The 114,518-nt window shown below is 75.3% G+C and carries 108 protein-coding genes, 1 tRNA gene and 3 pseudogenes (2 of these 112 running past the window's edge); 64 read left to right on the top strand and 48 right to left on the bottom strand.

Annotated features, from left to right (window positions below; all coding sequences use genetic code 11):
- From ACU616_RS04085 to hpf, 9 genes are all read left to right on the top strand, one after another.
- Positions 1-917, top strand: partial view of a cation diffusion facilitator family transporter gene (locus ACU616_RS04085; RefSeq protein WP_446757215.1) — the 3' portion only. 145 nt of this gene lie to the left of the window's left edge; only the last 917 of its 1,062 coding nucleotides appear in the window; the start codon falls outside the window, past its left edge; the stop codon is at positions 915-917.
- Between the two features lie 97 nt (positions 918-1,014).
- Entirely contained in the window at positions 1,015-2,190 is a 1,176-nt protein-coding gene (gene manA, locus ACU616_RS04080) for a mannose-6-phosphate isomerase, class I (RefSeq protein WP_446757214.1), read from the top strand.
- 86 nt (positions 2,191-2,276) lie between these two features.
- Complete coding sequence (locus ACU616_RS04075; RefSeq protein ID WP_446757213.1) at positions 2,277-3,152, top strand: GmrSD restriction endonuclease domain-containing protein; 876 nt, start codon at positions 2,277-2,279, stop codon at positions 3,150-3,152.
- A gap of 455 nt (positions 3,153-3,607) precedes the next feature.
- Positions 3,608-5,104 carry an adenosylhomocysteinase gene (gene ahcY / locus ACU616_RS04070; RefSeq protein WP_446757212.1) on the top strand — a complete coding sequence of 499 codons (1,497 nt, stop codon included), beginning with the start codon at positions 3,608-3,610 and terminating at the stop codon, positions 5,102-5,104.
- A gap of 184 nt (positions 5,105-5,288) precedes the next feature.
- Complete coding sequence (gene mtrA / locus ACU616_RS04065; protein WP_446757211.1) at positions 5,289-5,996, top strand: MtrAB system response regulator MtrA; 708 nt, start codon at positions 5,289-5,291, stop codon at positions 5,994-5,996.
- A gap of 7 nt (positions 5,997-6,003) precedes the next feature.
- A complete protein-coding gene (gene mtrB, locus ACU616_RS04060) occupies positions 6,004-7,752 on the top strand; it encodes an MtrAB system histidine kinase MtrB (RefSeq protein WP_446757210.1) in 1,749 nt (582 codons plus the stop codon).
- Positions 7,749-9,461 carry an LpqB family beta-propeller domain-containing protein gene (locus ACU616_RS04055; protein ID WP_446757209.1) on the top strand — a complete coding sequence of 571 codons (1,713 nt, stop codon included), beginning with the start codon at positions 7,749-7,751 and terminating at the stop codon, positions 9,459-9,461. The genes mtrB and ACU616_RS04055 overlap by 4 nt, the downstream gene beginning before the upstream one ends.
- A gap of 135 nt (positions 9,462-9,596) precedes the next feature.
- Positions 9,597-10,388: a ComF family protein gene (locus ACU616_RS04050; RefSeq protein WP_446757208.1), complete on the top strand. Its 792-nt coding sequence runs from the start codon at positions 9,597-9,599 to the stop codon at positions 10,386-10,388.
- Positions 10,389-10,467: 79 nt separating this feature from the next.
- A complete protein-coding gene (gene hpf / locus ACU616_RS04045) occupies positions 10,468-11,154 on the top strand; it encodes a ribosome hibernation-promoting factor, HPF/YfiA family (RefSeq protein WP_446757207.1) in 687 nt (228 codons plus the stop codon).
- A 44-nt stretch (positions 11,155-11,198) separates the two neighbouring features.
- Here the strand turns inward: hpf and ACU616_RS04040 are convergent, their stop codons facing one another.
- Together ACU616_RS04040 and ACU616_RS04035 are read right to left on the bottom strand one after the other, a co-directional pair.
- Positions 11,199-11,756, bottom strand: a complete 558-nt coding sequence (locus ACU616_RS04040) for a GNAT family N-acetyltransferase (RefSeq protein ID WP_446757206.1) — start codon at positions 11,754-11,756, stop codon at positions 11,199-11,201.
- A 10-nt stretch (positions 11,757-11,766) separates the two neighbouring features.
- A complete protein-coding gene (locus tag ACU616_RS04035) occupies positions 11,767-12,162 on the bottom strand; it encodes a pyridoxamine 5'-phosphate oxidase family protein (protein ID WP_446757205.1) in 396 nt (131 codons plus the stop codon).
- Positions 12,163-12,205: 43 nt separating this feature from the next.
- Between ACU616_RS04035 and ACU616_RS04030 the strand changes: the two genes are divergently transcribed.
- Both ACU616_RS04030 and secA read left to right on the top strand, forming a co-directional pair.
- Positions 12,206-12,907 (top strand): SDR family NAD(P)-dependent oxidoreductase, encoded by a 702-nt coding sequence (locus tag ACU616_RS04030; protein WP_446757204.1) that lies wholly within the window; start codon positions 12,206-12,208, stop codon positions 12,905-12,907.
- Between the two features lie 78 nt (positions 12,908-12,985).
- Positions 12,986-16,156, top strand: coding sequence for a preprotein translocase subunit SecA (gene secA, locus ACU616_RS04025; protein WP_446757203.1), 3,171 nt, complete (start codon positions 12,986-12,988; stop codon positions 16,154-16,156).
- A gap of 89 nt (positions 16,157-16,245) precedes the next feature.
- Here the strand turns inward: secA and ACU616_RS04020 are convergent, their stop codons facing one another.
- A complete protein-coding gene (locus ACU616_RS04020) occupies positions 16,246-16,830 on the bottom strand; it encodes an Rv3235 family protein (RefSeq protein WP_446757202.1) in 585 nt (194 codons plus the stop codon).
- A 133-nt stretch (positions 16,831-16,963) separates the two neighbouring features.
- The gene (locus ACU616_RS04015) at positions 16,964-17,659 is read right to left on the bottom strand and encodes a hypothetical protein (RefSeq protein ID WP_446757201.1); all 696 of its coding nucleotides are present in this window, start codon (positions 17,657-17,659) and stop codon (positions 16,964-16,966) included.
- A gap of 86 nt (positions 17,660-17,745) precedes the next feature.
- Between ACU616_RS04015 and ACU616_RS04010 the strand changes: the two genes are divergently transcribed.
- Positions 17,746-18,315, top strand: coding sequence for a hypothetical protein (locus tag ACU616_RS04010; RefSeq protein ID WP_446757200.1), 570 nt, complete (start codon positions 17,746-17,748; stop codon positions 18,313-18,315).
- A 2-nt stretch (positions 18,316-18,317) separates the two neighbouring features.
- Here the strand turns inward: ACU616_RS04010 and ACU616_RS04005 are convergent, their stop codons facing one another.
- On the bottom strand, positions 18,318-18,644 hold the full coding sequence (locus ACU616_RS04005) for a helix-turn-helix domain-containing protein (protein WP_446757199.1): 327 nt from the start codon (positions 18,642-18,644) through the stop codon (positions 18,318-18,320).
- 207 nt (positions 18,645-18,851) lie between these two features.
- Here ACU616_RS04005 and ACU616_RS04000 point away from each other — a divergent pair, with 207 nt between their 5' ends.
- From ACU616_RS04000 to ACU616_RS03985, 4 genes are all read left to right on the top strand, one after another.
- Positions 18,852-19,748, top strand: a complete 897-nt coding sequence (locus ACU616_RS04000; RefSeq protein WP_446757198.1) for an SAF domain-containing protein — start codon at positions 18,852-18,854, stop codon at positions 19,746-19,748.
- Positions 19,748-21,040, top strand: a complete 1,293-nt coding sequence (locus ACU616_RS03995; RefSeq protein ID WP_446757197.1) for an AAA family ATPase — start codon at positions 19,748-19,750, stop codon at positions 21,038-21,040. Before ACU616_RS04000 ends, ACU616_RS03995 begins: the two co-directional genes overlap by 1 nt.
- A gap of 75 nt (positions 21,041-21,115) precedes the next feature.
- Complete coding sequence (locus tag ACU616_RS03990) at positions 21,116-22,534, top strand: WS/DGAT/MGAT family O-acyltransferase (protein WP_446757196.1); 1,419 nt, start codon at positions 21,116-21,118, stop codon at positions 22,532-22,534.
- A gap of 95 nt (positions 22,535-22,629) precedes the next feature.
- Complete coding sequence (locus tag ACU616_RS03985) at positions 22,630-23,142, top strand: DUF6912 family protein (RefSeq protein WP_446757195.1); 513 nt, start codon at positions 22,630-22,632, stop codon at positions 23,140-23,142.
- 8 nt (positions 23,143-23,150) lie between these two features.
- On the opposite strand, the gene ACU616_RS03980 is transcribed toward ACU616_RS03985, so the two are convergent.
- Entirely contained in the window at positions 23,151-27,413 is a 4,263-nt protein-coding gene (locus tag ACU616_RS03980; protein WP_446757194.1) for an FtsK/SpoIIIE domain-containing protein, read from the bottom strand.
- A 153-nt stretch (positions 27,414-27,566) separates the two neighbouring features.
- Here ACU616_RS03980 and ACU616_RS03975 point away from each other — a divergent pair, with 153 nt between their 5' ends.
- Entirely contained in the window at positions 27,567-27,860 is a 294-nt protein-coding gene (locus ACU616_RS03975) for a WXG100 family type VII secretion target (RefSeq protein WP_446757193.1), read from the top strand.
- A gap of 13 nt (positions 27,861-27,873) precedes the next feature.
- On the opposite strand, the gene ACU616_RS03970 is transcribed toward ACU616_RS03975, so the two are convergent.
- From ACU616_RS03970 to ACU616_RS03905, 14 genes and pseudogenes are all read right to left on the bottom strand, one after another.
- On the bottom strand, positions 27,874-28,827 hold the full coding sequence (locus tag ACU616_RS03970) for an MFS transporter permease (RefSeq protein WP_446757192.1): 954 nt from the start codon (positions 28,825-28,827) through the stop codon (positions 27,874-27,876).
- Positions 28,824-29,312 (bottom strand): hypothetical protein, encoded by a 489-nt coding sequence (locus ACU616_RS03965; protein ID WP_446757191.1) that lies wholly within the window; start codon positions 29,310-29,312, stop codon positions 28,824-28,826. Before ACU616_RS03965 ends, ACU616_RS03970 begins: the two co-directional genes overlap by 4 nt.
- Before the next feature lie 571 nt (positions 29,313-29,883).
- Positions 29,884-30,708, bottom strand: coding sequence for a hypothetical protein (locus ACU616_RS03960; protein ID WP_446757190.1), 825 nt, complete (start codon positions 30,706-30,708; stop codon positions 29,884-29,886).
- Between the two features lie 498 nt (positions 30,709-31,206).
- Positions 31,207-33,309: a hypothetical protein gene (locus ACU616_RS03955; RefSeq protein ID WP_446757189.1), complete on the bottom strand. Its 2,103-nt coding sequence runs from the start codon at positions 33,307-33,309 to the stop codon at positions 31,207-31,209.
- A 310-nt stretch (positions 33,310-33,619) separates the two neighbouring features.
- On the bottom strand, positions 33,620-34,249 hold the full coding sequence (locus ACU616_RS03950) for a hypothetical protein (protein ID WP_446757188.1): 630 nt from the start codon (positions 34,247-34,249) through the stop codon (positions 33,620-33,622).
- Between the two features lie 105 nt (positions 34,250-34,354).
- Positions 34,355-35,226 (bottom strand): annotated as a pseudogene (locus ACU616_RS03945) (IS5 family transposase).
- Between the two features lie 855 nt (positions 35,227-36,081).
- Positions 36,082-36,225: pseudogene (locus ACU616_RS03940) on the bottom strand (DapH/DapD/GlmU-related protein); the annotation flags it as partial.
- A 438-nt stretch (positions 36,226-36,663) separates the two neighbouring features.
- Positions 36,664-37,794, bottom strand: coding sequence for a hypothetical protein (locus ACU616_RS03935; RefSeq protein WP_446757187.1), 1,131 nt, complete (start codon positions 37,792-37,794; stop codon positions 36,664-36,666).
- 231 nt (positions 37,795-38,025) lie between these two features.
- Positions 38,026-38,352, bottom strand: coding sequence for a hypothetical protein (locus ACU616_RS03930; protein ID WP_446757186.1), 327 nt, complete (start codon positions 38,350-38,352; stop codon positions 38,026-38,028).
- Positions 38,353-40,033: 1,681 nt separating this feature from the next.
- Complete coding sequence (locus ACU616_RS03925; protein WP_446757185.1) at positions 40,034-40,603, bottom strand: hypothetical protein; 570 nt, start codon at positions 40,601-40,603, stop codon at positions 40,034-40,036.
- Entirely contained in the window at positions 40,600-40,866 is a 267-nt protein-coding gene (locus tag ACU616_RS03920) for a hypothetical protein (protein ID WP_446757184.1), read from the bottom strand. Before ACU616_RS03920 ends, ACU616_RS03925 begins: the two co-directional genes overlap by 4 nt.
- On the bottom strand, positions 40,863-41,684 hold the full coding sequence (locus ACU616_RS03915) for a bifunctional DNA primase/polymerase (RefSeq protein WP_446757183.1): 822 nt from the start codon (positions 41,682-41,684) through the stop codon (positions 40,863-40,865). Before ACU616_RS03915 ends, ACU616_RS03920 begins: the two co-directional genes overlap by 4 nt.
- Positions 41,681-42,019 carry a hypothetical protein gene (locus ACU616_RS03910; RefSeq protein WP_446757182.1) on the bottom strand — a complete coding sequence of 113 codons (339 nt, stop codon included), beginning with the start codon at positions 42,017-42,019 and terminating at the stop codon, positions 41,681-41,683. The genes ACU616_RS03915 and ACU616_RS03910 overlap by 4 nt, the downstream gene beginning before the upstream one ends.
- Positions 42,016-42,228 carry a helix-turn-helix transcriptional regulator gene (locus ACU616_RS03905; protein ID WP_446757181.1) on the bottom strand — a complete coding sequence of 71 codons (213 nt, stop codon included), beginning with the start codon at positions 42,226-42,228 and terminating at the stop codon, positions 42,016-42,018. Before ACU616_RS03905 ends, ACU616_RS03910 begins: the two co-directional genes overlap by 4 nt.
- A 99-nt stretch (positions 42,229-42,327) precedes the next feature.
- On the opposite strand from ACU616_RS03905, the gene ACU616_RS03900 reads away from it, so the two are divergent.
- The 3 genes from ACU616_RS03900 to ACU616_RS03890 all read left to right on the top strand — a co-directional run bounded on the left by ACU616_RS03900 (position 42,328) and on the right by ACU616_RS03890 (position 44,654).
- On the top strand, positions 42,328-42,951 hold the full coding sequence (locus tag ACU616_RS03900; protein ID WP_446757180.1) for a helix-turn-helix domain-containing protein: 624 nt from the start codon (positions 42,328-42,330) through the stop codon (positions 42,949-42,951).
- A 2-nt stretch (positions 42,952-42,953) separates the two neighbouring features.
- Entirely contained in the window at positions 42,954-44,084 is a 1,131-nt protein-coding gene (locus ACU616_RS03895; protein WP_446757179.1) for a tyrosine-type recombinase/integrase, read from the top strand.
- Positions 44,085-44,147: 63 nt separating this feature from the next.
- On the top strand, positions 44,148-44,654 hold the full coding sequence (locus ACU616_RS03890) for a MaoC family dehydratase (protein ID WP_446757178.1): 507 nt from the start codon (positions 44,148-44,150) through the stop codon (positions 44,652-44,654).
- Between the two features lie 37 nt (positions 44,655-44,691).
- Here ACU616_RS03890 and ACU616_RS03885 read toward each other — a convergent pair whose 3' ends face one another.
- Positions 44,692-45,144, bottom strand: a complete 453-nt coding sequence (locus tag ACU616_RS03885) for an NUDIX hydrolase (RefSeq protein ID WP_446757177.1) — start codon at positions 45,142-45,144, stop codon at positions 44,692-44,694.
- 80 nt (positions 45,145-45,224) lie between these two features.
- Here ACU616_RS03885 and ACU616_RS03880 point away from each other — a divergent pair, with 80 nt between their 5' ends.
- From ACU616_RS03880 to ACU616_RS03855, 6 genes and pseudogenes are all read left to right on the top strand, one after another.
- Complete coding sequence (locus ACU616_RS03880; protein WP_446757176.1) at positions 45,225-45,848, top strand: DUF6758 family protein; 624 nt, start codon at positions 45,225-45,227, stop codon at positions 45,846-45,848.
- A 128-nt stretch (positions 45,849-45,976) separates the two neighbouring features.
- A complete protein-coding gene (locus ACU616_RS03875; protein ID WP_446757175.1) occupies positions 45,977-46,132 on the top strand; it encodes a hypothetical protein in 156 nt (51 codons plus the stop codon).
- 6 nt (positions 46,133-46,138) lie between these two features.
- Entirely contained in the window at positions 46,139-46,801 is a 663-nt protein-coding gene (locus ACU616_RS03870) for a PH domain-containing protein (RefSeq protein ID WP_446757174.1), read from the top strand.
- Between the two features lie 63 nt (positions 46,802-46,864).
- Positions 46,865-47,722, top strand: a complete 858-nt coding sequence (locus ACU616_RS03865; RefSeq protein ID WP_446757173.1) for a PHP domain-containing protein — start codon at positions 46,865-46,867, stop codon at positions 47,720-47,722.
- A 35-nt stretch (positions 47,723-47,757) separates the two neighbouring features.
- Positions 47,758-48,621: a RecB family exonuclease gene (locus ACU616_RS03860; protein WP_446757172.1), complete on the top strand. Its 864-nt coding sequence runs from the start codon at positions 47,758-47,760 to the stop codon at positions 48,619-48,621.
- 45 nt (positions 48,622-48,666) lie between these two features.
- Positions 48,667-49,538 (top strand): annotated as a pseudogene (locus ACU616_RS03855) (IS5 family transposase).
- Between the two features lie 24 nt (positions 49,539-49,562).
- Here the strand turns inward: ACU616_RS03855 and ACU616_RS03850 are convergent.
- From ACU616_RS03850 to ACU616_RS03835, 4 genes are read right to left on the bottom strand one after another with little or no spacing between them, the layout of a single operon-like run.
- On the bottom strand, positions 49,563-50,420 hold the full coding sequence (locus tag ACU616_RS03850) for an oxygenase MpaB family protein (RefSeq protein WP_446757171.1): 858 nt from the start codon (positions 50,418-50,420) through the stop codon (positions 49,563-49,565).
- Entirely contained in the window at positions 50,417-51,331 is a 915-nt protein-coding gene (locus tag ACU616_RS03845; RefSeq protein WP_446757170.1) for an alpha/beta fold hydrolase, read from the bottom strand. The genes ACU616_RS03850 and ACU616_RS03845 overlap by 4 nt, the downstream gene beginning before the upstream one ends.
- Positions 51,332-51,374: 43 nt before the next feature.
- Positions 51,375-52,550, bottom strand: coding sequence for an outer membrane protein assembly factor BamB family protein (locus ACU616_RS03840; RefSeq protein WP_446757169.1), 1,176 nt, complete (start codon positions 52,548-52,550; stop codon positions 51,375-51,377).
- A gap of 15 nt (positions 52,551-52,565) precedes the next feature.
- Positions 52,566-54,116 (bottom strand): DEAD/DEAH box helicase, encoded by a 1,551-nt coding sequence (locus ACU616_RS03835; protein WP_446757168.1) that lies wholly within the window; start codon positions 54,114-54,116, stop codon positions 52,566-52,568.
- Between ACU616_RS03835 and ACU616_RS03830 the strand changes: the two genes are divergently transcribed.
- Positions 54,088-54,294 (top strand): hypothetical protein, encoded by a 207-nt coding sequence (locus tag ACU616_RS03830; protein WP_446757167.1) that lies wholly within the window; start codon positions 54,088-54,090, stop codon positions 54,292-54,294. The two genes, ACU616_RS03835 and ACU616_RS03830, sit on opposite strands and share 29 nt — an antisense overlap.
- A gap of 374 nt (positions 54,295-54,668) precedes the next feature.
- A complete protein-coding gene (locus ACU616_RS03825; RefSeq protein WP_446757166.1) occupies positions 54,669-55,319 on the top strand; it encodes a ferritin-like fold-containing protein in 651 nt (216 codons plus the stop codon).
- An 84-nt stretch (positions 55,320-55,403) separates the two neighbouring features.
- Here ACU616_RS03825 and ACU616_RS03820 read toward each other — a convergent pair whose 3' ends face one another.
- Positions 55,404-55,640, bottom strand: a complete 237-nt coding sequence (locus ACU616_RS03820; protein ID WP_446757165.1) for a DUF3107 domain-containing protein — start codon at positions 55,638-55,640, stop codon at positions 55,404-55,406.
- A 116-nt stretch (positions 55,641-55,756) separates the two neighbouring features.
- Entirely contained in the window at positions 55,757-56,398 is a 642-nt protein-coding gene (locus ACU616_RS03815) for a TetR/AcrR family transcriptional regulator (protein ID WP_446757164.1), read from the bottom strand.
- 68 nt (positions 56,399-56,466) lie between these two features.
- Between ACU616_RS03815 and ACU616_RS03810 the strand changes: the two genes are divergently transcribed.
- The 10 genes from ACU616_RS03810 (at position 56,467) to ACU616_RS03765 (ending at position 71,079) form a co-directional block, all read left to right on the top strand.
- Positions 56,467-57,552 carry an alpha/beta fold hydrolase gene (locus tag ACU616_RS03810; protein ID WP_446757163.1) on the top strand — a complete coding sequence of 362 codons (1,086 nt, stop codon included), beginning with the start codon at positions 56,467-56,469 and terminating at the stop codon, positions 57,550-57,552.
- 359 nt (positions 57,553-57,911) lie between these two features.
- Positions 57,912-58,799, top strand: coding sequence for a DUF3152 domain-containing protein (locus ACU616_RS03805; RefSeq protein WP_446757162.1), 888 nt, complete (start codon positions 57,912-57,914; stop codon positions 58,797-58,799).
- 142 nt (positions 58,800-58,941) lie between these two features.
- Positions 58,942-59,856, top strand: coding sequence for an ABC transporter ATP-binding protein (locus tag ACU616_RS03800; protein ID WP_446757161.1), 915 nt, complete (start codon positions 58,942-58,944; stop codon positions 59,854-59,856).
- Complete coding sequence (locus ACU616_RS03795) at positions 59,853-61,493, top strand: hypothetical protein (RefSeq protein WP_446757160.1); 1,641 nt, start codon at positions 59,853-59,855, stop codon at positions 61,491-61,493. Before ACU616_RS03800 ends, ACU616_RS03795 begins: the two co-directional genes overlap by 4 nt.
- Before the next feature lie 83 nt (positions 61,494-61,576).
- Positions 61,577-62,737, top strand: a complete 1,161-nt coding sequence (gene moeZ / locus ACU616_RS03790; RefSeq protein WP_446757159.1) for an adenylyltransferase/sulfurtransferase MoeZ — start codon at positions 61,577-61,579, stop codon at positions 62,735-62,737.
- Between the two features lie 134 nt (positions 62,738-62,871).
- The gene (locus tag ACU616_RS03785; protein WP_446757158.1) at positions 62,872-63,459 is read left to right on the top strand and encodes a TIGR03086 family metal-binding protein; all 588 of its coding nucleotides are present in this window, start codon (positions 62,872-62,874) and stop codon (positions 63,457-63,459) included.
- Between the two features lie 28 nt (positions 63,460-63,487).
- Positions 63,488-63,757, top strand: a complete 270-nt coding sequence (locus ACU616_RS03780) for an MGMT family protein (RefSeq protein WP_446757157.1) — start codon at positions 63,488-63,490, stop codon at positions 63,755-63,757.
- A 60-nt stretch (positions 63,758-63,817) separates the two neighbouring features.
- A complete protein-coding gene (locus tag ACU616_RS03775; RefSeq protein ID WP_446757156.1) occupies positions 63,818-64,345 on the top strand; it encodes a dihydrofolate reductase family protein in 528 nt (175 codons plus the stop codon).
- Positions 64,346-64,484: 139 nt separating this feature from the next.
- Positions 64,485-67,673 carry an ATP-dependent helicase gene (locus ACU616_RS03770; RefSeq protein WP_446757155.1) on the top strand — a complete coding sequence of 1,063 codons (3,189 nt, stop codon included), beginning with the start codon at positions 64,485-64,487 and terminating at the stop codon, positions 67,671-67,673.
- A gap of 16 nt (positions 67,674-67,689) precedes the next feature.
- The gene (locus ACU616_RS03765; RefSeq protein ID WP_446757154.1) at positions 67,690-71,079 is read left to right on the top strand and encodes a UvrD-helicase domain-containing protein; all 3,390 of its coding nucleotides are present in this window, start codon (positions 67,690-67,692) and stop codon (positions 71,077-71,079) included.
- A 39-nt stretch (positions 71,080-71,118) separates the two neighbouring features.
- On the opposite strand, the gene ACU616_RS03760 is transcribed toward ACU616_RS03765, so the two are convergent.
- Both ACU616_RS03760 and ACU616_RS03755 read right to left on the bottom strand, forming a co-directional pair.
- Positions 71,119-71,619, bottom strand: a complete 501-nt coding sequence (locus tag ACU616_RS03760; RefSeq protein ID WP_446757153.1) for a GNAT family N-acetyltransferase — start codon at positions 71,617-71,619, stop codon at positions 71,119-71,121.
- Positions 71,616-72,452: an alpha/beta fold hydrolase gene (locus tag ACU616_RS03755; protein ID WP_446757152.1), complete on the bottom strand. Its 837-nt coding sequence runs from the start codon at positions 72,450-72,452 to the stop codon at positions 71,616-71,618. The genes ACU616_RS03760 and ACU616_RS03755 overlap by 4 nt, the downstream gene beginning before the upstream one ends.
- Positions 72,453-72,498: 46 nt before the next feature.
- Between ACU616_RS03755 and ACU616_RS03750 the strand changes: the two genes are divergently transcribed.
- From ACU616_RS03750 to nudC, 5 genes are all read left to right on the top strand, one after another.
- Positions 72,499-73,902, top strand: a complete 1,404-nt coding sequence (locus ACU616_RS03750; protein ID WP_446757151.1) for a M20/M25/M40 family metallo-hydrolase — start codon at positions 72,499-72,501, stop codon at positions 73,900-73,902.
- A gap of 68 nt (positions 73,903-73,970) precedes the next feature.
- Positions 73,971-74,870: a DUF2510 domain-containing protein gene (locus ACU616_RS03745; RefSeq protein WP_446757150.1), complete on the top strand. Its 900-nt coding sequence runs from the start codon at positions 73,971-73,973 to the stop codon at positions 74,868-74,870.
- A gap of 290 nt (positions 74,871-75,160) precedes the next feature.
- Complete coding sequence (locus tag ACU616_RS03740) at positions 75,161-76,471, top strand: M16 family metallopeptidase (RefSeq protein ID WP_446757149.1); 1,311 nt, start codon at positions 75,161-75,163, stop codon at positions 76,469-76,471.
- Positions 76,468-77,850: a M16 family metallopeptidase gene (locus ACU616_RS03735; protein ID WP_446757148.1), complete on the top strand. Its 1,383-nt coding sequence runs from the start codon at positions 76,468-76,470 to the stop codon at positions 77,848-77,850. Before ACU616_RS03740 ends, ACU616_RS03735 begins: the two co-directional genes overlap by 4 nt.
- Positions 77,847-78,806 carry an NAD(+) diphosphatase gene (nudC, locus tag ACU616_RS03730; RefSeq protein ID WP_446757147.1) on the top strand — a complete coding sequence of 320 codons (960 nt, stop codon included), beginning with the start codon at positions 77,847-77,849 and terminating at the stop codon, positions 78,804-78,806. Before ACU616_RS03735 ends, nudC begins: the two co-directional genes overlap by 4 nt.
- Positions 78,807-78,889: 83 nt before the next feature.
- Here the strand turns inward: nudC and ACU616_RS03725 are convergent, their stop codons facing one another.
- The 3 genes from ACU616_RS03725 to ACU616_RS03715 all read right to left on the bottom strand — a co-directional run bounded on the left by ACU616_RS03725 (position 78,890) and on the right by ACU616_RS03715 (position 80,617).
- Complete coding sequence (locus tag ACU616_RS03725; protein ID WP_446757146.1) at positions 78,890-79,237, bottom strand: hypothetical protein; 348 nt, start codon at positions 79,235-79,237, stop codon at positions 78,890-78,892.
- A 311-nt stretch (positions 79,238-79,548) separates the two neighbouring features.
- A complete protein-coding gene (locus ACU616_RS03720) occupies positions 79,549-80,232 on the bottom strand; it encodes an ANTAR domain-containing protein (RefSeq protein WP_446757145.1) in 684 nt (227 codons plus the stop codon).
- Positions 80,233-80,353: 121 nt separating this feature from the next.
- Positions 80,354-80,617, bottom strand: coding sequence for a mycoredoxin (locus ACU616_RS03715; protein ID WP_446757144.1), 264 nt, complete (start codon positions 80,615-80,617; stop codon positions 80,354-80,356).
- Positions 80,618-80,821: 204 nt separating this feature from the next.
- On the opposite strand from ACU616_RS03715, the gene ACU616_RS03710 reads away from it, so the two are divergent.
- The 4 genes from ACU616_RS03710 to ACU616_RS03695 all read left to right on the top strand — a co-directional run bounded on the left by ACU616_RS03710 (position 80,822) and on the right by ACU616_RS03695 (position 84,183).
- Positions 80,822-82,864 carry an ATP-dependent helicase gene (locus tag ACU616_RS03710; RefSeq protein WP_446757143.1) on the top strand — a complete coding sequence of 681 codons (2,043 nt, stop codon included), beginning with the start codon at positions 80,822-80,824 and terminating at the stop codon, positions 82,862-82,864.
- A 192-nt stretch (positions 82,865-83,056) separates the two neighbouring features.
- Positions 83,057-83,455, top strand: a complete 399-nt coding sequence (locus ACU616_RS03705; protein ID WP_446757142.1) for a hypothetical protein — start codon at positions 83,057-83,059, stop codon at positions 83,453-83,455.
- Positions 83,456-83,597: 142 nt separating this feature from the next.
- Positions 83,598-83,945, top strand: a complete 348-nt coding sequence (locus ACU616_RS03700) for a WhiB family transcriptional regulator (RefSeq protein ID WP_446757141.1) — start codon at positions 83,598-83,600, stop codon at positions 83,943-83,945.
- Positions 83,946-84,018: 73 nt separating this feature from the next.
- On the top strand, positions 84,019-84,183 hold the full coding sequence (locus ACU616_RS03695; protein WP_446757140.1) for a hypothetical protein: 165 nt from the start codon (positions 84,019-84,021) through the stop codon (positions 84,181-84,183).
- 165 nt (positions 84,184-84,348) lie between these two features.
- Here the strand turns inward: ACU616_RS03695 and ACU616_RS03690 are convergent, their stop codons facing one another.
- The 3 genes from ACU616_RS03690 to ACU616_RS03680 form a co-directional block, all read right to left on the bottom strand.
- Positions 84,349-85,671 (bottom strand): ABC1 kinase family protein, encoded by a 1,323-nt coding sequence (locus tag ACU616_RS03690; protein WP_446757139.1) that lies wholly within the window; start codon positions 85,669-85,671, stop codon positions 84,349-84,351.
- Positions 85,668-86,786 (bottom strand): ThiF family adenylyltransferase, encoded by a 1,119-nt coding sequence (locus ACU616_RS03685; protein WP_446757138.1) that lies wholly within the window; start codon positions 86,784-86,786, stop codon positions 85,668-85,670. The genes ACU616_RS03690 and ACU616_RS03685 overlap by 4 nt, the downstream gene beginning before the upstream one ends.
- Positions 86,787-86,942: 156 nt before the next feature.
- Positions 86,943-87,095 (bottom strand): DUF5679 domain-containing protein, encoded by a 153-nt coding sequence (locus tag ACU616_RS03680; RefSeq protein ID WP_012950213.1) that lies wholly within the window; start codon positions 87,093-87,095, stop codon positions 86,943-86,945.
- A gap of 374 nt (positions 87,096-87,469) precedes the next feature.
- On the opposite strand from ACU616_RS03680, the gene ACU616_RS03675 reads away from it, so the two are divergent.
- The gene (locus ACU616_RS03675; protein ID WP_446757137.1) at positions 87,470-88,063 is read left to right on the top strand and encodes a M48 metallopeptidase family protein; all 594 of its coding nucleotides are present in this window, start codon (positions 87,470-87,472) and stop codon (positions 88,061-88,063) included.
- A gap of 65 nt (positions 88,064-88,128) precedes the next feature.
- Here the strand turns inward: ACU616_RS03675 and ACU616_RS03670 are convergent, their stop codons facing one another.
- Positions 88,129-89,523, bottom strand: coding sequence for a zinc-dependent metalloprotease (locus ACU616_RS03670; RefSeq protein WP_446757136.1), 1,395 nt, complete (start codon positions 89,521-89,523; stop codon positions 88,129-88,131).
- A gap of 240 nt (positions 89,524-89,763) precedes the next feature.
- On the opposite strand from ACU616_RS03670, the gene ACU616_RS03665 reads away from it, so the two are divergent.
- From ACU616_RS03665 to ACU616_RS03615, 11 genes are all read left to right on the top strand, one after another.
- The gene (locus tag ACU616_RS03665; RefSeq protein ID WP_446757135.1) at positions 89,764-90,789 is read left to right on the top strand and encodes a YlbL family protein; all 1,026 of its coding nucleotides are present in this window, start codon (positions 89,764-89,766) and stop codon (positions 90,787-90,789) included.
- Between the two features lie 347 nt (positions 90,790-91,136).
- Entirely contained in the window at positions 91,137-94,076 is a 2,940-nt protein-coding gene (locus ACU616_RS03660; RefSeq protein WP_446757134.1) for a UPF0182 family membrane protein, read from the top strand.
- A gap of 84 nt (positions 94,077-94,160) precedes the next feature.
- Positions 94,161-94,234 (top strand) — tRNA-Met (locus ACU616_RS03655).
- Positions 94,235-94,594: 360 nt separating this feature from the next.
- Positions 94,595-95,458 carry a CPBP family intramembrane glutamic endopeptidase gene (locus tag ACU616_RS03650; RefSeq protein WP_446757133.1) on the top strand — a complete coding sequence of 288 codons (864 nt, stop codon included), beginning with the start codon at positions 94,595-94,597 and terminating at the stop codon, positions 95,456-95,458.
- Between the two features lie 84 nt (positions 95,459-95,542).
- Positions 95,543-96,295, top strand: a complete 753-nt coding sequence (locus ACU616_RS03645; RefSeq protein WP_446757132.1) for a response regulator — start codon at positions 95,543-95,545, stop codon at positions 96,293-96,295.
- Positions 96,292-96,591 (top strand): PAS domain-containing protein, encoded by a 300-nt coding sequence (locus ACU616_RS03640; RefSeq protein ID WP_446757131.1) that lies wholly within the window; start codon positions 96,292-96,294, stop codon positions 96,589-96,591. Before ACU616_RS03645 ends, ACU616_RS03640 begins: the two co-directional genes overlap by 4 nt.
- A 48-nt stretch (positions 96,592-96,639) precedes the next feature.
- A complete protein-coding gene (locus tag ACU616_RS03635) occupies positions 96,640-97,887 on the top strand; it encodes a sensor histidine kinase (RefSeq protein ID WP_446757130.1) in 1,248 nt (415 codons plus the stop codon).
- A gap of 153 nt (positions 97,888-98,040) precedes the next feature.
- On the top strand, positions 98,041-98,574 hold the full coding sequence (locus tag ACU616_RS03630) for a hypothetical protein (RefSeq protein WP_446757129.1): 534 nt from the start codon (positions 98,041-98,043) through the stop codon (positions 98,572-98,574).
- Positions 98,571-98,945 (top strand): response regulator, encoded by a 375-nt coding sequence (locus tag ACU616_RS03625; RefSeq protein WP_446757128.1) that lies wholly within the window; start codon positions 98,571-98,573, stop codon positions 98,943-98,945. The genes ACU616_RS03630 and ACU616_RS03625 overlap by 4 nt, the downstream gene beginning before the upstream one ends.
- On the top strand, positions 98,942-99,550 hold the full coding sequence (locus tag ACU616_RS03620) for a sensor domain-containing protein (protein WP_446757127.1): 609 nt from the start codon (positions 98,942-98,944) through the stop codon (positions 99,548-99,550). The genes ACU616_RS03625 and ACU616_RS03620 overlap by 4 nt, the downstream gene beginning before the upstream one ends.
- Positions 99,551-99,635: 85 nt before the next feature.
- The gene (locus ACU616_RS03615; protein ID WP_446757126.1) at positions 99,636-100,625 is read left to right on the top strand and encodes an alpha/beta hydrolase; all 990 of its coding nucleotides are present in this window, start codon (positions 99,636-99,638) and stop codon (positions 100,623-100,625) included.
- A 330-nt stretch (positions 100,626-100,955) separates the two neighbouring features.
- Here ACU616_RS03615 and ACU616_RS03610 read toward each other — a convergent pair whose 3' ends face one another.
- The 6 genes from ACU616_RS03610 to ACU616_RS03585 form a co-directional block, all read right to left on the bottom strand.
- Positions 100,956-101,084 (bottom strand): hypothetical protein, encoded by a 129-nt coding sequence (locus ACU616_RS03610; protein WP_446757125.1) that lies wholly within the window; start codon positions 101,082-101,084, stop codon positions 100,956-100,958.
- A gap of 452 nt (positions 101,085-101,536) precedes the next feature.
- A complete protein-coding gene (locus tag ACU616_RS03605; RefSeq protein ID WP_446757124.1) occupies positions 101,537-103,282 on the bottom strand; it encodes an FAD-dependent oxidoreductase in 1,746 nt (581 codons plus the stop codon).
- The gene (locus ACU616_RS03600) at positions 103,279-104,619 is read right to left on the bottom strand and encodes an MFS transporter (RefSeq protein WP_446757123.1); all 1,341 of its coding nucleotides are present in this window, start codon (positions 104,617-104,619) and stop codon (positions 103,279-103,281) included. The genes ACU616_RS03605 and ACU616_RS03600 overlap by 4 nt, the downstream gene beginning before the upstream one ends.
- A gap of 293 nt (positions 104,620-104,912) precedes the next feature.
- Complete coding sequence (locus tag ACU616_RS03595; RefSeq protein WP_446757122.1) at positions 104,913-105,236, bottom strand: antibiotic biosynthesis monooxygenase family protein; 324 nt, start codon at positions 105,234-105,236, stop codon at positions 104,913-104,915.
- 30 nt (positions 105,237-105,266) lie between these two features.
- Positions 105,267-105,950, bottom strand: a complete 684-nt coding sequence (locus ACU616_RS03590) for a hypothetical protein (RefSeq protein WP_446757121.1) — start codon at positions 105,948-105,950, stop codon at positions 105,267-105,269.
- Between the two features lie 27 nt (positions 105,951-105,977).
- Positions 105,978-106,313, bottom strand: a complete 336-nt coding sequence (locus ACU616_RS03585; RefSeq protein ID WP_446757120.1) for a hypothetical protein — start codon at positions 106,311-106,313, stop codon at positions 105,978-105,980.
- Positions 106,314-106,399: 86 nt separating this feature from the next.
- Between ACU616_RS03585 and ACU616_RS03580 the strand changes: the two genes are divergently transcribed.
- The 3 genes from ACU616_RS03580 to ACU616_RS03570 all read left to right on the top strand — a co-directional run bounded on the left by ACU616_RS03580 (position 106,400) and on the right by ACU616_RS03570 (position 108,754).
- The gene (locus tag ACU616_RS03580) at positions 106,400-107,527 is read left to right on the top strand and encodes a sensor histidine kinase (RefSeq protein WP_446757119.1); all 1,128 of its coding nucleotides are present in this window, start codon (positions 106,400-106,402) and stop codon (positions 107,525-107,527) included.
- Positions 107,524-108,150 carry a response regulator gene (locus ACU616_RS03575; protein ID WP_446757118.1) on the top strand — a complete coding sequence of 209 codons (627 nt, stop codon included), beginning with the start codon at positions 107,524-107,526 and terminating at the stop codon, positions 108,148-108,150. The genes ACU616_RS03580 and ACU616_RS03575 overlap by 4 nt, the downstream gene beginning before the upstream one ends.
- Positions 108,151-108,346: 196 nt before the next feature.
- The gene (locus ACU616_RS03570) at positions 108,347-108,754 is read left to right on the top strand and encodes a response regulator (protein WP_446757117.1); all 408 of its coding nucleotides are present in this window, start codon (positions 108,347-108,349) and stop codon (positions 108,752-108,754) included.
- Between the two features lie 106 nt (positions 108,755-108,860).
- Here ACU616_RS03570 and ACU616_RS03565 read toward each other — a convergent pair whose 3' ends face one another.
- Positions 108,861-109,583 carry a DUF4389 domain-containing protein gene (locus ACU616_RS03565; protein ID WP_446757116.1) on the bottom strand — a complete coding sequence of 241 codons (723 nt, stop codon included), beginning with the start codon at positions 109,581-109,583 and terminating at the stop codon, positions 108,861-108,863.
- Positions 109,584-110,053: 470 nt separating this feature from the next.
- Here ACU616_RS03565 and ACU616_RS03560 point away from each other — a divergent pair, with 470 nt between their 5' ends.
- On the top strand, positions 110,054-110,665 hold the full coding sequence (locus tag ACU616_RS03560) for a TetR/AcrR family transcriptional regulator (RefSeq protein ID WP_446757115.1): 612 nt from the start codon (positions 110,054-110,056) through the stop codon (positions 110,663-110,665).
- A 95-nt stretch (positions 110,666-110,760) separates the two neighbouring features.
- Here ACU616_RS03560 and ACU616_RS03555 read toward each other — a convergent pair whose 3' ends face one another.
- From ACU616_RS03555 to ACU616_RS03545, 3 genes are all read right to left on the bottom strand, one after another.
- A complete protein-coding gene (locus ACU616_RS03555) occupies positions 110,761-111,021 on the bottom strand; it encodes a hypothetical protein (protein ID WP_446757114.1) in 261 nt (86 codons plus the stop codon).
- 136 nt (positions 111,022-111,157) lie between these two features.
- On the bottom strand, positions 111,158-111,889 hold the full coding sequence (locus tag ACU616_RS03550) for a DUF6544 family protein (protein ID WP_446761447.1): 732 nt from the start codon (positions 111,887-111,889) through the stop codon (positions 111,158-111,160).
- Between the two features lie 32 nt (positions 111,890-111,921).
- Positions 111,922-112,362 carry a hypothetical protein gene (locus tag ACU616_RS03545; RefSeq protein WP_446757113.1) on the bottom strand — a complete coding sequence of 147 codons (441 nt, stop codon included), beginning with the start codon at positions 112,360-112,362 and terminating at the stop codon, positions 111,922-111,924.
- A gap of 294 nt (positions 112,363-112,656) precedes the next feature.
- Here ACU616_RS03545 and ACU616_RS03540 point away from each other — a divergent pair, with 294 nt between their 5' ends.
- Positions 112,657-113,088: a hypothetical protein gene (locus ACU616_RS03540; RefSeq protein WP_446757112.1), complete on the top strand. Its 432-nt coding sequence runs from the start codon at positions 112,657-112,659 to the stop codon at positions 113,086-113,088.
- Between the two features lie 136 nt (positions 113,089-113,224).
- Here the strand turns inward: ACU616_RS03540 and ACU616_RS03535 are convergent, their stop codons facing one another.
- Together ACU616_RS03535 and ACU616_RS03530 are read right to left on the bottom strand one after the other, a co-directional pair.
- Complete coding sequence (locus tag ACU616_RS03535) at positions 113,225-114,097, bottom strand: CPBP family intramembrane glutamic endopeptidase (protein ID WP_446757111.1); 873 nt, start codon at positions 114,095-114,097, stop codon at positions 113,225-113,227.
- 168 nt (positions 114,098-114,265) lie between these two features.
- A protein-coding gene (locus tag ACU616_RS03530; RefSeq protein ID WP_446757110.1) for a hypothetical protein crosses the window boundary here: on the bottom strand, positions 114,266-114,518 show its 3' portion. Its footprint extends 179 nt past the window's final position; only the last 253 of its 432 coding nucleotides appear in the window; its start codon lies off the right edge, out of view — the gene reads right to left on this strand; the stop codon is at positions 114,266-114,268.

The following is a 114,518-nucleotide window of genomic DNA, read 5'->3' as shown; positions in this document are numbered from 1 at the left end:
CGCTCGGCGCCAACCTCGGCATCGCGGCGGCGAAGTTCGTCGCCTTCCTGGTGACCGGCGCCTCGTCGATGCTGGCCGAGGCCATCCACTCGGTGGCCGACTCCGGCAACCAGGTGCTGCTGCTGATCGGCGGCCGGACGGCGCGGCGCGAGGCCACGCCGCAGCACCCGTTCGGCTTCGGCCGCGACCGCTACGTCTACGGCTTCCTCGTCGCGGTCGTGCTGTTCAGCGTCGGCGGCCTGTTCGCCGTCTACGAGGGCGTGCACAAGCTGCAGCACCCGGAGGAGCTCGAGTCGCCGGTCTGGGCCATCGGCGTGCTGCTCGTCGCGATCGCGCTGGAGAGCTTCTCGCTGCGGACGGCGGTCAAGGAGACCGGCGCGGTCAAGGCGCCGGGCGTCAGCTACTGGACGTTCATCCGCCGCGCCCGCGCCCCCGAGCTGCCCGTCGTCCTGCTCGAGGACACCGCCGCGCTGCTCGGCCTGCTGTTCGCGCTGCTCGGCGTCGGGCTCACCGCGCTCACCGGCGAGCCGGTCTTCGACGGGCTGGGCACGATCGCCATCGGCCTGTTGCTAGTCGTGGTCGCGGCGATCCTGGCGGTCGAGACCAAGAGCCTGCTGATCGGGGAGTCGGCGACCCCGGAGCACCAGCGGCAGATCGTCGCGGCGCTCGAGGCCGACGGCGCCGCGTCGGTGATCCACATGCGCACCCTGCACCTGGGCCCGGAAGAGCTGCTGGTCGCGGCCAAGTTCGCCGTCCGGCACGACGAGTCCGCCGGCGCGGTGGCCCGCGCCATCGACGCCGCGGAGGCGCGCATCCGGGAGGCCGTGCCGATCGCCCGGGTCATCTACCTCGAGCCGGACCTGCGGCGCCCGCCGGACCCCGCGCGCTCGGGGGCCACGACCGCCGTCCTGGAGTAGCGCGGATCACGCGAGGTGGACCCACTCGGGGGATCGTCTGGGCCGGTGAGGAGGACGACAGTTCTCCTGTGCCCACCTCGCCAGTAGCCTCGCCGTGATGTGGCAGCTCACCAGCTCGGTCCGCTTCTACCCGTGGGGCAGCAGGACCGTGATCCCCGAGCTGCTCGGCCAGCCCAGTCCCGCCGAGCGGCCGCACGCCGAGCTCTGGATGGGGGCACACCCCGACGAGCCCAGCGTGCTGTCCGACGGGCGGCCGCTGGACAAGGCGATCGCCGAGGAGCCCGAGCGGCTGCTCGGCCGGGCCGTCGTCGAGCGGTTCGGCGACCGGCTGCCCTTCCTCATGAAGGTGCTCGCCGCCGACTCGCCCCTGTCGCTGCAGGCGCACCCGACGATGGAGCAGGCCCAGGCCGGCTTCGCCGCCGAGGAGGCCGCCGGCGTGCGGCACGACGACCCGGCCCGCACCTTCAAGGACCCGTGGCACAAGCCCGAGCTGCTCCTGGCCCTGAGCACCTTCGAGGCCCTCTGCGGCTTCCGGCCGGTGGAGGAGTCGCTGCACTGCCTGGCCAAGCTGCAGCTGCCCGAGCTCAAGCCGACGATCGCCGCGCTGGCCCGCGGCGGGCTGCAGGCCGCCATCCCGCAGCTGCTGGCGCTGTCGGGCCAGCGGCGCACGCACCTAGTCGACGTCGTCGCGCGGAGGGCCGCCGGCTTCGTCGCCGCGCACGACCCCGAGTTCATCAACACCTACCGGTGGGCCGCGACGCTGGCCGACACCTACCCGGGCGACCCGGGCGTGGTCATCTCGCTGATGTGCAACCACCTCAAGCTCGCGCCCGGTGAGGCGGTCTTCCTCCCCGCGGGCAACCTGCACGCCTACCTCTCGGGGGCGGGCGTGGAGGTCATGGCCAGCTCGGACAACGTGCTCCGCGGTGGGCTGACCACCAAGCACGTCGACCTCGCCGCGCTCATCGAGGTGCTCGACTTCTCCGACGGCCGGATCCCGGTCATCCACCCCGTGCTCGGCCCGGGCGGGCTGCGCTACCCGGTCCCGGTGGAGGACTTCGACCTCACCCGCGCCCAGCTCGACGAGCAGGCCGGCCCGTTCACCACCCGGGGCCCGCAGGTGGTGCTGTGCGCCGAGGGGCGCGCGGTCCTGGCCGGCGCCGACGACGAGGTGGTCCTGGAGCGGGGACAGTCGGCGTTCGTCCCGGCCGGGGTCCCGGTCGCCGCCCGCGGCCCCGCCGTCCTGTACCGGGCCACCACCAACATCCGCTGACGACGGCGACCGGCCGCCGCTGATCCCCGGCGGCCGGCGCGCGTGTCGCGGCCCGGTCGCCCGCGGCGCCGGACGTAGCGTCGACCGTGTCCCTCCGCACGGCGCTGACGAGCACGCTGGCCCTCGGCCTGGTCGCCGTGCTGAGCGCCGGCTGCACGGACCTCGACGGCTCCTCGGCCGGCGCGGCGGGGGACGCCGTCCCTCAGGTCGCGGTCAGCGGCAGCGCGCTGGAGGCGCTGGGCTCGGTCGAGGTCCACGGCCGGGCGCCGCGCACCGGCTACGCGCGTGACCGGTTCGGCGACGGCTGGGTCGACACCGACCGCAACGGCTGCGACACCCGCAACGACGTCCTGGCCCGCGACCTCACCGGCGAGACGTTCGAGCCCGGCACCCGCGACTGCGTCGTCCGCACCGGCACCCTCGCCGACCCCTACTCCGGCCGCACCATCGCCTTCCGTCGCGGCGAGGGCACCAGCGAGGCGGTGCAGATCGACCACGTGGTGGCGCTGTCCGACGCCTGGCAGAAGGGCGCCCAGCGGTGGGACGCGGACCGCCGCGTCGCCTTCGCCAACGACCCGCTGAACCTGCTCGCCGTCGACGGCCCGCTCAACCAGGGCAAGGGGGACGGCGACGCGGCGACCTGGCTGCCGCCGAACCGCTCCTACCGCTGTGCCTACGTCGCCCGGCAGGTCGCCGTCAAGCTCACCTACGGCCTGTGGATGACCGCCGGCGAGCGCGACGCGGCGTCCGCGGTGCTCACCACCTGCCCGGGTGAGCCGCTCCCCGCCCGCGACCCGTCGCCGGCCCAGCAGGAGCCGCCGGGCGTCCCGCCGGCCGCGCCGGCCGATCCGTACGCCGACTGCGCGGCGGTGCGCGCCGCCGGTGCCGCCCCGATCCGGGAGGGCGACCCCGGCTGGAACGCGGCCCTCGACCGCGACGGGGACGGCGTCGGCTGCGAGTAGCCGGGGCCGCGCCACGCGGGCGGCCGGCCCGGTCGACCCCGTCCACGTCGACTCGGACCCGTACTCCTCGGCCGCGACGGTGCTCCGCCACGCCGGGCCCCGGCCGGCCGCCGGCCCGGTCCTGCTCCTCGACGAGTTCGTCGACCACGCCGGCTGGGAGGAGCACGAGTACCGCGCCTGGCAGGAGTGGCTGGCCCGGACCGGCACGACCGTGGAGCACCTGGCCCACACCTCGACGCACGAGCAGGTGGGCGTGCGGGTGGTCGCCCCGGGCCCCGGTGCCGGGTCCCGACCGCGGGTCGACCACCGCCGGGGAGGGTCCGGGCCGGATCCCGCGTATCCTGGAGGACGGCACGAGCCCCGCCGAAGCCTCGGCATGCTCGCTCACCTCAGTGACCCGTACGCCCGCCGGCCTCCGGCGGGGCACCGAGCACGGGCATCGACCCTGGAGCGACATGACCGCCTCTACCGGCACCCGCGTCCTGACCGACGGCGACTTCCGCGTCGCCGACCTCTCCCTCGCCGGCTTCGGCCGCAAGGAGATCCGCCTCGCCGAGCACGAGATGCCCGGCCTCATGGCGCTGCGCGCCGAGTACGGCGACGCGCAGCCGCTCGCCGGCGCCCGCATCGCCGGCTCGCTGCACATGACCGTGCAGACCGCCGTGCTCATCGAGACCCTCGTCGCGCTGGGCGCCGACGTCCGCTGGGTGAGCTGCAACATCTTCTCCACCCAGGACCACGCGGCCGCCGCGATCGTCGTCGGCCCCGAGTCGAGTGGTGGCACCGCCGAGGCGCCCGCCGGTGTCCCGGTCTACGCCTGGAAGGGCGAGTCGCTCGAGGACTACTGGTGGTGCACGCAGCGGCTGTTCGAGTTCCGCGACGGGTCCGGCGACGTCGTGGGCCCGAACATGCTGCTCGACGACGGCGGTGACGCCACCCTGCTGGTGCACCTGGGCACCCGCTTCGAGGCCGACGGCGCCGTCCCCGACACCACCGGGGCGGACTCCGAGGAGTACGGCGTCATCCTCGACGTCCTGCGCGGCTCGCTGGCCGCCGACGCCGGCTACTGGACCCGGATCGGGCAGAGCATCGCCGGCGTCACCGAGGAGACCACCACCGGCGTCATGCGCCTCTACGAGCTGGCCCGCGACGGCCGGCTGCTGTTCCCGGCGATCAACGTCAACGACTCGGTCACCAAGAGCAAGTTCGACAACCTCTACGGCTGCCGGCACTCCCTCATCGACGGCATCAACCGCGCCACCGACGTGATGATCGGCGGCAAGGTCGCCGTCGTCTGCGGCTACGGCGACGTCGGCAAGGGCTGCGCGGAGTCGCTGCGCGGCCAGGGCGCCCGCGTGATCGTCACCGAGATCGACCCGATCAACGCCCTGCAGGCGGCGATGCACGGGTACGAGGTGACCACCCTCGACGAGGTGATCGGCAAGGCCGACATCATCATCACGGCCACCGGCAACCGCGACATCATCTCCGCCGAGCAGCTCGGGCAGACCAAGCACCAGGCGATCGTCGGCAACATCGGCCACTTCGACAACGAGATCGACGTGGCCGGCCTCGCCCGCACCCCGGGCATCGAGCGCACGCAGATCAAGCCGCAGGTCGACGAGTGGCGCTTCGCCGACGGCCACACGATCATCCTGCTGTCGGAGGGCCGGCTGCTGAACCTCGGCAACGCCACCGGGCACCCGAGCTTCGTCATGAGCGCCTCGTTCTCCAACCAGGTGCTGGCCCAGATCGAGCTGTGGACCAACCGGGCCGCCTACGAGGGCCGGACGCCCGGCGTGACCGTCCTGCCGAAGAAGCTCGACGAGCACGTGGCCCGGCTGCACCTCGACGCCCTCGGCGTGAAGCTCACCGAGCTGACCAAGGTGCAGGCCGACTACCTCGGCGTGCCCGTCGAGGGGCCCTTCAAGAGCGAGCACTACCGCTACTGAGAGGACCCCCTTTCCTCCCCACCGCTCGCAGGCTCGCGGCGGGACCCTGCACGGGGGTCGTCCGAGCGCGTCACCGGGCTCGCGGCGGACCCTGCAGGGGGCCTGGACCCGCGTTCCGCCCCGCCCGGGGCATTCCTCGGGCGGGGCGGAGCGTTTCCGGGCGCGGGTCGCGCAGAATGGGCCCGTGCCACCGACCGCACCGCACAACGGGCCCAGCCGCGGCCGTGTCCTGGTCGTCGACGACGACGCCGCCCTCGCCGAGATGCTCGGCATCGTGCTGCGGCGGGAGGGGTACGACCCGGCCTTCGTGTCCGACGGGAACCGGGCGCTCGGGGTCTTCCAGCAGACCCGTCCGGACATCGTCCTGCTCGACCTGATGCTGCCCGGCCGCAACGGCCTGCAGATCTGCCAGGACATCCGCACCCAGTCCAGCGTCCCCATCGTCATGCTCACCGCCAAGGGCGACACGATCGACGTCGTCCAGGGGCTGGAGGCCGGCGCCGACGACTACGTCACCAAGCCGTTCAAGCCGGTGGAGCTGGTCGCCCGGGTGCGCGCCCAGCTGCGCCGCGGGGAGACCGGGCAGGCCGAGACGCTGTCCATCGGCGACGTCCAGATCGACGTCCCGGCCCACCAGGTCACCCGTGACGGGACGCCGATCGCGCTGACCCCGCTGGAGTTCGACCTGCTGGTGGCCCTCGCCCGCAAGCCGCGCCAGGTGTTCACCCGCGAGCTGCTGCTCGAGCAGGTGTGGGGTTACCGGCACGCCGCCGACACGCGGCTGGTCAACGTCCACGTGCAGCGGCTGCGCGCCAAGATCGAGCGCGACCCGGAGAAACCGGAGATCGTGCTGACGGTGCGCGGCGTGGGGTACAAGGCGGGACCGCCGTGAGCCGCCCGTGAGTGCCACCGACCAGGCGCGGCCGACCGGTGGTGTCGACGGCGCCGGCGGCTCCACGGTCGCCGCGCCCGCGGGGGGCCCGACGACGGTCCCGCCGCGCTCCGGCCGGCCGCAGGACCCGCGCCCGCTGCGGCGCGGCCTGTACCGCGGCGTGGCCCACGTCCGCCGCGGCGCCCGCCAGGCGGTGGCCGGCGCCGTCTCGGCCTGGCGGTCGTCGCTGCACGTGCGCATCGGTGCGATCACGATGGTCGTCGCCGGCACGGTCGTGGTGATCGTCAGCCTGGTGCTGTTCAGCCAGATCCGCACCCAGCTGCTGTCGGTCAAGGAGCAGGCAGCGGTCGACCAGGCCCAGGCCGGGGTGGTCTACGCCCAGACCGAGGTGGTGGGCATCGCCGCGGGGGACGCCGCCAGCGTGCGCGCCACCCTCGACCGCACGGTGCAGCAGCTGCTCACCCGCGGCGGGTCGGCGGGCGACTTCGACGTCGTCATGGTCTACCGCACGGGGGACACCGAGCGGCCGCCCGCGGTCAGCCGTCCGGGCATCTACCCGGCGCTGCCCGAGGGGCTGCGCGCCGGGGTCGCCGGCGGCGCCCAGTACAGCCAGTACGCGATGGTGCCCAACGACGCCGGGCAGCCCCATCCGACCCTGCTGGTCGGGTCCCCGGTGCCCGGCGGGGCCTCCTCGGTCGGCCGGCTCGAGCTGTACTACGCGTTCCCGCTGGACCAGGAGCAGGAGACGCTCTCCCTCATCCGCAGCACCGTGGCGATCAGCGGCATCGCCCTGACCCTCTTCGTCGCGGGGATCGGCGTGCTGGTCACCCGGCTGGTCGTCGACCCGGTGCGGCGCGCCGCCGGCACGGCGCAGCGGCTGGCCGAGGGGCAGCTCGAGGAGCGCATGACCGTGCGCGGCGAGGACGACCTGGCCCGCCTGGCCACCAGCTTCAACGCGATGGCCGACAGCCTGCAGCGCCAGATCACCCAGCTCGAGGGGCTCTCCCAGCTGCAGCAGCGGTTCACCTCCGACGTCTCGCACGAGCTGCGCACCCCGCTGACCACGGTGCAGATGGCCGCCGACGTCCTGCACGAGTCCCGCGGCGACTTCCCCCCGCACGTCGCCCGCTCGGCCGAGCTGCTGCACGAGGAGCTCGACCGCTTCGAGCGGCTGCTGTCGGACCTGCTGGAGATCAGCCGGTACGACGCCGGTGCCGCCGTCCTCGACTGGGAGCCCGCCGACCTCGGGGCGATCGTGGGCCGCGTGGTCGAGGGCATGACCTCGCTGGCCACGCGGCACGGCTGCGAGCTCACGGTGACCTGCCCGCCGGGCCCCGTCGTCGCCGAGGTCGACGCCCGCCGGGTGGAGCGGATCCTGCGCAACCTGGTCGGCAACGCCGTCGAGCACGGTGCGGGCGAACCCATCGAGGTGACCCTGGTGGCCAACCGGTCGGCGGCGGCGGTGACGGTGCGCGACCACGGGGTCGGCCTGTCCCCGGCCGAGGCCGAGCACGTCTTCGACCGGTTCTGGCGGGCCGACCCCTCCCGGGTCCGCACGGTCGGCGGCAGCGGCCTGGGCCTGTCCATCAGCCTGGAGGACGCCCGGCTGCACGGCGGCTGGCTGCAGGTCTGGGGCCAGCCGGGGCTGGGTGCGCAGTTCCGGCTCACCCTGCCGCTCACCGCCGGAGCCGACCTCACCGGCTCGCCGCTGCCGCTGCGGCCGACGATCGTGCGCCGGCCGAGGGTCCGCCCGTGAGCCGCAGGACGCCCGTGCTGGCCGCGCTGCTGCTCGTCCTGCTCAGCGGCTGCTCGACGGTGCCCACTGGGTCGGCCCCGGTGCAGATCACCGAGGCGCCGACCCGGCCCGCCGGCCAGGTGGGCATCGAGCCGCAGGAGCCGCTCAGCGGCGCCCTGCCCGAGGAGGTCGTGCGCGGCTTCGTCGACGCCGCGGCCAGCACGGTGGGCGGGCACCCGGTGGCCCGCGAGTACCTGACCCCCGAGGCCGCCGACACCTGGTCCGACGAGGCCGGCATCACCCTCATCGGTCCCGACTACGCCACGGTGAACGCGGACGCCGGCACCATCGTGGTGACCGGCGACCTGGTCGGCAGCGTCGACACCCGCGGCGTCTTCACCGGCTCGGCGGGGGACCTCTACACCCGCGACTTCACCCTGGTCGAGGTCGACGGCGAGTGGCGGATCACCAACCCGCCCGACGGCCTGCTCATGCTCGTACCCGACTTCGAGCGGCTCTACGACGAGCGCGCCGCCTACTTCGTCGACCCGACGGGGCAGCGGGTGGTGCCCGACCCGCACTACCTGCTCACCGGGGAGGCCCAGCCGACCGCGCTGGTGCAGCGGCTGCTGGAGGGCCCGTCCCCGGCGCTCGCGGCCGGCGTCCGCAACGCCCTCGACGGCGTCACCCTCACCCGTGCCGTCACGATCGCCGGCGCCATGGTCACCGTCGACCTCGCCGGGCTCCGCGACGTGCCGGCGGCGCAGCTGCCGCTGCTGTGCGCCCAGCTGGTGTGGACGCTCGACCAGCTCGAGGGCGTCAGCTCCGTGGAGATCCGGGCCAACGGCGAGCCGCTGGCGGCCGACGGGGTCCCCGCCGTGCAGCGCACCGACGACTGGGCGGGGTTCGACCCCGACGCGGCGCCCGCCGACGCCGAGGTGCACTACCTCGACGCCGGCCGGCTCATGACCGTCGACAGGTCACCGGCGCCCGGCCCGGCCGGAGCCGGCGCCTACGGGCTGAGCGCGGCGGCGGTGTCGGCCGATCCGCGCACCAGCGCGCTGACCTCGATGGTCGGCACGGCGGTCACCGGCCCGACGACGACGCTGCTGTCGGGCCCGTACGGCGGGGAGCTCACGCCGATCCTCGCCGGGGCCCGGCTCTCCGCGCCGACGGTCGCGGCCACCCGGCCGGAGTTCTGGGTCGTGCGCGACGAGAGCGCGGTGGTCCGCGTCCCGGCGAGCGGCTCCCCGCAGCCGGTGAACGTCCCGACCCTGCAGGGCCAGGGTCGGGCGACGGCGCTGGAGCTCTCGCCCGACGGGGTGCGCGCCGCCGTGCTCGTGAGCCGGGCGGACCGCTCGGCGCTGCTCGTCGGCACCGTCGTCCGCTCCGACGAGGGGCCGGTGGCCCTGCGCGACCTGCGCGAGGTGGCGCCGTCGCTGGGCTCCGTCGTCGACGTCGCCTGGCCGACGGCGGGCAGCCTGATGGTGCTGGCCGGGGACGCCGAGGAGGGCGTGGCGCCCTACGTCGTCGGCGTCGACGGGTGGGGGCTGTCGGAGGTGCCCACCTCCGGGCTGCCCAGCCCGCCGACGGCACTGGCCGCCGCACCCAGCCAGCTGCCGCTGGTCAGCGCCGGCGGCACGGTGTGGCAGCTGTCGGGCGGCACCTGGGCGACGCTCATCCGCGGCCAGCAGCCGGTGCCCGGCGACCAGCCGTTCTACCCGGTCTGATCCACGGACCCCTCCGTCCCACCTCCGCAGGGGCAGGGTGGGACCCGGGACGGCCGCGGTCGATCGGCGTGGTCCGGTGTCCACAGATCCGCGGTGGGCCGCCGCCCGGGCCGGCACGGACCGCAGGCTGGGCGAGTGGGAGCCGGGCAGCCGCAGGTGCGCGCCCACGGCGCCGCCCTGGCCGCACTGGCCACCGCCCTGGCCGACCTCGTGTTGCCGCGCACCTGCGCCGGTTGCGGGGTGCCGGGATCGGTGCTGTGCCGGCGGTGCGCCCGCCTGCTGGGCTCCCCGCGGGTGGCCACGCCCCGCCGGGTACCCCGCGGCCTGCCACCGACCGTGGCCGCCGGCGACTACGCCGGACCGGTCCGCGCCGCGGTCATCGCGTTCAAGGAGCGGGGGCGGTCCGAGCTGGCCGGTCCGCTCGGCGCCGCTCTCGCGCTGGCCGCCGCGGCCGGCGCCGCGGTCGTGCCCGCGCGGCCGGTGCTGCTGGTCCCGGTGCCGCCGAGCCGGGCGTCGCTGCGGGCCCGCGGCCGCGACCACGTCCGCGAGCTGGCCACGGTCGCCGTCGGCGAGCTGCACGCCGTCGGGGTCCCCGCCCGGCTGGCCCCGCTGCTGGCCCGCACCGGCCGCGTCCGCGACTCGGCCGGACTCTCGGTGGTCGAGCGCCGGGCCAACCTGGCCGGCACGTTCCTGCGCCGGCCAGGGCCGGAGCCGCCGCCGGGGGCGCTGCTGGTCCTGGTCGACGACGTCCTCACCAGTGGCGCGACGCTCACCGAGGCGGCCGCCGCGCTGGCCCCCGGACCCTCGGCCGGCGGTGCGCCGGTGCTGGCCGCGGTGGTCGCCGCCACTCCCCGGGAGGGTCGGGGAAAGCCTCCGGCCGGAACCCTCCGGACGGACGCGGAGACGCGTGCCGATCACGCTCCGTGAGCGTCCTGATCGACTGTCGCAGTCATGAGGCAGCGACTAGCGTGGTGTTGGTCACACCCGCCGACGACCGGGAGGTCTGATGGAGATCGTGGTCCGTGGCCGCAACGTGGAGGTCCCTGAGCACTTCCGCCAGCACGTCGAGGACAAGGTCGGCCAGCTCGAGCGGTTCGACGGCAAGCTGTCGCGCATCGACGTGGAGCTGTTCCACGAGAAGAACCCCCGGCAGGCGGCCAACTGCCAGCGCGTCGAGATCACCCTGCGGGGCAAGGGGCCCGTGGTCCGGGCCGAGGCCTGTGCGCCGGACTTCTACGCCGCCCTCGACCTGAGCGCCGGCAAGCTCGACAACCGGCTGCGCCGCGCCAACGACCGCCGGCGGGTGCACCACGGCCGGCGCACCCCACCCAGCGTCCGGGTGGCCGGTCCCTCCGCCGAGCCCGAGCCCGTGGCCGCCGCGCCGGATCCCGCGCTCGAGCAGCAGGTCGACGGCAAGCCGTTGGCCAGCGACCTCGACGAGCACCTGCCCGGCCGGGTGGTGCGCGAGAAGCACCACCCCGCCGTCCCCATGACCGTCGACCAGGCACTCCTCGAGATGGAGCTCGTGGGCCACGACTTCTTCCTCTTCCAGTGCGCCGACACCGGCCGGCCGACCGTCGTCTACCGCCGGCACGCCTTCGACTACGGGCTCATCCGTCTGGTCGAGCCCCCGCTGGGGGAGCAGCACAACACCTCTGCCGAACCGGCCGAGCCCGCGGCCGTCCCGCGTTGACACCGCGGCAGGGGCCCGGCCCGACCGGGCCGGGCCCCTGCCCGTCAGTCGCCGGGCAGCCGGCCGAACAGGACGGCGTCGGCCCGGGTGCCGTCGCGGTAGGCCAGGCAGGAGCGGACGACGCCTTCGCGGACGAAGCCGGCCCGCTCGGCGACCGACTGGGAGGTGCCGTTGCGGACGTCAGCCAGCAGGTGGACCCGTGGGGCGCCCCGCTCGAGCGCCCAGTCGGCCAGGGCCCGGGCCGCCTCGGTGGCGTAGCCCCGCCGGCGGCCCCACGGCGCCACCCAGTAGCCGATCTCCGGGCCGAGCCGGCGCCCGTCGTCCAGGTGGTGCAGGCCGCAGGAGCCGACCAGCTCGCCGTCGGCCTCGATCGCACACGACAGGTCGCGGCCCTCCGCGCGCCCGCGGGGCGCGGTCCCCGTGACGAAGTCCTCGGCCGCCTCGCGGGTGTAGGGCTCGGGCAGGGCCAGCAGCCACCGCCGGGTCTCCGCGTCCCGGCAGGCGCGGAACACGGCGTCGGCGTCGTCGGGTCGGTGGGGTCGCAGCACGAGCCGGTCGGTGCGCACCACCTCGGTGGTCAGGTCGATACCGGTGAGCTCCACCGGCTCATGGTCACGCGTTGCCCAGCACCCGGTCGACCGAGATCTCGATGACCACCCGCGCCGGGTTCTCCCGGGGGGTGCGGTAGCGCTGCGCGTAGCGGGCCTCGGCGTCGGCCACGGCGGCCCGGTCGTCGCGCACCACCGCCGTCCCCTCGAGGGTCAGCCAGCGGCGGCCGTCGACCTGGCAGACCGCCACCCGCGCCTGCCCGGCCCGCACGTGCCGTGCCTTGGCCGAGCTCCCGGAGGTGATCACCCGGGCGGTGCGCGTGTCGGGGTCGTAGGTGACGCCGACCGGCACCACGTGCGGGCTGCCGTCGGCGCGCAGCGTGGTCAGCGTGGCCAGGTGCCGCTCGGCGAGGAGGAAGGCGAGCAGTTCCGGACCGAGATCGTGCAGGTCGTGGGCCACGCCGACGAGGTTAGGTCGACGACGTCGCGGGCACCGGCGCGGCGTGGAGCTGGCGGGTGCGCGGGTGCTGGTGGCCGGGGCGACGGGCGTGCTGGGCGGTGCGCTCGCGCGGGCGCTGGCCGGGGTCGGCGCCCGGCCGGCGCTGACCGGTCGGGACGACGGCCGGCTGCAGGCGCTGGCCGGCGAGCTCGGCGGCGCTCCGGCACTCCCCGCCGACGCGGTCGACGTCGACTCCGTCCGCCGCGCGGTGGACGCCGCCGCGGAGGCCCTCGGCGGTCTGGACGCCGTCGTCGTCGCGTGGGGCGTGGTGGCCTTCGGCCCGGCCGCCGACGCCGACGACGCCGTCACCGAGGAGCTCTTCGCCGTCAACACGCTGGCCCCGATGAGCCTCGTCCGGGCCGCGCTGCCGCACCTGGCCGACGGCGGGGCGGTCGTCCTGCTGTCGGCGATCGTGGCCGACGCGCCGACGCTGGGGATGGCGGAGTACTCGGCGAGCAAGGCGGCCCTCTCGGCGTGGGCCTCGGTGCTGCGCCGGGAGCTGCGTGGCCGCTCGATCACCGTGCTCGACGTCCGGCCGCCGCACGTCGACACCGGGCTGGTCGACCGCGCGCTCGCCGGCACCCCGCCCCGGCTGCCCGCCGGGCACGACCAGGGGGAGGTGGTGGCGGCGGTGCTCGACGGCCTGCGCGAGGGAGCCCGCGAGGTCGTCCTCGACCCCCGGGAGCGGCGACTCGTGCGCCGCTGAGGCCCCGGCCCGCAGCCCGCACCGCCGTCCGGCGGCGCGGGACCGCTGAGGTGTGCGTGCCCCGCCTACGCTGGTGGCGTGGTGTTCTCGAGAATCCTCCGAGCCGGTGAGGGCAAGATCCTCCGACGACTGGACCGGATCGCCGACGCGATCGAGTCCCTGGAGGACGACGTCTCCGACCTCACCGACGCCGAGCTCCGGGCGAGGACCGACGAGTTCAAGGCGCGCATCGACGACGGCGAGACCCTCGACCAGCTGCTGCCCGAGGCCTTCGCCGTCGTCCGGGAGGCCGCCACCCGCACGCTCGGCCAGCGGCACTTCCGCGTGCAGCTCATGGGCGGCGCCGCCCTGCACCTGGGCAACATCGCCGAGATGCGCACGGGTGAGGGCAAGACCCTAACCGGGGTGCTGCCGGCCTACCTCAACGCCCTGAGCGGCGAGGGCGTGCACGTGGTCACGGTCAACGACTACCTGGCCAAGCGCGACGCCGAGTGGATGGGCCGGGTGCACCGCTTCCTCGGCCTGTCGGTGGGCACGATCCTCTCCGGGGAGAAGCCGGCGCACCGCCGCGAGCAGTACGCCGCCGACATCACCTACGGCACGAACAACGAGTTCGGCTTTGACTACCTGCGCGACAACATGGCCTGGAGCAAGGCCGACCTGGTGCAGCGCGGTCACCACTTCGCGATCGTCGACGAGGTCGACTCGATCCTCATCGACGAGGCCCGCACCCCGCTGATCATCAGCGGCCCGGCCGAGACCGCGGGCAAGTGGTACGTGGAGTTCGCGCGGATCGTGCCGCTGATGAAGCGGGACGTGCACTACGAGGTGGAGGAGGCCAAGCGCACGGTCGCCGTCACCGAGGAGGGCGTGGAGTTCGTCGAGGACCAGCTCGGCATCGACAACCTCTACGAGGCGGTCAACACCCCGCTGATCGGCTACCTCAACAACGCGCTGAAGGCCAAGGAGCTCTTCCACCGCGACCAGCAGTACATCGTCAGCAACGGCGAGGTGCTCATCGTCGACGAGTTCACCGGCCGCGTGCTGGCCGGGCGCCGCTACAACGAGGGCATGCACCAGGCCATCGAGGCCAAGGAGGGGGTGAAGATCAAGGACGAGAACCAGACGCTCGCCACGATCACCCTCCAGAACTACTTCCGGCTCTACGAGAAGCTCTCCGGGATGACCGGCACCGCCCAGACCGAGGCGGCCGAGCTCTCCCAGACCTACAAGCTGGGCGTCGTCCCCATCCCGACGAACCGGCCGATGGTCCGCGAGGACCGCTCCGACGTCATCTACAAGACGGAGAAGGCCAAGTTCGACGCCGTCATCGACGACATCGCCGAGCGGCACGAGGCCGGCCAGCCGGTGCTCGTGGGCACCGCCAGCGTCGAGAAGTCCGAGGTCCTGTCGACGTTCCTGGTCCGCAAGGGCATCCCGCACGAGGTGCTCAACGCCAAGAACCACGCGCGCGAGGCGCACATCGTGGCGCAGGCCGGGCGGCTCGGCGCGGTCACCGTGGCCACCAACATGGCCGGCCGCGGCACCGACATCCAGCTCGGTGGCAACCCCGAGTTCATCGCCGACGAGGCGCTGCGGGCCCGGGGGCTCTCCCCGTCGGAGACGCCCGAGGAGTACGAGGCCGCCTGGGACGAGGCGCTGGCGACGGCGAAGGACCAGGTCCGGGCCGAGCACGAGGAGGTCACCGAGGCCGGCGGCCTCTACGTGCTGGGCACCGAGCGGCACGAGAGCCGCCGGATCGACAACCAGCTGCGCGGCCGCTCGGGCCGGCAGGGCGACCCGGGGGAGTCGCGGTTCTACCTCTCCCTCGGCGACGACCTGATGCGACGCTTCAACGGCCCGATGCTCGAGTCGATGATGACCACGCTGCGCGTCCCCGACGACCAGCCGATCGAGTCGAAGATGGTCACCCGCGCCATCCGCTCCGCCCAGACCCAGGTCGAGCAGCAGAACTTCGAGGTCCGCAAGGACGTCCTCAAGTACGACGAGGTCCTCAACCGGCAGCGCACGGTCATCTACGACGAGCGCCGCAAGGTCCTCGACGGCGAAGACCTGCACGAGCAGGTGCAGCACATGCTCGACGACGTCGTCTCCGCCTACGTCGACGGCGCCACCGAGACCGGCTATTCCGAGGACTGGGACCTCGACCAGCTGTGGACCGGCCTCAAGGCGCTCTACCCGGTCGGGTTCGGCGTGCCGGAGCTGCTCGACCGGGTCGCCGACGGCGAGCAGGCCGCGCTGGGCGCCGACGTGCTCAAGCGGGAGCTGCTCGACGACGTCCACCACGCCTACGAGGAGCGCGAGTCGGCCCTGGGCTCGGAGGTGATGCGGGAGCTCGAGCGGCGGGTGCTGTTGAGCGTGCTGGACCGCAAGTGGCGCGAGCACCTCTACGAGATGGACTACCTGCGGGCCGGCATCCACCTGCGCGCGATGGCCAACCGCGACCCGGTCGTGGAGTACCAGCGCGAGGGCTACGACATGTTCAACGCGATGCTCGACGGCATCAAGGAGGAGTCGGTCGGCTTCCTGTTCAACCTGGAGGTCAAGACCAAGGAGCAGCAGGACGCCGAGGCGCAGGCCCGGGAGGCCGAGGCCGAGGCCAAGGCGCTGGCCGCCGCGCAGGAGGGCACCGCCCGCGTGCTCGCCCGCCAGGCCGCTGAGGCCGAGGCGGCGGCCAAGGCGGCGGCCAAGGCAGCGGCCGCGAGCGCGGTGGCCGAGGCCGCTGCGTCCGCGCCCGAGGCCGCCGCGCCGACCCCCGGGCCCCTCGTCGCCGAGCCTGCTGCTGAGCCGGTTGCTGCCGCGCCTGCTGGTGCTGAGGCCGCTGTCGACGGGGACGGCGCCGCACCGTCCACGGCCGCGGTGTCGGTGACCAAGCCGGCGGCCAAGCCCGCCGCCCGGCGCTCGACCGGTGCTCCGGCGAACCGGCCGGGTGGTCGGCACGCCGCCCGGAGCACCGCCCCGGCTGCGCCCGCCGCTCCGGCCGAGGAGGCGCCGGCGCCGTCCGGCACCGGCCCGCAGCTGGCGGTCAAGGGACTCGACGAGCCGCACCGCACCGAGGGCCTCAGCTACTCGGCGCCGAGCCTCGACGCCTCACCCGGCGAGAGCGGCCGGGCCAAGGCGGCGAAGACGGCGACGGTCACCGGCACCAAGGAGCCGGCCCGCAACGCGCCGTGCCCCTGCGGATCGGGCAAGAAGTACAAGGTGTGCCACGGAGCCGCCGGCCGCTGAGGCCGCGCCCCGGCGACCGCGCCCCGCCGACCCGACCGGGTCGGCGGGGCGCGGCTGTCCGCGGGGCACGGGAGCGACCGGCTGGTCCCTCACCCGATCGACAGGGCGGTGCAGCGCCACCGTCCGTCGACGCCCTCCAGGCGGGCGGCCACCGCGTGCGCCCGCCCGGCCCGCCGTGCCACCGCGCTGACCTCGGCCACGCCGTCGACCGGCTCGCACACGTGCACCGGCCCCAGGACCAGCGGCGCCGTCCCCTCCCGGCACCAGGCCGGCCGCCGGCCCTGCACGAGCGCCGCGTGCACGCCGGGGGAGGTCAGCCGCTGCACCTGGGACAGCGGCCGCCGGCCGGCCAGGGCCTCCAGCGTGGTGGTGAGCAGCAGGCGGCCGGCGGCGCGCGGGTCGGGGAGGTCGGCCCGCACGGACCACGCCGGCCCGAAGGGGTCCACGGGCACCCGGCGCTGCCCCGGCGGTGCCGGGCGGGGGCCGGGTCGGTGCGGCGGGCGCGGTGGCGGCGTGGACGGGTCGACCAGTGCCACGGCCGGACCGTCGAGGGTCGGGTGCAGGGCGGGGACGACCGCCAGCCGCAGCGTCCGCAGCGGAGCCGGGACGGCGGGTGCGGCCGGTGCGGCGGATCGGGCGGAGGAACGGGTGGCGGGCTGTGCCGGTGCGGTCACGGGAGCTCCCGGGGTCGGGTCGGAGGACGGGACGACGCGGGCCGGGGGAGCGGCCGCACGATGGCGGGTCGCGGGCTGTGCGGTGGGCGGGGCTGTGCGGGCGGGGCTGTGCGGCGGGCTGTGCGGCGGGGCGTCAGGACGGTGGGCGCAGCACCTGGCCGGGCAGCAGGAGGTCGGGGTCGGGGCCGATGACGTCGGCGTTGGCCGCCCACCACCGGGCCACGGCCGCGGCTACGTCGCGGTCGCGCGGATCCAGACCGGTCCGGGCCCGCAGGTCGGCCTCGGCGATCGACCACAGGCACTCGCCCCGCAGCACGACGTGGTCACCCGGCTCCGGGGCCGGCCAGTCGGGCGGGACCGGCTCAGCCGTCGTGGACGGATCCGGCTGCGCCGTCGCGGGCGCGGCCGGCCAGTCGGGGACGGCGCTCGGGACCGCGACGGTCTGGACGGCGACCGTCGGCGGGGCCGCCGTCGTACAGGCGGTCAGCACCGGGGCGGTGGCCAGTCCCACGCCGAGGGCCAGGGCGGCGGCGTGACGGGCGGAGGCCGGCAGCACACCGCGCAGGACGGCGCGGGCGACCGTGCCGGCCAGCCCGGGCGACGCGGACAGCGCGGTGAGGACGAGCCCGAGGGCGCCCCAGGCCCAGACCAGCCAGGCGACGGCCGCGACCGCGCTCAGCAGCAGGGTCTCCGGCGCGGCGGCGTCGACGGCCCGCTGCAGGCCACCGCTGCCCGCGGTCATCCACGCCAGGTCGGGGCTGAGCAGGTGCAGGACCACGGCCACCACGGTCATCACCACCGTCGTGCCGACCAGTCGACGTGCCGACACGGGACCTCCTCGTCGAAGCAGACGACACACTGAACCAAGCAAACGCGTGCAAACGCAAGAGACGACGTCCATCTAGGCTCTCGGACATGCGCTGGCAGCAGCTGTTCGCCGACCTGCAGGCGGAGTTCGAGGAGGCCGAAGCGGCCGAGGAGTGGGCCCAACTGCCCTCACGGGCGCGGGCGGAGACCGGCGCGGTCCGGTTGGCCGAGCGGCTCGCCGGCGCGCTGGGAGCGCGGGTGTCGCTGCGCTGCCGGGGTGCGGGAGAGGTGGCGGGGCGGCTGACCGGGTGCGGCCCGGACTGGCTGCTGCTGGAGGACGACGCCGGGCGGGAGGTGCTGGTGTCGCTGCCGGCCCTGCTCGCGGTGACCGGGCTGGTGCGGACGACAGCGGCGCCGGAGCCGGCGTCGCGGGTGCGGGCGGTGGTGGACCTGCGGCGGGCGCTGCGCGGGCTGGTGCGAGACCGCAGTGCGGTGGCGCTGGTGCTCGACGACGGCAGTGCGCTGACCGGGACCCTCGACCGCGTCGGCGCGGACTTCGTCGAACTGGCCGAGCACGCGGCCGACGAGTTCCGCCGGCCGGCCGCCGTCCGCCGGGTGCGGGCGGTGGCGCTGGGGGCGGTGACGGTCGTGCGGACGCTGGCGCCCGGCGCCGCCTGACGTCAGCTGCGGCGGCGTCCCCGCGCGGGGGACCGGCCCGGCGATGCTGCGGCCGGCTCGTCGTCGGGCTGCCCGCCCGGGCCGCCGCCGTCGGGACCGTCGCCTTCGGGTGCCAGCTCGTCGGGCGCGGGCACCGCGCCGGCGCGGGCCTCGGCGTACTTCTGCTGGATGAACCGCTCGAGCTCGTCGACCTCCACCCGCCACTGGCCGCGGCCACCGATCTGGATGGCGATCAGCTCCCGCCGCCGCACGAGCGCGTACGCCTGCGACCACGAGACGTTGAGGACCTCGGCCACGTCGTCGAGGGTCAGGAAGCGCGGTGAGGGCATGGGGTCTCCGTCCGTTGCCGCCAGTCTGTCAGGACGACGCTCACCCGGGCGCATCCTGTCCACACCCGAACGTGTGGACGGTCGGTGCACGCGACCGCGTCCGTACCGCATCATCTGCACCCGACCGCGCACACCTGCCGGTCGGACGCGCGCCCGCCGGGACGGTGGGCGTCCGGGGAGCCCCGGACACGGAGGGAGGAGCGCCGGGTGAGCGCTGCTACACGCACGGCCCCGGCCCCCGCGACGGGCGCGGAGGGAGTCGCCGGCCCGGTGCCGCGGCGGGTGCGTCCGCCGCGCTGGTTGGACCTGCGACTGGTGCTCGGCGTGCTGCTCGTCCTGGGCTCGGTGCTCCTGGGCGCCCGGGTCGTGACGGCGGCCGACGCGACCGTGCCGGTGTGGTCCGTGGCCGGCGACCTGGCGGCGGGCACCCAGCTCGACCCCGGGGACCTCGTCGCCGTCGACGTGCGGCTCGGCGGTGCCGCGGGCGCCTACCTCTCCACCGGCACCGACCCGGCCGGGCGGACGCTGGCGCGAGCGGTGCGCGCGGGGGAGCTGCTGCCTCGCACGGCGCTGGAGGAGCCCGAGGAGCTCGTGCAGGTCGCCCTGCCGGTCCAGGCCGGGTACGTGCCGCCCGGCCTGGTGCGTGGGCAGGTGGTCGACGTCTACGGCATCACCGACCCGGCCGGCACCACGACCGGGGAGGGCGTGGTCCCGGTGGTCGCGGCGGCACCGGTGCAGGCGGTGAGCGGCCGGACGGAGGGTGTGCTGTCGACGGCGACCACCACCGTCCAGGTGGTCGTCGCCGTGCCGACCGCACAGGCGCCGGGGGTGCTGGGCGCGATCGGCGGCCGGCCGCTGGTCGTCGTCGTGCACGGGTCGGTCGACGGCGCGACCGGCGCCGCGGCGAGCGGCGCCGGCCCGTCGGCGCCGGCCTCGCCCCGACCTCCGACAGCGACTCCGTCCGCAGCGACCCCGTCCGCAACCACCCCGTCCGCAACCACGCCGTCCGCAACCACGCCCTCCGCGGCGACCCCGTCCGCGGCGACCCCGTCCGCACGGGCCGCCCCGCCGGTGTCGGGCACGTCGGCCGGACCCACGGTCTGATGGCGCTGCAGGTCGTCACCGCCGTCACCGGCGCCGCGTGGGAGTCCGCGCTCGTCGGCGCCCTCGACCGCGTCGACCACGGCGTGACCGTCGTCCGCCGCTGCGTCGACGCCTCCGACCTCCTGGCCACCGCCGCCACGGGCACCGCGCAGGCCGCCCTGCTGTCGGCCGACCTCCGCCGGCTCGACGCCGACGCGGTCGCCCGGCTCGCCGCCGCCGGGGTGGCGGTGGTCGGGCTGGTCGACCCCGACGACGAGCGTGCCGGCGAGCGGCTGCGGGCACTCGGCGTCCCCACGGTCCTGCCCGCCGACGCCGCTCCCGAGGAGGTCGTCCGCGCGCTGCGCGAGGCCGTGGCGGGCGGCGCGCCGGCCGGGCGGGACGTCGCCGACCCGCGCGCGGCCCTGCCCGCCCCGCACGTGGGTGGGACGAGGCCGGACGACCGGCGTCCCCCGGGCGGCCGGGTGGTCGCCGTGTGGGGTCCGACCGGCGCTCCCGGCCGGACGACGGTCGCGGTCGGCCTGGCCGACGAGGCCGCCCGCCTGGGCGTCCCGACGCTGCTGGTCGACGCCGACGTGTACGGCGGCGTCGTGGCGCAGGTGCTCGGGTTGCTCGACGAGTCGCCGGGGCTTGCCGGAGCGGCACGCCAGGCGGCGGCGGGCACCCTGGACGGGTCCGGACTGGGCCGGCTGGCCTGGTCGGTGCGGCCGCACCTGGGCGTGCTGACCGGCCTGGCGCGGGCCGACCGCTGGCCCGAGCTGCGCCCCCGGGCGGTCGCCGCGGTCCTCGACGAGGCGCGCCGGTCGGCCGAGCTCACGGTGGTCGACTGCGCCTTCAACCTCGAGGAGGACGAGGAGCTGTCCTTCGACACCGCCGCGCCCCGCCGCAACGGCGCGACCGTGTCGGTGCTCGAGTCGGCCGACGTCGTCCTCTGCGTGAGCGGCGCCGACCCGGTGGCGCTGCAGCGGACCATCCGGGCGCTCGGTCAGCTGCGCGACCTCCTGCCGGAGGTGGAGCCGGCCGTGGTGGTCAACCAGGTGCGCCGCGGCCCGGTACCCGGCGACCCGCGGCGGGAGATCGGCGAGGCGCTCGGGCGCTTCGCCGGCCGGGAGGTCCGCGCGTTCCTGCCGGCCGACCGCCGTGCCACCGACGCCGCGCTCGCCTCGGGCCGGACCCTCGCCGAGGTGGCGCCCGCATCGCCGCTGCGGACCGGGCTGCGGTCGCTGGCCGCCGCCCTGGCGCAGGTCCCCGAACCCGCAGCCGGCCGTCGGCGGCCCCGGCGGCGCGCCGGGTGACCCCGGGCGCCGGACCCGACGGCCGCCCCCGGCCCGGCGCCCCACGTAGCGTGGACCCCGAGCCGGAGGAGGACGATGACCGAGCGGTTGAGCACCCTGGATGCGTCGTTCCTGTACCTCGAGGACGCCGGGGCCCCGGTGCACGTCGCCGGTGTCCTGGTCCTCGAGCCGGTCGACGGTGGGCTCGACGCGCTCGCCGAGCTGATCGAGGCCCGGCTGCCCCTGGTGCCGCGCTACCGGCAGCGCGTCGTGCCGGTGCCCGGGCACCTCGCCAACCCGGTCTGGGCCGACGACCCGGACTTCGACGTGGCCTACCACGTGCGGCGCTCGGCGGTGCCGCGTCCGGGCACCGAGGCGCAGTTGCTCGACCTCGTCTCCCGGGTGACCTCGCGCCCGCTGGACCGCACCCGCCCGCTGTGGGAGGTCTACCTGGCCGAGGGGCTTGCCGAGGGGCGGGTCGCAGTGGTCACCAAGACCCATCCGGCGCTCGTCGACGGCCTGGGAGCGGTGGACATCGCCCAGGTGCTGCTCGACTCCACCCGTGACGACCCGGCGGGCGGTGACCTCCGGCGCGCCGCCCGCGTGCCGGCCGGTGACCAGTGGGCGCCTCGCCGCGTGCCCGGTCGCGTCCAGCTGGTCGCGGACGCCGTCGCCGAGTACGTGCAGCGGCCGACGGCGGTGGTCGAGACGGCCTGGTCGGCGGTCGGCGACCTGCGCTCGACCGCGGCCCGGCTGCGCAGCACCACCGGGGGCCTCGTCCGCGCCGCGCGCTCGGCCGTCGTCCCCGCTCCGCACAGCCCGCTCAACCGGAGGGCCGGGACGCAGCGGCGGGTCGCCGTCGCGCGCGCCGACCTCGACGACCTCAAGGCGATCCGCCGCGCGCACGGCGGCACCCTCAACGACGTCCTGCTCACCGTGCTGACCGGGGCGCTGCGCGACTGGCTGCTCTCCCGCGGCGAGCCGGTGCTGGGCTCGACCGCCGTCCGGGCGCTGGTGCCGGTGTCGGTGTCGGTGTCGGGCACGGAGCGGGAGCAACCGGGCAGCAGCGTGGCGGCCCACCTGGTGGACCTGCCGGTGGGCGAGCCCAACCCCTGGGTGCGGCTGGCGCGCCTGGGCTACGCGATGCGCAGCCTCACCGACTCGGGCCGGTCGGTGCGGGCCGACAGCCTCGTCGCGCTCACCGGCTTCGCCCCGCCGACGCTGCACGCCCTCGGTGCCCGCGCGGCCCGCGGCCTGTCGCGGCGGGTGTTCAACCTCGTCGTCACCAACGTCCCCGGACCCCAGGTGCCCCTCTACGCGGCCGGCAGCCGGATGCTCGAGGTCTTCCCGGTCGTGCCCCTGGTGGGCGGCCAGGGGCTGGCGGTCGGGATGACCAGTTACGACGGCCGGGTCCACGTCGGGTTCAACGCCGACCGGGACGGCGTCGGGGACGTCGACGTGCTCGCCGACCTGTTCGAGCAGGAGGTCGGCGCGCTGACCGAGTCCGTGCGCTGACGGCGGGTCCTCGTCCGGGCCGCGTCCGAGGCGCTCCGGGCCGTGGGGCGGCGGCGGACTACCGTCGTCCCCTCATCGAGGAAGGGAGCGGCCGGGTGCGGATCTACCTGCCGGCGACGACGAGCGTCCTGCGGACCCTCGTGGACGAGGGCCGGCTCCCCGGGCCGCACACCGGGTTCGCGGTCACCCCGGGGCTGCGGGAGTACTACGCGCTCAGCGATGCCGGGGCCGACGTCGAGGAGCTGGAGTACGCGGCGCTGCTGGCCGCGGCCCGGGCCAGCCTCCGGCTCATCGACGTCGACCCCACCGCGGCGCGCCGGCGGGTCGTGCTCGCCGTCGACGTGCCCGACGCCGCGGTCGAGCCGATCGACGACGCGGACACCGACCCGGGCGCGGTCCGGGTCACCGGTGACGTCGCGCTCGGCGACGTGGCCAGCGCGCACGTCGACGGCGCCGAGGCCGAGGAGGACGTGCGCGCGGCCGTGGCCGTCGTCCTGGAGGCCGACCTCGGCAGCGACGACGCCCAGTTCGCCGTCGACCAGGCCGAGGGGCACGAGCTGGCCTGGTACGCCAACCAGGAGATCGGACCGGCGCTCGAGCTGCTCTGAGCGGGCGCTCACGCGGCCTCCTCGTCCCGGCCGGCGACGGGGAGGGGCTCGCGGTGGCGGGCGACCTGCACCCGCTGGGCGGCACCCGCGGTGACCAGCCAGCCCGACCCGGGACGGACGGGCACCGGTGTACGGGGCAGCCGGACGCCCAGCAGGTCGGCGTCCCCCGGGCCGGGACACAGCAGCAGCCCGCTGCGGCCCCGGCGCAGGTCGGCCACCGGGCCGCGGAAGACGCCGGACAGCTCCCCGGCGGTACCGGCCGCGAGGACCGCGACGTCCCGGTCGCCCAGGTCGGCCGACGCCATCGACGCGAGCACGGCCGAGTCGGCGAGCGTGCCGACGTCGTCGAGCAGGACGGCACCGGGCCGGCCGTCCAGCTCCTCGAGCCACGCCCGCCAGCCCCCGACGTCGTCGGCGGTGAGCGTCCGCGCGCCGGCCGGACCGCGGACGGCGCGCCGGCCGCGGGTGACGCGCAGGACGGCCGTGCCGGCCGCGGCCGTGCTCGTGGCGAGGGCCTGCAGCGCGGCGGTCCGGCCGCTGCGCGGCGGGCCGACGACGAGCAGCCCGCCGGTGCGGCGCAGGTCGACGGTCAGCACCGTCCCCTCGTCGCCGCCGGGGCCGACCGACAGGGCCTCGGGGAGGCGAGCCGGGGCCCCGGGCGGCGCCGGTGCGGTCGTCGGGAGCTCCGGGTCGGCCGGCAGCTCCGGGATGCGCAGCGGGGGAGGTACGTGCGTCCCGGTCGGCGCGGCTGGCCGCAGCGGCCGGGGGAGGGCCACCTGGCACTCCCGCGCCTCCTCGCCGAGCAGGGCCCGCCCGGGGGGCCGGCTGCCGGGGACGGACCGCACCGGGATGCCGGCGACGGCGTAGTCGGCGCGGTCGGCCAGCGGGAGGACCAGCCGGGTCCCCGCGGCCGCGGCCAGCCGTCCTCCTGGCACCGCGCGGTCGGCGGTCATGACGCAGGTGAGCCCGGCCGCCGCGCCGTCGCGGACCAGCCGGAGGAACTCGGCCGACCCGGTGCCGGGGACCGCCTCGTCGAGCTGCGCCGTCAGCGACTCCACGCCGTCGACCAGCAGGAGGACCGACGGGCCGGGAGCAGCGGGGTCGGCCCGGCGCGCGGCGGTCTGCTCGGCGAGCCGGGCCAGCAGCCGCACGGTGCGGAGGGCGCCGGAGGCGCCGGCCACCGTCCCGGTGTGCGGGAGCTGTGCGGCCGCCGCCCCGAGCGCGCCGCCACCGTGGTCGAGGACGTGCACGTGCAGCCGGTCCGGCGCCAGCTGCCCGACCGCCTCGGCCAGGACCGTCCGCAGCAGCGTGGTGCGGCCGCTGCGGGGGCCGCCCACGGCCAGCCAGCCACCGCCGCGGGCCAGGTCGAGGACGAGCGGCTCCTGCGACTGCCGCTCGGGGTGGTCGACCAGTCCGACGACCAGGTGCGTGGGAGGCCGTGCCGCAGCGCCCGTGCCGCCGGGCGGGAGGCCGCCGGGGGAGAGGCCGCCGGGGAACGCGGCGGCGGGCGCGAGGTCGGCGGCCTCGAGCCGGTGGGGCAGCGCCGGGCGCCACGGCCGGTGCGGGCGGTGCAGGCCGGTGCGGTCGGCGAGCTCGGTGGTGACGGCGGCGATCCGGGCGAGGTCGCCGGGGCCGGCCCCCGTCGCCGACCGCACGGCCGGTGCCGCCGGCGGCGCGGGCCACGTCCAGCGGCGGACGCCCGGGCCGGTTCCCCGCTCGGCCGTGCCGAGCGCCACGCAGGCCGCCTGGAAGGCCACGGGCCGGGCGCCGCCGAGGCGCAGGAAGCCGCGGCCGGGACGGTCCACGGGCAGGATCGCGGCCTCCGGGGTGCCGAGGACGTCGCGGGAGTCGGCCTCGTCGGTGGTGCGCAGGCACAGCCGCAGTGAGCAGTTGGCCCGGATCTCCGGCGAGACGACGCCTCCGGGCCGCTGTGTGGCCAGTACCAGGTGGACCCCGAGCGAGCGGCCGCGCTGGGCGATGCCGACCAGGCCGGAGACGAAGTCGGGGAGCTCCTCGGCCAGGCCGGCGAACTCGTCCACGACGATCACCAGCCGCGCCAGCTCCACCTCCGGGGGCAGCGCCGCGACGTCGGGGACGCCGGCAGCGGCGAGCAGCGCCTCACGGCGGGTGAGCTCGGCGGTCAGGGACCGGAGGGCGCGGGCGGTGGCCGCCGCGTCGAGGTCGGTCACCACGCCGACGGTGTGCGGCAGCGACACCGCCTCGGCGAAGGCGGCGCCCCCTTTGTAGTCGACCAGGAGGAAGGAGCAGCGGTCGGGCGGGTGGGCCAGCGCCAGACCGGCGACCAGCGTCCGCAGGAGCTCGGACTTGCCCGAGCCCGTGGTCCCGGCCACGAGGGCGTGCGGCCCGTCGCGGCACAGGTCGACCTGCGCGACGCCGTCCGCGGTCATCCCCAGCGAGGCGCGCAGCGACGACCGGCTCCGCGACCAGTCCACCCGGACACCCGCGTCGGCGGGCTCCCAGCCGGCGAGGTCGAGCAGCCGGACCGCGGCCGGCAGCGCCGCCGCCGGCCGGACCGGCGCCAGCGCGGCCAGGTCACGCGCCAGGCGTCCGGCGACCCCGGTCGGCAGGCGGTCGACGATCAGCTCCGCCCGGCGGGGTGCACCCAGGTCCAGCAGCCCGGTGTCGCCGGTCTCCCCGCCGACCCGGAGGACGGCGTCGGCGCTCCCGGCGAGCTGCTCCACCGCCCCGGCGAGGCCCACGGTGACCACGCCGGCGTCCCGGGTGCCGCGGAGGGCCGCCCGCAGCACGGGGTCCACGGGCCGGTCGACGACCAGGACGAGCCGGCTCCGGGCGCCGGGGTGCGGCGCCGCCGGGCCCGGCCGGCCGGGCTGTCCGGCCAGTCCGCCGAGCCAGGACAGCAGGGCGGCGTCCGCCGCGGCGGCGGCCGCCTCCGCCGCCGGCCGCACGTGCACCGACCCCGGCGCCACGTGCGGCAGCCAGCGCGTCCAGGACCAGTCGCCGAGCCGGCCGGTCGTCGTCAGCACCGCGACGTCGACGTCCCCGGGCGGGCACAGGGTCACCAGCTGGGCGAGCACCCCGGCCACCACGCCCAGCGCCGGCCCGCGCGGCCCGGTCACCCCCAGGCCGCCGGTGCTCCCCAGGTCGACCGTCACCGGCAGGTCGGCGGCCGGCTCGGCCACGCGACGGCCGTCCTCGACACGGGACACCCGGGAGGGCCCGGGCCCGGTGCCGACGCGGACCACCAGGGCGCCGGGGTCCGCCGTACTGCGGTGCCACAGCAGGCTGGTCCTGCGGCGGGCGGCCGCGGTCAGCGTGGCGAGGTCGGGACAGGCCCGCCGGGCCAGCCGCACGTCGGCGCGCACGGCCTCGGCCAGGGAGGTCCGCGCCGCCTGCAGGTCCTCGGCGTGGACGCGCGCCGCCCGCCGCCCGCTGCGGGATCCGCTCCACCGGTCCGAGGCCCAGGTGCCGACGGCGACGACCGGGCTGAGCAGCGCGACGGCGAGGAACGACGGTGCCGACAGCAGCCACGCCAGCGAGGCGCCGACGACCGCGGGGAGCAGGACGGCGATCCAGGCCAGCCGGCGCCGGGGGACCTCCGCGGGTGCACCGGGCAGCTGCACCTCCACGTCGGGGCGTCCCGCGTCCGGCCGTGCGGCGGGGGAGACCAGCCACCGTCCTCCCGGCCCCGGGCGCAGACCGACCGGGCCGTCCCGCGGACCGGCCACCGCCACGGAGCTGGCGCCCAGCCGGAGCACGGCGCCGGAGGGCCAGTCGTGCGCACCGCCGTCGAGGTCGGTGTCGTCGAGCCTGCTGCCGTTGGTGGAGCCCAGGTCGGTGACGGTGATCCCGCCGGCGCCCACGTCGAGCTGCGCGTGCCGCCGGGAGACGCCGGGGTCGGGGAGGGACAGCGTGGCACCGGCGCCGCGGCCGAGCACGTGCCGCCCGGTGGCGAGCGGGACGGTGGTGCCGGCCGCAGGGCCGCCGACCACGTGCAGCTCCAGGGGACTCGGCGCCGGCCCGCCGGAGCGGGGGACCGGCCGGCCGAGGCCGAGGACGGCGCCGTGGGCCAGCGCGGGATCGGCCAGGGACGACTGCTCGGCCAGCCGGGTGGTGCCCGACCACAGTGCCGCCGGTGGCACGCCGAGCGTCGCGGTCAGCAGGGAGAGGACCGCACCCAGTCGCGTGTCGTCCGCGGTCTCGACCTCGACGTCGACGGCGCCCCCGGGGCCGACGACGGTCCAGCAGCGTGGCTCGGCGGGGGGAGGAGCGGTGGCGGAGGCGTCGGGCACCCGCCGACGGTGGCGGGCGGGAGTGGTCCCGGGTGCGGGCCGGGCGGGTCCTGTGGACCACCGGACCGGCTGTGGACGACTACGCGGCTCCGGGCTCCGCGCGGCCTAACCTGCGTCGCCACCGGGGAGGTCCCGGGACGGACAGGAGGAACCATGAAGGTCGACATCGCCACCCTGCAGTCGATGGCCGGTCAGTGCCAGGCGGAGGCCGCGGAGACGGCGTCCCGGCACGCGACCCTCTCCGGCAGCGTCAACACCTCGGTGCTCGACGGGTGGACCGACAGCCAGGCGGCGGTGCAGTTCAGCTCGCTGTACGAGCAGTGGCGGCTGTCGGCGCAGGGGGTGACCGACGCGCTGACCGGCATGGGCGGCCTGCTCACGCAGGTGGCCGGCTCCTACCAGCAGCACGAGGCTGACATGGCCGCCCGGATCGGCGCCCTGCTCTGAGTGCCCGCGGCGGTCAGCCGGGCGGGGCCGCGGTCCCGACCGTGGCCCCGTCGGCGTCCAGCCGCCGACGCAGGGCCGCGAGCGCCTCCGGTGCCCTCTCCCACGGCAGGATCGACAGGATCGCGACGCAGTGCGGCAGGAAGACGATCGTCACGCCGGCGTAGACCACCACGTGGAAGCCGAGCAGGAACACGACGAGCGCCACCCGGGCCCGGTCGGACCACACGAGCAGCACCAGCGGCGCGGCGAACTCCAGCACGAGCATGGCGAACTGCAGCGCCATGAGCAGGCCGGGGACCTCCAGGGTCCAGTCGGAGAGGAACGTGCCGCGGCGGACGACGGCGCGGGTCAGCGTGGCCCCGGTCGCCCAGTCCCATCCGCCGAAGCGCATCTTGGCCCAGGCGGCGAGGAAGTAGGTGAGCACCACGGTCACCAGCACGGCGGCCATCGCCCACCCGGCGGCCTCGGAGGACCGGCGGTCGCGCCAGCGGGCCACGCCGATCGTGGGCAGCACCGCGAGGGCGACGAGGTAGGCGATGCGGTCGTGGTCGACCTTGCCGTAGCTCATCGCGATGACCATCCACTCGAGGTAGAGGACGAACACCGCGGTGCCGAGCACGCGGGGTGCCCGACCGGTGGCCGCGGCCAGCGCGGCGGCCACCAGCGCCCACTGCACGACGTGGACGACGGTGGAGGTCGGGGTGGGCAGCGGCAGCAGCCGGCCGATGAGCAGCGGCTGGTAGTAGGCGGTCGGGACGGCCGCGTGGGCGCTCACCCAGGCGGTGGTGAGGAAGACGTCGACCGGGACGAAGAGGTAGGCGATGGTGCGGAACACCGCGATCCGCGCCAGCGGGACCGGCCGGGTCCACCACCGGGAGACCGCGCCGGGCAGACCCTGGCCGGCCCCGCGCGCGGGAGCCGGGACGGGGGCAGCGGGCTCGGGCGCCGAGGGCAGAGGGGTGTTCACGGGCCGACCTCCAGGTCCTGGTCGACGAGGACCCGGTCGGTCCACTCGCCGGTGGGTTCGCCGTCGACCAGCTCGAAGTGGCGCTGCACCACCTGCACCGCCACCAGTGGCTCGGCGCCGGGGTGGTGCTCGGCGTAGGCGTCGGCAACCAGCGCCAGCAGCGACGGGTCGTCGACCAGGCGGGGCAGCTGACCCTCGAACTCGGCCCGACGCAGGCCGACCTCGCCGCCGGAGAGGCGCACCTCCTCGCCGTCGCCGGTGAGGCCGACGACGCGCGTCGAGACCACCGGTGCGTCGGTCGAGGCACGGGTCGAGTACATCTTGAACGGGCCGAACGGGAACGAGTCGTCGGTGCCCCACACCGTGCCGGTCAGCAGGAGGGCGAGGACCACCGCCGAGGCGGCCAGGCGGGCGCGGCGGCCGGCCGGGGACAGCGGAACGACCTCCGTCTCCGCGGGGTCTGCGGCGCGGGAGGGCTGGACCACCGGGGCATCGTAGGATCGGCGGCCGTCCGGTTGGGTCACCGGCGCGCGTCGTGGCAACCGGCCTCCCGTGCCGGGGCGGTCCCGTGTGCGCTGCCGTGACCGACCACCCCACGTCGACGTCGGGAGCGAGCACATGCAGTTCGGTCGGAACTGCGGCCCCCGGCCAGCTGACCTGCGAGTTCTTGCCTGATCGGGCCGTGACCTGCGGAACACCTCCGGTCGTCTCCGGTCCTTGACGGTCGTCTCCTGTAGTCCTGTGCCATCAATGTGCCATCGATGTGCCATCGGAGGACCCTGCGTCCAGGGATGAGTAACCGGCTCTCGTCCTGAGCGGCGGGGGTGGCGCCGGGGGGCGCGAACCCCACCCCCCGGCTTCGTTGTGGCCCTTGGCGTCCTCGAACCGACGGCGGACCATTGTGTCGCCCGTTACAGAGACAGGGCGGGACCGGTGGGTCGCCTGGCAGGGAACGGGACGGCCGGCGCACGAGACCGGCGGCCCGTAGCCCAGGAGAGGTGGCGCGGTGCATCCGCCCGTGAGCCTCGTCCGCCCACAGGGCTGCATCATTCGGGGTCAGAAGTCGGTCCACCTGACTTCCCACTCAATGTCCATGCCGAGGTCGTAGGCGATGTCCGCGCTGCGCTGGTAGGAGCAGACCCAGCATGTGCCTGCGGTGATTCCGTAGCCGAAGTCGTCGCTGCCGATGCTGGCAAGCGTCTCGTGCCCGCAAACGGGACACTCCTGGGGCAGCGTGTCGATGTCACCCGGCGTGGGGCCGAGCGCAGCGTCGGCGGCTTCGACCCGGTGAGTTCGCTCCTCCTCGGGCAGGAGGGCGAGGTAGCTCGCTGCGCGTGCATGCTCGTTGAGGTCGGCGACCTGGGCGCGCCGCCACCTCTCGTCGAGGTAGTGGTTATGGAGCACGTGCAGGGCTGGGTGATCGTCGAGCGCCAGCAGCGCCGCTACGTCGTCGCGGGTGACCTGTCGGCCTGGCCCACGGCCATGCCGCGGTTGTTGGGTGCGAGCAACGGCGCCGCGCAGCTGGTCGACGTGGATTAGCACCGTCTCGTTAGTATCCAGGGTGCGCAGCGTCGAGTCCTCGGCGAGTTCGGTCACCGGCCGCTCGGTCGGGAGGTACGCGAACCCGTCGGCGAAGTGCGCACGGTCTTCGAGAACTTGAAGCAACATGTCCGCTGGCAGCGTCCAGACCTTCGACCCCTTGGACTTGGTCGTCGCCTCCGGCCAGTGCGCGGCCACGATCACGAGCAGGCCGTTAGTCAGCGCCTCGTCGAAGGGAGCCTCGGCACCTGCGACATGCTCATCTTGATCGAGGACCGCCGCGCCCTCCGCGTACAAGTGGCGCCGATAATCCTTGCCCCTCGCGATGGCATCTGCAGTCACCCGCGGAGGGTGTCACACTCCATCTAACCCGTGGGCGGGGTATGGCTCACCGCGGGCAGGACCACGATCACACGCATGAGCTGGCCTCCCGGCTAGTTCACCAGCCACAAATGCACGAACCAGCATGTGTGACGCCCCGTAATAGCTTCTGGCTTCTCCACGGTCGGCCTCGCAAGGCTCTACAACCCGGCCGACAGCCACACTTCATCGCGCCCGCCACCCGCCTTGGTAGACGCCCGGCTTGACCGACCGAGTTCGGTCGTCCGCTGGGGGCTGAACTCGTACATCCCTGACGTGCCCAGGACGACGGCGAGCACGACATGCAGGGCTCGGCATCGGCCAAGCAGCACGCGTAACGGTGACTGCATGGTTGCTGACGGAGCCTGGCAAGGGACGTGGTCGGACGAAGAGCCGAGGGCAACGGCGTACTGGGGGGCTCGACCACTCCCCCTACCTGCTCGTCCGGCAGTCACCGCCGAATGCCGGTGTCGTACGGGGTCAGTCGCGTCGGCGGATGAGACCGGTGAAGCCCAGGGCGGCGGCGGTGGCCAGGACCCAGCCCAACGCCCCGGCCAGTGCCCTGTAGACGACGGCGCGGTGCCCGGCTGGTTCGTCGCTGGTGATCGTCCAGTAGTCGCCTTGCCGGGTGCTGACCAGGGGAACCACGGTGTCGAAGGTGTACTGCCAGGGGCTGAAACAGGGGTAGTTGTCCGGGCACTTCTCACCGGCCACGAGCGGGCCGGATCCCGCTGTCGAGCCGGCCGGGGCGCGAGTGGCTATCACCGCCCCGGCGTCTCGCGCTGCCGGCACGAGCAGGAGCGTGCCCAGCAGGTAGAGCGCCAGTAGCAGCGGCACGGTTCGCTGCAGCGGCCGGTACCCGTAGCCCAGCAGCCCGTCGAACAGCCACTCCGGGCCACGCCGCCACCGAGGGAGCTGCCGGCGGCGGCGGCGGAACTTGGCGACCATGACCGCACGCGCATCGAGCTCGTGTCCCTGGGCCCGGAACACCTTGGCCAGCTGCTCGTAGGGCTGCGCCCGGTACTCCGAATCCTTGTTCAACCACGCCAACCGGTCCTGCGTCGTCCAGCCGGCGTGGGAGATCCGGTCGTAGGTGAGGTCGAACAGACGTAGCTCGAACGGTTTCCATCCGGCCGTGGAGTCGTTGAGGAACCCGATATGGGCGGCGGACAGGTCCACCACACCTTCCGACCCTTGACCCATGCCCCGGACGCTCAGTGTGCCGATCGTGGCCCGAGTGGCATCGATAACCGTCCCGCCGGGATTGCGGAACTTTCCGCCCGACAGGATCAGCTGCCCGCCGACGCTCGCGCCGGACAGCCGCACCGCACCCTCGACCTCAAACCCCTCCCCGCAGAACACGGCCCCGGTGACCTGCGCGCCATAGGCGTTGAGGGCGGTCCCGTCCGGGTGGCGGAACTTTCCGCCCGACAGGTTCAGCAGTTCGACGCTCGCGCCGAGCAACCGCACCGCACCGTCGGCCTCGAACCCCTCCCCGCAGAACACGCCCCCGCCGATCTGTGCCTGATCGGCGTCGAGGGCGACCCCGCCGGGATTGCGGAACTTTCCGCCCGACAGGACCAGCTGCCCGCTGACGCTCGCGCCGGACAGCCGCACCGCACCCTCGACCTCAAACCCCTCCCCGCAGAACACGGCCCCGGTGACCTGCGCGCCGTCGGCGCTGAGCGCATACCCGTCGGGGTGGCGGAACTTTCCGCCCGACAGGTGCAGCTGCGAGCCGACGCTCGCGCCGAGCAACCGCACCGCACCGTCGGCCTCGAACCCCTCCTCGCAGAACACGCCCCCGCCGATCTGTACCCGATCGGCTTCGAGGGCGTTCCCGCCGGGGTTGCGGAGCTTTCCGCCCGACAGGTGCAGCTGCCCGCCGACGCTCGCGCCCACCAGCCGCACCGCACCCTCGGCCTCGAACCCCTCCCCGCAGAACACGCCCCCGGTGGCCTGCGCGCCGTCGGCGTTGAGGGCGGTCCCGCCCGGGTGGCGGAACTTTCCGCCCGACAGGTGCAGCACTCCGACGCTCGCGCTCACCAGCTGCACCGCACCGTCGGCCTCGAACCCCTCCCCGCAGAACACGCCCCCGCCGATCTGTGCCTGATCGGCGTCGAGGGCGACCCCGTCGGGGTTGCGGAGCTTTCCGCCCGACAGGTTCAAATGCCCGCCCAGCGTCGCGTTGGTGAGATCAGTGGCGCCGTTGACTCGTGCCTTCGTCATGGTGATGGAGTGGCGGACTTCCACGTCTTGTGCGCTGATGCCCGGCAAGACGCTGCCGGTCAGGTCGAGGTCGGCTAGCAGTGCTGCGTCCAGGACAAGCGCCCGCTCGATGGTGCAGTTGCAAAGAGCCAGTGGGCCGAGGATGTCGCTAAACCGGAGGTTCAATTCGCCGGTAATGTTGGCTCGAACGACACGCACACCAGCCGGACGGGAGGCCTGTACCGCCAAGTCGCGGATGACCTCCGCCCGGATAGACCGCGGCCCCCGGTCGTCGTCGGGGAAGGCCGCGGGCCGCCCGGCTGACACCTCGTCGGTGAGCCAGCGTTCATCTGGGGTCATCGCGTCGGGATCCATCGATTCCCCCATCTCGGGACCGCACCCAGCGAAGCGGTCAACACCGCCCACGGGCCAAGGCAGTAGCCAACCACCCCGGCGGAGCTGAGTTTCTTCCGGCGACGGTCCTCCGGCCAACGCCATCGGCCAACCGGGCCAGCTGTGGGGGTGATGACCGTGCCGGCGTTTGGCCCAGGCCCTGTTAGTCGGCGTCTGCTAGCAGGGTGAGGCCCGGAAGCTGGTAGCTCCACCAAGCCAGACCTATGCGGATGGGCAGCGGTCACTAGCAGTGAGGGCTGTCCCCGGCCACCCAGGACGGCGAACGCGCAGGTCAGGCAGCCTCAGCGTCCAGGCTCGGGGCCTTACGCCTGCCGAGCAGCGAAAGTCGAATGCGTTGCCGCCATCGACGCCGATCCTCCTGCGGGTCATCTACGACCCGCTCGCGCGTCAGCAGCTCCAACTCGTTGAGGGCCGTGTCGTAGGCGTCGGCCTGGCCCCTGGCTCGCGCCACCACTTCCGGCTTGGCCCGTCCGTGAGCCTCTGCGCTGCGCAGGAGGAGCATGAACTGCTCGGGTAGCTTCTCCGCGGTCTTCGACATGCGCGTGACGTGGTCGAGGACCACCGGGTCCCGCACGAGCAGCCGGGCAGTGAGCAGTGCCCGGTGGTGGGCCTGGTTGAGGGGGTCATGCCTGTCCACAGCTGGGGCGTTGGCGGAACCCATGCCGTCCGTGGACACCGAGGCACGCATCATGACCGCCTGCACGCTGAGCGCGAACTCCCGGCCGGTGACCAGCACCTCGACCAGCGCCGTGCGCTGCTCCACGCGGCGCTCGTCGTGCCGATCCTGCCGGCGTTGCTCAGCCGCGTGCCCCTGCGTCCAACGCACGCCCAGCAACGCCGAGCCGCCCGCGATGAGCGCCGCAATGATGCTCAGCCACCACGGCGCTCCCCCGCTCCCCACGGTGGTGACCTTACGGACGGCGCGGTGCGAGTGCGTGCTGCCGGATCAGGTGGTGCGGCGCTGACGGACTGGACCTCGCTGACCGACTAGGGACTGTCCCGCGGATCATGCGCGGAGCCAGAGCATCGCGCTGACCAGCAGCAGGGTGGCTCGGTAGTAGGCGGCGCGCTTGGCGTAGCGGGTGGCCAGGGCGCGGAACTGCTTGAGCCGGTTGAAGCACCGTTCGACGACGTTGCGCTGCTTGTACCGGTCACGGTCGAACTTTGGCGGCCGCCCACCGGCCGACCCCCGGGTGCGCCGGTGCGCCCGCTGGTCGCGCTTCTCCGGAATCGAGTGGGTGATCCCGCGGCGGCGCAGCGCCCGGCGGGTGGAGGGATGGGAGTAGGCCTTGTCAGCGATCAGGTGATCGGGACGCTTGCGCGGCCGCCCTGGGCCCACTCGCGGTACCCGGATGCCGTCGAGCAGCGGCAGCAGCTGCGGGTTGTCCCCGGCCTGCCCGGGCGTGAGCAGCACGGCCATCGGCAGGCCGCGCCCGTCGACGGCCAGATGGATCTTGCTGGTCAGTCCGCCCCGGGAGCGGCCAAGGGCCTCCCCGTCGACCGCGAGGGCTTCGACCGGTGCACTGCAGCCCCCTTTTTCCGGGCGCCGGCGGCGTGCTGGTGGGCCCGGACCGAGGAGGAGTCCACGCTGATCGTCCACTCCACCGCGCCGACCGCGTCATCCTTGACCACCACGTGCTCGAAGATGCGATCCCAGGTGCCGTCGGCGGTCCACCGGCGCAGCCGCTCGTGCGCGGTCTTCCACGGCCCGTACCGATCGGGCAGGTCACGCCATGGCACGCCGGTGTTGGCCTGCCACAGGATCGCGTTGATCACCTGCCGGTGATCGCGCCACCGCCCGCCCCGACCGCCGGTGGCAGGCAGCAGCGGCTCGATCCGAGCCCAGGCGGCGTCGGTGAGTTCATGTCGGCCGACCATCAACCAAGCCTGAATCACACCGATGCAAGATCGCCAGGACAGTCCCTAGTTGACCTTCGTCGTCACCGGCCCCGTCGTCATCTTGGACAGCTCACGCTGGGGCTGCTGCTGGCACGAGTACACGGGCACCGTCAGCATCCGGCAGTGACGACCTGCGCCCTCGACCGCCGACGCGCCCCAGCCGCAGCGTTGATGCCGTGTTGCCGACCGCGGCCGTAATCCCGCCCGGATGCATGCTGCCACCGGCCGAGCCGCGCACGACGCAGCTAGCCCCCGGCCCGCACCCTGAACGGCAGTCGCCAGTGATCTTTCGACTGATCGTTAATCCACAACTGTCACACGTAGCTACAGCCGGGTACCAGCGGAATTGGAGCCAGGTTGAGCGCCATGGGTGCATCGATGTCGACGCCCGGCGGCAGCCCTGGCGGGTGTCCCACTTCAAGGTCGCCCGTGAACTCGATTGGGGCTGACTGCACCTGGCCGTCGTCGCCGACAAACTCTGGGGCTCGATTGTCCTCATCTAAGGTCTGTCCTGCGAATCATGTGCGCCACGACTGCGATGTGTCGACCTCAGCCGTAGTCGTGGAACCAGCGCCAGGTGACCGTAGCCGCCACCCGAACCCATCGTCGTACAGCTGCCACGCCGCCTGCTCACCGGGCCACCAGTGGCCGCCGGCCAAGATCCGGACGTCACAGGGCAGGTTGAACAGCTGTAAGTGGACAAGGCGGAGTGGGGCGGACACTCGGCTGGTCCAGCCGTGCAGGAGGATCGGGACGCGACACGACGGACGCGTGTGAGCCCGTCGTTTACGGGACTGTGGCTGGGCGTGGGGCGCCGTCGGCTCGGCCGATGGGTCGCGCGGGGATGCCCCCGACGATCGCGCCGGGTTCGACGTCTCGGGTGACCACCGCGTTGGCCGCGATGACCGCGTTGTCGCCGATCGTGACGCCGGCCAGCACCGTGGCCTTGGCGCCCACCCACACGTTCCGGCCGATGACGACGGGCTTGGTCTCGAAGCCCCGGTGTGCGATCGCCACGTCGTCGCCGCCCATGACGTGGTTCTCGTCGTGGATCGACACGTACTCACCGAAGATGCAGTTGTCGCCGATGGTCACGGACTCGTGGACGGTCAGCGTGCCGCCTCGGCTGAACCAGATGTGGTTGCCCAGGATCGTCGACGAGCCCTCGTGGAAGTGGCCGGTGAAGTCCGGTCCGAAGGAGACCTTGGTGCCGGTGACCAGCGTGGCCGTGCGCGCGATGCGGAAGTCGGCTCGCTGGTCGAGGTTGAAGCGGTGTCCCTGCACGCCGGGGTGGCGCCGTCGGAGCCACTGGTAGCGCACGAGGCGCGCGGCGTTCTGTGCGGTGAAGAGGCGCTGAGCTGCTGGTTGTTCCACCTAGATCTCCTGGTCGGCTGGCCATGGCGGTACGAGGGCTCGTCACTCATTGACCAGGGCGATGGGGTTGGCCAGGGCGGTGAGGACGAGGGGGAGCGTTGCGGCGATGGGGTCGCTGGCCGTGCAGGTTGCCGTGATGTGCAGGGTGCCTGCTAGTTCTCGGAACTGCACGGTCACGCTTCGGGAGCTGGCCGGGGTGGCGGCGCTGAGGAACACGGCGGTGTCGGCGGAGCCGGTCCACGGCCACTCCCGCGTGGCTGCGGAGCCGGCGACGTGGCTGAGGTAGTACGCCCGCTGACACCACACGCCTTCCCCTACCGCGGGCGACGGGGTGGGAGTACCGGCTCGTAAGCCCCCGAGCGTCAAGGCGGCCAGGGGCCACGTGGAGTCGAGCACCGCCCGCACCGCCCGGCCCGCGTCGCCGGCGTCGAGCAGAGACGGCGGGCGGAGGTACACGCTCTGCGCGAAGTTGCCCCATATCTCGGCGAAGGCAGGTGAGCCGTAGCGGCGGGTGTCGACCAGGAACCAGAAGCCGTCGGGGAGGTCGCCCACGTGTTCGGCGACGGCCCGGAACCACAGGCTGGACAGCAACGCCGCCATGCTGACCGAGGTCCCCGTTGCATCCCGCCAGCGGCGCAGCGCGTCGATGGGTCCGCGGTGGACCCGCTGGTACAGGACCCGGAAGTCACAGCTCGTCGGGATTGTCGGTGACGAGGCTCGTTCGGCCTGGATCGCCGCTCGAGCCTGCCGCCGTGCCCGCGCAGCAGTGATGAGTGTCTGCGGCTGCCGGGCCACGTGGCCGCCGAGGAGCCGGAGGACGTCGGAGGTCTGCGTCCGGCCCGCCACGGCGCTCAGGTCCGGGACCGCCTCGGTGAGCAGCTTGCCCAGCAGGAGGGTCATGCTCCGGCCATCGCCGAGCACGTGCGAGGCGCCGACGGCTACGTGTTCGGGCCCGACGACGATCTGCAGCGGTTCGGCTCGATGCGGTAGAAGCTGCGCGCCCAAGGCAGGGGCACTGCGGGCGGTCAGCTGCGGGTCTTCGCTGACGAGGTTGCTGACGTGCGCGGCCAGGTTGGGTCGACTGACGCGTTCCCAAGTGCCGTTGGCTCGCAGTCGCGACAGGAACGGATGATCCGGGTCCCGTTCCGTGAGCCGCAGCAGAGCGGTGCGCACGGCGTCTGCTGTCGGTGGGAGCACCGGCCCGACGACTCGCGCGGTCCGGGTGCTCGTCCAGTGCCGGTCGAACAACGCGGGGCGACCGTTGGTGCCTCGTCGCACGGGCAGGCCCGCTGTCGCCACCACAGAAGATTGTTGCCCACGCACAGGACGCCCACACCCGTCCTCGGTGAGCTTGGCCGCCCTGAGGGACGTAGGTGGTGGCGCACAAGATCCCCAGGACAGGCCTTAGTCCGTGGTGAGCGGACCGGCCGACTGCGCCCACACTGACGGGTCGGGGATCGCTGCCGCAGCAGCCTGCCGCGTGCGGCACTCCTCGTCGGCCAGCGCGGCGGCGATGCTGCGCTGCAGGACGTCGACCAGGGCGGCGACGCGCTCCGGGACGGCGTAGCCCTTCGCCCGCTGCGCCCGGATCGACCCCTCAAGCGCGCGTAGGACGTCCGCGCGGGCCTGCACGGACGTCAGCAGCAGCCCGGCCGGGCCCAGGTCGAGGACGTGAGCGTCGACGTCGGCCCTCGGCAGCACCGGCCGGCGGGGAGGCGATCCGTAGGTCATGGCCGGCGCTCACCTTCTGTTACTGCCCCTGTGGCCAAGATTTTTCGACGAGAAAAGGGGGGGAATGGACACTGAGCGGCATGGGGTGTCCGGGGGGGCCCTCGGATTTTGCCTCACCCCCCTCCTGACCTGCGCGTTTATCACGGCGCGGTCAGCGCGGAGGGATGGTGGGGCGAAAGTGCCCCGTTCCGGCGGTGTAGTCGATGAGCCAGCCCTCGCGGACCCATCCGGCGTCCGGGTCACCGATACGGCCGTCGCGGCTGCTGTCATCTCTGGACCGGTTGCACACCGACAACATGAGGCGATCGGCTGCGCCTCGATTGCCTTGTGCTCGCGACCAACTGTGATCGGCTTCTAGTGCTCGACCGTCGACGTTGCGGCTCGCGTCGCGCCACATCGGAAGGCCGGCGCGATTAGGTCGACACGGACAGGCTGCGCCGCACTTGTCGTCGGTCAAGCACGGACACGGCGAACCGTCGATGTGCTGAGCGAATAGTCGCGCTCGGTTCTCCCGATGGCGTCGACCAAGCTGCTGATCCTTACTGAGGTTTTCTCACCAGGAACTCACACCCAGTTGAAGGCGCGGTTGGCGTCGCTGGTCAGGGCTTTAGCGATTCGTCAGCGACTTCGGGCGCGGGCCCTCGGCGCAGGCTCCCGGCAGGCGGCACTCAATACTCCGCTGACACAGGGGCCTGACCTGCAGCGATGCCCCTCCCAGACGTCCACGGACGGCGAATCCTGGTGAGAAAACCTCACTGAGTCCGTTCGCCTGTCGCCTCGGCTGTCGGTTGTTCATGGCTGCTGTCTCCTAATCCGCGTGTTGCTGTGATCGTGAACGGCTGGGCTGACGTTGCGCTCGAACCTGTGACGTGTTGCTGTCCGTGCTCGTGTGCTGACGTGTGGCTCGTGCTCGTGGTGCTGCGCCTCGGTGACCTCGTGGTCGGTGTCCCCGAGCTGGGCTGGGGTGCGTGGCCGGCCTGGTGCACTCGGTTGGGTGGGGACCCCGCCGGTCGAGGGCGTGCACCGGGCCGGGGGTGGGCTGCTCGGACGGAGGGCGCCCGTGTCGGGGGATGCTTCTGAGTCCAGGACCAGGGCGGGTCTGGGTCACGGCCGATGGCCGGGGCATGGGGCGGGGCTGGCAGGGGCGCTGCGGCGGGCACAGGGCCGGGGATGGGGGTTGTCCGCGGCGCCGACCGGCGGCTCGCTCGGCTCGCTCCCGCGGCAGCAGCGGGCACCTCGGCGCGGGGCCACGCGGCACCTGCGCCGAGCGCCGGCTTCGTTGACCACCGGTGCGCTCGGCTAGCCACCGTGCACCGCCAGGTGCCAGGCCATGACCAGGCAGAACAAGCGCACGGCGAACATCAGCAGCCCGGGCGGCGCGGGGCACCCCCTGCCAGGTGGTGGGTCGTCGAACGGGGGCGGTGTCTCGCGTCCTACGTCTCACGGTGTGCCACGTCCTGTGTGCCAGTGCAGGTTCTTCACCAGCTCGGTCGAGTGGGGTGCAGGCGGGTCCTGCATGTTGCCGCGGGTAATCGCCGTCATGGCGCGCAGGACGGCGCCGTCGATGCCCTGACCGGGCCGCCGCTGCGGCTCGGGGCCGGGCGTCGGCCTCCTCGGTCAGCCCCAACTCAGCGGCGGTCACGACGGGTACACGTCGGCAGCGGCCAGCTGCAGGCAGCGATCAGTCATCGGAACCACCGGCGGCCGACCGCTCCAACTCCAACTCGGCCAACAGCTCCCGCTCGTCCGGGGCGAGGTCGGCGTGTCCGTTCTCGGGCGTCGTCCACCTGTTCCCCCACTCCCTGGCCGCCCGCCTGTCCTGCCTGTCCTGTCCTGTCCTGTGTTTCTGGTTCGGATTCCGGTCGGAAGTCCGGTCGGAAGTCCCTGGGGACACCGGCTCCGCCCGGGCTTCCTCGCGCTTCCGGCGCTTGCGCTCACGATCAGCGGCGCGCTCCGCCTCGCGGGCGGCCTCGGCGGCCTCCAACTGCTCCCGGCTGGTCTGGGTCAAGGCGAAGTCGACGAGGGTCAGCCGGTCGCCGTCCACCTCGACCAGCTCCATGCGCTCCAACGCGGGCACGTCCTCGCGGCGGGTGCAGGGGATGAGGTCCAGGTCGGTGAGGTCGATGACCCCATCGGTCCGGTTCGCCACCGCGAACAGGAGGAGCTGCGTGAACGTCCGGTAGGCGTCGCCGCTGATGCGGAGCAGCCGCCGGTCGAGCAGCCACCGCTCGGGCAGTCGGGCGTCGGTCATCGGTCTACCGCCTTCACGGTCACGGTGCAGTGCTGGAAGTGCTCGGCGGCGGTGACCACGTCGTCGGCCCGGCTGGCCGGCACCATCCACGCGCGGCGCCGGTGGTCCCACGGGCGCTGAGTGATCTGCGCGGCGTCCAGCAGGGCGACCACCCGGTCTCCGTGCAGCCAGGCGGTGCGGCGGCCGACCTCGATGTGCAGGAGGGTCGGGCGGGGGCGGGTCCGTCCGCGGCGCGGGCGGGGGAACAGGGCCGGGGTGCTCACGCCGTTCGCCTTCCGGCTCGAATGCCGTCGCGGACGCCGCGGCTGACCACGGTCTCGACCTCGGCCGGCGGGAGCCCGGTGGACAGCGCGGCCTCGGCGATGACCGACACGGCCGTTTCCTCGTCCACGCGGCCGGCGGCCACGTCCTGACCGGCTCGGTACGCCGCCCACGAGGCGGTGTCGTTCCTGGTGCCCTCGACCGCCTCGCCGACGGTGCGGGCCAACCCGGACAGGCAGCCCACCCCGGTGGGCAGGACCCTCGCTTGCACGGACCGACCGGTGGGCTGGCGGGTCGGTGGGCGCAGCCACTCGGGCAGCTCCGGCGGCGGGGTCCCCAGTGAGGTCAGCCACCGGTAGCGGCCGGCGGGCACCGTCGAGGGCGCGACGACGACGTACGACCTCCCGGCGCGGACGTCGATACCCGGGCCGATGAGCCCGGCCGACGGGCCAATGTCGTCGACCGCCCGGAACAGGATGTGCCGACCACCGGATGGTGTGAGCTGCTGCGGCCCCTCGGGCAGTTCTGCACCGGCGGCGAGGTCGGCGAGCGTGACCTCACCGTCGACCCCGGCGGCGTGCCCGCGGTCGATGTCCACGACGAGGAGACCGCTTGCACCGGTCACCACCCCGAGGTTGCACCGTCCGCCGAGGCGAGCCACGCGGTCGGCCAGCTCGCCCGGATCGGTGATGGGGTCGAGGACCCCGCGCGTCCCCCGCAGGGGCAGCTTCGTCTCCGGCGCCAGCAGCAGCAGTCGCCACCCGAGGTCGAGGTAAACGCGCCCCCAGCGGGTGACCCCGACCGCCTCCCCGGCGGTCACCGGGCACCTCGCAGGGCGGATCGCAGGACGTCCTCGGCTCGACACCCCGGAATCGACACGGACTCGGCGGCCAGCACCAAAGCAGCGACGGTGGTCCGGTCGGCCCCGCGGTTGACTAGCTCGGCGGCGGGGGTGGCCGCGGTCGTGAACCTGGCCTCCGCGGGACGGTCCCGGCCGCCGGTGACGTAGCCGATCAGCCCGGCGAGCAGGCGGCGGCTGGAACTGTAGGTGGTGTTCGTAACCTGGCGGGTGACGTTGGGCGGCGTGGTGGTCGATCCGGCGTCCTGGCCCTCGGCGTTCCCGACGCCGGGGGCCTCGCCGTTCCCCGAGGTCACCGGGACCTGGTAGCGGTGACCCCGCTCCGGGGCGCGGTCTCGGTCTGCGCGGTGACCCACGCGGCGACCTCGGCGGGGGAGTACCGGAGGTGCTTCCCGACGCGGACGGCCCGTGGGCCGTCGTGGGTGGTACGCCAGTTGTAGAGGGTCCGCAGTGGCACGCCGAGGTAGTCGGCGACCTCCGGGGGGGTCAGTAGCCTGTCGCCCATCACGTCCTCTGTTCCCAAGTCGGAACCAGATGTTTCCGGTTATGGTGTCTAGCGTGCACGCCGTTGACCGTCTCCACAAGCGCATGTAGCGTCTCTAATGTGGAGACAGGTGAACAGGTCACCGGGCCGAGCGAGCGGGTGGCGCGGAACGTGCGCGAGTTGCGGGAGCTGCGGCGGCTGACCGTCCGCGACCTAGCCGCGCGGCTGCGGGAGATCGACCACCAGCCGCTCAGCCACCCGTCGGCCGTCAGCAAGGTCGAGAACGGGGACCGGCGGGTCAACGCAGACGACCTCGTGGCGCTGGCCGTCGCTCTGGACGTGAGCCCGAACCGGCTCCTCCTCGACGGCGGAGCCAGCGAGAGCGAGCCCGTGCAGCTCACCCCCGCCGTGGTGGTCCCCCAGGCCGATGCGTGGCGATGGGTCACCGGAGAGCAGCAGCTACCCCAGCGAGAGCCCAAGAGCTTCGAGGACCTCGTCGCCGAGGGAGACTTCATCCGCACCAACCGGCCACACGACCCGCCCAGTGCGCTGACGACGAACCAGCTCAGGGAACACATCGAGGCCGGGCACCTGGCCGCCCTGCGCGAGGGCTACACCGCGGCACGAGACGCGGGCCTGACCCACAGCGATGCGCGCGACTACCTCGACCTGTTGCGAACCTTCGACGACCTCGCCACCTGGGGCGAGCGGCAGCGCACCCGGACCGAGCGAGAGGACGGCTGACCGTGGCGAGCATCGCGCCCCGGAGCAGCACCCGGAACGGGAAGACGATCAAAGTCTATGACGCCCGGTACCGGGACCCCTCGGGGCGGCAGCGCAAGAAGACGTTCACCAAGAAGGGCGACGCCGAGCGGTTCGCTGCCGCCGTCGAGACGGACAAGGCGCGCGGACAGTACGTTGACCTCTCGGACCGGACCACGGTCGCCGCGTACGCGCGGGCGTGGGCCGAAGCCCGACCGCACCGGGCGTCCACGGCCAGCCGGACGGCCTCCCTCATCGACGTGCACATCGCCGGGACCGCGCTGGGCGGCCGGCGGCTGGCCGACGTGCGGCCCTCGGAGGTACAGGCGTGGGCGGCCGACCGATCCCGCGCGCTGGCCCCATCCACGCTTCGCCTGCTGGTGTCGACGCTGCGGTCCATCTACACGAGCGCCGTCCTCGACCGGCTGATCGCCTCCTCCCCGGTGGTGCGGGTGCAGCTTCCCCGCTCCGAGCGGGCCAGGGTCGTCCCGCTGACCGTCGACCAGGTGCGGGCGCTGGCCGAGGCGATGCCCGCCCGGACGCGGGCGATGGTGCTCACTCAGGCCGGGCTCGGCCTGCGGGTCGGGGAGCTGCTGGCACTGCGGGTGAGTGACGTGGACTTCCTGCGCCGCACGGCGCGGGTGGAGTTCCAGGTCGCGCCCCGCAGCAAGGTCCGCACGGACCCAAAGACGCCGCGGTCGAGGCGGACGGTGCCGCTGCCCGCCGTGGTGGCCGATGCGCTGGCGGCGCACCTCGCCGAGTTCGGGGCCGGGGACGACGGGTCGATCTTCACCACGGCGACGGCGGGGACGTTCTACACCCGCGAGCGTTACGGCGAGCTGTTCGCGGCGGCGGTCGGGCGCGCCGGGCTCCGGGCGGGCACCAGCAGCCACGACCTGCGCCACCACTACGCGTCGGTGCTGCTGGCAGCCGGTGAGTCGGTGGTGGCGGTGGCCGAACGGCTGGGCCACGAGAACGCCTCGCTCGTCTTGAGCACCTACGGCCATTTGATGCCTGACAGTGAGGACCGGACCCGGCGTGCGGTCGACGAGGCGTGGTCTGGCACCGTGCTCGGCGGCGGCCGGCGGCCCGGTGATCCCGGCCGGCGGGGCTAGTGTGCCACCGGTGTGCCATCGGGGCAGGCGGTGAGATGCTGACCTGCGGAAACGGGAGGGACCATGCAGTTCGGTCGGTACTACGAGGAGTTCGAGGTCGGGGCGGTCTACAAGCACTGGCCCGGGAAGACCGTCACCGAGTACGACGACCACCTGTTCTGCCTGCTCACGATGAACCACCACCCGCTGCACCTGGACAGCCACTACGCGGCGGAGACCACCGACTTCGGCAAGAACGTCGTCGTCGGCAACTACGTGTACTCGCTGCTGCTCGGCATGAGCGTCCCGGACGTGTCGGGCAAGGCCATCGCCAACCTGGAGGTCGAGTCGCTGCGGCACGTCGCGCCGACCTTCCACGGCGACACGATCTACGGCGAGACGACGGTGCTGGACAAGACCGAGTCGAGGTCGAAGGACGACCGCGGCGTCGTCCACGTCGAGACCATCGGCTACAAGCAGGACGGCACGGTCGTCTGCGTCTTCCGGCGCAAGGTCATGGTGCCCAAGCGCTCCTACGGCGAGGCCCGCGGCGGCGAGCAGCCCGGCCGCCCGGAGCCGGCCGCCCGCTGACCGCACCGATGGGCCCCGACGGGCGGCGGGCGCCGGCTCAGCCGGGCAGGGCGCCCCAGCCGCGCAGCGTCGCCACCAGGCCCGGCGTGCAGGCCAGGCGGTCGAGGTCGGCGGCGTCGGCGAAGGTGACGGCGTCGGCGTCGTCGCCGGGCACCGGCTCGGCGCGGGCCCCGGTCAGCGTGCAGACGAGGTCGACGACGTCGTAGACGACGCCGTCGCCCGGGATCGTGATCCGCCCGACCGGCTCGCCGGCGCGGACGGCCAGTCCGGTCTCCTCCTGCACCTCCCGCTCCACGGCCTCGGCCAGCGACTCGCCCGGCTCCACCCGACCACCGGGCACCGACCACAGCCCGCGGCCAGGGGCGTTGCGCCGGCGCACGAGCAGCAGCCGGCCGGCGTCGTCGAGCACCACGGCCCCCACGCAGGCCTGCACCGGCAGCGCGGGGACGGCGGGCGCGCCGGGGGCGTCGCCGGCGGGGGAGGCGGGCACGCGCGCAGGGTACGGCGGCGCGCCGGAGGGCGCCGTCCTGCGCTTGACGTAGGCCCGCGGTGACAGGACGGTGTGACCCGATGAGCGCCTCCCCGGTCTGCCCCCGCTGCGGCGAGCCGCTGGTGGTGCGTCCCGGGGACTCCGCGCAGGCCTGGTGCCACGTCCACGGCGCCGTCACACCCCTGCACCACACCGCGCTGATCGCGCACGACGCCATCGCCGCGGTCACCGCCGACGCCCGCGTGCCCGCGTGGGTCCCCGACCCGGTGCCCTCGGGCTGGTCGGTCACCGGTCTGGCCTGGGGCGGCGAGCCCGGCGCCCGGGCCATCGTCGTCGGGTGCGCCGGCCCCGCACCGCTGGGCGGGTCGGCCGAGCTGGTGCTCGTCGCCGAGGAGCCGGGGATGGGGGTCGGCTGCGGTTACGCCGGCCTGCCCGGTCTCGACCCCGGCGACGTCATCACCGGGCCCTCCTCGGCGTCGGTCGAGGCCGCCGGCCAGCACGCGCCGCTGTGGGCCGTGCCCACCTCCGACGACCGGGCCGCCTTCGTCGGCGAGGCCTACGGCGTGTGGCTGTGGCTGGTCATGTGGCCGATGTCGGCGGGCTGGCTCCTGGCCGAGGAGATGGAGCTGCTCGACCTGCGCGAGCGGCTCTACCCCGACCTGCCGCTGGGGCCGCCCAGCGAGCACCTGCTGCCGGGGGAGTGAACGGACCGGTCCGCCCCGGCGTGTCCGGTCGGGGGCCGCTGGGGCCTGTGTTACGCATGGGCCGGCCTCCGGGCCGACCCGCGCGGGCGCCCGCGTCCGCGGGTCCGAGCCGATCCCCGGAGGTGGCGGTGCTGAAGAAGGTGCTCGTCTGGCTGGCCGTCGCCTTCGTCGTCTTCTACGTCATCCAGCAGCCGGAGGCGTCGGCCGACGTGGTGCGCAACGCCGGCCAGTTCCTGGGCGATGCCGCCTCCTCGCTGGCCTCGTTCATCGGCTCCCTCGTCTAGGCGACCGTGACCGGGCCGGCGCGCGCGGTCGACGGCCACCCACCGCGGTGGGCCAAGGACGCCGCCAAGTACCTCCTCCCCGGCGAGGAGGCCGTCGTGGCCACCCGCCGGCACTGGGCGGTGCTGCTGGAGCCGGCGGCCAAGCGCCTCCCGGTGCTCCTCGGAGGCCTGTGGCTGCTCACCCTCGACCCGGACCGGGTCGGTGCCACCGTCGGGGTGCTCGTCGTCACCTGGGCACTCGGGTCCTTCGCCCTGCGGGCCAGCGAGTGGTGGATGCGGCACTTCATCGTCACCCGCCGCCGCGTGCTGCTGACCTCGGGGATCGTCGCCCGCACCGTCACCCTGCTGCCGCTGCGCCGGATCACCGACCTGACCTGGAAGGAGACGCTGCTCGGGCAGCTGCTCGGCTACGGCACCTTCCGCTTCGAGTCGGCCGGCCAGCAGCAGGCGCTGTCGCAGATCACCTTCCTGCCGCGGGCCGACCGGCTCTACCACCAGGTCAGTGCACTGCTGTTCGGCAACGACCGGGGGAGCGCGGTGTCCGGCGACGACGAGGGCGACGCCCAGGGCGACGCCGAGCCGCCCGGCGGCAGCCGGAGCGGCCGGCACGACACCCAGCCCATCCCCGGTGCCGGCACCCTCCGCGAGGACGGTCCCGCGCCGGCCTGAGCGCCCCGGCCTGAGCGCCCCGGCCTGAGCGCCCCGGTGGGAGCTGGGGGACGCTGGACGCCGATGCGCATCGACCTGCACACCCACTCGTCGGTGTCCGACGGCACGGAGGGGCCCGCGCAGCTGCTGGCCACCGCCTCCGCCGCCGGCCTCGACGTCGTCGCCCTCACCGACCACGACACCACCGCCGGGTGGGCGCAGGCCCAGGCCGCCCGGCCCGCCGGCCTGACCGTCGTCCCGGGCCTGGAGCTGTCCTGCCGGTGGTTCCCGGCCGACCGGCCGCCGGTCAGCGTGCACCTGCTGGCCTACCTGTTCGACCCCGCGCACCCCGGCCTGGCCGCCGAGCTGACCCGGCTGCGCGCCGAGCGGCTCAGCCGCGGCGAGCGGATCGTCGGCGCGCTCGCCGCCGCCGGCTACCCGGTCGCGTGGGAGCGGGTCGTCGCGGCCAGCGGCGGCGGGGTGGTGGGCCGGCCGCACGTGGCCCGCGCGCTGGTCGAGGCCGGCGTCGTCGGGTCGGTCGACGAGGCCTTCGCCGACCTGCTGCACCACCGTAGCCCCTTCCACGTCGCCAAGGCCGACACCGACGTCCTCGACGGGATCCGGCTGGTCCGCGCCGCCGGGGGCGTGCCGGTGTTCGCCCACGGCCTGGCCACCCGGCGGGGCCGCGTGGTCGATGACGCGGCGGTCGCCGCCATGGCCGGCGCCGGGCTGCTCGGCCTGGAGGTCGACCACCCCGACCACGGCCCCGCCGAGCGCGACCACCTGCGCGGCCTGGCCGGCGAGCTCGGGCTGCTCACCACCGGCTCCAGCGACTACCACGGCACCAACAAGACGACGCCGATCGCCGCCTGCACCACCCACCCGGCGCAGTACGAGGCGCTGCTGGCCGCCGGCACGGGCAGCGCGCCGCTCACCGACTGACGCCGGGGTCGGCACCGCCGGTTAGCGTGGCGGGCGTGGGAGGCGCGCAGCTGGAGATGCCGGGCATGCCGCAGCGGCTCTTCCCCGCGACGCCGAGCAAGCTGGCCACCTTCGCCGACTGCCCGCGCCGCTACCGCTACGCCTACGTCGACCGCCCCATGCCGCCCAAGGGCCCGCCGTGGGCGCACAACACCGTCGGCTCGGCGGTGCACGCGGCGCTGCGGTCGTGGTGGGAGCTGCCCCGCGGGCGTCGCACCGCCGGCGCCGCCCGGCAGCTGCTGTACGGCGTCTGGTCGGCCACCGGCTTCCGCGACGGCGAGCAGGCCGGGCGCTGGCGGGCCCGCGCGGCCGGCTGGCTCACCGACTACGTGGCCGGCCTCGACCCCGACGCCGAGCCGGTCGGCACCGAGCGGCAGGTCGCGGCCACCACGCAGCGGCTGGCGCTGTCGGGGCGGGTCGACCGGATCGACCAGCGCGGCGACGAGCTCGTCGTCGTCGACTACAAGACCGGCCGGGTGCCCAGCACCGACGACGAGGCGCGCGGGTCACCGGCGCTGGCCGTCTACGTCCTCGGTGTCCAGCGCACGCTGCGCCGGCCGTGCCGCCGGGTCGAGCTGCACCACCTGCCCAGCGGCACGGTGGCCGCCTTCGAGCACACCGAGCGATCGCTGGCCAACCACGTCCGGCGGGCCGAGGACGTCGCCGCCGACATCGCCGTCGCCACGACGGCCCTCGAGGACGGCGTCCCCGCGGACGAGGCGTTCCCCGCCGTGCCGGGCCGGCAGTGCGGCTGGTGCGACTTCCGGGCCAGCTGCCCGCCCGGCCGGGCGGCGACGCCGGCCCGCGAGCCGTGGAGCTTCCTGGCGGCCGACGACGACGCGGCGCCGACCCCGTCCTAGGGACTGTCCTGGCGATCTTGCATCGGTGTGATTCAGGCTTGGTTGATGGTCGGCCGACATGAACTCACCGACGCCGCCTGGGCTCGGATCGAGCCGCTGCTGCCTGCCACCGGCGGTCGGGGCGGGCGGTGGCGCGATCACCGGCAGGTGATCAACGCGATCCTGTGGCAGGCCAACACCGGCGTGCCATGGCGTGACCTGCCCGATCGGTACGGGCCGTGGAAGACCGCGCACGAGCGGCTGCGCCGGTGGACCGCCGACGGCACCTGGGATCGCATCTTCGAGCACGTGGTGGTCAAGGATGACGCGGTCGGCGCGGTGGAGTGGACGATCAGCGTGGACTCCTCCTCGGTCCGGGCCCACCAGCACGCCGCCGGCGCCCGGAAAAAGGGGGCTGCAGTGCACCGGTCGAAGCCCTCGCGGTCGACGGGGAGGCCCTTGGCCGCTCCCGGGGCGGACTGACCAGCAAGATCCATCTGGCCGTCGACGGGCGCGGCCTGCCGATGGCCGTGCTGCTCACGCCCGGGCAGGCCGGGGACAACCCGCAGCTGCTGCCGCTGCTCGACGGCATCCGGGTACCGCGAGTGGGCCCAGGGCGGCCGCGCAAGCGTCCCGATCACCTGATCGCTGACAAGGCCTACTCCCATCCCTCCACCCGCCGGGCGCTGCGCCGCCGCGGGATCACCCACTCGATTCCGGAGAAGCGCGACCAGCGGGCGCACCGGCGCACCCGGGGGTCGGCCGGTGGGCGGCCGCCAAAGTTCGACCGTGACCGGTACAAGCAGCGCAACGTCGTCGAACGGTGCTTCAACCGGCTCAAGCAGTTCCGCGCCCTGGCCACCCGCTACGCCAAGCGCGCCGCCTACTACCGAGCCACCCTGCTGCTGGTCAGCGCGATGCTCTGGCTCCGCGCATGATCCGCGGGACAGTCCCTAGGCGCTCTAGGCGCCGGCCGCGGTCCGGTCGAACCCGGCGCGCACGATCGGCGAGAGCCGCGCCCGCGTCGGCAGCGCCAGCAGCCCGGTGCGGAAGGCCCACAGCGCCGCCGTCGCCGCGGTGTCGGTGACCGCGAGCCCCGGCAGTGAGCCGAGCCTGCGCGCCCACGCCGGCAGGGTGGCCACCGCCAGGGAGGCGAGCGTCCCCCAGGCCGGCCGGGCCGGGGTCAGCAGCTGCACCCACCGCGGCATGGGCGGGACGACGACGAACCGCCAGGCGTCCCGCGCCGCTGGCGTCACCGTGAGCTGGGGGCGGACCCGGTCGAAGTAGACGGCCAGCGCGGCGACCGAGTCGGGCACGTCGGCGGCGTCGATGCCGATGAGCTCGGCGGCGACCACCTGCTCGGCGACGTAGCGGTCGGCCTCCGCGTCGGTGACCACGCCGGCGCGGCGGGCGACGTCGAGCAGCGAGTCGACCTCGCAGCAGTGCACCCACAGCAGCAGGTCGGGGTCGTCGACCCGGTAGGCGCGGCCGGTCGTCTCCTCGGTGCCGCCCAGCCGGCGGTGCAGCCCGCGCACCCGCCGGACGGCGCGCATCGCCTCGCGGCGGGTGCCGAAGGTCAGCGTGTCGACGTACTCGGCGGTGCGGGTGAGCCGCTGCCACGGCGACTCGCGGAACACCGAGTTCCGGGCGACGCCGTCCATCGCGACCGGGTGCAGGGCCTGCAGCAGCAGCGCGCGCAGCCCGCCGACGCTGTAGACGGGGTCGGCGTGCACCCGCCAGGTGACGCTGTCGGGGCCGAAGAACCCCAGCCGGTCCTCCTCGTCGGTCCAGTCGCGGGCCGAGGGGCGCACGCCGCTCACCGGGCGCCCACGGAGGACCAGAACGACTCGAGCACCTCGAGCGTGCGCGGCGGGTTCTCGATGGCGGGGGAGTGGACGGCCGCCGGGACCACCTCGTGGCGGGCGCCGAGCCGGGCGGCCATGTCCGCCTGCGCGGCCGGCGTCCAGGCGTCGTCGGCCTCGCCGTGGACGACCAGCACCGGCACCCCGGTCGCGGCCAGCTCGGCGACCTGGTCGGGCTCGGTGGTCATCGCGTCGGCCATGCCGCGCAGCCCGGCGGCGCCGGTGGCGAGGAACCGGCGGGCGTAGAACGCGCGGGTCGGCTCGGGCACCGCCTGCGCGCGCGGGTCGGTCATGGCCAGCTCCTCGAGGGTGGCGTGCACCAGCGGGACACCGCCGGCGTCCAGCAGCGGGCCGAGGTGCGCGAGCAGGTCCGCGCGCGGGCCCGTCAGGCGCGAGGGCCCGGAGCCCAGCAGGGTCAGCGACCGGAAGGCTCCCGGGTCGGCGAGCACGGCGGCGCGGGCCACCAGGCCGCCGAAGCTGTGGCCGAGCAGGTGCACCGGCCCGGTCTCCTCCCGCAGCAGGTGCGCGACGGCGACCACGTCGGCGGCGAGCTCGGCGACGGAGTAGGCGGCCGGGTCGTCGGGACCGGGCGACTCGAACTGCCCGCGCTGGTCGATCGCGACGACGCGGTGGCCCGAGGCGGACAGCGGGGCGAGCAGCGGGGCGAAGTCCTCCTTGCTGCCGGTGTACCCGGGCACCATCAGCACCGTGCCGCGCGGCGCCTCCCCGCCGGTGTCCAGGGCGGCCAGCGGCCCGGCCCGGCCCGGCAGCGTCCGCGGCGTCGCGTCGTGGTCGGCGAGCTGGCGCAGGTCGTCGGGGGCGACGGCGACGGGGAGAGCGGGCGTGTCGGGGCTCCCGGGCAGGACCATGGTCCCCAGTGAACCGCGCGTCGGCCGACCGCGCCGCCTCCGCTCACGAGTACCCGACCACCCGGTCGGGCAGGCGGTACACGAGCACGGGGCCGACCACCGAGGTCCGCCCGCCCGGGGTCAGGCCGCCGTCGACGGCCGAGCGGCCCAGCTCGGCGCCGGTGGCGACGTCGCGGACCACGAAGCCGCCCTCCTCCGGCACCCAGACCCGCGCCCGGTCGGTCGCCGACGGCAGGCCGAGGGCGGGCAGCTGCCACACCGGTGCGCCGGTGGTGGGGTCCAGCGCCCGGACGGTGCCGCGGGCCCACACCAGCGCGAGGTCGCCGGCGCCGGTCTGGTGCAGCACCTCCCCGGCCGGGTCCCCGGTGGCCGGGGGGAGGGGGAGCTCCTGCAGCAGGGCGCCGTCGTCCGGGCGGTGGACGAGCAGGGTGTCGCCGACGACGGCGTCGACCAGCCGGTCGGCGCCGGCCAGCGCGACGGTGCCGCCCTCGGGGACGGCGAGGTCGCGGCTCCACCGGGCCTGGCCGGAGAACCCGTCGAAGAGCCGCAGCTGCACCGCGGCCGAGCCGGCGCAGCGCTGCAGCACGGCCACCCCGGCGCTGCCGACGTCGGAGCCGGTGAGCCGGCAGCCCTCCGGCGCGGCGTAGCGCCAGCGGACGTTGTCGCCCACCGGGTCCAGCACGACGATCCCGGTCGGGCTGGACGCGAGCACCACCTGGTCGGTGCCGGCCAGCGTCGCGTCGCCGCGCAGGCTGAGGTTGCGCGTCCAGGCCCGCACGCCGGTGGCCGCGGTCAGGGCGAGTGCCTCGTCGCAGCGGTCGTGGGTGCGGAAGACGGCGACGACCAGCCCGTCGACCGCGGTGGCGTCGCACAGCCGCGCGTCGGCCCGCCGGTAGTGCCAGGCCTCCTCGCCGGTCGTGGCGTCGAGTGCGCGGAACCCGTGGGCATCGGGCACCAGGACGCGGCCGCCGTCGACCACCCGCCGGGGCAGGGGAGCGCCGGCGTCGGCCGACCAGGCCTGGGTCAGCCGCGCGGCCGGGGCGGCGTCGGGGACGCTCGGCGCGGGCGCCGTCGTGCTGTCGGTGGCGGCCACGCTCGACCCCCGCCACAGCAGCGTGGCGACGACGACCAGCGCGAGCGCGGCCGCGGTCCAGACCCACACCCGCAGCGGCGGGGGACGCAGCGACGGAGGACGCAGCGACGGGGAGCGCGGCGCCACCGGCGGACGACGGCGCTAGGCGGCGGACTCGGAGTCGCCGCCGGAGCCGGTGTCGGAGCCGGTGTCGCCGGTCTCGCCCGTCCCGCCGCTGCGCTTGGCGCCGCCGCGGCGACGGCGCCGGCGCGGCTTGGCCGGGTCCGCGCCGTCCGCCGCGGGGGCGTCGGTGCCGGGCGCGTCGGCCTCGGTCGCGGTGCTGCCGACCTCACCGGCCTCGCTGCCGCCCTCGCCGCCGGCCCCGCCGCGGGTGCGACGGCGGGGGCGGGAGCGGGCGGGGCGGTCGCCGCCCGCGCGCGGCTCCTCGCGGGCGGGGCCGCGGCCGGCACCGGAACCGGCGCCCTTCGTGCGCTTGCCGGTCTCGCCGAGGTCCTCGAGCACCTCGGCGTCGAGGCCCTCGCGGGTGCGCTGGGCCCGGGGCAGCCGGCCGGTCGAGCCCTCGGGCACGTCCAGGTCGGCGTAGACCCACGGCGAGGTCGAGTAGGTCTCCGGCGGGTCGCTGAACTCCAGCTCCAGCGCCTTGTTGATCAGCTGCCAGCGCGGGATGTCGTCCCAGTCGACCAGCGTGACGGCGACGCCCTCGCGGCCGGCGCGGCCGGTGCGGCCGATCCGGTGCACGTAGGTCTTCTCGTCCTCGGGGCACTGGTAGTTGACGACGTGGCTGACGCCGGTGACGTCGATGCCGCGGGCGGCGACGTCGGTGGCGACCAGGACGTCGACCTTGCCGCTGCGGAAGGCGCGCAGCGCCTGCTCGCGGGCGCCCTGCCCGAGGTCGCCGTGCACGGCGGCCGCGGCGAACCCGCGGTCGACCAGCTCGTCGGCGACCTTCTGCGCCGTCCGCTTGGTCCGGCAGAAGACCATCGCCAGGCCCCGGCCGCGGGCCTGCAGCACGCGGGCGAGCAGCTCGGGCTTGTCCAGGTTGTGCGCCCGGTAGACGAACTGCGTCGTCTGCGGGACGGTCGAGCCCTCGTCGTTGCCGTGGGCGCGGATGTGCGTCGGCTGGGTCATGAACGACCGCGACAGGGTCACGATCGGGCCGGGCATGGTGGCCGAGAACAGCATGGTCTGCCGCTGCGCCGGGACCATCGCGAGGATCCGCTCGATGTCGGGCAGGAAGCCCAGGTCGAGCATCTCGTCGGCCTCGTCGAGGACCAGCACGCGGACCTTGCCGAGGATCAGGTGGCCCTGCTGGGCCAGGTCGAGCAGCCGCCCCGGGGTGCCGACGACGACCTCGACGCCGGCCTGCAGCGCGGCGACCTGCGGCTCGAAGGCGCGCCCGCCGTAGATGGCCTGCACGCGGGTGCCGCGCTTCTTGCCGGCGGTGGCCAGGTCGCGGGCGACCTGCACGCACAGCTCGCGGGTGGGGACGACGACCAGCGCCTGCGGGACGCCGTCGCCGCCCTCGGCCGGCGGGACGACGCGCTGCAGCATCGGGACGCCGAAGCCGAGGGTCTTGCCGGTGCCGGTGCGCGCCTGCCCGATGAGGTCGTGGCCGGCCAGCGCTAACGGGAGGGTGAGCTCCTGGATGGCGAAGGTGCGGGTGATGCCGACCTCGGCCAGCGCGGCGATCACGTCGGGGTGGACGTCGAAGTCGCTGAACAGCGGCGCGGTCTCCTCGACGGGCGCGCCGCCGAGCGCCTCGACGGCCTGCTCGAGCTGCTCGGGGGCCGGCGCGCCGGTCTCGGCGTGGTCGAGCTCGGGGGTGGTGGGAGCGCTCTCGGCGGGGGTGCGCTCGGTGGGGGTGTTCTGAGCGGAGGTGCTCTCGGTGGGGGTGCTCTCGGTGGAGGTCAGTGGTCTCGCCTCTGGTCGGCTGGGGGAGCGGCCGGGGCGACGTCGACGTCGCCGGGCGCTCCGCGGTCGGGTGTCGCGGGAGTGCGTTCCAGCGCCGACGCGGCCAGCGGAGCGGGTGGGCCCCCGGGGACGGCCCCTCGCCCGGGATGGCTCCTCGGGGCGTCGCGGGGCGGTCGTCAGCGCACAGATACCAGCGAGCCTGGCGGCCCGCTTGTTCCCATGGTAGCGCGCGCAGCGGTTAGCCTCGGTCGCCGCGCGCGGGGACGCCCCGCGACCCGCCCCGCCCCGCCCGGGGGAGGCGGGCGCGGCCGAGCCGCTCCCCGGAGGTGTCCCGTGACCACGGTCGAGACCCGAGCCGTCGTCGACCTGCTCGGCGTGCTGGCCTACGCCGAGCTGACGGCGTTCGACCGGCTCGCCGAGGACGCCCGGATGGCGCCGACCCCGGCCGGGCACGCCGCGCTGGCCCGCATGGCCGCCGCCGAGATCGGCCACCACGACCGGCTGACCCGGCGGCTGACCGAGCTGGGCGCCGACCCCGCCGGGGCGATGGCGCCGTTCGTGCGGGCCCTCGACGGCTTCCACGAGGGCACCCGCCCGCGGACGTGGCTCGAGGGCCTGGTCAAGGCCTACGTCGGCGACGGGCTGGCCGCCGACTTCCACCGCGAGATCGCCGGGTTCCTGCCCGAGCCGGACCGGTCGCTGATCCTCGAGGTGCTCGCCGACACCGGCCACGCCGACTTCGCCGTCCGGGAGGTGCGCGCCGCGATCGCCGCCCAGCCGGCGCTGGCCGGCCGGCTGGCGCTGTGGGGACGGCGGCTGGTGGGGGAGGCGATCTCCCGGTCGCAGGCGGTCGTCGCCGAGCGCGACGAGCTGGCCCGGCTCATCGTCAGCGGCACCGGTGACCTGTCGGGCCTGGGCCGGCTGGTCGAGCGGATCACCGCCGCGCACACCGAGCGCATGCACACCCTGGGTCTCAACCCCTGAGGGAGGGCCGCGCGAGCGGTCCCCGGACACGCGTCAGGCGCCCTCTCCGCTGGACGGAGGGGGCGCCTGACGTGTACTCGGCGGTCAGGCCCCGGCGACGAAGCCCACCCGGCGCTGGTCGGCCTGGGCGATCTCCACGTAGGCGATGCGGTCGACCGGGACGAGGACGCGGCGCCCGCGCTCGTCCTCCAGGGTCAACAGCCCGTCCTTGGTGGCGCCGCCCATGGCGGCGGCGACGTCGGCGGCGATCTCTTCAGGGGTCTTCGGGCTGTCGACGACCAGCTCCCGGGGGGAGTGCTGGACACCGATCTTGACTTCCACGCGGGATGCCTCCTCGGGTTGCACGGCTGCCGACCACGCTAGTCCAGGGCCGGCCGGGCGGCCCCGCCGCGCAGGTGCGCCGACAGCGAACGGCCCGGCAGGACCGACGGCGGCGCTCACCCGGCGGCGGGCTCGCCCTCGACCCGCGGGAACCGGGAGATGCCGCGCCAGGCCAGCGACGACATGAGCGACACCGCCTCCTCGCGCGGCAGCGTGCCCTTGTGCGCCAGCCACCAGCGGGCGCTCGTCTCGGCCAGCCCGGTCAGCCCGGAGGCGAGCAGGTGCGCCTGCTCCGGCGAGCTGCCGGTGTCCCCGGCGATCACCTCGGCGACCGCCTCGACGCACGCCCGGTTGCCGCGGTCGACCAGGGCGCGGACGTCGTCGTCGTTGCGCAGGTCGGACTCGAAGACCAGCCGGAAGGCCCCGCCCTCGGCGTCGACGAAGTCGAAGTAGGCGCCCACCGCGCCGTGCACCCGCTGCCGGTTGTCCTCGGTGCCGGCCATCGCCTCGCGGACGCGGGCGGTGAGCTCGCTGACCTGCTGCTCGAGCAGCGCCAGGTACAGCTCCCGCTTGCCCGGGAAGTGCTGGTAGAGCACCGGCTTGCTCACCCCGGCGCGGTCGGCGATGTCGTCCATCGCCGCGGCGTGGAAGCCGTGGGCGACGAACACCTCCTGCGCGGCCTGGAGCAGCTGCAGGCGCCGGGCACCCCGGGGCAGCCGTGAGGTGCGGCGGACGGGGACCGGGCGTGAGGGCTGCATGGCGCCGGGCATGTTACCGGCGGGTCACCCCCTGCACGCGCGGTGCGGGCCTGGCATACGGTCGCCGGGTGCCCGACGCCTCCCGCACGCGCAGGCGCCGGGCGCCGGCACCCCCCGCCGTGGCGCCGTCGTCCACCGCGCGCCCGTCGACCGCGCCGCTGCCACCGACCGACCCCCCTCCCCCGGCCCGGCCGGGGGAGGACGTCGCCGTCCAGGGGGGTTCGGTGTACGTGCGCAGCACCCCGTGGGCCGGTCCGCCCGGGGGGCCGCGCGAGCGCGCGCTGTACGTGCACGGCCTGGGCGGGGCGTCCACCAACTGGACCGACCTCGCCGCGCTGCTGGCCGTCCGCTGCGAGGGCTGGGCGATCGACCTGCCCGGCTTCGGGCGCTCCTCGCCGCCGCCGGACGGTTCGTACTCCGTCCGCGGGCACGTGCGGGCCGTGGTGGAGGTCCTCGAGCACGTCCGGGCACAGCCCGGGGAGGCGGCCGGCCGGCCGGTGCACCTGCTGGGCAACAGCCTCGGCGGGCTGGTCACCCTGCTCGTCGCCGCCCGGCGGCCCGACCTCGTCGCCTCGCTGACGCTGGTCTCCCCGGCGATGCCGGTCCACCGCGTGCCGCAGGCCTTCGGGCGGGCGCTGCTGCTGGTCCTGCTGCCCGGCGTCCCGTCGCTGGCCGAGCGGCGGCTGGCCGGGGTGACGCCGGAGCAGTCGGTGCGCGGGATGCTGCAGGTGTGCTTCGGCGACCCCCGGCGGGTCCCGCCCGAGCGGCTCGACGCCGCCGTCGAGGAGATGCGCGAGCGGACGGCGCAGGCGTGGGCGAACCGGGCCCTGGTCCGCAGCATGCGGGGGCTGATCACCTCCTACCTGCGGATCGGCCGGGCCAACGCCTGGCGCCTGGCCCGCGCGCTGCGCGTGCCGACGCTGGTGGTGTGGGGCGACCGCGACCGCCTGGTCGACCCCCGCCTGGCGCCGCGCCTGGCGGCCGCCGTCCCGAACGCGCGGCTGCTCGTCCTCGAGGGGGTCGGGCACGTCGCGATGCTGGAGGCGCCCGAGCAGACGGCGCGGGCGGTGCTCGGCCTGCTCGAGGACACCGCGGGGGACACCGCGGCGGACACCCCGCGGGGTGCGCCGGCCCTCGAGGAGCGGGTCGGCTGACCGACGGCGTGCCTCCGACCCGGGTGCCGGCCCGGCCCGGGGAGCCGTGAGAACCTGACCGGTGGACGCGCGGTGACGGCCCCGGCCGCCTGCGTGACCGGCAGGACGAGACGCGGCCCCGAGCCCCGGCCGCACCGGTGAGGAGGCCGCGCGTGGCAGGACCGCACCCTGGCCGGCCGCTCCGCACGGAGCCCGGTCCCCGGACCCGGCCGGGTCCCGGGCCGTGGCCCGGTCCCGAGCCCGTCGGTGGCCTGCCCCGCGTCCCGCCCCCGCCGGGACGGCGTCCGGTCTCCCGGGACCTGCCCGACCGGCCGTCCGTCCGCCGCCCGCCGGCACGGTCCCGCCCGGCCGGGCCGCTGGTGGCCCGCCGCGACCCGGTCGCCGTCTGCTCGGACGTCGGGTCGCGGTCCACCGGCCCCCACCCGCTGCCGCCGCGCCGGCGCGCCGGGTGGCTGCGCCGGTTCGTCGCCCGGCACGGGTGGCGGGCATACGCCATCCCGCTGCTCACCGTCGCCACGGTCCTGACCCTGGCCGACCTCGTCCTCCCCGCCCGGGGCAGCGAGCCGGCCCCCACGGCCGACGGCGGCCTGGCACGCGCCGGCGAGGAGGCGGCCGACGGCACGACGCCGGCCTCGGCTCCGCCGACCGCACCGGCCGAGGGCGACGCCGGCCCGACCGAGATCCCGTCGGGCCCCGCCGCGGCGACGTACGTGCAGCGGGGCGCCGGCTCGGTGACCGTCGTCCCCGGCACCTCCGCCGTCCAGGGCAGCGGCCCGCTGCAGCGCTTCGTCGTCGAGGTGGAGGACGGCATCGGCGTCGACGGAGCGACGTTCGCCGCCGCGGTCGAGGCCACCCTCGGCGACCCCCGCTCGTGGGGCAGCGGCGGGCGCATGTCCTTCCAGCGGGTGGGCGAGCAGGAGGCCGCGGCCGGCGACTACGAGTTCCGGGTCAGCCTGGTCAGCCCCGGGAGCATGGAGCGGTGGTGCCCCGGCGTGGGGACCGGCGGGTACACCTCCTGCCGCTACGGCGAGCGCGCCGTCATCAACCTGGCCCGCTGGGAGACCGCCGTCCCCGACTACGAGGGCGACGTCGCGACCTACCGGCAGTACGTGGTGAACCACGAGGTGGGCCACGCGCTCGGCAACGGCCACCGGTCCTGCCCGGGCCCGGGGCGGCCCGCGCCGGTCATGCAGCAGCAGACACTCGGTCTCGAGGGCTGCACCCGGAACGCCTGGCCCTTCCCGTAGCGGCCGGCGCCGGGGCGGTTCCGGAGCGGACCGGTTCCGGCGCCGCGGGGACCCCGGCGCCGGCGCACCGGACTACGCTGCGCGCCGGTGCGCCGGGACATCCGCCCGGCAGTGGTGCCCCCGGCGGCCCGATGGGAGCGCCATGGCCACTGCAGCCGCGACCACGCCCGCCGTGCTCCTCGACGGCCTCGGCAAGCGCTTCGGGGATACCGAGGCGGTCGTGGACCTGTCCCTGCAGGTCCCCGCCGGTGAGGTGTTCGGCTTCCTCGGCCCCAACGGCGCGGGCAAGTCCACCACCATCCGCCTGCTGCTGGGCCTCCTGCGGCCGACCGCCGGCCGCGCCGAGGTCTTCGGCGACCCGGCCGGCGACGTGGAGCGCGCCCACCGGCACCTGGCCCACGTCCCGGCCGACGTCGCCCTGTGGCCGGCCCTCAGCGGCCAGGAGTGCCTCGACCTGCTCGCCGGCGTGGGCCCGGGCACCGACCTCGCCTACCGCGAGGAGCTCGTGCGGCGCTTCGCCCTCGACGTCGGGAAGCGGGCGCGGACGTACTCCACGGGCAACCGGCAGAAGGTCGCGCTGGTGGCCGCCTTCGCCACGCGCGCGCCGCTGCTGGTGCTCGACGAGCCCACCAGCGGCCTCGACCCGCTCATGGAGCGGGAGTTCCGCCGGTGCATCGCCGAGGCCGCCGAGCGAAGGCAGACCGTCTTCCTCAGCTCCCACCAGCTGGCCGAGGTCGAGGCCGTGTGCACGCGGGTCGGGATCCTGCGCCACGGGCACCTCGTCGAGGTCGCCGGACTCGAGGAGCTGCGCCGGCTGCGCCGCTCGGAGGTCACCGTCGAGCTGGCCGGCCCGGCGCCCGGGCTGGCCGCCCTGGCCGGGCTGCCGGGGGTGTCCGACGTCCGGTGGACGTCGCCGCTGCAGCTCACCCTGGCGCTGACCGGCCCGCCCGGTCCGGTGCTGCGGGCCCTGGGCGAGGCCGACGTCGTGCGCCTCGACGTGCGGGAGCCGACCCTCGAGGAGATCTTCCTCGACTACTACGGCCAGGCCGCGGCGTGACCACCCGGACCCCGCCGCGCACCGCGCCGGCCCCGTCGCGGCCCGCGCTCCCGCGGGCCGGTGCCGCCGTCACCGCAGGGCTGGTCCGGGAGCTGCGCCGCGGCACGGTCGTCGTCGCCGTGGTCTGCGGCGGGCTGGCCGCCTTCGTCGCCGCGGAGTACGAGAGCACGTTCAGCGGCGCGGTCGGCGCCGACTCCCTCACCGCGCTCGCGGAGAACCCGGCCATCCGCACGCTGTTCGGCCCGCCGGTGGCCCTCGACGACCCCGGCGGCTTCACCGTCTGGCGCACCGGCACGGTGCTCGCCGTCCTGGCCGGCGTGTGGGCCGTGCTCGCCGGCACCCGCGTCACCCGCGGCGAGGAGGACGCCGGGCGGGCCGACCTGCTGCTCGCCGGGCGGGTCCGCCTGACCTCCCTGGTGGGGCGGGCGCTGGCCGTCGTCCTCGGGGCCGGCGCGGTCGTGGGCGTGGCCCTGGTCGTCGGCCTGCTGCTCGCGGGGGCCGCGCCGGCGGGCACGGTCCTGTTCGGGGCGCTGGTCGGCGGGACGGCGATGGCCGGGGGCGCCCTCGGCGTGCTGACCGGGCAGCTGCTGTCCGAGCGCCGCGCCGCCTCGGGGCTCGGCGTCGCCCTGCTCCTCGCGGCGCTGCTCGCCCGCATGGTCGGCGACGGCGTGGCGGCCCTGTCCGGGCTGCAGTGGCTGAGCCCCTTCGGGCTGGTGGCGCGGGTGGCGCCGTACGCCGGGGACCGCCCGGCGCCGCTGCTGGCGCTGGCCGCGCAGGTCGCCGTCCCGGCCGTCCTGGCCCTGGCGGCGGCCCGGTCGCGCGACGTCGGCACCGGGCGGTGGCGCGGGCGCGACCGCGTGCGGTCACCGAGCCGGCTGCTGCGGTCCCTGCCCGGTCTGGCCGTGCACCGCACCCGCCGCGCGACGGTGACCTGGTCGCTCGGCGTGGGCGCCTACTTCCTGCTCATCGGGCTGCTCGCCACGGCGATGCTGGACTTCCTGCGGGACAACCCCGTCTTCGCGCAGCTGGCCGCCGCGGCCGGCTTCGCCCGGCTGGCGTCGGTGGAGGGCTACGCCGCGTCGCTGTTCTCGCTGCTCGCCGTGCCGGTGGGCGCCTACGCCGCGGGGCGGGTCGCCGGGCTCGCGGCCGACGAGGCGGCGTCCCGGCTGACGCTGCTGTACTCCCGGCCGGTGTCCCGGGTGCGGTGGGCCGGCGCGGAGGCCGCGGTCGTCGCCGTCGGCACCGTGCTGGTGGCCGCGACCGCGGGCGCGGCCACCTGGGCCGGTGCCACCTGGGTGGGCGCCGGGCTCGGGTTCGGGGACGCGCTGCGCGGCGCGCTCGGCGTCGTGCCCGTGGCGCTGCTGTGCCTGGGGGCGGCCCTGCTGGCGCTGGGGTGGCTGCCCTCGGCGGTGCTGGCCGTCGGGGTGCTGCCGGCCGCGGGCGGCTACCTGCTCCTGGTGTTCGCCGACACCTTCGGCTGGCCGTCCTGGGTGCGGGGCATCTCCCCGTTCGCCCACCTGGCGGCCGTGCCGGCCGAGCCGGTGGACGTCGCCGGCGCGGCCGGGATGCTGCTGGTCGCCGCCGTCCTGGGTGTGGTGGGGATCGCCGGCTACGCCCACCGGGACCTCCGCGGCTGAGGGAACAGGCCGGCCTGGGACGCTGTTACCCGCACGAACGCCGGCCCCTCCGGGGCCGCTGGTCGCGACCCGAGGAGTCAAGCGTGTCCCTGCCACCCCTGGTGGAGCCCGCCGCCGACCTGTCGATCGACGAGGTCCGCCGCTACAGCCGCCACCTGATCATCCCGGACGTCGGGATGGACGGGCAGAAGCGGCTCAAGAACGCCAAGGTGCTCGCCGTCGGCGCCGGCGGTCTGGGCTCGCCGGTGCTCATGTACCTGGCCGCGGCCGGCGTGGGCACCCTGGGCATCGTCGAGTTCGACGTCGTCGACGAGTCCAACCTGCAGCGGCAGATCATCCACGGCCAGTCCGACGTCGGCCGGTCCAAGGCCGAGAGCGCGCGCGACTCGATCAAGGAGATCAACCCGCTGGTCGACGTCCGGCTGCACGAGACGCGGCTGGACAGCGACAACGTGCTGGAGATCTTCGGCGAGTACGACCTCATCGTCGACGGCACGGACAACTTCGCCACCCGCTACCTGGTCAACGACGCCTGCGTGCTGCTGGGCAAGCCCTACGTGTGGGGCTCGATCTACCGCTTCGACGGCCAGGTGTCGGTCTTCTGGAACGAGCACGGCCCGAACTACCGCGACCTCTACCCGGTGCCCCCGCCGCCCGGCATGGTCCCGAGCTGCGCCGAGGGCGGCGTGCTCGGCGTCCTGTGCGCCACCATCGGCGCCATCCAGGCCACCGAGGCGGTCAAGCTCATCACCGGCATCGGCGAGACGCTGCTCGGCCGGCTGATGGTCTACGACGCCCTGGAGATGACCTTCCGCACGATCAAGGTGCGCAAGGACCCCGAGGGCGAGCCGATCACCGGGCTCATCGACTACGAGGCCTTCTGCGGCGTCGTCTCCGCCGAGGCCCAGGAGGCGGCGGCGGGCTCGACGATCACCGTCGACGAGCTCAAGGACATGATGGACTCCGGCAAGGACTTCGAGCTCATCGACGTCCGCGAGCCCAACGAGTACGAGATCGTCTCGATCCCGGGCGCGAAGCTCATCCCCAAGGACGAGATCCTCTCCGGCCGGGCGCTGTCCGAGCTGCCGAACGACAAGCCGATCGTGCTGCACTGCAAGACCGGCGTCCGCTCGGCCGAGGTGCTCGCCGCGGTCAAGAGCGCCGGGTTCAAGGACGCCGTGCACGTGCAGGGCGGCGTGACGGCGTGGGCGACGCGCATCGACAAGACGCTGCCCACCTACTGAGAGGACCCTCCTGCCCCCCACCCCTCGCTGCCGCTCGGGGCGGGGCCCTGCAGGAGGGCCGTTCCAGGCGCTCACCGAGGGCCCGGCACCCGTTCGCGGGTGCCGGGCCCTCGGCGGCTGTGTTGACTGTCCGGGTGACCGCACCCCCCGATGCCACCGAGCTGCTCGAGCTCTTCCAGCGCGCCCAGGCCGCCTTCACCGACCGGGTCGACGCCGTCGAGCCGGGTCAGTGGGACCTCGAGGCGCTGCCCGGCTGGACCGTGGCCGACCTCGTCGCCCACCTCGTCGGCGAGGCGCACTGGGTGCCCGGCCTGCTCGCCGGCGAGCCGCTCGACGACGTCGCCGCGCAGGTGCCCGCGGGGACCGACGCACTGCTGGCCCCCGATCCGCTGACCGCCTGGGAGGCCGTGGCCGACGAGGCGCTGGCCGCCGTCGCCGCGGCCGGTGACCTCACCGGCACGGTGCACCTCTCCCGGGGACCGACGCCGGCGCACGAGTACGTCGAGGAGCTGACCGCCGACCTCACCGTGCACTCCTGGGACCTCGCCCGCGCCACCGGCGGGGACGAGCAGCTCGACCCGGCGCTGGTGCGCGCTGCCGGGTCCCTCGCCGACCGGCTGCCTGCCGACGGCGTCCCCGGCCTGTTCGACCCGCCGGTCGAGGTCCCCGAGGGCGCCCCGCCGCAGGTCCGTCTGCTCGCCCGCTTCGGCCGCCGTGCGTGAACCGGCCGGCCCGGCGGACCCGGCCGACGTGGACGAGGCGGTGTATGACGTCGTCGAGCGGATCCCGCCGGGCCGGGTGAGCACCTACGGCGCCGTCGGCCGGCTGGTCGGCGTCGGCCCGCGGCGGGTGGCCCGGGCGCTGTCGACCGGCGGGGGAGCGGTGCCCTGGTACCGCGTGCTGCGCGCCGACGGCACCTGCGCCGAGCCGGTGCGGGTCCGCCAGCTGGAGCTGCTGGCCGGCGAGGGCGTGCCGGTGCGCGACGGCCGGGTGGACCTCGCCGCCGTCGGCTGGCCCTGAGCCGATGGGTCGGCCGGCCCGCGGCGGTCCGTCCTCGTGACCGCCTGACCGGGAGGAACCGTGGCCACCCTGCTCTACTCCGCCACCGCGTCGCTGGACGGCTTCATCGCCGGTCCCGGCGGTGACATGTCCTGGCTGACGCCGCACCTGGCGGCGCCGAACCCCACCGCCGACCGGCTGCTGGCCCGGGTCGGCGCACTGCTCGTCGGTGCCCGGACCTTCGGCGGCGACGACCCGAACCGCGGCACCGAGCAGGAGGGCGCCTTCGGCGGGCAGTGGTCCGGCCCGGTCGTCCTGCTCACCCACCGGCCGCCCGCGCAGCCGCTCGAGGGGGTCACCGCCACCGACGACCTGCACCGCGCCGTCGACCTCGCCCGGGAGGCGGCCGGGGACGGCGTCGTCAACGTCCTCGGGGCCGACGTCGCCCGGCAGCTGCTCGACGCCCGGCTGCTCGACGAGGTGCTGCTGTTCCTCGCGCCGGTCCTGCTCGGCGACGGCGTCCGGGTGTTCGACCACCCCGGCGGGACGCCGGTGCTGCTCGACCGCGTCCCCGGTGAGAGGGAGCACTGGTACCGCGTCCGGTACTGAGCCGGCCGGACGGCGCCGTGTGCACCTGCCGCTGCCGGCGATGTCCCCCGTCCGCGCCGTGTGCACTCACCGCGGTCCGCACGCGCGGGCGTGACCAGCAGCTCCCCGAGCTGTCGGGCCCGCGTGGTCTCATCGAGGGGTGGCACTGCGGGGGGACGAGGCAGCGCCGGTGTACCGGCTCGTGCAGACGACGCCGGCACCGGTGCGGCGCCCTCGGCTCGACCCCACGCAGCGGGCCGTCGCCGACCACGCCGGCGGCCCGCTGCTGGTGCTCGCCGGCCCCGGCACCGGCAAGACGACGACGATCGTCGAGGCCGTGGCCGCGCGCATCGACCGCGGCGTCGACCCCGAGCAGATCCTGGTCCTGACCTTCAGCCGCAAGGCCGCCGCCGAGCTGCGCACGCGCATCACCGCGCGCGTCGACCGCACCATCCGCGAGCCGCTGGCCCGCACCTTCCACTCCTACGCCTACGGCCTGCTGCGGCGGGCGGCGCTGCTGCGCGGCGAGGCGCCGCCGCGGCTGCTCACCGCCGCCGAGCAGGACGCCGTCGTCGCCGAGCTGCTCCGCGGTGACCTCGAGGGGGAGGGCGCGGTGCGCTGGCCGGCGTCGCTGCTGCCGGCGCTGGCCACCGCCGGGTTCCGCGGTGAGCTGCGCGACCTGCTGCTGCGCGCCACCGAGCGCGGTGTCGACCCGGAGCTGCTCGCCGCCTGGGGCCGGGAGACCGGCACCGAGGCGTGGCCGCACGTGGCGGCGTTCCTGGAGCAGTACGAGGCGGTCACCGCCTTCTCCACCGCCGGCGGGGGGGACGCCTCGGGCTACGACCCCGCCGAGCTGGTCCGCGCCGCCATCGCCGAGCTCGAGGACGACCCCGACCTGCTGCGCCACGAGCGCGAGCGGGCCCGCTGGCTGTTCGTCGACGAGTACCAGGACACCGACCCCGCCCAGGTCGAGCTGCTCGAGCTGCTCGCCGGCGGCGGGGGCGACCTGGTCGTCGTCGGCGACCCCGACCAGGCGGTCTACGCCTTCCGGGGCGCCGAGCCCCGCGGCATCGTCGAGTTCCCCGACCGCTTCCGCACCGTCGACGGCCGGCCGGCGCCGCGGCTGTCGCTGGGTGTGTGCCGGCGCTCGGGGCCGGGGCTGCTCGCGGTCAGCCGGCGGGTGGCCGAGGCGCTGCCCGGGCCGTGGGAGCACCGCCGCCTGCAGGCCGTCCCCGGGGCCGAGGAGGGCGCCGCGGAGGTGCACGTGTTCGGCTCGGCCAGCATCGAGGCCGCCTACGTCGCCGACGTGCTGCGCCGCGCGCACCTCGTCGACGACGTCCCGTGGTCGCAGATGGCCGTGGTGGTGCGCACCGCGCTGGCGATCGGTCCGCTGCGCCGCGCGCTGACGTCGGCCGGCGTGCCGGTCGAGGTCTCCGCCGACGACGTCCCGCTGGCCGCGCAGCCGGCCGTCGCCCCGCTGCTGGCCGCGCTCTCCGCGCTGCTGCCCCGGCGGGGTGCCGAGCCCGGCGCGCTGTCGCTGGACGAGCCCGGCGCCGAGGCGCTGCTGGCCTCCCCGCTGGGCGGGGCGACGGTCCTCGACCTGCGCCGGCTGCGCCGGGCGGTGCGCATCGCCCAGGCGCAGCGGGGGGTGGACGCCGACGAGCGCGGGGAACCGCTGGCCACCGCGCTGGCCGACGAGCTGCTGCTCGAGGAGCTGCCCGAGCCGGTGTCCCGGCCGGCCCGGCGGGTCGCCGCGGTCCTGGCCGCCGGCCGGGTGGCGCTGGCGCGCGACGGCTCGGCCGAGGACGTGCTGTGGGCGATGTGGCAGCGCAGCGGCCTGGCCGCGAAGTGGGCCCGCGCCAGCGCCGCCGGCGGGGCCGCCGGAGCGGTGGCCGACCGCGACCTCGACGCCGTCGTCGCGCTGTTCGACGCCGCCGCGGGCTTCGTCGACCGGCTGCCCTCGGCCACCGTCGGGGCCTTCGTCGAGCACCTGTCGGCCCAGGAGCTGCCCGGCGTCGCCGGCGCGGCGCGCGACGGCCTGCCCGACGCGGTGCGGCTGCTCACCGCGCACGCGTCCAAGGGCCTGGAGTGGGACGTCGTCTGCGTCGCCGGCGTGCAGGAGGGCATCTGGCCCGACCTGCGCGACCGCGGCACGCTGCTGGGCACCGAGCTGCTGGTCGAGCGGGTCGCCGGCATCGACGGCACCGTGGTCGACCGGCGCACCCAGCTGCTGGCCGAGGAGCGGCGGCTGTTCTACGTCGCGACCACCCGCGCCCGCCGCCGGCTGGTCGTCACCGCCGTCGAGGGTGCGCTCGACGGCCCGGACTCCGGGGCCACGGCCTCCCGCTTCCTCGACCTCGTCGTCCCCCCGCCGGACGAGGGCCGGCCGCTGACCCCGCTGCCGCGCTCCCTGCGGCTGCCCGCGCTGGTGGCCGACCTGCGCCGGGCGGTCAGCGACCCGCAGACCGAGCCGGCGCGCCGCTCGGCGGCCGCCGCGGTGCTGCGCCGGCTGGCCGACGAGGGCGTCCCCGGCGCGTCCCCGGCCGACTGGTGGGGGCTCGCGCCGGTGTCCGACGACGCCCCGCTGGTGCCCGACGGCGAGGCGGTGCGGGTGCGCCCGTCGGCGATCGAGACCTTCCAGCGCTGTCCGCTGAAGTGGGTGCTCGGCGCGGTCGGTGCCGAGGCCTCGCCCGACGCCACCCGCACGGTCGGCACCGCGGTGCACGCGGTCGCCCAGCGGGTGGCCGAGGGGCTGCCACCGGCCGAGGCGCCGGCCGCGCTGGCCGCCGAGCTCGACGCCCTCGCCCTCGGCCCCGGCTGGGCCGACCAGCGGCAGCGCGTGGCCGCGCGCGACATGCTCGACCGCTTCCTGCGGTGGCACGCGGCCAACCGCCGCGAGCTGGTCGCCGCCGAGGCCGACTTCGACGTCACCGTCGGCCGGGCGCGCATCCGCGGCCAGGTCGACCGACTCGAGCGCGACGAGCAGGGGCGGCTGGTCGTCGTCGACCTCAAGACCGGCCGGTCGCCGGCCAAGGACGTCGACGGCCACGGGCAGCTGGCCGCCTACCAGGTCGCCGTCGCCGCCGGCGGGTTCGGCGAGCACGGCGACGCGCCGGGCGGGGCGTCGCTGCTGCAGGTCGGGTCGGGCTCGAAGGCCAGGGAGCAGGCGCAGGAGCCGCTGCCTGCGGGCGTGCCGGTGCACGAGACGTGGGCCGGGGAGCTGGTGGCCGGCGTCGGCGACGGCATGGGCGCGGCCACCTTCGAGGTGCGCACCGGCAGCCACTGCTCCCGCTGCCCCGCGCGGCGCAGCTGCCCGCTGCACGAGCGCGGCCGGCAGGTCACCTCGTGAGCGTGGGGGAGACTGCGTGAGCCGCCGGACACCGGCGCCGGTCGAGGAACAGCTCTCGTTCGACGACGAGCTCTTCGGGACCGCGCCCGAGCCGGTGCGTGAGCGGCGGCTGCTCACGCCGGCCGAGGTCGCCGCCCGCTGCGGGCTGTCCTATGCGCCCTCACCCGAGCAGGCCGGGGTGGTGTCCGCGCCGGCCGACCGGCCGCTGGTCGTCGTCGCCGGCGCCGGGTCGGGCAAGACCGAGACGATGGCGGCCCGCGTCTGCTGGCTGGTGGCCAACGAGCTGGTCGCGCCCGACGCGATCCTGGGCCTGACGTTCACCCGCAAGGCCGCCAGCGAGCTGGGCGAGCGCATCCGGATCCGGCTGGCGGCGCTCGCCCGGCACCCGGAGACCGACCCCGCGCTGCGGGAGCGGCTGGCCGTGGCGGCGCCCACGGTGTCGACCTACCACGGCTACGCCGCGTCGCTGGTCTCCGAGCACGGCCTGCGGATCGGGGTCGAGCCCGGCGCCGGCGTCCTCGGCCCGGCCATGTGCTGGGGGCAGGCGTCCTCCGTCGTCTCGGGCTGGACCGGAGACATGGACGACGTCCCGCTCAGCCCGCTGACCACCGTCGAGGACGTGCTGGCGCTGGCCGGCGAGCTCGGCGAGCACGACGTCACCGCCGACCGGCTGCGGGCGTGGACCGCGCAGCTGGAGCAGCGGATCGCCGGCTACCCCGACGCCAAGGGCAAGCGCGGCCCGTACGCGCCGGTGCGGGAGATGCTCGCCCGCCAGCGCGCCCGCGTGGCGCTGCTGCCGCTGGTCGAGGCCTTCGAGGCGCGCAAGCGGGCCGCCGGCGCGATCGACCACTCCGACCAGGTGGCGCTGGCCGCCCGGGTCGCCGTCACCGCGCCCGAGGTGGGGCGCCGCGAGCGGGCCCGCTGGCCGGTGGTGCTGCTCGACGAGTACCAGGACACCAGCGTCGGCCAGCTGCGGATGCTCGAGGCGCTGTTCGGGGGCCCGAGCGGGCACGCGGTGCTCGCCGTCGGCGACCCGCGCCAGTCGATCTACGGCTGGCGCGGCGCCTCGGCCGGCACGATCGAGCGCTTCGACCGCACCTTCCCCGGCGTCCGCGGGCGGCGGGCCGAGCGGCTCACCCTGGCCACCAGCTGGCGCAACGACGGCGCCGTCCTCGCCGTCGCCAACGCCGTCGCCGGGCTGCTGCCCGCCCCCGAGGTGCCGCTGCCCGACCTCACCCCGGCACCGGGGGCCGGCCCGGGACTGGTCGCCGCCGGGCTGTACGCGACGGTCGCCGAGGAGACCGAGGCGCTGGCCGACCGGCTGGCCGCCTGCTGGCGCGGCGAGGACCCGGCGCTGCCGCCGCGGCCCGACGGCCGCCCGCCCACCACGGCCGTGCTCGTCCGCACCCGCAAGCAGCTGCCGGGCATCGCCGCCGCGCTGCGCGCCCGCGGCCTGCCGGTCACCGTGGTGGGCCTCGGCGGCCTGCTCGAGGTGCCCGAGGTCTCCGACGTCGTCGCCACCCTCACCGTGCTCGTCGACCCGACCGCCGGCGACGCCCTGGGCCGGCTGCTCACCGGCGCCCGGTGGCGGATCGGCCCCCGCGACCTCGCCGCGCTCGAGGCCCGCGCCCGGGCGCTGGTGCAGTCGCGCCGGGCCGCCCGGGAGGACGACGACCCCGCCGCCCGGCCGTCCGAGCGCGGCAGCATCGTCGAGGCGCTCGACGACCTCGGCGACCCGTCGGCCTACTCCGCCGTGGCCCACCGGCGGCTGCGGCGCCTGGGTGCGGAGCTGGCGCACCTGCGCGGGCGGCTGGGCGACGCGCTGCCGGACCTGGTCGACGAGGTCGCCCGCACGCTGGGCCTGGAGACCGAGCTGGCCAGCGCGCCCGGCGTCAGCCCGGCCGCGGCGCGGGCGCACCTCGACGCCCTGCACGGCGTGGCCGCCGAGTTCACCGAGCTGGCCGAGCTGCCCTCGCTGCCGGCGTTCCTGGGCTACCTGAAGGACGCCGAGGAGCGCGAGCGGGGGCTCGAACCCGGCGAGGTCGCCGTCGACCCCGAGTCGGTCCAGCTGCTCACCGGCCACTCGGCCAAGGGCCTGGAGTGGGACGTCGTCGCCGTCCCCGGCATGACCGCCGACCAGTTCCCGGCGCGCACCGACACCGCCGACTCGTGGGTCAAGGACCCCGGCGCGGTCCCGGTCGACCTGCGCACCACCGACCGCGCCGAGCTGCCGCAGCTGCGCCTGCCGGTGCCCGGCTCCGGCGACCAGGCCGCGGTGCGGGCCGCACTCGAGGACTACGTCGAGGCGTGGAAGGACTTCGGCACGGCCGAGGAGATCCGCCTGGGCTACGTCGCGGTCACCCGCGCCAAGCACCTGCTGGTCTGCTCGGGCAGCTGGTGGCGCGAGGGCGTCCGGCCCAACGGCCCCTCGGTGCTGCTCGACACCGTCCGCCGGGCCTGCGCCGCCGGTGCCGGTGTCGTCGTGGCCTGGGCCGAGCGGCCGGAGGAGGGGGCGACCAACCCGGCGCTGGACGAGTGGCCGGTCGGGGTGTGGCCGGCCGACCCGCTGTCCCCGCCCCGCCGCCGCGCGCTCACCGCCGCCGCCGAGCTGGTGGCCGCGACCCCACCGCACCCGCTGGACGCCGCCGCCGTCCTCGGCACCGGCGACCCGGTGGTGGCCGACTGGGTCCGCGACGCCGACCTGCTGCTGCGCGAGCGCCGGCGCTCCGCCCGGCCGACCGTCGAGGTGCCGCTGCCCAGCCACCTGTCGGTGTCGGAGCTGGTCGCGCTGCGCCGCGATCCCGCGGGGCTGGCCCGGCGGCTGCGCCGGCCGCTGCCGGCCGCGCCCGCGCCGCTGGCCCGCCGCGGCACCGCCTTCCACGCCTGGCTGGAGGAGCGCTTCGGCGCCGCGCGGCTGCTCGACCTCGACGAGCTGCCCGGCTCCGGCGACGAGGGCGCCCCGCCCGACGGCGCGCTGGGGGCCCTGCAGGAGGCGTTCCTGGCCAGCCCGTGGGCCGACCGGCAGCCGGTCGAGGTCGAGGTGCCGTTCGAGACGCCGCTGGGCCCGCTGACCCTGCGCGGCCGCATCGACGCGGTCTTCGGCGACGGCGACGGCGGCTTCGAGGTCGTCGACTGGAAGACCGGCCCGCCGCCGTCCGGGGCGGAGCTGGCCGCCGCGGCGGTGCAGCTGGCCGCCTACCGGCTGGGCTGGTCGCGGCTGGCCGGGGTCCCGGTCGAGCAGGTCAGCGCCGGGTTCCACCACGTCGCCGCCGGCGTCACCGTGCGCCCGGTCGACCTGCTCGACGAGGCCGGCCTGCTCGCCCTCGTCACCGGTGAGGACCTACCTGAGGAACCTCCGGACGACGAGCTGCCCCCGCCGCCGGAGGAGGACCCGGAACCCGGGTGACGCGGCCCGCGGCCCGGCGGCGTGCTGCGGGCGCGGGCCTCAGGACGGCGCGGTGGGCGCCGTGCCGTACTGCACGACGGGTGCCCCGGACGGGGTCCGGAGGGACGTCTCCTCGGTCAGGCCGAGCCTGCGCGCGACCGCCCGGGAGGCGGCGTTGTCCGCGTGCACCAGCGCGACCACCCGGGGCACCGCGAGGGTCCGCGCCCGGTCGAGCACCGTGCGCGCCGCCGTCGTCGCGGTGCCCTGCCCCCAGAACCGGCGGCCGAGCCGCCAGCCGATCTCCGGCACCCCGGTGGGCCCCCACGGCTGGGTCCAGGGCTGGACGCCGGTGAACCCGGCGACCTCCTCGCCGACGAGGACCGTGAACAGGCACAGGCCGGTGCTCTCCGCCAGCTCCTGCTGCCGCCGCACGAACGCCCGGTACCACGCCCGGTCCCGCACCTCGCCGGTACCGACGTACCGCATGACCTCGGTGTCGTCGAACAGGTCCGCCCAGGTCCCGGCGTCCTCCGGGGTCGGGACGCGGAGCCGCACGGTCACGTCGACGCGACGCGGTCCAGGATCGCGGCGGCCAGCTCGTCCGGGGCCTGCTCGGGGATCCAGTGGCTGACGCCGGCCAGCTCGACGAAGCGGTAGTCGCCGGTGACGTGCTCGGCGCAGCCCTCGGCGGCGATCCGGCCGATCGCGATGTCGCCGTCGCTCCACACGTAGGTGGTCGGCACCGGAACGTCGTCGACCGGCGTGGCCGAGCTCATCGCGCGGTACCAGTTCAGTGCCGCGGTGAGCGCGCCCGGCGCCGACAGCACCGCCACGTACTCGTCGACGGCCTCGCGGTCCACGGCGTCGCCGAACATGCGCCGCAGCCGGCGGGCGTCGTCGGCCAGCAGCACCTCCTCGGCCTTGCCCTCCTGCCAGAACAGCCGGATGTAGGCGGAGCGCTCCTTCTGCTCGGGGTCGCTGCGCCAGGCCGCGGTGAACGCGGTGGGGTGCGGCACCGAGACGGCGGTCAGCGAGCGCACCCGGTCCTCGTGCCAGGCGGCCAGCGCCCAGGCGACGGTGGCGCCCCAGTCGTGCCCGACCACGTCGGCCACCGGGACGTCCACGGCCGTCATGAGATCGGCGGTGACCTGCGCGAGGTTGGTCAGCGCGTACGCGTCGACGTCGAGCGGCCGCGCGCCGGGGGAGTAGCCGAGCTGGTCGACCGCGTAGGTGCGCAACCCCGCCTCGGTCAGCCGCGGCGTCACCGCCGCCCACGACAGCGACGTCTCGGGGAAGCCGTGCAGCAGCAGCACCGGCCGCCCGTCCTCGGGTCCGTCGGCCCGCACGTCGAAGCCGAGGTCACCGACGTCCACTCGCAACAGCTCTCCGGCCATGGGCCGGAACCTAGCCGGTGGCAGTCCGCGATTACCGTCGGCGACCATGACGAGCCCGGAACGCGCCTTCGTGCAGGCCCACCTCGACGACCTGCACGCCGACCTCGACGCCTGGCTGCGCATCCCGTCGATCTCCGCCGACCCCGCGCACGCCGCCGACGTCGCCGCCAGCGCCGAGTGGCTGGCCGCCGCGCTGCGGCGCACCGGCTTCCCCGTCGTCGAGGTGTGGGAGACCGCCGGGGCCCCGGCCGTCTACGCCGAGTGGCCGGCGGCCGACGACGGCGCCCCGGTGGCCCTCGTCTACGGCCACCACGACGTGCAGCCGGTCGACCCGCTCGAGCTGTGGGAGCACCCGCCGTTCGAGCCCACCCGCGTCGAGGGCCCGGACGGCCCGGAGCTGCACGCCCGCGGCGCCATCGACGACAAGGGCAACGTCGCGATGCACCTGCTCGGCATCCGCGCGCACCTGGCGGCCACCGGCCGCGACACCCCCGCCGTCACGGTCAAGCTGCTGGTCGAGGGCGAGGAGGAGTCCGGCTCCCCGCACTTCGCCGACCTGCTGCGCGAGCGCGCCGGCCGGCTGGCCTGCGACGTCGTCGTCGTGAGCGACACCGGCATGGCCGCCCCGGACGTCCCCAGCGCCGTCGTCGCCATGCGCGGCCTGGCCGACGCCGAGATCACCCTGCGCGGCCCCGCGGTCGACCTGCACTCGGGCTCGTTCGGCGGCGCCGTCCCCAACCCGCTGCACGCCATGGCGTCCCTGCTCGCCGCGCTGCACGACGAGCACGGCCGGGTCACCCTGCCCGGCTTCTACGACGAGGTGCGCGTGCTGACCGACCGCGAGCGCGAGCTGATGGGCCGCGTGCCCTTCGACGAGGCCGCCTGGCTCGCCGGGCCGGCCGCCTCCCGCGCCACCGCCGGCGAGGAGGGCTTCAGCACGCTGGAGCGCATCGGCGCCCGCCCGACGGCCGAGGTCAACGGCGTGTGGGGCGGGTACACCGGCCCCGGCCACAAGACGATCATCCCGGCCGAGGCGCACGCCAAGCTCACCTTCCGGCTGGTGGCCGACCAGCGGCCCGGCGACGTCGGCCCGGTCCTGCGCGAGTGGGTCGAGCAGCACCTGCCCGAGGGCATCGAGTCCGAGGTGCACACCCCGCCCGGTGGTGTCGCCCCGTGCGCCAGCGACCTCGACTCGCCGCACACGGCGGCCCTGCTCCGCGCGATCGGGCAGGCCTTCGACACCGCCCCGGACGACGTGCTGTTCACCCGCGAGGGCGGCAGCGGCCCCGAGGCCGATCTGGTCGAGGTGCTCGGTGCCCCGCTGGTGTTCCTCGGCGTCGGGCTGCCCACCGACCGCATCCACTCGCCCAACGAGCGGGTGCTGCTGCCGATGCTGTACCGCGGCGCGGAGGCCGCGGCGCACCTGTGGCGGGAGCTGGCGGCACGCTGACCCGCGACGGGGGACCCGCGGCGACGCGGGTGCCGGGGAACGGGCCGGCCGGGACCTAGCCTGACCGCGTGACCGGACCCGGACAGCCGAGCGCCCCCGCGGGGTGGTACCCCGACCCCGACGGCGCCGCCGGGATGGTGCGCTGGTGGGACGGGGCGGGCTGGTCGGACGTCACGACGCCGGCCGGCCCGGGCGTCGCGGTGCACACACCGGTGTCCGCGCCGGCCGCGCCGCCGTCGCAGCAGCCACAGCCGCCGTCGTCCGCGGCGCCCTGGGCGCCCGTCGCCGCCCCGCCGCGCCACCGCGCCGCCTGGTGGGTCGGCGGTGGCGTGCTCGCCGTGGTGGCCGTGGTCGTCCTCGCCCTGGTGGTGGGCCTGTCGGGCCGCAGCGGCACGGCGACGACGACCGACACCACCGTGGCGGGCTCCCCGTCGGCCGGGACGACGTTCCCGCCGGGCACCGTGCGGATCGTCGACGAGGACTCCGGGATCTCCTACCCGTTCCTCGGCACCGGCTGGTACGAGTACGACCTCGGCCCGATGACCGAGACCCGCACGATCGCCGGGCAGTACTTCACCACCCAGGAGCAGACCCCGGCCGGCGTCTTCATCGCCCAGTGCACCTCGGGTCCGGTGTCCGACGGCTTCGGCTGGACCGGCCCCGGCAGCGAGCAGGCCACCGTCACCGCGCTGGCCGACAGCGTCCGCGTGGCCTACTACCCCCAACCGAACGAGCGCGAGGTGCTCCGCGACGAGGCGCTCACCGTCGACGGCCACGCCGCGCACCTGATCGAGTTCCAGCTCGGCTGGGACGTCGAGGGCTACGACTCCACGGGAGAGCGGGCGGCGCTGGTCGTGGTCGACGTCGGCCGTCCGGACCCCGCGCTGCTCTACCTCTCGATCCCCAACACCCACGCGGAGCTCTACGGGGTCATCGACCGGGTCGTCGGCGACATCGACGTGCTGTGACACCGCGGTCCTCCGGACCGCACCGCGCCCACGAGGACCTCGGTGGCCCCACGTCTCGCTCGCTCGGGCGGAGGGCCCAGGCGGCGAGGCCGATCGACGCGCCGAGCCCGACTCCGGCCACCGGGCCCCGCTGCCCGTCCTCCCTCACGGCAGCGCGTCCTCCCTCACCGCAGCGCGTCCTCCCTCACCGCCCACCGTGGGGGAGGACGCGCCACGATCAGGTCACCTGATCCCGGCTCCGTCCCCCGACCGCCCGGCGGGGCGTCGTCCGGCGCGGTTAGGGTCGGTCCGTGACATCAGCTGGGGCCGACCTGATCCTGCGGCACCCGGTGGAGCGCTTCTCGCTGGACAACGGGCTGCGGGTCGTCCTCGCGCCCGACCGCAGCGTGCCGGTCGTCGCCGTGACCGTCTTCTACGACGTGGGCATGCGCAACGAGCCGGAGGGCCGCACCGGCTTCGCCCACCTCTTCGAGCACGTGATGTTCCAGGGTTCGGCGCACGTGCCGAAGATGGAGCACGCCCGCCTGGTGCAGGCCGCCGGCGGCACGTTCAACGGCTCGACGCACCAGGACTACACGAACTACTACGAGGCCCTGCCGGCCGAGGCGCTCGAGCGCGCGCTGTTCCTCGAGGCCGACCGCATGGCCGCGCCGGCGATCACCGAGGAGAACCTCCGCAACCAGATCGACGTGGTCAAGGAGGAGATCCGGGTCAACGTGCTCAACCGGCCCTACGGCGCCTTCCCCTGGCTGCAGCTGCCGCAGCTGGCCTTCGACAGCTTCGCCAACACCCACGACGGCTACGGCTCCTTCGTCGACCTGGAGAGCTCCACCGTCGCCGACGCCACCGACTTCTTCTCCCGCTACTACGCCCCCGGCAACGCCGTCCTGTGCATCGGCGGCGACCTCGACGTCGGCGAGACCGAGCGGCTGGTGCGCCGCTGGTTCGGCGCGGTCGAGGCGCGCGACGTGCCGCCGACGCCGTTCACCGGCGAGCCCTCGCCGACCACGGTGCGCTCGGGCGTCGTCGAGGACCGGCTGGCCCCCGCGCCGGCCGTCGCCCTCGGCTGGCGGGTGCCCGACCCGGTCGGCGACCTCGACACCTACCTCGGCACCGTGCTGCTGGCCGAGCTGCTCAGCGAGGGCGACGCCTCGCGGCTGGAGCGCCGGCTGGTGCACGACGACCGGCTGGCGGTGGCGCAGAGCAGCTACGTGGGCCTCTTCGGCGACCCGTTCGACGTCCGCGACGCCACCCTGCTGACCACCCAGGTGCACCACCCCGCCGCCGTGCCGGTGGAGGACGTCCTCGGTGCGGTGCACGAGGAGATCGCCCGGGTGGCCACCGAGGGTGTCACCGTCGAGGAGCTGGCCCGGGTGCAGGCCCGCACCAGCGCACAACTGCTGCGCGAGGCCGACTCGGTGCTCGGCCGCACCCTGGGCTTCGCCGCCGCGGAGCTGGTGCACGGCCGCGCCGAGCTGGCCGGGGAGATCGCCGCCCGGCTGGCCGCGGTTCCCCCCGACGAGGTGCAGGCGGCGGCGAAGGGGCTCGACCCCGGCACCGCCGCGGTGCTGGAGCTGCGGGCCACCGGGGGTGCCCGGTGAGCGCGCCGGTCCTGGACCTCGACCTCGTCCCGCCGCTGGGCGAACCCCGCCCGCAGCCGGTGCCGGAGGTGGTGACGACGACGCTGCCCAGCGGGCTCGCCGTCGTCGTCGTCCCGCGGCCCGGCGTCCCGCTGGTCGAGCTGCGGCTGCGGGTGCCCTTCGCCGCCACCTCCCCGCGCGGCGCCGCCCAGCACACCGCCCGGGCGTCGGTGCTCTCCGGCGCCGTCCTCCTCGGGACGGCGCGGCACGACGCCACCGGCATCGCCGAGCTGCTGCAGGGCCACGGCGCCGAGCTGTCGGTGGCCGCCGACCCCGACCGGCTGCTGTTCTCCACGACGCTGCTGTCCGAGGGGCTCGCGCCGGTCCTCGGCGTGCTCGCCGAGGTGCTCACGCAGGCGGCCTACCCGACCGACCGGGTGGACGCCGAGCGCGACCGCGTGGCCGAGCGGATCGCCATCGCCCGCTCCCAGCCCGGCGTCATCGCGCGGACGGCGCTGGCCGCCCGCCGCTACGGCACCCACCCCTACGCCGCCCAGCTGCCGACGCCGGAGCTGGTCAGCAGGGTCGGGGCGGCCGCGCTGCGCCGGCTGCACCGCGAGCGGGTGCTGCCCACCGGCAGCACCCTGGTGCTCGTCGGCGACCTCGACGCCGGCCGGGCCACCGACGCCGTCGCCGACGCGCTGGGGGAGTGGACCGGCGAGGGCACCGCGGCCGGCGCCCCGCCGGCCCCCACGCTCGCCCCCGGGCACCTGGAGGTGGCCGACCGGCCCGGCGCGGTGCAGTCCAACATCCGCCTCGGCGGACCGGCCCCGGGCCGCACCGACCCCGACCTGCCCGCCGTCCGGCTGGCCGGCATGGTCTTCGGCGGCTACTTCTCCTCGCGGCTGGTCGAGAACATCCGCGAGCGGCGCGGCTACTCCTACAGCCCGCGCAGCGCCGTCGACCACCTCGCCGCCGCTTCCTCGTTCCTCGTCGAGGCCGACGTCGCCACCGAGGTCACCGGCCCGGCGTTCCTGGAGACCTGGGCCGAGCTCGGCCGGATGGCGCTGGCGCCGGTCACCGAGGCCGAGCTGGACGCCGCCCGGCGCTACGTGCTGGGCAGCATGGCGCTGTCCACCGCGACGCACGCCGGTCTGGCCAGCACGCTCTCGGCGCTGGCCGGGTCGGGTCTGTCCGCCGAGTGGCTGGCCGAGCACCAGCGCGCGCTGGCCGAGGTCACCATCGAGCAGGTGCAGGAGGCCGCGCGGCGCTACCTGGCCCCGGCCGCGCTCACCGGCGTCGTCGTGGGTGACGCCGAGCGGGTCACCGACTCCCTGCGCGCCCTGGGCCCGGTCGACGTCACCGCCAGCGCCGCCGCGACGGCACCGGAGCCGGCATGAGCGTCCCGCCCGGCGGGAGCACGCCGGACGACGTGAGGCCCACCCGGGAGAGCTGGCCCGCCGGCACCCGGGCGACCACCGGTGCGGTGCCGGTGCTGTCGCGCTCGGCGCACGACCGCGCGCACCTGGCGCGGTCGCTGCCCGACCCGACGCGGGGCCGCCCGGTGCGGGTGCTCACCGTCGACGAGCGGCGCGCCGTGCCCGTCGTCGAGACCGACGGCGGCCCGGCGCTGGTGTGGGACGAGCAGCCCGAGCTGCCGGTCGGGGCGGTGTACCTCGGCGAGGCCGACGGCGTCCCGTACGCGGCCGTCCGGGGGGAGCGGGCGCTGACGGTCAACGGCCGGGCGGTGGACCTGTGGACCGGGCTGCGCGAGGTGGGCGCCGACCTCGGGGACCTCGACGCCGGCCTGCTCGCCGAGGCCATCGGCATCCTGGAGTGGCACGAGCGCGCCCGGTTCAGCCCCGTGTCCGGTGCCCCCACGACGATCGAGCGGGCCGGCTGGGTGCAGCGCGACCCGGTCACCGGCACCGAGCTGTTCCCGCGCACCGACCCGGCGGTGATCATGCTCGTGCACGACGGCGGCGACCGCTGCGTGCTCGGCCGCCAGGCGGTGTGGCCGCCCGGGCGGTTCTCGATCCTCGCGGGGTTCGTCGAGCCGGGGGAGTCCGCCGAGGGCGCGGTGGCCCGGGAGGTGGCCGAGGAGGTCGGCCTGGCCGTCACCGACATCCGCTACGTGAGCAGCCAGCCGTGGCCGTTCCCGCAGTCGCTGATGCTCGGGTTCGTCGCGCGGGCCGAGGGCGACCTGGAGCTGCGGCTGGACCCCACGGAGATCGAGGAGGCCCGCTGGTGGACCCGCGAGGAGCTCGCCACCGGCCGCGGTCCCGAGGCGCTGCCGCCGCCGGTGTCGATCGCCCGGCACATCATCGACCGCTGGATCGCCGGCGACCTGGGCTGAGCCACGATCAGCCCACCTGATCGTCGAGCGTCCTCCCTCACCGCCCACCGTGAGGGAGGACGCGCCACGATCAGGTCACCTGATCACCGCGGCGGCGCGGCCCACCGGTTCTGCAGCACCAGCGCCGGGTGCTCGGGCCGGTCGGCCAGCACCACCGCGTCGGCCAGCGCGGCGGGGTCGACCTCGTCGTCGTAGCGGTCGAAGGCGGGCAGCTCCCATGACTGCTCCGCGGGGAACCGCCGGCGGCGCGCGGCCGGCGCCACCCGCAGGTGCACCACGACGTCGAAGGCCAGCCCCACGCCCTGCAGCAGCGCCCCCGGCACGAGCAGCACCCCGCCGGGCGGCACCGGCCGGTAACCGGCGCGGGCGGCGCGGTCGCGCTCGACGTCCCACAGCACGGGCAGGTACTCGCCCGGACCACCCGGCCCCACCCGGTCGAGCACCTCGCGGGCCAGCGCCCCGGTGTCGAGCCAGTCGGTGTAGCGCGCGTCGGGGTCGGTGCGGCCGTGCTCCAGGCGCAGCGAGGCCGGCCGGAGGAACCCGGCAGCGGGGACGACGACCGCGGGCCGGCCGAGGACGGGCAGCCGCCCGGCGACGGCGGCGGCGAGGTCCGCCGGCGCGGCGACGTCGGGGCCGTCGACGGCGACCCGCAGCGCAGCGGCCCCGGGCAGGGGCTCGACGTCGGCGAGGAGAGCGGCCAGCCGCTGGGCCAGCGCACCGGGGGTCAGCGGCTGCGGACCGCTCAGCGGCGGCCGTCCGCGGGCGACGCCGGGCCGGGCCGGCTGGTGCCGCGCTCGACCCGCCGGCCGGCGGTCCGCCGCGGTGCGGGTGGGACCGCGCCCGGCGCCGTCTCGGCGGCCGGTGCGGGAGCGGCCGGTGCGGGAGCGGCCGGTGCGGGAGCGGCCGGTGCGACGGGTGCGGCCGGCGGCGGCTCGCCCGGCAGCCGCTCCAGCGTCGCGAGCACCTCGCGGGCGAGCTCGTGCACCGGGCGGCCGAAGGACCGGGCCTGGGCCCGCAGCGCCTCGAACGCCGCGCGGGGCGTGGTGGTGTGCCGCTCGGCGAGCACGCCGATGGCTCGCTCGGTGGCCACGCGCGAGGCCAGCGCGTGCTCGAGCTGGGCGACGGTGCGCTCCAGCGCCGCGATCCGGACCTCGTGCGGGTCGGCCGCCACCTCGTCGGCCGCCGGACCGCGGGCCGCCCGGCGGGCGGTGCGGTCGGGTTCGGCGGGGGCACCCAGCTCCTCGGCGACGAGGTCGGCCAGGGACATGCCCTCCAGGAGGTCCCCGACGTCCTCGGCGCGGCCGGGCGCGAACACGCTCCAGCCGCGACCGGTCCGGGCGACGACGACGGCCGGCCGGTCCGCCGGGTCACCGGGGGAGGAGCAGGACGTGTCGACGGCGGTGAGGTGCACGGCGTCCGAGGTCACGGCAGCGGCTCCCGGGGCTGGTCCGGCCGGGGGGCCGGGGACGGTCGGGGGCCACGGTCTCGACCCGCCGAGGGTCGATGATGCACCGTCGGGGGTCGGTGACCGTGCACCCCCCGCCGTCTCAGGCGCCGGGCTGCTGCGCCAGCTGGGCCTTCACCTGGTCGATGCTGGGGTTGGTCAGGGCGCTGCCGTCGGCGAACACGAGGGTCGGCACCGTGCGGTTGCCCCCGTTGGCGTTCATCACGACGTCGGCGGCGGCCTCGTCGCGCTCGATGTCGACCTCGGAGTAGGTGATGCCCTCCATCTGCATGAGCTTCTTCAGCCGCACGCAGTACCCGCACCAGGTGGTGGTGTACATCGTCACGGCGGCGGGTGCGGCAGTCACTCGGGGTCCTCCAGGCAGTCGGTGGGTGCGGGGCGCACGGCGTCCTGGGCAGGGCAACACCCCGACCGCGGCGGACCTTCCCCGTCCCCACCCGCGCCGCCGTCCCCAGGCCCGGGGTGTCCCTGCCGGGTGTCGTCCCCGGCTGGGAGACTCGGGGGACGGTCGCGCGACCGCCCGCCCGCACACCACCTGGAGGGACCCCGCATGCCGCGGACAGCCGACGCACCCGGACGTGCCGCCGGGTCCCCGGCTCCCTCCGCCGCGGGCGCCGAGGCGGTGCTGGCCGGTCTCGACGAGGAGCAGCGGACGGCGGCGCAGGTCGTCACGGGACCGCTCTGCATCCTCGCTGGCGCCGGGACGGGGAAGACCCGCACCATCACCCACCGCATCGCCTACGGCGTGCACACCGGCGCCTTCGTGCCCGAGCAGGTGCTGGCGGTGACCTTCACCGCCCGGGCGGCCGGGGAGCTGCGCACCCGATTGGCCGGCCTCGGCGTCGGCGGGGTGCAGGCCCGCACGTTCCACGCCGCGGCGATGCGCCAGCTGCGCTACTTCGCCCCGCGCGTGCTCGGCGGGCCGCTGCCGCCGCTGATCGAGAACAAGCTGCGCGTGGTGGCCTCGGCGGCGACCCGCAACCGGTTGACCACCGACCGCACCAGCCTGCGCGACCTCGCCAGCGAGATCGAGTGGGCCAAGACCACGCTGGCCACGCCGGAGGACTACGCCAAGCGGGCGCAGGCGGCGGGGCGGGAGCCGCCGTTCGAGGCGGACGCCGTGGCGCGGGTGTACGCCTCCTACGAGTCGGCCAAGCAGCGCGACGGGTCGCTGGACTTCGAGGACCTGCTGCTGGTCACCGCGTTCGCGCTCGAGGAGCACCCCGACGTCGCCCGGCAGGTGCGGGCGCAGTACCGGTACTTCGTCGTCGACGAGTACCAGGACGTCAACCCGCTGCAGCAGCGGCTGCTCGACGCCTGGCTCGGCGGGCGTGCCGACGTCTGCGTGGTCGGTGACCCCAACCAGACCATCTACTCCTTCACCGGCGCCGACCCCGACCACCTGCTCGGCTTCGCCGACCGCTATCCCGACGCGGAGGTGGTCAAGCTCGAGCGCGACTACCGGTCCACCCCCCAGGTGGTCGCGCTGGCCAACAAGCTGATCGGCCAGGCGCCGCCGCGGAAGGGGCTGCCGGGCCTGCGGCTGCTCGGTCAGCGCGCCGAGGGGCCCGCGCCGCGCTTCTTCGAGCACCCCGACGAGCCCACCGAGGCCGCCGCGGTCGCGCAGGCCTGCCGCGCCCTGGTCGAGGCGGGGACGCCGGCCGCCGAGATCGCCGTCCTGTTCCGGATCAACGCCCAGTCCCAGGTCTACGAGTCCGCGCTCGCCGACGCGGGGGTGCCCTACGTCCTCAAGGGCGGCGAGCGGTTCTTCGAGCGGCCCGAGGTGCGCGAGGCCGTCGTGCTGCTGCGCGGGGCCGCGGCCGGCGGCAGCGAGCCCGGCGCGCTGGTGCCCACCGTGCGCGACGTGCTGGCCTCGACCGGCTGGGTCGAGCACCGGCCGCCGGCCGGCGGTGCGGCGCGCGACCGGTGGCAGTCGCTGGCCGCGCTGGTCGACCTCGCCGTCGACCTGGTCGCCGAGGACCCGACCGTCGACCTGCCGCGCTTCGTCGCGCACCTCGCCGAGCGGGCCGACGCCCAGCACGCGCCCACCGTCCAGGGGGTCACCCTGGCCTCGATGCACGCGGCCAAGGGCCTGGAGTGGGACGCGGTGTTCGTCGTCGGCCTGGTCGACGGCGTGCTGCCGATCGCCCAGTCGCTGTCGCGGCCCGAGGCGGTGGAGGAGGAGCGCCGGCTGCTCTACGTCGCGGTCACCCGGGCCCGCGAGCAGCTGACGCTGTCCTGGTCGCTGGTCCGCAACCCCGGTGCCCGGCGCCCGCGTCCCCGGAGCCGCTTCCTCGAGGGCCTGGTGCCCGGGTCCACGCCGTCGGCGGCGCCGGTGCCGCGGAAGGCCAAGAAGGTCAAGGTCGTCCTCGACGGTGAGGCGGGAGAGCTGTTCGAGCGGCTGCGCGCCTGGCGCAGCAGCGCCGCGCAGGCGGCGTCGGTGCCGGCCTACGTCGTCTTCACCGACGCCACGCTGCAGGCCATCGCCGAGGCCAGGCCGGCCAGCCTGCGCGAGCTGTCGGGGCTGCCGGGCGTGGGGGCCCGCAAGCTCGAGCTCTACGGCGAGGACGTGCTGGCGACGATCGGCGACTGACCGCATACGGCGGGTGTCGACGGTGCGGGGTGGGCTGGGCCCGTGCCGCGGGCGGAGGACGGCGCCGTTAATTGCGTTGCGCCGGATCTGTGACCGCCCCTACTGTCCGATCTGCGCCTGGCGGAACCCCTCGGGCGCGCCAGACCGAGCCCGGCCCGACCGCCGGCTCCGACCCCGGGAGGAGGGGTAACCGTGACCGACACCTCGTGGATCTGCACCCCCGCCGGGGTCTCCGGCCCGGGTGCCCTCGCCGCGCGTGCGCCGCAGGCCGGTGCGCTGGGTGGCGTCACGCCGTCCGTGCGTCCACGCCGGGCCGTCGTCCGGGCCATGACGCCGTTCGCCCTCACCGGGACCGGCCTCGCGGCCGCCGGCGTCGCTGTGCACGGAACCGGTCTGCCCACCGCCGGCCTCGCCGCCACCGACGTCCTCGGCACCGGCGTCCTCGGCGCCGGCTTCCTCGGCACCGCCGTCATCGGGACCGACGTCTTCGGTATCGGCGCCCGCACCGGCGTCCTCCGTACCACCACCGACCCGAAGCCCACCACGAGCACCACCCTCGGGATCCCTCCCCCGAGGAGACCGCAGAGCTAGCCGCTCGTCCGGTCCTCCTCGAGGCCGCGGAACCCGAACCCGGGATCCGCGGCCTCTTCGTCTCTCGCGGCACCCGGCCCCGACCACCCGGTCGGCGGGCCCCCGCCGGCCGCGCACACGACGAGTACGAGGAGGAGCGGCAGTGCAGCAGACGATCGCCCGCCCGACGTCCCACCGCCGACCCGGGCTCCCCCGGACCGGCGACGCCACCCCGAGGGCCCCGCGCCCGCCGCTGGCCCCGGCACCGGTGCGGCGGACCCTGCCGTGCCGCGGGTCCGACGACCCGGACCTGTGGTTCGCCGAGAGCCCGGCGCTGCTCGAGCAGGCCAAGGTCCTGTGCGGCGACTGCCCGGTCCGCGACGCCTGCCTGGCCGGCGCGCTCGACCGTGGCGAGCCCTGGGGCGTCTGGGGCGGCGAGATCTTCGAGCGGGGTGTCGTCATCCCGCGCAAGCGCCCGCGGGGCCGGCCCCGCAAGGTCGTCGCGGCGTAGCCGCGGCCGGCATCCGACACCGACACCCGTACACCGCGCGGGCTCTCCACCCGCCGAGCACCGAGGAACCGAGATGAGCACCTACGAGTACGAGCTCGCCACCACCCGGCTGCGCGAGCTGCGGGCCGAGGCCGACGCCGCCGCCCGCGCGCGCCGGCTGCTCGCCGCCCGGCGGTGGACCCGGCGCGCGGAGTACGCCACCCGGCGTGCCGCGCGCGCCAGCGCCGCCGTCCGGTAGCGGCCCGCTGCCCCCACCGTGCGCACGCGCCCGGTGAGGGCAGCGCCGCCGTCCGCAGGGGCCGTCCCTGCGGGCCCCATCCGCGGGGGCCCGACCCCCCACCGGCCGAGGCCGGGTCCCGGACGCTCCCGGTGCGTCCGGGACCCGGCCTCCTCGGCGTCGTGGTCAGGCGACGAAGCCGGGCAGCCACTCCTCGCAGACGCTGCGGTAGTCGGCGGCGGCGTCGAGCTGGCAGAGCACGCCGATCGAGCCGATCGTCACGCGGTGGATGAGCAGGTAGGCCGGCGGCAGGTTGAGCAGGCGGCCCAGCCGGTTGGCCTCGCTGCGCGGGTCGGCGAGGCGGGCGGCCTGGTCCTGCATCCACGCGCGGGTGAAGCGGAAGCCGTGGCGCTCGATCGGCTCGAGCATCGGCCGCAGGTAGTCGAGCACGCCCTGGGCGTCGACCTGGACGCCCGGGCGGACGAAGCCCTCGGTGCGCAGGTCGGCCAGGACGTCCTCGGCGCGTCCCTCCAGCGCCCAGCGCACCAGCCGGCCGATCGGCTCGGGCAGTCCGTCGGGCAGCCGGGCGGTGGCGCCGAAGTCGATGACGCCCAGCCGGTCGCCGTCGACCAGCCGGAAGTTGCCCGGGTGCGGGTCGGCGTGCAGGAGACCGGCCCGGTGCGGCGCGGAGAAGTGCAGGACCGCCATCAGGTGCCCGGCGCGGTCGCGCTGCTCCGGGGTGCCCTCGGCGATCACCCGCGACAGCGGCAGGCCCTCCAGCCACTCGGAGACGATGACCTTGGGCGCGCTGGCGACCACCCGCGGGACGACGATCAGCGGGTCGCCGGCGTAGGCCGCGGCGAACTGCCGCTGCGCGTCGGCCTCGAGCCCGTAGTCGAGCTCCTCCACCACCCGCGCCTTGAGCTCGGCGATCAGCGGCTTGACGTCCAGACCGGGGAAGAGCGCGGCGAACAACCGGGCGAAGCGGGCCAGCTGGTTGAGGTCGGCCATGAGCGCGGTGGCCGCCCCCGGGTACTGGATCTTGACGGCCACCTCGCGGCCGTCGCGCCAGGTGGCGCGGTGCACCTGACCGATGCTGGCGGCCGCGGCCGGGGCGTCGTCGAACTCCCGGAACCGGGTGCGCCAGGTACCGCCGAGCTGCTGGGCGAGCACCGCGTGCACGGTGCGCACCGGCATCGGCGGCGCCTCCTCCTGGAGCTTGACCAGCGCCTCGCGGTAGGGCGCGGCCACCTCGTCGGGCACCGCGGCCTCGAAGACCGACAGCGTCTGCCCGAGCTTCATCGCGCCGCCCTTGAGCTGCCCGAGCACGGCGAACAGCTGCTCGGCGGTGCGCTGCTGCAGCTCGGCGGTCACGGCCTCCTGGGGCTGACCCGACAGGCGCTTGCCGATGCCCAGCGTGGCGCGCCCGGCCGCACCGAGGGGCAGCGAGGCCAGTCGCGCGGTGCGCGAGATCGAGCCCCTGGGGATCCCCCGTGCGTCGTCGCTCACCGTGCCATTGTCCCCTGCGCAGGGCTCGGGCCGCTGGCGGGACCGGGTGTCCCGTGCGCCCGGGCAGCCGGTGACGGGTCGGGGCCGGTGCACCCACAGCCGGGATGGGGCGGCCACCGGCGCAGCCGGGGCGCGAGGTCGGGCGGGCGGAGCTCGACGACGGCGGACAGCGCCGCGGGGCTGCTACTGCCGTCGAGGTAGGCCAGTGCCTGCTGCGCGGCGGCCAGCGCGGTGGCCCAGCAGGTGAGCGTGGCGCCGCTCGGCACGACCGCGGCGGCGGTGAGCTGTGCGGCCAGCACCGGCCACCGCGGGTCGGCGTCGCGACGGTGCAGGTCGGCGCAGCGCAGGCAGCTGGTCACCCCCGGCACCACCAGCGGCCCGATGACGCCGGTCTCGCCGCGCACGGTCGCGACCAGGTGCGCCACCCCGGCGTCGTGCAGCCCGGCCACGAGTGGGTCGGAGGCCGACCAGGGCCGGGAGAGCACGACGAGGTCGGGGACGGCGCCCGGCGGCAGGGGCCGCAGGTCGGTGAGCGGACTGGCCCGGCGGACGGCGTCCGCGGCGGCCTGGCGTCGCGGGCGGCCCTCGTCGGCGGCGGTGAGCCCACCGACGACGGCGTCCCCGGCGGCCACGGCGCCCTCGTCGCGGACGGCGACGCGCCCCACCCCGCTGGCCGCGAGCAGTGCCGCCACCGGGACGCCGACCCGCGTGGCGCCCTCGACCACCACCGACGCCGCGTGCCGGGCGTGCCAGCGGGAGGAGCCGGCGCGGTCGCGGGCGGCGGGCAGCTCCGCGGCCGCACGGGCGGTGGCGGCCGGCCCCGCGTCGGCGGCGAGCAGGTCGGCGGCCCCGAGGTCGACCAGCGTGCCGGCGGCCCGCAGCCGGTCGAGCAGCTCGCCGACCGAGCCGGGGTCCAGACCCGCCGCGCCGGCGTCGGCGAGGACCACCCGCTGGGCGCGCCGGCCGTCCAGGCCACGCAGCAGGCCGGCGACCGTGGCCGGGTCGGCGCCGACCAGCAGGCCGTCGGCGCCGTCGACACCGCCCACCTGGAGGGCGTCGGGCCCGCGCTGCAGCAGCGGCGTGCCGGGTGGCAGGAGGGGGTGGGCGTCGGACACCGGGGCAGCGTGGCAGGGGAGGGGGCCGGCGTGCCGGCGCTGTCCACAGGTGCGGAGACGACGACGGCGGCCTCCCGCAGTGCGGGACGCCGCCGTGTCGCCCTCCTGCAGGGGCCCGCCACGGACCTGCGAGCGGGCGGGCAGGAGGGTCCTCCCTCAGGCCTTGCCGAGGATCCGGTTCATCTTCGTGCCGCACACCGGGCAGGTGCCCTGTGCCATCCGGCGACCGGACTCGCTGACCTTGACCTCGCCGTCGAAGTCCCGCTTCTCCTTGCACTTCACGCAGTAGCCGTTGTAGCTCTCCGCCACGGTGCCTCCTCGTCGTCGGGCCGCTCGGCGTCCGTCCCCGGCCGCCGCCGTCGTCGGGGAACGCTACCCGGGTGGTCCGACGGGCCCCGGTACGACGGGCGGTCGGGCCCCGGCCGTGTGCCCACAGCCTGTGGACGACCCTGTGGAAGGCGTGGGGACGCGGCGGCGTGTCGCTGTGCGCATCCCGGGGACGGGCCGGGGGACGCCGCGCCGTCGCCACCGGTCGCGCGCCCGCCACCTGCACCCATCGGACCGCCGCACTGTGGACGGGGTCACGGGAGGCGGACCGCGGCTGTCCACCGTCCGTGCGACTCGTACCCGTGCGGGTGGCTCCCGCCGCCGCACCGGCCGGTGGCGGGAACTACGGTCCAGTCGTGCGCGGTGCGACGTCCGACTCCCCGTCCGGCCCTCCCTCTGCACCGGGGCCGGTCGAGGTGCGCCGCAGCGCGCGCCGGCGCCGGACGGTGACCGCCTACCGGGAGTCCGGCCGGACGATCGTGCTCATCCCGGCGGCCTTCACCCCGGCCGAGGAGCGGCGGTGGGTGGCCCAGATGGTGGCCAAGCTGCAGACCCGCGAGGAGCGCCGCCGGCGCTCGATGGGCGGGGACGACGAGCTGATGGCGCGGGCGCGGGCGCTGTCGGCGGCGCACCTCGACGGGGTCGCCCGGCCGACCAGCGTCCGGTGGGTGGGCAACCAGCAGCGGCGGTGGGGCTCCTGCACGCCCGCCGACGGCAGCATCCGGCTGTCGAGCCGGCTGCGCACCATGCCCGAGTACGTCGTCGACTACGTCCTGGTGCACGAGCTGGCCCACCTGCTGGAGCCCGGCCACGACGCCCGGTTCTGGGCCCTGGTGGCCCGCTACCCGCGCGCCGAGCGGGCCCGCGGCTTCCTCGAGGGCGTGGAGTCCGCCCGCGCCGACGGGGCGGACGCCGACGGCGGGAACGGAGCCGGCGACCTCGTCGACTGAGGGCGACGGCCCGGGCCCGCTGCCGCCCGCCTCGCGGAGGGTCGATCCGAGCGCGTGCGCCGGGCTCAGCGGGCGGCGTCGTCCCCGTCGCCGGACGGCTCCTCCGAGCCGTCGGCCGGGCCCGCGTCCCGGGCCTCCCCGGCGTCGTCGGCGGTCAGCTGGCGCAGCTCGTCGTCGACGCCCTGCCGGGCCACGAAGTCCAGCGGCTCGTCGAGGTCGTCGGAGGTGGGCAGCAGGTCGGGGTGCGACCACAGCCGGTCGCGCTCGGCGGCGCCGTGGCGCTGCGCCATCGCGCCCCAGACCGTGGCGGCGTCGCGCAGCCGGCGCGGGCGCAGCTGCAGGCCGACGAGCGTGGCGAAGGTCTGCTCGGCCGGGCCGCCGGAGGCCCGGCGGCGGCGCATCGTCTCGGCCAGGGCGTCGTGACCCGGCAGTCGCTCGCCGGCCGCGGCGGCGACGACGGCATCGACCCAGCCCTCGACCAGTGCCAGCAGCGTCTCCAGCCGGCGCAGCGCCATCTGCTGCTCCGGCGTCTCCTCCGGCTCGAGCAGCCCGCTGCCGAGGAGCTCCTGGATGCTCTCCGGGTTCGACGGGTCGAAGCCGCCGCCCATCGAGCCCATCGCGTCGGTGAGCCCGCGCTCGATCGCCTCCCGGTCGATGGTGATGCCGCGGGCGTAGGCGTGGACGGCGTCGTGCAGCTGCTGGCGCAGCCACGGCACGTGCGCGAACAGCCGCAGCGAGGCCGCCTCGCGCAGCGCCAGGAACAGGCGCACCTCGTCGGCCGGCCGGTCCAGGCCCTCGGCGAAGGCGGCGACGTTCTGCGGCACCAGCGCGCCGGCGCCGGCCGGGGCCAGCGGCAGGCCGACCTCGGTGCCGGTGAGGACCTCGCCGGCGAGCCGGCCGAAGGCCTGGCCGACCTGGGCGCCGAACATCAGCCCGCCCATCCGGCCCATGATCCCGGCCAGCGGCCCGGCCATCGCCATGGCCTCCTGCGGGAGGGCGCTGGTCATCGCGGCGACGACCTTCTCCGCCAGCGGGTCGATGAGCGTGCTCCAGGCCGGCAGCGTCTGCTCGACCCACTCCACGCGCGACCAGGCCAGCGTGCGCTCGATGCCGGAGGGCAGGTCGGTGGCCTGGTCCAGCCACAGGTCGGCCAGCCGCAGCGCCTCGGCGACGGCGGCCCGTTCGGCCTCCGACGTGGGCTGGGTGCCGGTGGCCAACGCGCTGATCGCGCCCTGGCGGGCGAGGTCCCAGTTGACCGGGCCGCCCGACCAGTTCATGAGCTTCTGGAGCTCGGCGAACAGCGGCATCTTGCCCAGCAGGTCCTCGGGGGTGCCGCTCCCCGCGCCGCCGGCGCCGAACAGCGCGCCGAAGCCGAACGGGTCGGCGGGGTTCGAGCCCGGCTGGTCGCGGCGCTCGGGGTCGCGGTCGGGCATCCCGAAGCCGAACGGCAGGTCGCTCATGCCTCCACGGTAGACGCGTGATCACCCCGTCGCGGCCGGATCGGCGGCTCCGCCGTCCGCTCTCGGCGGACGGCCGAGCCGCCGCGGCCCGGCGAGCGGACCAGCGGTGGCGGGTCGGCCCCCTGCAGGGTGTGCCACGAGCGTGCGAGCCGTGAGGGATGGGGTCGCCCCCCGGCAGGGGCCTGCCGCGAGCGTGTGAGCGGTGGGGGCAGGGAGGTCCTTCTCCTAAGCTGGCCGGTCGTGACCCGTCGGATCGCCGTCCTCGCCGTCGGTGTGGTGCTGCTGCTGGTGGCCGGCGTCCTCGGCGCCGCCCTGCCCGTGCCCTACGTCGCCCAGGTGCCCGGACCGACGTTCAACACCCTCGGGGACATCGACGGCGACCCGGTCATCTCCGTGCGCGGGCGCGAGCGCAACGACACCAGCGGCAACCTCAACCTGACCACCGTCGGCGTCGGCCGCGCAGGGCTGAGCCTGGTCGAGGCGGTACGCGGCTGGTTCGACGACGAGGTCAGCGTCGTCCCCGAGGAGTCGGTGTACCCGCCCGACCAGACCCAGGAGGAGATCGAGCAGGCGAACCGCCAGGCGTTCCTCACCTCCGAGGAGTCGGCCGAGGCCGCGGCGCTGGGAGAGCTGGGCTACCCGGCGAAGATCGTCGTCCGCGGGGTCTCCGGCGAGGACTCGCCCTCGGACGGCGTGCTCGAGGAGGGCGACGCCATCGAGTCGGTCGCCGGCCGGCCGACGCCGGACAACGCCACCCTGACCGCCGTGCTCACCGCCATCCCGGCCGGCACCCCCGTCGAGGTGGCCTACACCCGGCTCGGCGAGCCTGCGACGGCGACGGTGACCACCGGCCAGGCCCCCGACCGCGGCGGCTCGGTGCTGGGCGTGATGGTCGTCGAGCAGCCCTCGGCGCCCTTCGACGTCGACATCGACGTGGCCGACGTCGGCGGCCCCTCGGCGGGCCTGATGCTCACCCTCGGCATCCTCGACCTGGTCGGCGACACCGACCTGACCGAGGGTGCGGTGGTCGCCGGCAGCGGCACCATCGACGCCGACGGCACGGTGGGCCCGATCGGCGGCATCCAGCTCAAGATGGTCGCGGCGGCCGGGATCGGCGCCGAGCTCTTCCTCGTGCCGGCCGACAACTGCGCCGACGCCCTCGCCGCGCCCCAGCCCGGTCTGACCCTCGCCCGCGTCGGCACCCTCGACGACGCCCTCACCGCCCTGAGCGACCTCCGCGAGGGGCGCACGCCCCCGGGCTGCTGAGAGCGCGGAGCCCGGCGTCGGGTGCCGGCCGGCCGCTGCCGGGCCCGCGACGGCACCCCCGGCGGGCGCCCCCGGACGACGGCCGCCCGACGTGCCCCCGGCTGCTTGGGGGAAGCTGTCGGCCGGCAGGGGACTCCCGGGGAACCCGGTGCCGCGCCGGACGTTGGTCGGGGCGACACCGCCGGAGCCGGGCCGGACCGGACCCCGTGCCGACCGGACGTCCGACACCGCACGACCGCTCAGCGAGACCGCACCGCCAGGACCGCGGTCGCCCCACCGCGGCGGCGCACCCGGGTGCGCCGCCGCACCGCAACTGAAGGAGACCGCTCGTGGCCATGCGGCCCCCCGTGTCCGTGCCGACACTGTCGCGGCGCGCGAAGGTGGTCATCGGGTCCATCGCCGTGCTGCTGGTGCTGTTCACGGCCATCGGGACGTTGACCAACGTCTACGTCGACTACCTCTGGTTCGACGAGACCGGGTACACCGAGGTGTTCTGGACCGAGCTCCAGACCCGCGCCCTGCTGTTCGCGGTGGCCGGCGTCGCCACCGGTGGACTCACCGCGCTGGCGATCCACCTCGCCTACCGGTTCCGCCCCGCGTTCCGGCCGATGTCGCTGGAGCAGCAGAACCTCGAGCGCTACCGCCAGTCGCTCGAGCCCCGGCGCACCCTGGTGCTCACCGCCGTCGCCGTCGTCGTCGGCCTGTTCGCCGGCTTCACCGCACAGGGCAGCTGGGAGACCTGGCTGACCTTCCGCAACGCGCGGCCCTTCGGCCAGACCGACCCGCAGTTCGGCCTGGACCTGTCGTTCTTCGTCTTCGAGTACCCCTTCTACCGGCTGCTGATCAGCTTCGGCTTCGCCATCGTGCTGCTGGCGCTGATCGGCTCGCTGCTCACCCACTACGTGTTCGGGGGCCTGCGGCTGCAGACGCCGGGGCAGAAGCTCACCGGCGCGGCCATGGTGCAGCTCTCGGTGCTGCTGGGCCTGTTCGTGGCGCTCAAGGCGATCGCCTACTGGTTCGACCGCTACAGCCTGGTCTACTCCGACCGGGGGGAGCTGTTCAGCGGCGCCAGCTACACCGACGTCAACGCGCTGCTCCCGGCCAAGACGATCCTCGTGTTCGCGGCCGCCTTCTGCGCGGTGGCCTTCTTCGCCAACGTCGTCGTCCGGAACTTCCGGCTGCCGGCCGCGGCCCTGGTGCTCCTGCTGCTGTCCAGCCTGGTGATCGGCGTGGCCTACCCGGCGATCGTGCAGCAGTTCGTCGTCCGGCCCAGCGCCGACCAGCGCGAGGCCGCCTACATCGAGCGGGCGATCGCCTCGACCCGCGCGGCCTACGGGCTCTCGGACGTCGACTACGTCGACTTCGCCCAGCAGACCACCGGGGACGACGTCGACACCGACGCCGCGCTGGCCCAGCTGCGGGCCGACGACGCCACGATCCCCAACGCGCGGCTGCTCGACCCCAACGTGCTGTCCGGCACGTTCACCGCGCGCCAGCAGATCCGCAACGTCTACGGCTTCCCCGAGAAGCTCGACATCGACCGCTACACGATCAACGGGCAGACCCGCGACTACGTCGTCGCCGTCCGCGAGCTCGACAGCAACAGCCTGTCGGAGAACCAGGACACCTGGATCAACCGGCACACGGTCTACACGCACGGCAACGGGTTCGTGGCCGCGCCGGCCAACCAGGTGGTCACCGGCCAGGAGGGCGGCGAGCCGAACTTCACCAGCCGCGACCTGCCCACCGTCGGGGACATCCCGGTCGAGCAGGGCCGCATCTACTACGGCGAGCTCATCGACGACTACTCCGTCGTCGGCGCCGCCGAAGGGGCCGAGCCGCGGGAGTTCGACCGGCCCGAGGACGGCTCGGACGGCCAGGTGAACAACACCTACGACGGCGCGGGCGGCGTCGCGATCGGCAGCTTCTTCCGGCAGCTGACCTTCGCGATCTACTACCGGGAGCGCAACTTCCTGCTCTCCGGCGCGGTCAACGACGCCTCGAAGGTGCTCTACGTCCGCAACCCGCGCGAGCGGGTGGAGAAGGCCGCGCCCTTCCTGGAGGTCGACGGCGACCCGTACCCGGCGGTGATCGACGGCCGGGTCACCTGGATCCTCGACGGCTACACGACGTCGGACGCCTACCCGTACTCCGAGCGCATGGAGCTCGGTGAGGCCGCCTCCGACGCGCTCACCGGCACCGGCACCACCGCGCTGCCCAACGAGCAGTTCAACTACATCCGCAACTCGGTCAAGGCCACCGTCGACGCCCAGAGCGGCGAGGTGACGCTCTACGAGTGGGACGAGAAGGACCCGGTGCTCGAGGCCTACCGGGCGGCCTTCCCTGGCGTCATCGAGCCGCGCGGGTCCATGAGCGACGAGCTGGTCAGCCACGTCCGGTACCCGGAGGACCTGTTCAAGCTGCAGCGCGACGTGCTGACCCGCTACCACGTGAGCAACCCGACGGACTTCTACAACCAGAACGACCGGTGGGCGGTGCCGGCCGACCCGACCGTGGACACCGAGGAGGCGCAGCCGCCGTACTACATCCTGGCCGCCCGCCAGGACCAGGAGGGCGCGACCTTCCAGATCACGAGCGCGCTGAACGCCTTCCGCCGGCAGAACCTGTCGGCGTTCATCTCGGCGTCCAGCGACCCGGACACCTACGGCCAGATCCAGGTGCTGCGGCTGCCGGGCAACACGCCCTTCCGCGGACCGCAGCAGGTGCAGCAGTCGTTCAACACCGACGACGAGGTCGCGCAGGACCTGACGCTGTTCAACAGCCGCAACTCCCAGGCCGTGTTCGGCAACCTGCTGACCCTGCCCATCGGCGGCAACGGGCTGCTCTACGTCCAACCGCTGTACGTCGAGGGGACGGGGGAGAACTCCTTCCCCCTGCTGCGCAAGGTGCTGGTCAACTACGGGGGGAGCGTCGGCTACGCCGACACCCTGTCCGACGCGCTCGACCAGGTGTTCGGCCCCGGTGCGGGGGACACGGCCGTCGACAGCGGGGACGCCGGGACGACTCCGGACACCCAGGAGCCGACGACCCCGACGACGCCGCCCGCCGAGCCGACCACCCCGGCCGAACCGACGACGCCACCGGCGGACAGCGGGACACCGGCGCCGGGGCTCGACGCCGCGGTGGCCGAGCTCGACGCGGCGCTGCAGGCGCTCTCCGACGCGCAGCGCAGCGGCGACTTCGCCGCCCAGGGAGAGGCGCTGGCCCGGCTGCAGGCCGCCGTCGAGGCCTACCGGGCCGCGCAGGCGGCGCAGCCGACGGGCTGAGCCAGGCCCCTGCCGGGTCCTACCGCTGCCGAGCGGTGGGGCCCGGCGGGGAGGCGCTCGGCTGGTGTATGGTGGTCTCACCGACGCGGGGTGGAGCAGCTCGGTAGCTCGCTGGGCTCATAACCCAGAGGTCGCAGGTTCGAATCCTGCCCCCGCTACTCATCAGGGTCCGAGAATGGGTCCCTGACAGCGAAGACCGGCGCAATCGCGCCGGTCTTCGCTGTGTTTCGGGCCAGTATCCGGACCAGTTTCCGGACTTTCCGGACCGCCTGGCCCAGCCCGTGCGCGCGCGGGCGCACCTGCTCGCCCGATCGAACGGCGAACCCTCGCCCATCCAGGCGTCGGGCAACCGATTCCCCGACCGGATAGCGGTCGGGCCGCACGGTGCGCTACGTCATTGCACCGAGACCGGTGTCGGTCGCAGAGCCGAGGTGTGCCTCGTCGTTGCCCCCACGCGCCGGCAGCCAGCGCGGCATGAGGGTGAACGCGTCGTCCTCCGGCAGCAGCAGGGAGCCACCATGATCGCTACCGCGCCTCTCGCGGCCCGACGGATCCGCCGGGACCTGGCCGTCTTCTTCGTCGTCGCGTTCGGCCTGCCGTGGTTCGTGTGGATCACCCGGATCGGTGATGACCACGGCTGGTGGGGTTGGCACGTACCGGGGAGCCTGGCGCTGTGGAGCATGCTGCCGGGCACGTTCGTGGTCGCGGCCGTCACCGGCGGCCGGGCGGCGGTTCGGGACCTGGCACGGCGGGTGGTGCGGTGGGATGTCGGGCTGCGTTGGTACGCCGTCGCGCTGGGTCTGCCGTGGGTGCTGGTGCTGGGCGGCACCGGATTGCTGCTGGCGATCGGCGGGTCGGCGCAGTTCGGCGCGGTCATGGCGACCGGTGAGGCGCTGTCGTACTTCCTGATCGGGATTCCGCTGTTCACCCTCACCGAGGAGCTGGCGTGGTGCGGGTTCGCGCTGCCCCGGCTGCAGGGCCTCCTGCCGGCGCTGCCGGCCAGCCTGGTGCTCGGCGGCATCTGGGCGCTGTGGCACGTCCCGACGTTCCTGCTGCCGAGTCAGACGGTCTCGACGGTGCCGTACGCCGGGTTCGCCCTGTTCGTGCTGGCCCAGAGCGTGCTGACGACCTGGCTGTTCAACTGCACCGGCGGCAGCGTGCTCCTCGCCGGGCTGTTCCACGCCGCCAGCGACGCCGTCTACGCCGGCTGCGGAGCGATCGGCGGAGACGACCGGCTGTTCTGGTTCCTCACCGGCCTCGGCTGCATGGCCGCGGTCGCGGTGGTGCTCGTCGAGGGGCCGGCCACGCTGGCTGGTCGCAGCCGGACGGCTGTTCCCGAGCCGGCCCGGGTGTCGGTTGCCGCTCCCATCCCCGTGTCCTGAGCCCCTTACCGGCCGCTGCCGACTCCGGCACACTGCCGTCCGGTCGGGTGCGGTCGGCGGGGGGCGGGGGGCGGGGGGCGGGCGATGGTGATCGACGAAGCGGTGGTGCGGGTGTTCGTGGTCGACGATCACCGCGTCGTCCGTGCCGGGCTGGTCGGCTACCTGGCCACCGAGCCGGGCATGGCCGTCGTGGGCGAGGCCGGCGACGGCCGCGCGGCGCTCGACCGGATCGCGGGGCTGGCCGCCGCGGGCGAGCCCCCGGACGTCGTTCTCATGGACCTGCAGATGCCGGTGCTGGACGGCATCACCGCCACCGCCGAGATCAAGCGCCGCTGGCCCGAGGTCGAGGTCGTGGCCGTCACCAGCTTTCTGGAGGAGACGAAGGTCCGGGCTGCGCTGGAGGCAGGGGCCGCCGGCTACCTCCTCAAGGACGCCGACGCCGACGACGTGGTCCGGGCCGTGCGCGCCGCGGTCGCCGGCGAGGTGCACCTGGACCCGGCTGCGGCCCGCGCGCTGGCCACCGCCCTGCGCGCTCCCGCCTCGGCCGCGGGGGTGCTGACCCGGCGCGAGCGAGACGTGGTGGCCCTGATCGCGCAAGGCGGCACGAACCGGCAGATCGCCGGCCGGCTGGGGGTCACCGAGCGGACCGCACGGACCCACGTGTCCAACATCCTCGGCAAGCTCGGGCTGGCCAGCCGCACCCAGCTGGCGATGTGGGCGGTCCGCGAGGGCCTCGTCGACACCAACGCCGACCCGTCTCCGGGCACCGCCGTCGGCGTGCCGGCGTCCCGCACCCCAGCAGCAGGCGCCGCACCTGCCGTGCGGGCCGGCCGGTGACCTCCGCGGTTCCCGCCGCCCGGGAGACCGTGCCGGTCGACCCGGCGGCCGGCGACCTGGACGACCAGCTGCTGGAGATCTTCTTCGACCGGGTGCCGATGGGGGTGGCCGTCTTCGACCTCGACCACCGGTTGCTGCGCTGCAACAAGACCTGGGCCGGTTTCTTCACCCACTACCTCGGCGCCCCGCCGGACTACGCCTCGCCCGGCCGGACGCTGGAGCAGATGCTCCCGGGCAACGAGGAGGCGCTCGCCCCGCTGTTGGAGGGCGTGCTGGCCGGCCGGCAGGTGCGGTAGGCCGCGCACCGGCTGGAGGACCAGGGCATCGTCACCTACTGGGATGTCGTGTTCGCCCCCACCTTTGCCGACGGGCAGGTCAGCGGGTTCGTCGACATCGTCACCGACGCCACCGACCGGGTGCTGGCCTTCGAGCGGCTGGAGCGGCGCATGCAGGCGTTCACCGAGATCGCCGCCGGGATGACCGTCGACCAACCGGTCGAGCGCACCCTGCGTGACGTGGTCACCGCCGTGCGCCGTTCCGTCAACGCCCACGGCTGCTCCCTGGTCAGCTGGGCCGATGACGACCGGAACGGGCTGGCCGCCTACGGCGACGACCGGCTGCCCGACGGCTACGTCCACGGACTGCGGCGGGCGTGGGCGGCGATGCCCCGCCCGGACACCTCGGCGGCCGGCCTGCCGCGGGTGGCGGTCCTCCCCGGCTACCGCCACGACGGCCTGCGCAACCCCCGGTTCGCGCTGCTGCACGAGTACTGGCAGGACGGCGGCTGGGAGGACCTCGCCGTCGCTCCGCTCGTGGTGCAGGGCCGCTGCCTGGGTGAGCTGCACGTGTACCTGCCCGCCGGAGTCCGGCTGTCCGAGGACGACGAGGTGTTCCTCACCGCGGTCGCCGATCAGGCCGCGGTCGCCGTGCAGAACGCCGCGTTGTTCGCCGCGGCCGAGGAGCACGCCGCGCTGCTGGAACGCCAGCGGCTGTCCCGGGACCTGCACGACTCGGTCAGCCAGGCGCTGTTCTCCATGACCCTGCACGCCCGCACCGCCCAACGGCATCTCGCCGCCGTCGGCGTGGCGGCCGACTCCGCCGCCGGTGCGGCCACCGCCAAGCTGTCCGAGCTGGCGCAGGGTGCTCTGGCGGAGATGCGGGCGCTGCTCTTCGAGCTGCGCCCCGGCGCACTCGCCGAGGAGGGACTGGTCGCCGCCCTGCAACGGCAGGCCGCCGCGCTCACCGCCCGGGAAGGGCTGCCGATCATGGTGAGCGGACCGGCCGATCGCCCGCCGCTGCCCGCGCAGGCCGAGGAGCACCTGTACCGGCTGGTGCTGGAGGCGCTGCACAACACCATCAAGCACGCGGCCGCCCGCTCGGCTGCGGTCACACTCGGGGTCGACCGCGGCGAGCTGGTGGTCTGCGTCGCGGACGACGGCATCGGTTTCGACCCGGCCGTCGAGCCGCCGGGGCACCTGGGCCGGCGGACCATGCGCGAGCGCGCGGACGCCATCGGTGGGCGGCTCACCGTCGACACCGCGCCAGGTGCCGGCTGCCGGATCACGGTCCGCGTGCCGCTCACCGCGGGCTGACGGGGCCGGAGCCGGCTCCCCGGCGTACGTCATCGAGCCGAGGCCGTGGTCGGCCGCAGCGCAGAGGCCCGGTCGGTGCGACGCCGCATGACCGGTGCCGGCCGCCCGGCGAGGGTGGACCGCGTTCCCCCTCGACCACGCCGGGAGGCCGCGATGACCACCGCCGAATGGATCCTCAACTGCACGCTGCTGGGCTGGGTGCTGCTGCGCAACCTGGGCACCCGCCCGGTCACCCGCGGCACGTACCTGGTGCCCCTGGCCGTGGTGGCCGTGGCCGCCGGCATCTACCTGCGCGACGTCCCCGGCGACGGCAACGACCGCCTGCTCGAGCTTGCCGGGATCGGTGCCGGCGTCGTCTTCGGGCTCGCCGCGGCCGCGTGCACCCGGCTGCTCCGCGACGGCTCCGGCCGGCTGCTGGCCCGCGCCGGTGCGGCCTTCGCCGTCGTCTGGGTGCTCGCGATCGGCGGCCGGATCGCCTTCGCCGAGCTCGCCACGCACTCGTGGGGACCTGCCGTCGCCCGCTTCTCGATGGGCCACCAGATCACCGGCGCCGACGCCTGGCGGGCCGCGTTCGTCCTCATGGCCCTGGTCATGGTGCTCACCCGGGTCGCGGCCACCGCGGTCGCCGCCGCCCGCAGCCCCCGCACCCCCCTTGCCGCCGACGCGGCGGCTCCCGCCACCGCATGACCCGGCGGGTGCTCATCATCGACGACGACATCCGGGTCCGCGCCGCCCTGGGCGACCTGCTCGCCAGCACCGCCGACCTCACGCCGGCCGTGACCGCGGCCACCGCCGCCGAGGCCCGGGCCGCCGCCGAGCAGGACGGCCCGTTCGACCTCGCCGTCGTCGACGTCCGGCTGCCCGACCCGGCGACCGGGCTGGCCCTCATCCGCCGGCTCACGACGGGGATGCCGGTGGTCGCGGTCTCCGTAAGTGGGGCCCACCGCGCCGCCGCCCTCGCCGCCGGAGCCACCGCCTACCTCGACAAGGACGGCCGGCCCGACGACCTCCTCGCTGCCCTCCGCGCCGCCCTCCCCGCTGAACGGAGCCCCCGATGACCTCCTCGACCACCACGGTCCGCGTCCGCACCGGGCACGGTGTCGGTCTGCTCGACCCGGCCACGTACCGCCGCACCCTGCACCTGCTCGCCGACCTGCCGATCGGCCTGGTCACCTTCACCGTCTTCACCACGCTGCTGTCGGTGTCCGCCGTCCTGGCGATCACGCTGATCGGCGTCCCGCTGCTCATCGGCACCCTGTACACCGCCCGGCTGATGGGCAGGATGGAGCGGGCCCGGGCTCGCGCGCTTCTCGGCGTCGGCACCCCGGCTCCGCGTCCGGCGCGGCCAGGGTGGCGGGGCCGCCTGGCCGACGCCGCGGGCTGGCGCACGCTGGCCTACGGGCTGCTGCTAGGCCCCGTCGGCGTCCTCACGGCGACGCTGACCCTGACCGGTTGGAGCACCGCGCTGGGCGCCCTCTCATTCCCGGCCTACGCCTGGACGTTGGACGACCCGGCGCTGCACCTCGGCACGGTCACCGTCTCCGGCCTGCCGGCCGACCTCGGAGCCGTCGCCTGCGGGCTCGTGCTGATCGCCGTCATGCCGGCGGTCGTCCGATTGCTCGCCCGACTCGACGCCGTCCTCGTCCGCGGGCTGCTGCGGTGAACGACGGCGGAGGCCGCGCCGCCGGGCACTGCGCCGTGCCGACAGCACCCGGTACAGAAGCACCCACCGGCAGCGGGGAGGACCGATGAAGCGCACCCTCGCAGTGGTCGCGGCGGCGTCCCTGGCCGCCGCGGCGACTGCGGAAGCCGTGGCCACCAGGCGGCACGTCGCCGCCGAGGCAACGCGGTACGTCGACGCCGGCGGTTACCAGGTGGCGGTGACCGTGCGCGGCCTCCGGCCCACACCGGAGACGCCGGCCGTCGTGGTCGTCGTGGGCGCAGGGGATGTCCAAGCGTCGTGGACCGCGGTCGCCCACCGCCTCGCCGCAGACACCCAGGTCGTCACCTACGACCGCGCCGGGCTCGGCGGCAGCGAGGCCGGCCCGGCGCCGACCGCCGACCGCTACGTCGCCGAGCTGCAGGCCGTTCTGGACGCGTGTCTACCGGAGGGCCGCTACGTCCTCGTCGGGCACTCCCTGGGCGGGTTCATCGCCCGACTGCACGCCCAGCAGCACTCCGAACGCCTCGCCGGCCTGGTCCAGGTCGATGCGACTCCCGACGAGGTCGCCGAGGACCGCGGAGTCCAGATCGGCTTCGCGGTGTCGGGAGTCCTGGCCTCGGTCTTCAAGGCGCTGGCTCCCCTCGGCCTCATCCGGCTGCTGCTGGCGCTGCGTGCCTTTCCGCTCTATCCGGAGCAGCGCGCCTTCGAGGCCCGGCTGAGCCCGGACGAGCGGCGCGCTTGGGTCGACGCCGTCGACCGCAGCATGGGGCCCGGCGGCGCCGCCGGCCCCGAGCTCCGCTCGGTGCTGCCCTGCGCTCGGGAGGCGCAGCAGCGCATCGCCGACGTCGGCCGGCCGCAGTTCGGCGATCTACCGCTGGCGGTCCTGAGCAGCCACGCCCGGGGAAGCGAGCGGTGGGTGGGCATGCACCGCGAGCTCGCCGCCCGGTCCCGCGCGGCCACGCACCGGGAGTTCGACGACCGGTTCCACAACATCCACATGGCCCACCCCGATGCGGTGGTCGACGCGGTCGACGACGTCCTGCGGGGGCGCCTGCTCCACCAGCCAGCTCACTGACGGCTGCACACCGTTGCACCGGCAGCGGACCTGCTCGACGAGCAGCAGCCGCGGCCACCGGCGCCACGTTCACGGCCCGCGCTCGCTGTCCGCGGTCAGGGCCGGCGTACGGGGCCAGCAGGTGGCGAGCACGGCAGCACTCCCGGGGCACCACCCCTGCTTTCCGCGTCAATCAGCCCGGCCCGTCATCGGCGGGCGGCAGCTGAGTCCGCAGGCCCGCGAGCAGCAGCCGCAGGCCGTGGTCGAACTGGTCGGTGAGGTCGGGCCCGTACAGGTGGTCGACGGTGACCGCGATGTGCGGATAGTCGGCTACCGGCTACCGGCTACCGGCTACCGGCGGCCGGTGAGCACGGCATGCGTGTCGGCCTGGTCCTGCACCCCGCCGTCTGGGCTGGCAGCGAACGGCGCCTCGAGCGCGGCGAATCCCAGCGTGTAGAACAGCACTGCCTGGTAGCTCACTGGCTGCAGGACGTGGTGATCTTCTCCTTCCTCGCTGCGGCCTGGGAGAACCTGTAGCCTCCCGCCGCCGCCCGGTGACGGCTCGGATCCGGTACATGGACGGCTGACTCGAGGGGCGCGGCCGGACGACCAAACCGTGCCGGTTACCCAGGCGCCGCGGGAGTCGGGCGTTCCTCTCACGCGGGGCGGCCGGTGGCTGCCCAGGCGGCACCAGAACGGCGAGCAGGAGTCCCCAGGCGCACGTACGCGGTCACCGGCCGCCGCGCGACCCACGTGCTCATCGCCGGTCGGAATCGCCCACCGACCGGCGCTGGCCCTGCTCTTCGGGATGCTGCTGGACCAGTGCGTGTCACGAGCAGCAGGAACGGTGTCCTGGGCGAGATGACAGGTCCCTCGAGGGGAGGTTCAGCAGCCCTTCGGTCCTCCCAAGCACCCGGCCCGGCAGGCGGGCTTTACACGCGCGCCGGGTTCGTCACCTGCTCGCGGTCCGCGGCCAGGTCGGCCAGGTAGCGATGGACGGAGCCGACGGTGACCGAGCCCTCGCCGACGGCTCCGGCGACCCGCTTGACCGATCCGTAGCGGACGTCGCCTGCGGCGAAGACACCCGGTCGGCTGGTCTCGAAGGGGTAGGGGTCCCGGGCCAGCGGCCAGTCGGAGATGGGGATGTCGCGGCCGGTGAGGACGAAACCGTGCTCGTCGAGGCGGACCACGGGGGCCAGCCAGTCGGTGCGCGGCTCGGCGCCGATCATGACGAAGACCGCCGCCGCGACCGCGTCCTCCCTCCGGTGCGTCCACCGGTCCTGCAGGGTCAGGCCCTCCAACCGGGTGTCGCCGCGGCCGCCGACCACCTGGGTGTGCAGCCGGACCTCGACGTTCGGCGTGACCTCGATCTGGCGGACGAGGTAGTCCGACATGCCAGCGGCCAGCGACCCGCCGCGCACCAGCAGCGTGACCCGGGCCGCGTACCTGGCGAGGTGCAGGGCGGCCTGCCCGGCGGAGTTGGCGCCGCCGACGACATAGACCTGCTCGCCTGTGACCGCCGGTGCCATCACTCCGGCCGCGCCGTAGAAGACACCGGCGCCGGTGAGCCGGTCGAGGTCGGTGATGCCCAGGCGCCGATAGCGCACGCCGGCGGCGAGGATGACAGCCCGGGCCGCCACGGAGCCGCCGTCGTGGAAGCCGAGCACGTGCCGCCCGCCGTCGGTGGTCAACGCGGTTACCTCGTGGGTGAAGACGAACTCGGCGCCCAGCAGGGTGGCCTGCTGCCAGGCGCGGTGAGCCAGCTCCCCGCCGCTGATGCCCCCGGGGAAGCCGAGGTAGTTGCGGATCATGGAGCTGGTGCCAGCCTGCCCGCCGATGGCCCGCTCCTCCACCACCAGGGTGCTCAGCCCCTCGGAGGCGCCGTAGACGGCGGCGGCGAGCCCCGCCGGCCCGGCGCCGAGGACCACCAGGTCGTAGTCCTCGGTGGCGGGCCGGATCCGGATGCCGTGGGAGACGGCAAGCTCCACCAACGACGGCCGGTACAGCACGGATCCGTCGTGCCGGACCACAGCCGGCAGCCGCCGGACGTCGATCCCGTGGTCGTGCACGAGCCGGCGGCCGGCGTCGCTGTCCGGCGAGTGGAAGAGGTACGGCACGCCGTTGACCGTCATGCTGTCCCGGAGGTCGTGGCAGCGCGGATCCCACGGGTCGCCCACAATCCGGTACACCACGTGGCTCGGCCGGTGCGTCCTCGACCACGTGCTGAGGGCCTCCTGCACCCGGGGGTAGAGCCACTCCTCGGGGTTGCTCCAGCCCTTCACCATCCACGCGTCGATCTGGCCGAGCGCGCTCGCGCGCTGCAGGGCGGGCAGCTCGCCGAACGGGATCCGGGTGTGGTTCTCGTCCATGTCGAACAGCAGCAGCCGGGTGGCACCGCGGTGCAGGACGGCGGCCTGCTGGAGGAGGACGACGCCGTCGCCGTCGGACAGGTGCAGGTCCGCGGCCACCAGGGCGACCGGCTCCCCGGCTTCTGACAGGCGACCCAGTTCGGCGCGGGCAACCGCGGCCGAGCCGGCGGTGAGCACCCGGTAGTCCGCGCCGAACCGGTGCTCCAGGGCGGCGGCCGTGGTCGCCACATCCAGCGGATCTCCGCCGACGACCAGCAGGACCGGCCGCCGCGCCCCGACCGGCAGGGTGTCGTCCTCCGGGCCGGTCATGCCACTGGTTCGGTGCGGTCGGGCGCGGGTGCGGGCGCGGTTGCCGGTGACCCGGTCTGCTCGGGCAGGGGGGAGGCGCGGTCCATGTCGAGGCGGCGCAGGGCCGGGTTGAACAGCATGCCGAGAGTGACCACCAGGTAGATCGCGCCGAGGGTGACGATGGTCGGCACCAGGCCAGCACCCTCGATGACGAAGCCGACGATGGCGATGACGATCGGGGCCAGCGACGCCGACAGCGACTGCAGCGCGCCGAACACGCGCCCGTAGACGTCGGCGGGCGTGATGGTCTGCACCACCGTGAAGATCAGCGGCACGATCGGGCCGGCCACGACGGCGCCCAGCAAGGCCAGCAGCAGCATGACTCCCAGGGGCGGGGTCAGTGCCAGCCCGCCGTAGAGCAGCAGTGCTCCGCCGGCACCGGCGACCAGGAACACCAGTCGCCGCGGCATGCGGTGACCGATCAGGCCGAAGACCGCGGCACCGATCAGCGCGCCCGCGCCGATGGCGGAGGTCAGGGCGCCGAAGGCGGTGGGGCTACCCCAGATGTCGCGGGCATACACCGGCAGCACCACCGTGACAAGCGAGCCGTCCAGGGCGTTGGCGACCGCCACGACGGTGACGATCGACAGGAGGAGGCCGTTGGAGAACACGAACCTCAGCCCGACGAGCAGGTCGGCCCGGTACCTGCGGCCAATCTGGGCCACGGCGGCCGCGCCCTCCTCGTGGCTGCGCGGGTGCACGAACAGCGCGATGAGGACCGCAGAAGCGGCGAACGTCACCGCGTCGACGTAGAGCACGTTCTCCGGGCCGAGGGCGGCGATGAGCACGCCGCCGACGATCGGGCCGACCAGCAGCGTGGCCTTCGCGATCGTGCGGTCGACGCCGTTGGCCCGCTCGATGGTCGTGCCCGCGCGGTGTGCCAGCCCGGGCACCAGGGCGTACCGGGCGGCGTCGCCGGGGCCTTGCATACATGTGATGACGAAGACCAGGACGAGGATCAGCCAAAAGGGCAGCGCACCGGCGGCGTAGAGCAGCGGGATGCCGGCGATCAGGACGGCGCTGGCGACGTCGGTGAGGACGCTGGAGCGCTTGAAGCCGAACCGGTCGATCAGCGGGCCGCTGAGCACCCCGGAGAGCACCGCGCCGAGGGTCATCGCGGTGGCGACGAGTCCGGTGCGCGCGGCGCTGCCAGTCGTCTGGAGGATGAACCACGGGACGGCCACGTTGGTCATCGCGCTGCCCAGCGCGGAGATCCCGTTGGCGCCCCACAGGGCGAACATGCCGGTCCGGTCGGCTCGGATCGGTGAGCGGGCGGCGACGTCTTCGTTGGCGGTCATCAGGTCCTCCGGCCTGCATGAGGCGCGTGCGATGCGGCACCGGGCTCACGGGCTTGGACCCGGTGTTCACCTGGTTCTCGAGAACGGGGCGCCCATGATGCCGATCCACGACTGGTGACAACAGGTCCTCGGGAACGGGGTCGCAGGTGGCACGCCGGGCATGAGGGACGCGCTGGCCGTCACGGGAGCACTGCGGAGACGAGGACGTGGAGCAGCACGCACGGCTGTGCGGTCGGCTGCCCGGATCGGCAGAGGTGGCCGGCCTGCCCCGTGCGGCACGGTCATCCGCGGCCTCATCGGTTCGGTGCCTCCTGTGCAGCGCTGTGGGCGGCCTCCACGGTGTAGAGGCCTGGGGAAGGGGAGAAGTCGGCCATCTGGGCGGCGATCGCAGCGAACTCGGGGCTGCCGACGGCGGTCTGCCAGGTCTCGACGGAGTCGAGTTCGGCGACGTTGACATAGCGGAACCGGGTTCGTGGGTCCAGCGCCCTGTGCAGGCGTGTGGTGCGGTAGCCGCCCCTGTGGCGGAGCAGGTCGTCGGCCTGCCGCCACAGTTGCAGGAAGCGCTGGTCCTGCTCGGGGGCGACCTCGAAGCAGTTGATGAGGATGGCGGAGCTCATGGGGTCCTCCTCGTTGTGCGGGATTCGGGGTCAGGCGGTGGGAACCGGCTGGGGCCGGGTGTGCGGGCGGGCGGAGCGGGCGACGAGGTAGCCGGTCGCGGCCGCCCAGGCGAGCAGGAGCAGCAGGGAGAGCTCGAGCACCGGCATCAGGGCGTCGACGCCGATCAGCGCGGCGCTGCCCACCAGGAGCAGGGGGACGAGGACGGCTGCGGTGACCTGCAGCCAGCGGGGCGCGGCGCCGACTCGCGCGGCTGCCGTGGTCGCGACCGCGGCGAAGGCCGCGAGCAGGGCGATCTTGAGCACGTCGACGAAGTCGATGGCGAGCAGCAGCGTGCGGCTGGTCGTGGCGGCGTGCTCGCCGACGACCGCGGCGACGGCGAGGGCGAACTGCAGGAGGGACAGCGCCGCTGCGGTGAGGCCGATCCCGACCACGGCCCGGCGCAGCCCGCCGCGGACGCCGGTCACTCGGGCGATCCCGACCGCGAGTCCGGCGAGGGCGAGGCCGGCGGTTCCGTGCACCAGCAGCGCGGAGGAGATCACAGCCGGTCCGTGGTCGGCGTAGAACTCGGCGATCCCCGAGGCCGGCGCGTCGTACCCCGGCGCGGCCGGCGCCAGCAGCAGACCGGCGATCCAGGACAGCACGTAGGCGGCAGCGGCGACCGCGGGGGTGTTCGGCGAGCGCACGGCGACGGGGGTGGGGACGGTGGTGGACACGGCGGATCTCCTCCAGGTGATGAGGTGTCACTGGTTCCAGACGGCGAGCAGCACGGCGTTGCCGACGGCGAGCGCGGTCACCGCGGCGGTGGCGGACAGGCCGGCGCCGAGCCGCCGGAGGGCGGTGAGGCCGAGGGCGAGGGCGGCCAGCTGGGTGGCAATCCGCAACGGCGGCGGCACGGACGGGCCGTGCACGAGCAGCACCCAGCCGACCGCCACGGCGCCCGGCATCAGCACGACGGCGGCCAGCCGGCCGGCGCGCGGCCGGGCGCCTCGCCACGCGGCGACGGCGACGAGGGCCAGCAGGCCCAGCTCCAGCCCGAAGCGGACGGCGAGGTTGAGGCTCTGCGCTGCGGCGAGCATGCGAGAACGGTGCAGCCCGCGGGCCGCCGGATCGTCGGCGCGCGGGTGGGTCTTCGGCGTCCACCCGTGGGTGGAGACTGTCGGTCGTGCACGGACAGCCGCGGTGGGTCCTGCCGGTCGGGCTCGCCGTGGTCACGCTGGTGGTGGTCGCCAACGCCGGCAGCAGCGTCGGGCTCGGGACCTCCGGCGACGCCCTGCTCGTCACCCTGGCGGTGGCGGTCTACGCCGCCGCGGCCCTGGTCTTCCTGCTGTGGTTCGACGCGCCGGTCCGGATCACCGTGGCGCTGCTGCTGGTCATGGCCGTGGCCTCGGCCGCCGCCCGGCACGGCGATCCGACCGGCACCGGCGGCATCGGGCTCTACCTCGGCGTCGCCTACGCGCCACTGCGGTTGCCCCGCCGCCCGGCCGTGGCCGTCGCCGCCGTCAGCGTGCTGCTCTTCGACGTCGTGCTGGCGCTCGAGGCGCCGAACGCGGCGGTGTTCATCACCGTGGTGACCGGCGGCGCGGCGCTGTTCTTCCTGTTCGGCCTGCTACTGCGCACCGAGCAGGAGCAGCGCGCCCGGGCCGACCGGCTGGTCGTGCAGCTGGAACGCAGCCGGGAGGCGGAGAAGGCCTCCGCCGCACTCGCCGAGCGCACCCGCATCTCGCGGGAGATGCACGACGTCCTCGCGCACACGCTGTCCGCGCTGGTCCTGCAGCTGGAGGCCCTCGCCGTCCGGGCCGAGCGCGCCGCCGACCCCCTGGCCGACGGCCTGGCCCGCGCGCACCAGCTGGCGCACGGGGGGCTGATCGAGGCCCGCCAGGCGGTCTCCACGCTGCGCGGGGACGTCGTGCCCGGACCCGGCGCACTGCCGGAGCTGCTCGCGCAGCACGAGGCGGCCACCGGAACGCCGTGCACCCTCGACGTCCGCGGCGAACCGGTGCCGCTGACCCCCGAGGCATCGCTGGCGGTCTACCGCACCGTGCAGGAGGCGCTGACCAACGCCCGCAAGCACGCGGCCGGCGCTCCGGTCCACGTCCGGCTGGACTGGCGGCCCGACGGCGCGGTGGTCGAGGTCCACGACGCCGGCGGCCACGAGCGGATCGCCCTGCACCAGACCGGCGGCGGGCACGGCCTGTCCGGCCTGGCCGAGCGCGCGGCTCTGCTCGGCGGGCGGCTGCACGCCGGCCCGGCCGACGACGGGTTCCACGTCCGGCTCGAGGTCCCGGCGTGATCCGCGTCCTGGTCGTCGACGACCAGCGCCTGGTGCGCGAGGGGCTGACCGCGCTGCTCGAGCTGGTCGACGATCTCGAGCTCGTCGGCGTCGCCGAGGACGGCGCGCAGGCGGTCGACCAGGTCGCCGACCGGCAGCCCGACGTGGTCCTGATGGACCTGCGCATGCCGGTGATGGACGGCGTCGAGGCCACCCGCCGGATCCGTCAGGACCACCCGGACGTGGAGGTCGTGGTGCTGACCACACACGCCGACGACGAGTCGGTCCTCGCCGCCCTGCGCGCCGGCGCCCGCGGCTATCTGACGAAGGACGCCGGGATGGCCGAGATCGCCCGCGCCGTCTCCGCCGCCGACGCCGGCCAGGCGCTGCTCGACCCGCACGTGCAGGCCCAGGTACTGCAGGGCCTCACCGCCAGAGGCCGCCCGGCGCCGCTCACCGACCGGGAGACCGAGGTGCTCGCGCTCATCGCCGACGGGCTGTCCAACGCCGAGATCGCCACCCGACTGGTCGTCTCCGAGGCGACGGTCAAGACGCACATCAACCGGATCTTCGCCAAGATCGCTGCGCGCGACCGCGCTCAGGCTGTTCGATGGGCCTACCGGCACGGGGTCGCTCAGCCGTAGCAGGGTGATCCCCGAACCGCCCTGCAGGACGCACCGGCGAGGTGACGGCCCTTTCAGGGGGGCCTGCCGTACTTGGGGCAGCATGCGCTCCTGTGAGCGCACAGCCTGATGACCTCGCGGCGGCGCGCGTCTTCCTGGTTGATGACCACGCGGTGGTGCGCGTGGGGCTGGCGGCCTACCGGCGACCGAGCCGGGGATGACGGTGGTCGGCGAGGCCTCCGACGGCAGACGGGCGGTCGACCGGCTGGCGGTCCTCGACCGTGCGGGAGAGCTGCCCGACGTCGTCCTCATGGACCTGCAGATGCCAACGATGGACGGGGTGGCCGGCACCGCGGAGATCAAGCGGCGGTGGCCAGAGGTCGAGGTCGTGGCGGTGACCTCGTTCGTGGGGGAGGAGCGGGTCCGGGCGGCGCTGGAGGCTGGCGCTACCGACTACCTGCTCAAGGACGCCGACGCCGACGAGGTCGCCGCGGCTGTCCGCGCCGCCGTGGCCGGTGAGGTGCACCTGGACCCCGCCGCGGCGCGGGCGCTGACCGCGGCGCCGCGGGCCCCACCCTGCCGCCACCGGCCGGCCACGCCCGCCTCCGGACCGCCCGCGCCCTGACTCCGAGACGCCGACCTGCCGGATGTTGCGGACGAGGCGTCCCCGGCTTCCCGGACCCGTCGCCCGAGGGGTCGACACCTCGGGCGACGAGCGATCCCCGCGGCAGTCAGCGCGCGGGGGCGGCCGTGGTCGGCGGCGACACGGTCGGCATCCCGGTCGGCGGCGGTCCGATGGGCTCGGCAGGGACCGAGCCGGGGTCGGTGCCGCCCATGTCGAGCCGGAAGGGCGGATAGCGGTCGGTCATCAGTGCCGTGTAGGCGGCCACCCGCAGCGCCCACCGGTCCATGCCGAGGACGAAGTCGTAGAGCGGCTTGGGGTAGCGGCCGGTGAACAGCAGCACGATCGCGGCGATCAGCACGAGCAGGCCGACCAGGCCGCCGATGGCGCCCCAGCTGTCTTCCCAGCCGTCCGTCCCGGCGCCGGTGCTCAGCCACAGCCCTCCCCCGATGAAGACCGCCAGCACGAGGTAGTGCGGGATCGCGAGCAGCCACTTCACGAAGATCAGGCCACGGGAGAGCCGTTCCGGATAGGCGACGTCCAGGTGCGCCGGGTAGTCCGGCACCTCGGCGAGGGTGAACGGCGGATAGCGGTCGGTGCCGTTGGCGCCGTAGCCGTAGTAGTGCACCCGCCAGGACCAGCGCATCACGCCGACGTTGAAGTCGAACAGACCACGCGGATAGCGCGCGGTGAACAGGATGGCGAAGAACGCGATCACGCCGACCACCCAGAAGGCCAACCACAGGAAGACCAGCACGACGAGGTGCGGGACCAGCAGCAGCCACTTGACCAGCCACAGGCCACGGGAGGGCGCATCCAGCGACGCGTCCACGCGGACCGGATATGGCGTTCGGCTCTCCGTCATGTCTCCTCCTCGCAGGACAGGTGTGGTGCTGCTCCCCGTGATCTGCGCGGCTCGACCGGGCCGGATCGGCCCCATCGCCACGAGAGTCGTGCGGTCAGACCGCCGATGGGGCTCCCGCCCGGCGGCGTCGTCGAGTCGAGCCGTGCGGATGCCGCAGTCGCTCGCGTGGCCCGCCGGGGGACTCCGTCCGCTCCGGCAGCCGAGCAGGCACCCACCCGGGTCCTGAGCCCGGCCGGCGAGGCGGATCCGCTGGCGACATCGCGCACCTCCCGGCAGTCGCGAGACGGTCCTCGGCGGGACGGCTGCGATGACGGCAACGTAGTCCCGGTGCAGGCCTTTTCGCAACTACTGGTTGCGTATCCCTGTTGTGTAACCTGTCAGATGGCCTTGAGCTGCGGGTTCTCTGCAGCTGATTCCGATACGAAGGGTCGTCGATCATGGGGCTCGGACGGGACGCCGCGGCGTCGGGCCGTGGCCGGCCACGGGACCCCACCCTCGACGCCCGCATCCTCGACCAGGTCCTCGACCTGCTCGCCTCCCGCGGCTACGCCGGCCTGACCCTCGACGAACTCGCCGCCCGCAGCGGCGTCGCCAAGACCACGATCCTGCGCCGCTGGCCGTCGAAGGCCGCGGTCGCCGCCGCCGGTGTCGAGCGAGTGGCCCTGCAGAGCATCGATGTACCCGACTCCGGCACCCTGCGCGGCGACCTGCATGCACTCCTGCACGGCGCGGTGGACACCTTCGTGCGCGGCCGCGGGCAGTTCGTCCCCCGGCTGCTCCGCGAGGCCGGCCACCACCCCGAGATCGCCGACCTGCTGTTCACCGTCATCCACACCCGCCGACAGGCCTACCGGCGCGTCCTGGCGCTGGCGATCGCCCGCGGCGAGCTCGCCCCGTCGGGCGACCACGAGTTGCTCATCGATCTGCTCATCGGCCCGATCTGGACGCGGCTGCTGATCACCCGCGACCCCATCACCCGCGAGTACGTCGACTCGATCGTCGAAACCGTGGTGGCGGCCTTCGACGTCAAGCCCGCGACAGGAGCATGACCGGTGGACTCGTAGCAGCCATCCGACCGCGCGGCTCTGTCGCTGCACCGAAGGCCGATGAGTCGATCTGGATGCGATTGCTGATCACACGGTCCTCATCCGCCATTACGTGAGCCGCCCTCGTCACCGCAGTGCTCACCGCCGCCGAGGCCGCGCCGACCCATCAGCCAGTGGAGGCCCGTCGCGGGGAGCTTCGTAATCGGGTCACTGACAGGGAGTTGCCGGCGCCCGAGCACCCAGTTCGCCGAGGCCGCCCAGGCGAGCAGGACAACCGGCGACACCACGAGGAGCGCGTACAGGGTCGAGCTGTCGATGACGAAGGCCAGCCCGCCGCGGACGAGCAGCGGGGGGAACATGTGGCCGAGGACGCGCACCCAGTCAGGCGGCGCACCGGCCCGGGTGCTAACCCAGGTCCCGGTGACGGCGAAGGTCGCAGCAGGTGGCCGGCACCGGCCAACAGCCGCTACCCACGGCCCGGTCCGGTGCGCGTCCCTACCGGAACGTGGCCTCGGTGATCCGGGCACGGAAGAACTCGCCGTCCGATTGCCGGTCCGTTCCCCACCACCAGCCCGCGCGCAGCTCGGAGCCGATGACCACACTGGCGAAAGCCTGCTCAGCCTCGATCGCGACACCGAACGGGTATCGACCGAACGGCGCCCCGTTGGGATTGCCCCAACGCTGCATGAGGACGCCGAGCAGCTCGCCGTGCGGACCGATGTGGAGCTCGGCGCTCTCGTCTTGTCCGTCGATCCGCCAGGTGACGACGACGCGGTCGGCATCGGAGCCGGGTGTCCAGGTGGCCGCTGGAAAAGTAGTCGGCACCAGAGCCATCTCCCCGGCCAGGCGGCCGGCGGCGCTGCGGGTGACGTCGGGCCCGGTGGCGGACATGAAGGGGACCAGCCCACCCAGCCGCCAGCGCATCTGGCCCGACCCAGAGCTGAGTCGGTCGAAACCGATCACCGGGATCCCGGAGAACCGAGCGGTCGCGGCCCAGACGAAGCCCCGCGGCGGGGCGAGCACCTGGCGCGCGGTGAAGGGCCGCCAGGCGCCGAGGCGGATCTGGCCGTGCATCGAGAGCTCCACCGACTGCCACAGCGGGGTGCCCGGTGCGATCGCGTGGGTCAGCCAGCGGCGCGCCGGTTCCGGCAGATCGGCGACCATCGAGGGTTCGAAGGCCTTCGGTCGGTCCGTGCTTCTGCACAGCAGGTCCCAGTCTCGTCGCACGCGGCGCGCAGCCCGGGGCGCCGAGGAGCCGGTCACCGCGGCCGTCCCGCATCGAGCCGCCTGGGGCTGCGGTGGGCCGCGGCGACGGCGGCCGCGACGGCGATCAGCACGGCGGCGTCGACGGCCAGACCGGCCAGCGCGATCGAGGCCGAGGGCAGCAGCACCGCGATGGACACCAGCGCGGCGAGCAGACCGACCGGCCGCCACGCGGGGCGCCCTGCAAGCAGCAGGACCGCGGTCAGCAGGAACAGCAGCGTGGCCGCCAGCCACACTCCGCCGACGATCGTCCCGGGAAGGGAAGCTGACGCCGGCGACACGTCGTCGTAGCGCAGCTGACCCGGCTCCTCCCACCGCCACAGCAGCGCGACACCCAGCAGGTGGATCAGGCCGTGCACCGCCAGCACCGCGGCGGCTGCCGCGCGCAGCAGCCGATGCGCGCCCAACCGCGCCTCCAACGACTCGGAGCCCGTCATCCGAGGGACCGTAGCCGCCGACGTGCCCGTCGAGCGGCTGGCATCTCGTGGCCGGGGCGGGATGCCTCACGTTGCCGAGCAGGGCGGCGGGAACAGGGGCGCTCGGTGGGCGGCCGTTGCTTCCCGCCGGCCGCGAGTCAGCCCGCAGGACGGTAGGTTCGGCCAGGCTGGTCGGTTGGCGAACCACCCTGCGGGGACGCGCGGCGGAACCCCGCCTCGGTGGTCGGTGTTCCCGCAGCCCTCCGACACGGGATGAGACCTCGGGACGGGAGACTGGCGCTGCGCCGCATCACGATGCTGCTGCTCCTGGTCCTTGTCACAGGGGGCTGGGTTGGCGGCATCAGCTTCCTGACCGACTCGAGCGGACGCGGCCTGGGCATGACGACCGACCAGCTGCCGCGGTGGCCGTTGCTCGATGACTACACGCTGCCGGGAGTGCTGCTCCTTCTCGGCTTCGGCGTGCTGCCGCTACCCGCGGTCGTGCTGCTGGCCCGCCACCGCGCGGCCGGCTTCCTGGCTGCAGCGGGGGTTGGGATCCTGCTGGACGCCTGGATGCTGGTGCAGGTCGCCGCGATCGGGCTTCTCTTCCCCGGCATGCAGATCGGTTTCCTGGCGCTCGGTGGAGTGCTGATCGCGCTCGGGTCGACCGGTGCGCGGCGTGCCACCAACGGTGGGGACCGGGTCAGAACCGGCCACCCGGAAGGGCCGTCCAGCAGAAGTCCCTGACCCTCACCGCGCCGGCGACCACGCCCGGTGCGCTCTCGGTCGGGCCCGGCACCCTCGATGCGACGTGGATGCGGTCAGCCCGCGGACGAGGTCGGGGTTTCGGGTCCTGACCCCATCCCGGGCGCCGTCCGCAGGGTCAGCGACCGGTCGGCGGAGACGCCGCGGCCGGGCGGTCGTCGTCGTCCGATCGGCCGGCCGGCGCCGCCGAGGTGCGCAGCAGGTGGTGCAGGACGACCAGCCCGATCAGGGTGACCCCGGCGCCCATCACGGTCGGGATCAACTCCGGCCCGAGCGGCGAGGTGGTCGCGATGTCGAACCAGGCGTGGAAGACCGCCACGATCAGCAGGCTGCCCCGGCCCAGCCGGTTCAGCCACGCGAAGATCCACGACGCGACCCAGATGCTGGCGGCGAATCCGACGAACCCGACCGCGGGCATCGCCCGATAGCTGGGCGTGATGCCGAACAGCGGCAGATGCCAGGCCGCCCACACGATGGCCACGACGTTGGCCGCGAGCACGGTCGGGTAGCGCCGCTCCAACTGCGGCTGCAGGAAGCCGCGCCAGCCGATCTCCTCACCGAAGCCGAAGCACACCAGGTTGGCCAGCCAGTACATCCCGATCGGCAGTGCGGCGAACTCCTCGGACCGACCGAACGCCGACCAGTCCAGGTCCGACAGCGACTGCCCACCGACCAGTTCGGACACGGCGGCGGCCAGGACCAGGAGCAGCGGCGGCACACCCAGCGCGAACACCCACGCCCGGCCACGGCCCCGCCAGGCCACCACGCGACGTGCCAGACCGGCCAGACCTGCCCGACCGCGAACGGCCGCGGTCACCACGATGCCGGCGACTGCCGGCCCGAGGCTGCCCAGCAGGTGCAGCACCGGCTGCGGGGAGCCGCCGATCCACCCCTGCGTCTGCGCCAGCAGCGGCAGCCACGCCGACCAGGTCAGCGCTGCGGCCAGGAGCACGTACGCGGTCACCGGCCGCCGCGCGATCCAGGCCGTCATGACCGAGAAGCATCGCCCACCGACCGGCGCCACCGTGAGCCCGCGCGGCACGGGAGAGTTCCCCTGCAGACGCTCGATTCGCCCGACGGGGGGCTGCCTAGCGGCGACGTCACCGCCAGCCCGGTGGTCAGGGGGCTGTGGACGCGGCCCGCCTCGCCCGCGCCGACATCATGGGGTGGAACGGCGGAGGTGGACGTCGCCTCGTTTGCGGTGTGCGTAGTGCCGGATGTGCAGCGTGGCACAGCCGGCCAGCCCGCGGATGGCGCGGTCGGCCTCGTCGTCGTCGACGACGTGCACCCACAGGGCGTAGCGGCCGTCACGGGCGTGACCGGGGTGAGGATCGGCAGTCTCGTGGCCGTCGGTGAAGGCCGTGACGACGCAACGCGGCAGGCTCATCTGCGCGGTGTAGCGCGCGTAGTCG

It is taken from the genome of Geodermatophilus sp. URMC 62, from assembly GCF_052931475.1.
This window is presented reverse-complemented; position numbering and strand designations above follow the sequence as displayed.

Coding starts and splice junctions, on each gene's coding strand:
- manA (WP_446757214.1), top strand. CDS start 1,015: ATGTGGCAGCTCACCAGCTCGGTCCGCTTCTACCCGTGGGGCAGCAGG.
- ahcY (WP_446757212.1), top strand. CDS start 3,608: ATGACCGCCTCTACCGGCACCCGCGTCCTGACCGACGGCGACTTCCGC.
- hpf (WP_446757207.1), top strand. CDS start 10,468: ATGGAGATCGTGGTCCGTGGCCGCAACGTGGAGGTCCCTGAGCACTTC.
- ACU616_RS04010 (WP_446757200.1), top strand. CDS start 17,746: ATGCGCTGGCAGCAGCTGTTCGCCGACCTGCAGGCGGAGTTCGAGGAG.
- ACU616_RS04005 (WP_446757199.1), bottom strand. CDS start 18,644: ATGCCCTCACCGCGCTTCCTGACCCTCGACGACGTGGCCGAGGTCCTC.
- ACU616_RS03995 (WP_446757197.1), top strand. CDS start 19,748: ATGGCGCTGCAGGTCGTCACCGCCGTCACCGGCGCCGCGTGGGAGTCC.
- ACU616_RS03990 (WP_446757196.1), top strand. CDS start 21,116: ATGACCGAGCGGTTGAGCACCCTGGATGCGTCGTTCCTGTACCTCGAG.
- ACU616_RS03975 (WP_446757193.1), top strand. CDS start 27,567: ATGAAGGTCGACATCGCCACCCTGCAGTCGATGGCCGGTCAGTGCCAG.
- ACU616_RS03955 (WP_446757189.1), bottom strand. CDS start 33,309: ATGGATCCCGACGCGATGACCCCAGATGAACGCTGGCTCACCGACGAG.
- ACU616_RS03930 (WP_446757186.1), bottom strand. CDS start 38,352: ATGACCTACGGATCGCCTCCCCGCCGGCCGGTGCTGCCGAGGGCCGAC.
- ACU616_RS03925 (WP_446757185.1), bottom strand. CDS start 40,603: ATGACCGACGCCCGACTGCCCGAGCGGTGGCTGCTCGACCGGCGGCTG.
- ACU616_RS03905 (WP_446757181.1), bottom strand. CDS start 42,228: ATGGGCGACAGGCTACTGACCCCCCCGGAGGTCGCCGACTACCTCGGC.
- ACU616_RS03890 (WP_446757178.1), top strand. CDS start 44,148: ATGCAGTTCGGTCGGTACTACGAGGAGTTCGAGGTCGGGGCGGTCTAC.
- ACU616_RS03880 (WP_446757176.1), top strand. CDS start 45,225: ATGAGCGCCTCCCCGGTCTGCCCCCGCTGCGGCGAGCCGCTGGTGGTG.
- ACU616_RS03865 (WP_446757173.1), top strand. CDS start 46,865: ATGCGCATCGACCTGCACACCCACTCGTCGGTGTCCGACGGCACGGAG.
- ACU616_RS03845 (WP_446757170.1), bottom strand. CDS start 51,331: ATGGTCCTGCCCGGGAGCCCCGACACGCCCGCTCTCCCCGTCGCCGTC.
- ACU616_RS03830 (WP_446757167.1), top strand. CDS start 54,088: ATGCCGACCTCGGCCAGCGCGGCGATCACGTCGGGGTGGACGTCGAAG.
- ACU616_RS03815 (WP_446757164.1), bottom strand. CDS start 56,398: ATGCAGCCCTCACGCCCGGTCCCCGTCCGCCGCACCTCACGGCTGCCC.
- ACU616_RS03800 (WP_446757161.1), top strand. CDS start 58,942: ATGGCCACTGCAGCCGCGACCACGCCCGCCGTGCTCCTCGACGGCCTC.
- ACU616_RS03755 (WP_446757152.1), bottom strand. CDS start 72,452: ATGGCCGGAGAGCTGTTGCGAGTGGACGTCGGTGACCTCGGCTTCGAC.
- ACU616_RS03750 (WP_446757151.1), top strand. CDS start 72,499: ATGACGAGCCCGGAACGCGCCTTCGTGCAGGCCCACCTCGACGACCTG.
- nudC (WP_446757147.1), top strand. CDS start 77,847: ATGAGCGTCCCGCCCGGCGGGAGCACGCCGGACGACGTGAGGCCCACC.
- ACU616_RS03710 (WP_446757143.1), top strand. CDS start 80,822: ATGCCGCGGACAGCCGACGCACCCGGACGTGCCGCCGGGTCCCCGGCT.
- ACU616_RS03695 (WP_446757140.1), top strand. CDS start 84,019: ATGAGCACCTACGAGTACGAGCTCGCCACCACCCGGCTGCGCGAGCTG.
- ACU616_RS03670 (WP_446757136.1), bottom strand. CDS start 89,523: ATGAGCGACCTGCCGTTCGGCTTCGGGATGCCCGACCGCGACCCCGAG.
- ACU616_RS03650 (WP_446757133.1), top strand. CDS start 94,595: ATGATCGCTACCGCGCCTCTCGCGGCCCGACGGATCCGCCGGGACCTG.
- ACU616_RS03645 (WP_446757132.1), top strand. CDS start 95,543: ATGGTGATCGACGAAGCGGTGGTGCGGGTGTTCGTGGTCGACGATCAC.
- ACU616_RS03630 (WP_446757129.1), top strand. CDS start 98,041: ATGACCACCGCCGAATGGATCCTCAACTGCACGCTGCTGGGCTGGGTG.
- ACU616_RS03625 (WP_446757128.1), top strand. CDS start 98,571: ATGACCCGGCGGGTGCTCATCATCGACGACGACATCCGGGTCCGCGCC.
- ACU616_RS03620 (WP_446757127.1), top strand. CDS start 98,942: ATGACCTCCTCGACCACCACGGTCCGCGTCCGCACCGGGCACGGTGTC.
- ACU616_RS03615 (WP_446757126.1), top strand. CDS start 99,636: ATGAAGCGCACCCTCGCAGTGGTCGCGGCGGCGTCCCTGGCCGCCGCG.
- ACU616_RS03605 (WP_446757124.1), bottom strand. CDS start 103,282: ATGACCGGCCCGGAGGACGACACCCTGCCGGTCGGGGCGCGGCGGCCG.
- ACU616_RS03600 (WP_446757123.1), bottom strand. CDS start 104,619: ATGACCGCCAACGAAGACGTCGCCGCCCGCTCACCGATCCGAGCCGAC.
- ACU616_RS03595 (WP_446757122.1), bottom strand. CDS start 105,236: ATGAGCTCCGCCATCCTCATCAACTGCTTCGAGGTCGCCCCCGAGCAG.
- ACU616_RS03585 (WP_446757120.1), bottom strand. CDS start 106,313: ATGCTCGCCGCAGCGCAGAGCCTCAACCTCGCCGTCCGCTTCGGGCTG.
- ACU616_RS03570 (WP_446757117.1), top strand. CDS start 108,347: ATGACGGTGGTCGGCGAGGCCTCCGACGGCAGACGGGCGGTCGACCGG.
- ACU616_RS03560 (WP_446757115.1), top strand. CDS start 110,054: ATGGGGCTCGGACGGGACGCCGCGGCGTCGGGCCGTGGCCGGCCACGG.
- ACU616_RS03555 (WP_446757114.1), bottom strand. CDS start 111,021: ATGTTCCCCCCGCTGCTCGTCCGCGGCGGGCTGGCCTTCGTCATCGAC.
- ACU616_RS03545 (WP_446757113.1), bottom strand. CDS start 112,362: ATGACGGGCTCCGAGTCGTTGGAGGCGCGGTTGGGCGCGCATCGGCTG.
- ACU616_RS03540 (WP_446757112.1), top strand. CDS start 112,657: ATGCTGCTGCTCCTGGTCCTTGTCACAGGGGGCTGGGTTGGCGGCATC.
- ACU616_RS03535 (WP_446757111.1), bottom strand. CDS start 114,097: ATGACGGCCTGGATCGCGCGGCGGCCGGTGACCGCGTACGTGCTCCTG.